Source organism: Stenotrophomonas sp. GZD-301, from assembly GCF_049310345.1.
Classification (GTDB): domain Bacteria; phylum Pseudomonadota; class Gammaproteobacteria; order Xanthomonadales; family Xanthomonadaceae; genus Stenotrophomonas.
The window spans coordinates 1-85554 of the sequence record NZ_JBMOWY010000056.1; the positions used below are offsets into that span (position 1 = coordinate 1).

Consider the following 85554-nt stretch of genomic DNA (forward strand, 5'->3'; position numbering starts at 1 on the left):
GTGTGGGCCAAGGGTCTGCACCTACACCGCAATAGAATCCCAAGGCACCCCGGCCATCTCCGGTGGGTGCCGACCGTTGGTCGGCACATCACGCAGCCCCGGCATGCGGACCAACGGTCCGCACTCACCCGACAATGCAATCCCCCAGGTAGTGCCGGCCGCTGGCCGGCAACCCCTCAGACCTTCATCGTTCCCGTATCCAGCCAGCGCTGATGCCACGACAGCGCTTCCGGCAGCAGATGCGGCGTGTGCTTGCCGTAGCTGTCACGGCTGGCGCGGTCGAAGTAATCGTTGAGCTGGTCGCGGAAGTCCGGGTGCGCGCAGTTGTCGATCACCACCCGCGCGCGCTTGCGCGGGGTCAGCCCGCGCAGATCGGCCAGGCCCTGTTCGGTCACGATCACCGACACATCGTGTTCGGTGTGGTCGACATGGCTCACCATCGGCACGATCGCCGAAATCGTGCCGTTCTTGGCCGTGGACGGGCTCAGGAACGCCGACAGGAACCCATTGCGCGCGAAGTCGCCCGAGCCGCCGATGCCGTTCATGATCCGGCTGCCCATCACGTGGGTGGAATTGACGTTGCCGTACAGGTCCACCTCGATCATCCCGTTCATGCCGATGCAGCCCAGGCGACGCACCAGCTCGGGATGGTTGGAGATCTCCTGCGTGCGCATGATGATGCGCTCGCGGTAGAAGTCGATGTTCGCCTTGAACGTCTCATTGGCCTGCGGGCTCAGCGCGAACCCGGTGCACGAGGCATAGCTCAGCACCCCGTCGCGCAGCAGGTCCAGCATGCCGTCCTGGATCACCTCGGTGAACGCGCTCAGGTCGCGGAACCCGCTCTTGCCCAGCCCGGCCAGCACGGCATTGGGAATGTTGCCCACACCCGACTGCAGCGGCAGCAGGTTGGCCGGCAGGCGGCCACGCGCCACTTCGTGCTGGAGGAACTCGATCAGGTACGCGGCGATCTGCTCGCTGCTGCTGTCGATCGGGCTGAACGGGCTGTTGCGGTCCGGGCCATTGGTGCGCACCACCGCCACGATCTTGTCCGGATCGCAGCGCAATGCGGTCTCGCCGATGCGGTCGTTGGCATGCACCAGCGGGATCGGCTTGCGGTGCGGCGGCAATGCCGTGCCGTAGTAGATGTCATGCATGCCGTCCACGCCGGCCGGCTGCCACTCGTTGACCTCGATGATCACCTTCTTGGCCAGGTCCAGCCAGGTCTTGTTGTTGCCCACCGACGTGGAGGGCACCAGCGAGCCGTCTTCACGGATCGCCGAGACCTCGATCACCGCCGTGTCGATCTCGCCGTAGAAGCCGAACCAGACGTGCTGGGCGACGTGGCTGAGATGGATGTCGATGTAGTCCAGCTTGCCGGCGTTGATGCGGTTGCGCGCATCCGGGTCGCTCTGGAACGGCATGCGCATGGCGATGCCGTCGGCCTTGGCCAGCGCACCGTCCAGCTCCGGGGCGGTGGACGCGCCGGTCATCAGGCTGATCTGGAACGGCTGGCCCTGGGCGTGGACGGCTTCGATGCGCTGCGCCAGCGCGATCGGCACCGCCTTGGGGTAGCCCGAACCGGTGAAGCCGCTCATGGCGACGGTTTCACCCGGCTGGATCAGGGCGGCGGCAGCTTCGGCGGATACAACGCGGTCACGCAGACGCGCGTTGGCAATGCGATCGACAGACATGACGACAACGTTTCTGGGGGGATTCACATTATCGGCGATCCACATCTCCCCGGGTGTGCGACCAAGGTGGGATGGCAATCCAGGCAGAGCACTCCCTGTTCAGGTTTATCAGCACTTCTGTACCCGCAAGTATTGTTTTGCAGTGCAGCGTGCAAGTTGTTCGCCGACCCTAGAAGATCGACCTGCATCCCGACGTGGGGGAGGGAGCAGAGCCCGCTGGCAGTTCGCTGCAAGCGGGCTTTTTTATGCGCGCAATTCGGGATTGCCGGTCCCGCCGCTGCGCTGCGCGCACACGCGCCCGGCATAATCCCCGCATGCCGATGCCCGCCGACGCCGTCCCCGCCGCCCTCGTTCCCCTCGTCGACCGCGCCCTTGCGCGCCTCGCGCTCTCGCTCACCGATGGCGGCCACTGGCCCCCCTCGGCCGACGTGCTCGACCAGCTGCGTCTGCTGGCCATCACCAGCGATTTCGCCATCGACACCCTGTGCCGGCAGCCGGCGCTGCTGCAGCACCTGGCCCAGCCCGGTTGCCCGCCGTTGCCGCTTCCCGCGCTCGACCCCGAGCAGCCCAGCGACTGGCCGCAGCGCCTGCGCCGTTACCGCACCGCCGCCTCCACCCGTCTGATCTGGCGCGATCTGGCCGGCCTTGATGACGTGCCCGACACCCTGGCCGGTGCCACCACCCTGGCCGAAGACTGCCTGGGCCTCGGCCTGGCCGCGCTGGAGCAGGAGTTCGCCGGTCGCCACGGCGTGGTGCGCGCCGCCGACGGCAGCGCCCAGCAACTGGTCGTGTTCGGGCTGGGCAAGCTCGGCGGGGGCGAACTCAACTTCAGTTCCGACGTCGATCTGGTCTACGCCTACCCCCAGGGCGGCGAGTCCGACGGCGCCCGGCCGCTGGCCGCCGAAGAGTATTTCGCCCGGCTCGGCCAACGCCTGGCCAAGCTGCTCGACGACACCACCGTGGACGGCTTCAGCCACCGCGTGGACCTGCGCCTGCGCCCGTTCGGCAGCGCCGGGCGGGTGGCGCTGTCGTTCGCCGGCATGGACCAGTACTTCCAGCGCGAAGGCCGCGACTGGGAGCGGTATGCGTGGCTGAAGGCGCGCGCGGTGGCCGGCGACATCGCCGCCGGCGAAGCGTGGCTGCAGACCCTGCGGCCGTTCGTCTACCGCCGCTACCTCGACTTCACCGCGCTCGACGGCCTGCGTGAGATGAAGGCGGCAATCACCGCCGAAGTGGCGCGGCGCGAGATGTTCGACGACATCAAGCGCGGCCCCGGTGGCATCCGCGAGATCGAATTCCTGGCGCAGGCGCTGCAGTTGATCCGCGGTGGCCGCGAAGCCTCGCTGCGCGAGCGCCGCCTGCTGCACGCCCTGCCGGCGCTGGTCGCCTGCGGCCAGATGGCCGCGCAGGACGGCGCCGACCTGCTGCAGGCCTACGCCTTCCTGCGCCGCCTGGAAAACCGCCTGCAGATGCTGCGCGATGCCCAGACCCACGCCCTCCCGGCCGACCCCACCGACCGCCTGCGCATCGCCGTTGGCCTGGGTCATGCGGACTGGGACGCGCTGGTGGCCGCGCTGGACGTGCAGCGCCAGCGCGTCGCCACCGAGTTCGGCGCGCTGCTGGCACCGCGCGCCGGGCAGGCCGCCCCCGATGCACTGGCCAATTACTGGCGCGGCCTGCCTGACGCCGGCAGCGCCGAGGTGCTGGCCAACGCCGGGTTCCACGATGCCGGGGGCGCCGACCAATCGCTGCGCGACTTTGCCCAGTCCCTGGGCGTGCGCTCGCTGTCCGATGGCGCGCGTGCGCGCCTGGACCGCGTGTTGCCCGCGCTGCTGCATGCCGCCACGGGGTCGCCCCATCCCGATGCCGCGCTCAAGCGCGTGCTCGGTCTGCTGCAGGCCATCCTGCGCCGCACCAGCTACCTCGCCCTGCTCGACGAACAGCCCAGCGCCCTGGCGCGGCTGGTGGACGTGCTCGCGCGCAGCGCGCTGTTGTCCGAACGGCTGGCGGCCTATCCGCTGCTGCTCGACGAACTGCTCGACGTGCGTGTGTCCGGCCCGATGCCCGATGCCGCCGCGATGCAGGCCGAGTGCGACGCCGCGCTGGCCGTGGACGATCCCGAAGCCGCCCTGCGCCTGCTCAATGAAACCCGCCTGGCGCTCAGCTTCCGCATGGCGATGGCCACCCTCGACGGCCGCCAGCGCGCGGTCGACACCACCCGCCAACTGGCCGAACTGGCCGAGGCGGTGGTGGTGACCGTGCTCGCGATGGCCGAGGCCGACCTGCGGCATGCCCACGGCGCCATTCCCGGGGGGCGCTTTGCGATCATCGGGTACGGCAGCCTCGGTGGGCTGGAGCTGGGCTTCGGCTCGGACCTGGACCTGGTCTTCCTGCATGACCATCCGGCCGGCGTGGACGCCAGCGATGGCGCGCGCCCGCTCGATCCCGGTCGCTTGTACGCGCGGCTGGCACAGAAGGTGATGGCGCTGCTCGGCGCGGTCACCGCCGGCGGGCGCCTGTACGACATCGACGTGCGCCTGCGCCCGGATGGCGGCAAGGGCACGCTGGTGTCGTCGCTGGCCAGCTACACCGAGTACCAGCGCGAGCGCGCGTGGACCTGGGAACACCAGGCCCTGGTGCGCGCGCGCGGCATCGCCGGTGACGCCAGCCTGCTGGCCGATTTCGACAGCGTGCGCGCGCAGACGCTCGGCCGCGCGCGCGACCGCGACGTGCTGTACGCCGACGTGGTGAAAATGCGCGGCCGCATGCGCACCGAACTGGACCGCAGCGATGCCGCGCGGCTGGACCTCAAGCAGGGCGCCGGCGGCATCGTCGATCTGGAGTTCCTGCTGCAGACCGGCGTGCTCGACAGCGCCGGCAGCCACCCGCAGGTACTGCAGCCGCGCGACACCCCCAGCCTCATCGACGCCCTGGCCGACATCGCCTGGCTGCCGGGCGGCACCCGCCAGGGCCTGCACGCCGCCCACGCCGCGCTGCTGGATGTCGGCCTGGCCTGCACCCTGGACCGCCGCCCACGGTTGGCCGCCCCCACCCCGGCGCTGGAAGACGCACGGGTCATCATCAGCGCCGCCTGCGACGCAGCGGGGCTCCCCTTCCAGGCAGCGGTGAGCGCCGCCGGCTGATGTCGGTGTGCGCGCGGACGGGACGGGATGGGCAGGTAACACACGCCCTCGTAGAGCCGGGTTCTACCCGGCTGCTTTTCGCGGCCAACGTCCCGTCGGGTGGATCCCGGCGCAATACAACGGCAGCCGGGTAGAACCCGGCTCTACGCGGTGCGTGGGGCCATGCGCCACAGCAACGCGCGGAACGGCGCCAGCAGGAACACGCCGATCGCCAGCTTCACCGCCAGATCGCCCGCCGCCCAGCTCACCCACGGCAGGCTGGAGCCGGCAAAGGCAATGCTCCAGAAAATCGTCGTGTCCAACGTCGCGCTGCAGGTGGTGGCCACCATCGGCGCACGCCACCAGTGGCCGCGACGCAGGCGGTCGAACACGGTGATGTCCAGCAGCTGCGCGGCGATGAACGCCAGGCACGACGCCACCGCAATGCGCGGCGTCGCGATCCAGATCGACAGCAGCACCGCCAGCGCGAAACCGGCCCAGGCCACCTTGCGCGCCGCCTGCGGGCCGAAGCGGCGGTTGATCAGATTGCTGACCAGGAACGCCACCGGATAGCTGAAGGCGCCCCACGTCAGCCAATCGTTGATCGGGTACTGCACCAGCACGTTCGAGCCGAGCACCACCGCGCCCATCGCCAGCACCGCCAGCAGCAGCGAGCGCACGGTCAACGGGGCAAAGGCAATGGCAGGACGCACAGGCATGGCGCACCGGGGGCAGTCGGGGAAGCGGCGGATTATCCCGCCTGACGCGGCGCGGAGCCACCCCGCGCCGGTGCCGTTGGTTCAGCTAGAAGCGTTCGCTCATGCTCTGGGCCGCCGCATCGGTGGTCGGCAGGAACGCCAGCGCCGTGCCGTCGGCCGCGGCTACCGTCCAGCCCGCGCCGATCGGGGTCGGCGTGAAATCCAGCACGTCGCCCACCTTCACACCGGCCGCCGGGTTGTCGGCGCGCGCCGGCCAGGCCACCACGGCCAGCTCCTCCGGCGCCTGCGGATTCTGCAGGGCCACCTCGTAGCTGCCGTCGGCCTGCTGCTGCACGCGTTCCACCGTCAGCGGCGGCAACGGGCCGGCACGCGTCGCCTCGCGCTTGGCGCGGCGGTGGCGTGCGGCGGCGTCATGCACCTCGCTCACCCCCAGCGCGCTCAGCCACACCGGTGCGGTGATCACCGCCAGGCTCACCACCGAGGTGGTCAGCACGCTGCTGGTGACGGGCGAGGCATGGCCGAACTTCTGCGCGGAGGCCGTTGGCGTGGTGGCCATCAGTCCCAGCGCCAGCAACGGCGCAACGGCGAGCGGCGCGATCCGCTGCATGCGGCTCACCAGCGCTCACTGGCCTGCGTTGCCGCGGCCTCCGGCGTCGGCAGGAAGGCGAGGGCAGCACCGTCTTCGGCGTGCACCGTCCAGCCCGCGCCGGCATCGGTTGGTGCGAAGTTGAGCACATCGCCCACCTTCAGCTGCGCGGCCGGGTTGTCCGGGCGCGCCGGCCAATCCACCAGCGCGTTCTGCTCGGGCGCCTCGGGGCGCTGCAGCGCCACGTGGTAACCGCCATCGGGCTGGCGCTCCACGGCCTGCACCGCCATCGGCGGCAGGGCGGCGGCCTTGGCCGGCTTCTCGCGGCGCGCGCTGTTGCCCACGGCCTTCGAGCCGCCGGCCACCAGCAGCACCGGCGATACCGCGATGAACGAGATCGCGTACACGCTCACCACTGCGCTCACTGCCGACTGCTGCTTGCCCGTCAGATTGCCGGCCTGCGCCGGCAGCACCGTCGCCAGGTTCATCCCGAGCACGGCGAGGGCGAGGGCGGATTTGCTCAACAGATGCATGGCAGAACTCCTTGGCACGATGAAACGAAAAGGGTTACGGCTTTGGCGCCGTGATGCCGGCGACAGGTACATGCGCCACCGACAGTTCCTGCTGCAGGCTGCTGCGCAGCTGCAGGAAATCGAAGATCGACTCCACCGTCACCACCGAATAATTGCCGGAAATGCGCTCGCTGGCCGGGTGGTCGGTGACCGCCGCATTGGGCACGAAGAAGCGCGCACCCAGGCGCTTGGCCACGCCGATGCGCAGCGTGCTGGGCGTATACATATGCCGCTGCAGCCATGCCTGCGCCTGGGTGCGGTTGACGATCAGGGTGCGTTCTTCCACCTGCGCCATCGCCGCGCCCAGTACTTCCAGCACCCACTGATTGGAGTTCTGGTACTCGGTGCGGAACGGATACGCCACCACGCTGTAGCGCGCTTCGTGCAGCGCACGCGCCTGGATCGCCGGCTGGGTCAGCATCGCCTTCAGTGCATCGCGCAGCGCCGGCGTCGGCACGCCGATGCGCAGGTCGGTATGGCTGGAGGTCTCGCCGATGAAGGTGGCCACACCCTCGCGGAACAGGTGCGATTCGGCGGTCTTGCACGGGTTGAGCAGGTGCACCGCACGCCACTGCCCATCGTCTTCGCGCAGCAGGAAGGCCACATGGCTGTGGCGCAGCCCGTACCGGCTCAGATCCTGCCCGCCGCGCGCGATCAGCACCACATCCACGCCATCGAGCGCATCGAGCTGCTCCGTGGTCGCCAGCGCCACATCGAACATCGACGCCAGCGCGGCCGGGGTGGGGTAGCGCTCCACGCACTGTGGTTCGGCCTGCGCAATGGCGGCGGCGCCCATCAGCACGGCGCAAAGCAGTGCACGGTGCAGGCGCGCGGTCATCGCGGGTCGGGCGTCATCCATGTGGCGTGTTCTCCAGCGGCACCGTGCCGCCGCGGCATCATACCGGCAGCAACCGTTCCCGCACCTGAGCGGCAATCCGCGCCGTCTCGCGCAGCGGCTCGATGCGGCCGTCGGTGTGCCAGTCCAGCCAGCGCGTCTGCAACCGCCCGCGCTCGCGCAGCGCCTGCTGGAAACGCGCCATGCGGCCCTGCGCCTGCGCGGCCAGGGCCACCGCCACCGGCATGCGCGTGGCGCACGCTTCGGACAACAGATTCACCGAATCGGGCGACACCACCACCCGGTTGGCCCAGCCCAGCAGCCCGGCATATGGATTGACGCCATCGCCACCGTCGCCCCAGATCACATGCGGAATGTCGTCAAAGGCACTGCGCAGTGCGCCCACCAGCGCGGCCGGCGTGCGTCGCGACGTGGTCGCCAGCAGGCTGCCGCCTTCGGCACGCACCTGCGCAGCCACCTGCTGGAACACCTGCACCATGTCCGGCTCGTGCCAGGGCGCATGCGGGGTAGGGCCACCCACCAGCAGCGCCGTGCGCGGGCCGGGCAGTTCACTGAAGGAGGCGAACGCGGCACGGCCACAGGCCAGCCAGTCGTCGTTGACCGGATTGAGGCTGCCCAGCAGGGTCAGCACATTGCCCCCGCGCAGAGCGTCGTGCTCGGGCACCACCACCAGGTCCCAGTGGCGCGCGCCGATACGCGGATCGAGGATCTGCACCACCTTGCTGCCGTGCCGCCGCAGTTCGCGCAGCGCCCCGGCTGCCTGCCGGCCGCAGCCGATCGCCAGTGACGGCGGTGTGGCGGCCAGTGCCGCGAAGGCCTCGCCATAGCCCTGCGCCATGCCGGGCAGCCAGCGGGGCGCCAGCCAGCGCCACGGTGCGCGCGGGCTGAGCACCAGCGGACGATGCGCCCCCAGCTTCAAGGCCGAGGCCAGGGCCACCGCCTGCCGCACATTGCCGGCACGGCCGTCAGTGATCGTCCAGGGCGGACTCCATCGTTTCACGTATGGCATTAATTCGTTTCAGTCAGGCTGGGTGTTGCAACTGTCACGACACTCTACACTGCCAGCCTTCGCCGATCCGCCCCGATTCCACTTTCTGGAGGCTTCATGTCCCACGCACTCAATGATGCTGCGCTCGACCAGTTGTTCCGTACCGCCCGCACCCAGAATGCCTTCCTCGACACGCCCGTCGAAGAGAGCCAGCTGCAGGCCCTGTACGAGCTGCTGAAGTGGGGCCCCACGGCCGCCAACTCGAGCCCGGCGCGCTTTGTGTTCGTGACGTCGCCCGAGGCCAAGGCCAAGCTCGCCCCGGCGCTGTCCGAAGGCAACCATGACAAGACCCTGGCCGCCCCGGTCACCGTCATCATCGCCTTCGACGAAGACTTCCACGAAAAGCTGCCCTACCTGTTCCCGCACGCCGACGCCAAGGCCTGGTTCGACGGCCCGCGCGAAGGCCGCACCGAGTCCGCGTTCCGCAATGGCAGCCTGCAGGGCGCCTACCTGATCCTGGCCGCCCGCGCGCTGGGTCTGGACGCCGGCCCGATGTCCGGTTTCGACCCGGCCAAGGTCGACGAAGCCTTCTTCAAGGGCACCACCATCAAGTCGAATTTCCTCGTCAATCTGGGGTACGGTGACCCGTCGGGCCTGTTCCCGCGCCTGCCGCGCCTGTCCTTCGACGAAGCCGCCCGCATCGAGTAAGCGTTTCCGCTGGATCCTGCCCGTCCGTGCGTGCGGACGGGTGGTTGCATTGCCTTCTTCCCTTCGAATCCGAGAGAGACCTGACATGACCGTGACCCGCAAACTGCTCCTGCCGCTGGCCCTGACCCTGGCCATCGCCGCCTGCTCCAAGCCGGCCGACGAAGCCGCCGCCCCGGCCGCCGACGCTGCCCCGGCCGCTGCCGAAACCACCACCCCGGCTGCCGATGCCGCTGCTGCCGCGCCGGCCGCCGAAGCGATCCAGATCGCCTCGGGCACCTACAAGCTCGACCCGACCCACACCGACGTGCTGGCGCAGTGGAGCCACTTCGGCTTCTCGCACCCGAGCGCCCACTTCGGCGCCGCCGAAGGCACCCTGGTGTATGACGCGGCCGACGTCACCAAGTCCACCGTGGAAGTGAAGCTGCCGCTGACCGGCCTCAACAGCTTCACCGCCAAGTTCGACGAGCACCTGAAGAGCGCCGACTTCTTCGACGCCGCCAAGTTCCCGGCCGCCACCTTCAAGAGCACCAAGGTGGAAGCTGCCGGCACCAACAAGCTGACCGTCACCGGCGACCTGACCATCAAGGACATCACCAAGCCGGTGACCCTGGACGTCACCATCAACGGCGGCGGCGAACACCCGATGGCCAAGGTCCCGGCGGCCGGCTTCGACGCCACCACCACCATCAAGCGCAGCGATTTTGGCGTGGGCGCATACGCCCCGAACGTCAGCGATGAAGTGACCATCCGCATCACCACCGAAGCCACCGGCGAAAAGCCGGCCGCGTGATCCATCCTCACTCGTCGTGAGATGCAGAAAGCCCGCCGCAAGGCGGGCTTTTTGTTGAAAGCGACACCGCGTCCCCGTAGAGCCGACCGTTGGTCGGCTGCTCTCCGCACCGCAACCGATAGCCTCTCATCGCGCCCCCCGGTAGAGCCGACCGTTGGTCGGCTGCTCTCCGCACCGCAACCGATAGCCACATCGCGCCCCCCGGTAGAGCCGACCGTTGGTCGGCTGCTCTCCGCACCGCAACCGATAGCCTCCCATCGCACCCCACACAGCAGCCGGGTAGAACCCGGCTCTACAATAAGCGCTGCATTTCGCAATCAAGGACGCCTACGTGCAAGACGCACAGTATTGGATGATGGAATTCTGGACCGGCCTCAGCCTGCTCGACCTGATCGGCGGCGCGGTCCTCGGCACGCTGATCGGCCTGCTGCTCGGCATCGCCACCTGGTTCGCCCTGCGCCGCCGCCGCTGGCTGGCACGCGAGCGACGTTGGCACCACTGGCTGATCGCCAGCTACGCCGTTGTACTCCCCCTGTTCTTCGCCTTCACCGGCCTGCAGCTCGGCTTCGCCGCAGGCGCCCAGCGCGCCCTCTACAAGCAGATCGACCACTTCCAGCCGCACCTGCAGACCCTGGTGGGCAGTTGGCAGCAGGAGTTCGAGCGCTCGCTCGACGACCAGTCCCTGGCCGCACTCATGCGCAGCGATGCCACCGTGCACGAGGTCGCACGCGATGCCGTCGATGCCTACCTCACCGACCACCCGCTGCCGGGCGCCGAGTACCTGCAGGGCGAAGGCTGGGTGATGCGCTGGACGCGTGACGGCCTGCAGCGCCTGCGGGGCGCATTGATGTCCGAATGGGTGGAAGACAGCCTTGCCAAGCAGGCCGGCCGCACGGGGGTGGACAAGGCCGTCTTCCGCGAAGCCCTCGGCATGCGCATGAACGAGCTGCTGCACACCCAGGGCGTGATCCGCCTGCTCAAGGCCCAGCTCACCTCCATGATGCCCGGCCTGTATCTGGGCCTGCTGCTCCCGCTGCTCATCGTCATGGCGCTGGTGCTGCTGGAAATCTGGCTAGCCCACCGCTTCAACTGGCGCCGCACCGCAACAGCCTCGACGACCGCGACGACCCCGTAGAGCCGAGCTCTGCTCGGCTGCCGTCCGTTCCGGCACCGATATCCTTCGTCGCGCTGCGCGCGACAGCCGGGCAGAGCCCGGCTCTACGGTCCCGGCACCGATACCCCAAACGCGCCCCTGGTAGAGCCGACCGTTGGTCGGCTGCCGTCCGTTCCGGCACCGATATCCTTCATCGCGCTACGCGCGACAGCCGGGCAGAGCCCGGCTCTACGGTTCCGACACCGATAGCCCCGACGCGCCCGTTGGTAGAGCCGACCGTTGGTCGGCTGCCTTCCGTTCCGACACCGATATCCATCGTCGCGCTTCGCGCGACAGCCGGGCAGAGCCCGGCTCTACGGGTCCGGCACCGATACCTTCAACGCGCCCCCTGGTAGAGCCGACCGTTGGTCGGCTGCCGTCCGTTCCGACACCGATATCCTTCATCGCGCTACGCGCGACAGCCGGGCAGAGCCCGGCTCTACGGTTCCGGCACCGATATCCCCGCCGCGCCCCTTGGTAGAGCCGACCGTTGGTCGGCTGCCGTCCGTTCCGACACCGATATCCTTCGTCGCGCTCCATCCCCCCGCCTCACACCAACGCCGCAGCCACCTTGCCCAGCCACAGCGTGGTGAAATCGGTCGGGGTGCGGCGTGCCGGCGCGGTCAGCCCGCTGTCGCGCAGGAACGCATGGGTGGCCTGGGCGAAGTTCTGCCGCGCGATCAGCGCCGCCTGCTTCACCGTTGCCTGCTGCTTGCGCAGCTGCACGATCTGCAGACTCGGCTTACCCGGCACCGCGTACTTCTGGTAGCGGCGCAGCTCATCGGCCACCAGCGCGATATCGGCGTTGGCCTTCACCAGCGCCAGCTGCGACTGCGCCAGCGGCACCAGCGCCGCACGCAGCGGCGCCACATTGCCGCCCACCGACGGTGCCAGCGCCACCAGCGCGGCATCCAGCGGGGCATCGGCGCGCTCGGCACGGTCGATCAGATCGGCCAGTGCCGAAGGAGAAACTGCTTGCATGGAAAGGCACCGGCCCAAAACGCGATTGTCGCATTCGCAGCCGGTGCCCGTCGCGGCTCAGTCGCCGTCGTGCTCGTCGGCGTGGGCCTTCCAGTAACCGGTCGAGCGGATCCACTCCTTCGGCACCCCCAGATGGCCCTCGATGTACTTGCGCATCATCCGCGCCCGGCGCGACTCGGTGGCAATCCAGTAGAACGTATCGCCGTCGGGCGTCTCGAAATCGGTCAGCACGTCTTCCAGCAGCGTACTGCTGGCCGCATCGAAACCATTGCGTTCCAGCCACGACACCCGGATACGGTCGTCCTCCGGCAGCTCCTGGCGGTCACCCGATTCGGGAATCTCGATATACACATCGGCCTGCGCCGTCTCCGGCAGCGTCTCCAGCCAGCGCCCGATCGCCGGCAGCGCGGTCTCATCGCCAATCAGCACATACGTGTCGAAATCCCGCGCCGTCATATGCGAACCACGCGGCCCGCCCACGGCAATCGCATCACCCGGCTGCGCATTGGCTGCCCAGCTCGACGCCACCCCGTGGCCGTGCATCACGAAGTCCAGCGCCAGCTCCCCGGCCTCCAGATCCCACCAGCGCGGCGTGTAGTCGCGGGCCGGCGACGGCACCTGGCCTTCCGGGTAGCGCGGGCCTTCCGGCGTCATCGTCGGCACCACGAACTGGCCTTCCGCGTTGGGGAAGAACAGCTTCACGTGGTCATCCGGCGAGGGCGAGTCGAAGCCGGCCAGCGCCTCGCCACCCACGATCACCCGGCGCATGCACGGGCTGATTTCCTCGGTGCGCAGCACCTGCAGGGGGCGGAACTTCACGGTATGACGGAGCAGTCGGTGTTCATGCAGAGCCATCGGAGCAATCCTGTTTCGGTGCCGCAGCGGCGGCGAAGGGGAGGGTGGACCTGGCGGGCGGAGGCTGGCTGGGTCGTAAAAGAAGAAAGGGGGTCAACGCGCCTGCGCACGCACCCGCGCGGCGGCCTCGCGCAGGGCCTGCGCCACCTCGGCGGCGCTGTCGTCCTGCCAGCGCCCGTGGCACAGCCCCAACGCATGCTTCAGCTCGCGCAGCGCCTCGCGCACCACCGGCGGCAGGTTGGCCTTGGTGATCGCCCGCGCGCTGTGGCGCACGCGCTGCAGCGCCGCGTCCACCTCCTCGCGCTCGGCGGCCAGATGGGTCTGGCCCAAGGCGCTCAGGCGATACCGCCGGCGCCCGCCATCCTCCACCGCGTTCACCCAGCCGGCCGTCTCGAACTGCGCCAGCACCGGGTAGATCGAGCCCGCGCTCGGCGTGTAGGCGCGCACGAACATCTCGCTGATCAGCTGGATCAGCTCATAGCCGTGGCGCGGCTGCTCGGCCAGCAGGGACAGCACCAGCAGGCGCAGGTCGCCACGGCTGAGGGGCCGGGCGGTCAGCGGGCGGGCAGGGCGGTCCAGATCGCGGGCAGAGGTCATTTCGATATATCGAATGAAGTAACGGAACGATATATCGAAAACCGCCCGCAAGCCAGCAACGGCCCACGCACGGCAGGGATGCGTTCAGCTCATTCCGCCGTGCGACGGTGCGTGTGCCTGATGGAACAGTGGGCGCGGGCGGCCCCTCACGCGCAAGGTTCCACGGCCGCCGCCAACGCCGCGCGCGCGGGGCGTACAGCCCGCCCGATCACGCCGCATGCCTGAAAAACAGCCATTCCCCGCGCCCGGCCTGTCCAGCGGTGTCCTCCCGTCGCCGCCGTGTCATCGCCTTCGCCGATGCTCACCGTGCGTGTGGAACCTGTTTGCCGCCCTCCGCGCGCTGTCGCGCACTGTCCGCCAGGACAGCCCCGCACCCTTCCATACGCAGGCGTAGCGAAGTGCGCAAAGCCTATCGTGCGCTACACTTTGCGGCTAGAAATCTAAAACAGTCGCGCGCGTGCGTGCGGTCATGGGAGCGCAAATGAACTGGTTGAACGAGGTGCTGAACAACGACCCGAATCCTGTGGAAACCCAGGAATGGATCGAGTCGCTGAAGGCCGTTATTGATGTCGAGGGCCCCGAGCGCGCGCATCAACTGTTGGAAGGCATGGTGGAACTGACCCGTCGTTCGGGCGCCTACCTGCCGTTCTCTCCCACCACCGAATACGTGAACACCATCGCGCCGACCCTCGAGGCCAAGAGCCCGGGCAACGCCGAACTGGAATGGCGCATTCGTTCCATCATCCGCTGGAACGCGATGGCCACCGTGGTGCGCGCCAACCGCAAGCCGGGCGACCTGGGCGGCCACATCGCCAGCTTCGCCTCCGGCGCCACGCTGTATGACGTGGGCTTCAACCACTTCTGGCGCGCCCCGAGCGAAAACCACCCGGGCGACCTGCTCTTCATCCAGGGCCACAGCGCCCCGGGCATCTACGCCCGCGCCTTCCTGGAAGGCCGCATCGACGAGCAGCAGCTCGACAAGTTCCGCATGGAAGTGGACGGCGGTGGCCTCTCCAGCTACCCGCACCCGTGGCTGATGCCGGACTTCTGGCAGACCCCCACCGTGTCGATGGGCCTGGGCCCGCTGGCCGCCATCTACCAGGCGCAGTTCATGCGCTACCTGGAAAACCGTGGCCTGATCGAGAAGTCCGACCGCAAGGTGTGGTGCTTCATCGGCGACGGCGAGAGCGACGAGCCGGAAACCCTCGGCGCCATCGCGCTGGCCGGCCGTGAAGGCCTGGACAACCTGATCTTCGTGGTCAACTGCAACCTGCAGCGCCTCGACGGCCCGGTGCGCGGCAACGGCAAGATCATCCAGGAACTGGAAGGCGTGTTCCGTGGCGGCGGCTGGAATGTCATCAAGCTGCTGTGGGGCGGTTACTGGGATGCCCTGCTGGCCAAGGACACCAACGGCGTCCTGCGCAAGCTGATGATGGAAACCGTCGACGGCGAATACCAGAACTGCAAGGCCTTCGGCGGCGCGTACACGCGCGAGCATTTCTTCGGCAAGTACCCGGAAACCGCTGCAATGGTGGCCGGTCTGTCCGACGACGATATCTGGCGCCTCAACCGTGGTGGCCACGACCCGCACAAGGTGTACGCCGCCTACCACCAGGCCGTGAACACCAAGGGCATGCCGACCGTGATCCTGGCCAAGACGGTCAAGGGCTACGGCATGGGCAGCGCCGGCGAGGCGCTCAACCCCACCCACCAGACCAAGAAGCTGGACGACGAAGCCGTCAAGCACTTCCGCGACCGCTTCAACATCCCGGTGACCGACGCGCAGCTGGCCGACGGCCAGGTGCCGTTCTACCACCCGGGCCCGGATTCGCCGGAAGTGCAGTATCTGCAGGAGCGTCGCGCCTCGCTGGGCGGCTACCTGCCGCAGCGTCGCCGCAAGGCCACCAAGAGCTTCAACGCACCGAAGCTGGAAACCTACGAGCGCCTGCTCAAGAGCAGCGGCGAGCGCAGCTACTCCACCACGATGGCCTTCGTGCAGAGCCTGAACATCACCCTGCGCGACAAGGAACTGGGCCCGCACATCGTGCCGATCGTGGCCGACGAAGCCCGTACCTTCGGTATGGAAGGCCTGTTCCGCCAGATCGGCATCTACGCGCCGTTCGGCCAGAAGTACAAGCCGGTCGACGCTGACCAGCTCATGTTCTACCGCGAAGACCAGAGCGGCCAGGTGCTGCAGCAGGGCATCAGCGAGCCGGGCGCCATCAGCTCCTGGATGGCTGCCGGTACCAGCTACTCGGTCTCCAACGTGCCGATGCTGCCGTTCTACATCTACTACTCGATGTTCGGCTTCCAGCGCGTGGGCGACATCGCCTGGCAGGCAGCGGACATGCGTACCCGCGGCTTCCTGCTTGGCGGCACCGCCGGCCGCACCACGCTGAACGGTGAAGGCCTGCAGCACGAAGACGGCCACAGCCACCTGTTCGCCGGCGGCATCCCCAACGTTCGCAGCTACGACCCGACCTTCGGTTACGAAGTGACGGTGATCCTCCAGCACGGCACCAAGGCCATGATGGAAGACCAGATCGATGAGTACTACTACATCACCCTGATGAACGAAAACTACACCCACCCGGAAATGCCGGAAGGTGCAGCGGACTCCATCGTGAAGGGCATGTACCTGCTCACCGACGCCGGCAAGCCGAAGAAGGGCGAGCTGCGCGTGCAGCTGCTGGGTTCGGGCACCATCCTGCGCGAAGCCATTGAAGCGGCCGCGCTGCTGGAGAAGGATTTCGGCGTCACCGCCGACATCTGGAGCTGCCCGAGCTTCAACGAGCTGCGCCGCGATGGTTTCGACGCCGAGCGTTGGAACCGCCTGCACCCGGAAGCCGACCAGCGCGTGCCGTTCGTGACGCAGCTGCTGGAAGGCCGCCAGGGCCCGGCCATTGCCGCCACCGACTACGTGCGCGCCTACGCCGACCAGATCCGCGCCTTCGTGCCGATGTCCTACACCGCCCTGGGCACCGACGGCTTCGGCCGCTCGGACACCCGCGCCAACCTGCGCCGCTTCTTCGAGGTTGACCGGTACTACATCGCGCACGCCGCGATTGCAGCGCTGGCCAAGGAAGGGAAGATGACCGGGAAGGATGTGGCCCGGGCGATCAAGCAGTACAAGATTGATCCTGAGAAGGCTAATCCTGTCGGGGTTTGACCGTTAGACGTTGCTTTCTCTCAAAGGGGCTTCTGACAAATCAGAGGCCCCTTTTGTTAAAGAGTGATCAAGGTTTCGTTGCATTCGTGCCATTACTCATGGTATTTATCCACTGCGCGGCCCGTAGGGCCGTTCATGGCAGTCGACACTTAAGGTATGCAGAGTTTCGCTCATTCTGAATGGATGGGCGCCCGTAAGGGCTCCAGAGGGAAACCTCAGTCTCCCGCCCCGAAATACAGGAGCGGAGAATGGACGGCCTAACCAGGGATTGGAACGCAGTTGCTCTGTGTGCTGTCGATCTACATGTACTCCAATCCGTTTCGGTCCTGGATGAGGACTGGGTTAGGCATGTCTCATCGCTACTTTTAACCTTTTCTGTTGGGACAGATGTTGGGAAAGGACTCCATGTCAATCCGAGGAAAGGCTGGGCCGATTCGTTCGGTCGAGAAGCTGGCGGCAGCACTGAGGCTCCCTGATTCATTGTTGCTGAACGTCGCATCTCGCGGAGATGATCTGAACTATAGGCCTGCGAAAGCGCCTGCCAGACGCGGGGGGCGCCCGCGATTGGTCTTTAGTCCCTCGAAGGACATAAGGCTAATCCAGCGTCGAATTGTGAGCACATTCTTTAAGAATCCGCGAGTCATATCCTGGCCGCCGTTTCTCTACGGAGGAATACACAAGGATTCACTTCCGCGCGGTGATCGCAGAGATCATGTGGCGTGCGCAGCGCGCCATTGTGGGTCCAAGAGTATTCTAAAGCTTGATATCGAAGATTTTTTTGGGAATGTTACTTTCGATCACGTCGAAGATATATTTACGCAGCTTCTTGGCTGGGACGGCGCGGCTGCTCATCTCGCTGCGCGTCTAACTACGAGAGATGGAGTCCTTCCGCAGGGTGGTATCACGTCTAGCTACCTCGCTCTCCTATGTCTGCATGATGTCGAGCCAATGCTAGTGAGGACGCTCGCATACAAAAAACTCACCTACACGCGTTATGTGGATGACATAACAATTTCATCATTCTCATACACGCAAAATTTTGATGGGATTCGGCGAATAGTTGAGCAGCAGCTGGCCGCGAAAGGTTTCACCATCAATGCCTCTAAGGTGGAGGACCTAACGGTTGGGCTGGAGGCGCTCAGTGTTCACGGGCTAAACGTTGCATTCGCCGCTCCAGTACTTCCGAAGAGTGAGGTTAAGAGAGTTCGCTCTGTATGCAGGCAGGCCATCTTGGACGCTCGAGAAGTGGGGCGAAGATCCATAAGCTACCGTAGGCGCTACAGTCGTGCGATGGGTCTGGTAAATAAATTGGCAAGAGTAAAGAGTTCAGCCCATCTGCCGTTGGTGAAAAGGCTGCGCGATGTATCTCCATTGCCATCCTATGCGGACTTTACATACGCTACGCAAATATCATACGAGATGCGTGAGCACTATGAAAAGAAGAGGGCAACCTTCTGGTACTGGCGGCGCTTCAATAGGTTAATGGATAGGTTGAGCCTAATAAAAGTTGAAGATCCTGCCTGGGCAGCTACGCTTCGAAAATATATGGTTTCTCATTTTTCTCCAGAGTATACGCCCAGGTGAAGCTTCCATTGTGGCCTTCCAAGTGCATTCGACGATTCGACGGATGGTTGACATCAAGTAAGGTCCTTGTTGCCATAGTCGCCATATTCATAGCTTCGATATGCTTGAGTTTGTTAATTACATTAATTAACTTGAAGCACTATTGGCTGTCCTATGATTTTTGCTTGGAAGTTCAGTGCTTTAATGAGATTCCATCTGCTTTTGGAGTCCAGGTGAGGCTGGCGAAACTGGGAGTCGCTGGGGCTTCTTTCGTGGCACTTATATTTGGGTCGTATCTCGCCCTCAAGAGCTATCTCACAGCTGCAGAGGTAGGCGCCTTCGGGAATAGAATCGCACATGTGGGACTATTTGAGCGGTTTGTGCAGGTGGAGCTGGGTAGAAAGAGACGTTTGAATGCATCAAGTGTTGATGTCTATTCGCTCTATCGGTTAATGTTTAACGGAAGTAACTCAAACTCGAGCGAGGCATCAGTCGAGTTCGTGAAGGCCATTCTGTCCGTGCATGAAGTAATGGCATCCTCTTCAAGAAGGTACTCTGAAGACCCTGCATACGGGTTCGAGACTCACAGGGGATCAATGATTTCTGCTCTTTCAGAAGTTCACATAACGATGGATAGGCTCCCTCGAATGGATTTTCTGGAAGTCGAGGATGAGGTTGTTGATTTTATCGGAGTCTTGGGACTCGTTTTTGCTCCAACCACTTCGCCATCCTCTATGCCTGTCAGGCTCTACCGCTAGAGAAATGCTCTAGGTACGCTGCTCGCGCATCACAGCGCCAAGTGGAATATCGGAAGTGGCGATTATTCATCGCGAGTGATCCTCTCCGCAGTAATTAGGTGCTAGGCAGAGCTGAGTTGAATAGCCGTTGTCTTACTCTGCTGGTTACGAGACTGCTGATTCAATGCAGACAGATGCAGAACACGATTCAGGCGTGCGAGGTGGTCGATCAATTGCGGGGAGGTGGTCGCCGCGAAGCCATCGAGTAGTGCAGTCTGGTTTGCGTCAGAACGGCGCCGTCCAGGCCTGGCCTGCCCCCACGTCGAAGGCTAGCTAGCACTACCTACCACGCACACTGAGACCTGTGCCATCCCAGAAGCTCTGCGCTCACAGCCAGATGCTCTGCTACCGGCTGCCCCAGCCTTGAGCCGTCTAGCTGTCCGTACTCCGTGTCACGAAGGGTAGGGGCCGCCAGAACAATCTTTGTCTCCGGCTCCACACTGATGAGATACAGATCGAAGAGGGTGTGAACATCGGCCCGGAGCAGAAGCCCGTTCGAGAGAGAGTTCGTTGCCGCACCCTGATAGGGATAGACGTGTGCCGCCTCGAGCACATCCACCACGCCACATCCTGTTATTGCACATCTGCCTGCGTAGGCTTCGAGGAGGGCAGTGCGGAACGATGCCTGACCTTGGCGGCGGACGATAGTCGCTAGCACCCTGCGTCTTTGGTCCTCGGCATCCAACGGAGAGAATGCAAGCGACTCCTCCGCGGACTGCCTCTCCTCTTGAAGCTGGGCGCGCGTTCTCCCCGTAGTTACAGTGGCACTATCAGTCAGTGGCGTCCCCCCAAGCAGCTTGATCAACTGGCCGGTTACTTCTGGGCCCACGTTCGCAGCTGGGCGAAGTCCCGAGAGCCACGGCTGCTTTAGCTGGTCAAGGACATGCGAGATGTTCTGCATCCGGTACTCCCAAGCCTTCGGAGTACGTCCGTGCTGTTCGGCCAGTTCGCGATAGACCTGAGCCTTGTTCACTGTAAGGCCCTGTGCAGCCCTTCGCTGCATCATCCGGTATGCCCCCACTGCAGCAACCAACTGATCCTGGGTCCAATCGCTCATGCCCGCCATCATTAGTCCTATTGGAATCGCAGATTCAATAGGCTTTAAGTATGCCGAAGATCGCGCGGTGGTGGCGCAATTAGCCCGCTAGCTACTTAGCGCGAGCCCTTGGGGCGGCCAGAACGTATCCACCCGACAAAGCTCGTAGTCTTCTCCAAACGCCAACGCGGCCTCCCTAGCCGGCAAGTCCGCATAGCACTCCAGCAGGAACTGATCCATCCCGGCATCCGCATGGTCGATGGCAAAGAAGCCCAACATGGCTTCGTCGAAGTCCTCTAGCCACTCCGAGTCAATTCTGTACATCCGCAGTCCTCCCGATAGGCGAGGGAGGATGCGCTTACCCCGTCACAAAGGCTGCGACTGAACAGAGCCGATTGCGCCAACCTGTAGATGGCGTCAACCAAACGCCTCCAGATCAACAGAAACAAGCGATTTCCCAACATCCGCATCAACCCGCATGGTGCACACCGGAGCGTAGAAACTCCTCTAGCAGGAAAATGTTGGACGTCCCACGTCGGGAGGGTGGCTAATACAACACCCCCTGTGGAAATACGCCCGCCGGTTCCTGCTAGACGGTTTCTAACCTCCCGACACCCTCGCCATCCCGGCGAGGGCACGCCATGCCGGAGGTCCAACATGCTGACGTCATTCATCGAGTCACCCTTCTTCGAGCCCCCCAAGCGAAAGCCCTACATCCGGCCCGCGCGCTTCAACCGCGTGGGTTCGTTGTTCTATCCCTTCCGCGAGGAACACGGCACCAACGAGCTCGTGCCCTACATCCGGCTGCGCGGCCGCTGGCTGGACAGCCTCGGCTTCGACATCGGTTCCCGCCTGAGCGTGGAGACCACCCCCGGCAGCATCATCCTCACGGTGGTCGAGCGGCCCGTAGTGGTGCCCCCGAAGATCCCCAGGAAGCTGCAGCGGCAAGCCCGCTGAGCGGCAGCGCCCACCTTCGCGGTGGGCATCGGCACGGCCACCAACCGGTATGCCGCGTACGCCACACGGACTTATGGCGGCACGGAGTACCACGGCCCGGCAGCGCCGCGCTGGAACAGACACAAACCAACACGTCTCTGCGCCGCAGGCGCGGTACGGGTGTGCCTTCAACTTCACTACCCAGCAGTGGGAGGAACTCATGAACGAGAGTGTCTTCATGCAGCTAGAGATGGACGCCGGCCTGCGTGCCCGCTTCCAGCAGGCAGCGGCGCGCGAACGGCGCCCTGCCGCACAGGTGCTCCAACGCTTGATGCGCGAGTATGTGGCGCGGCAAGCCGGCCACGGCACTACCGGCGAAGCCGGAAGCGCTGAGCCGGCCGAGCGCGCAGGCGGGACGGCAGCTTGCAATGACGCCGCAGCCACCGGCCTGCCTGAGCCACCGCCGAACCTGGACAGCGGCGACCGGGACTTGGAGGCGTTGGCACGCCGGCAGCACGGGTGGAGCGCGTGTCCGTTCGGCACCCGATGATGGCCGCGTGCCCTCGATCATCCTGATAAGCGGGAAGACGGGGAGCCCGTGCAACCTGCGGGCTCACCCGGTCTGTCGCAATGCGGCGCCTAGGAATCTGTGCGTCGCACTCGAACCGTGAACCCACGCAAGCCGCCTCTGTGAGCCACATCAATAGGCGCGCGCCGAGCCACTGCTAGCCTTCCAGCCTCACGGAGGAGACCTCATGCTCACGCTGGATGCACGACAGGAAGCGCTGCTGCGCCTGCCATACCCCGTAACGTTCCTGCCCAGATTGGCTGACGAAATCCGCCGCGACATGCCGGAGCGGGTGATCGGCCTGGACAACCGCGCATTGGCTGCTGAAACCGAGCGCTGCTACACCTACGCCGCCTACGAGCTGGGCATCACCCGCCTGCCGGTGCTGGTGCAGTGGACGAAGACCGACGTCGGTAGTGGAGGTGCGCTGCACCGCGACCTGACGGTGGATCTGGCCATACGCCATGCAGGCGACCCCAATCTGGCTGCCGCCGATCTGCTGGCCGCCCTGGCCGCCTCGCATCGCTGGCCCACGCCACGGAGCGGTGCGTAATGGCAGCCACGCCCGCACCCGCCGTGGGAAAGGTGCTTGAGCTGCTCGGCAAGGCGGCTGCAGCGGCGGCGGCAGCGGTGGGCATCAAGGACGCGGTGAAGGATCGGCCCGGCACCCGAGCGCGCGAGGCGGACTGCTCGGAGGTGTCCGATGACGCCGACTGCGACCAGTGCCTGCTGGTCAACGGACGGATCGGGCCGCCGCCCACCCCGCGCTACATCGCCAAGAGCAACCGCATCAACTACGACTACCAGCTCTACGTTGCGAACCTGTACGCGGGGCCGGAGCGGTTTGGCTATGTGAGGGCTGGGGACAACTCGAACAGCATCGTCAACATCGAGCTCTCGATGCTGAAGGACTTCTTTGGGACGGGTGGGAAGTACACCACATTGGAGTGGATGTTCGGTGGGGTCGCGTTTGACGGGTTCTGGCGAAAAAAGTGCACTGTCATCGAGACCAAGGCGAACTACGGTCACTTTTTGAATGAGGAGGGAGAGCCCAAGGCTCAGTTCATGCTGAAGGAGATAACTGGATGGCGCGCCGCATTCTTTGTCCAACTCAACGCAATTGCACCAACGGCCCCTCAAGGGTCGCTTGAGTGGCATTTCATGGACGAACGCGTGTATGTCGCCGCAATAACTCACGCGAGGCTTCCCGCTGCATCAGCAAGACTGACTCCATTCCCACACGGCCTAATCGTATGAACATCACACTCACGTGCAGTCTTCCCGCGATGCACCTCGATGCGAAAGAGGCATACCTTGAGGCAGCTGGATGGGTCGACCGACTGGCCTCCGTGCACTCTCATTTCGAAGAGTGGTGGGTGCTGCCGGACGGTCCAACTGATCGTCCTGTTGGCTTCCGGGACGCCAAAGCGACGCTCTTATCGATCCAAAAGGCAGACGAGTCCTTCTACCAGGAGTATCCGGGTGCGAATGCGCTTGGGAGTACTGGACTAGTTCTCACCAACGGGCGAACTGAGCAGCTCTGGAAGGAGCGGGGGAAGGTCGCGCTGGTAGTGCAGCCTGCATCCGGTGACGTAACGTTGGCGATCTACCGCATAGGAGCGGTGTATCAGTCGCCAGGTCAGATGGCGTGGTCTCTTCTAAAGGCCCTCTGTTCGGACCCGCGTGTGACCTATGCAAGAACGAACGTACAGGCCCTGGTCGCTGGCAGGCTAGTCACCTACAGCATTGATTGCTCAGTCTATCCACACCGCGACTTCCTGGGATGGATGGGCTACGTGGACAAGCCGCTATCCGCCGACCAATTACCACAAGCGACGCGCTTGGAAGCGCAGGGCCGCGGCACGCTGATTCTTGCAACGGAAGTGCTGGATCTTGCCGATCACGCAGCTATCGAGCAAACGAATAGAACTGAGATCGGCCTTGCCGAGCTTGGCCTTCTTCCTGTGATTGATCCGAGTCTCAGGTAGCCCAATGCATGTCGTACATAGAGTTCCATTGCCCTCGGTGGGCATCCTCAGAATGTCGGTTTGCCACCACCACCGCAAAAGGCGTTCTACAGTGAAAGTCACGCTTGTCTGTAAGGAGGTGTCGGCGAAACTGACGCCAGCCATGATCTACGAGGAGGCGCACCGACGGGTAAACGCGCTGGCCACGGTCCATTCACACTTCGAACAATGGTCGCTGATGCCATCCTCCGCTGATGAGGCAGATATTCCTATGTCCGACCGAGAGCAGATCATCACGCGCATCGAAGCCAGAAGTGCCTACTTTGACAAGCAGTATCCAGGCGCGAGTTCCCTCGCGAACCATAGCATTCTGCTGACGAACGCGCCGGACGAAGCGAGCTGGCGTGAGCGAGGAAGTGTTGCGCTCTCGATCAGGCCGGGGATGGGCGAGTTGAGGCTGGAGATCAATCGAATAGAGCAGATCTACGACTTCCCGTGCGACGTAACTTGGGGGCTGCTCAAGGTGCTCACGTCCAGACCGCAGGCGACCTTTGCGCAAACCCATGTCCAGCAGGCAAAGGGAGGAGAGAGGCGACACTACAGCAGCCAGCTGGCGGCGTTTCAGTATGGCGATTTCATGGGCTGGATGGGGTACGTAGACCAGCCCGTCAGTGCCCAGCAGATTCCCGATGCGGCCCGTGTGGAGCGTCATGGTCCAGGAACACTGATTCTGGCTACGGAGTCGATGGACCTTTTCGACGCGCACTCAGTTGAGCAGGTCAACCGGGTCGAGATCGCAATGGCCCAGCTAGGTCTCTTGGCGGTGAGAGGAGCTGGTCTTGGAGGGTGATGCGGTGTTCTCGTTGGTACGCCCGCATTTGAAGCGCCGATTCCGCTGACGCAGCTCTCCAGACGATCTACATCCCAATGAGGTACGCCACATGAACATCATCATCTCCTGCCAGATAGTGCCGCGCGTACTGACCGCGGCTGAGACGTACGACTACTCGGCTGGTCTGATCGCACGCCTGGCGGCAGCTCATGTTGGCTTCCAGCACTGGTGGTCAATGCTTGCCAAGCCTACTGACACGCGCATTGCGTTTGATGATCGGGCGCGGATGACAGCCTGGATACAGGCAGGCAAGGACGCGTTCCAGCTCGAGTACCCGAATGCATCTCTTTCCTTGAGCGGCGGTGTACTGCTCACGAACGTCACAAGCGAGGCAGAGTGGTTGGCGCGCGGCAGCATTTCACTTTCCATCAATCCGGGACCCGGAAACGTGCGGCTGGAGATCTGCCGTATTGAAGAGGTCTTTCCCTCGCCGACTGAACTGGTATGGGCCTCACTACGCGCACTAGCGTACGATTCGAGGGCCATCGTTGTGAACACGAATGTCCAGCAGGGCTGGGGTGGAGAGAGAAAGCTCTACAGCCTCCACTGCGGTGTCTTTCCGCACAGAGAGTTCCTGGGCTGGATGGGCTATGTGGATCAACCTGTCGATGAATCTCAGGTTCCTGACGCGGCACGCGTGGAACGGCATGGGCGGGGAACGATGATCATGGCGACAGAAGATGCAGATCTGTTCAATGCCCGCTCGGTGGAGCAGATGAACCGGGTTGAGATCCGACTTGCAGAGCTTGGCCTTCTCCCAGTGACCGATGCGCACTTGGGCGGGTAAGTAATGGCGACCACTGCACCTGCCGTCTTGACGTTGACCCAGTTGCTGGTCAAAGCCGCTGCGGTCGTGGCGGCATCGATGCGTAACAGGGTGGTCCTTAAGGATTCGCCGGTCACCGTAACCCGCGATGCGGCCTGTCTGGAGGATGCCTCGAATGGAACTGCCCCCTTTGCTCTGGGCATCAACCTGTGAAGATTGTCATGAACTGCTACCTGCCTTCGACGCGCTCTGATTCCGCGGAGGTCCATCGTCAAGCCACAGCGTTGGTTGGGCGGCTGTCCCAAGTGCACGCCGACTTCAGCAAGTGGTGGGTGGTGCCCGACGGACCAAAAGACCCTTACATCCCACTCGACGATGCCGATGCTGCCTCGGCCTCAATTCGACGATCTGATCGAAGGTTCTTCAAGGAGTTTCCCGGCGCGGAATCTGATGGAAGCATCGGTGTTCTACTCACGAATTCAGGAAGCGACAAGCAGTGGCGTGAGCGAGGAAATGTATTCCTTTCGGTAAAGCCCTCATTGGGGCGCATCTGCCTTGAGATCTCGCGAGTAAGCGAGATGTATGCCTCGCCTGGAGATGTCGTCTGGTCGCTACTGAGGGCGCTCTCGTCCGATCCGCGTGTGACCTTTGCAAACACGAATATTGTACAAATGGTTGCGGAGGAGATCATGCTCTACAGCTACGATCGGTCCGTCTATCGGCACCGGGAATTCCTAGGTTGGATGGGCTTCGTCCATGATGGTCTAACGCCAGCGCAGTTGCCAGAAGCGGTGCGGACGGAGTGGCACGGCGCGGGTACCCTCATCCTCGCCACTGAACTTCTGGACCTGTCCAGCTCCGCTGCTGTGGAGCAGGTGAACCGCGTCGAGATGAAGCTGGCCGAGCGTGGGCTTCTGCCATTGACTGATGCGCGGTTGGGCGAATAGCCGGCGAGTAGGCCGAGTGCGCTTCAATGAGAGTGCCTGCACGCTGTATGGATGCGCATTCACGCATCGGCGAACCCGCCGAGCATCTCGGAGCGGCGTGGCCTCTTGCCCCCGCTCCAGGCAGGTCTCACCAACTAGTTGCTTAGCGCAGAGAGTTCAACCTGCCGAGTCGCTTCCGGGGGAAGATCTCTGGTGCCAAATGTCTGTGTCAGAGAGAACATCTCCTGATGGGACTCCTCAAGGGCCTTGGGCCATTCGGCCATATTCTGGGGAAGGCAGCGAACGATATGATGAGAGAGGGCGGCATCCTTGAAGGCGAACTGCATGGTTTGGCGGATCATGTCAGGTGACCCCTGCGACGCAAGTACGAGATAGGTTCTCAGCGCGTGTGCCACATCCTGGTTGCGCGTTGCGATCACATTCGCCCAGTCGCAGGTTGCCTGGATGCCTTCAATGCCTGGAACGAAGCCTGTAGTCCGCCAGCCTTCATAGCTTGCATAGTCGATGTAGCGAAGGCAGGCAATGAATGCAGCCGCGACGGGAATGAAGGTGCTGCGTGCTCCCAGTGCCGCAGCTGCGGCATGCAATCGCGAAAATGCCTGAGCTTGGTCGCGCAACTTAAGACCGAAGGCGTTGGCTATGTGCTCGAAGTAGGCGCTAGCCTCGAGCTGCGCCTGGGCTCGGCGCTTGTTCCCGACCAAGAGCGGTGTCCTGTAGATGTTTGAAAGGACGTTTGGCCACTGCGCATCTGGAAGGTCTGCTGATTCAAGGGTTTCAAACGAATGTCGCAGCAACCGGTTAAAGGACATGTTGTCAGGCGCGGGAAGGTACATCTCGAGGTCGAAGAACTTTCGAAGGTAGCGCTCACCGTCAACCGTTGGTCCGTAAAGACTCCTCACGGCTTCCTGCAGGTTTTCACCATCGATGGCGATCACGAAGAGGTAGCCGCGCAGGTCAAAGAAGTGTTTGACCCGCTCGAGGAGCCGGATGGCGTAGTCGGGCCGGCATCGGTCAAGCTCGTCGATGATGACCACCACCTTCTGGCCGTGCGTAGACCGGGCGACGCCGTCGCCATCAAGCCTGAGCAACCGATCGCGAGCATTCTCAAGTTCCTTGCACAGGCTCTGATGTGCGTCGCGCTTTTCTTGATTGGCGTCGAAGAGCGCCTGACCGAGCTCTCCAATCCCCTCTGCAAAGTTCGAGGCCGCACCTGCCGTGAAGGCATCAGCCGTGGCGCCCACAATCTTGGCCAAGGGGGCAATCACTTTGCCCGCGTAGCCGAACATCCATTTGCCGGCCTCCTTGGCAGCGGAGATCTCAGCATCATCCAGGCTTTTGTCGGAGAGAAGCCGCTGCTCGACCGCAGAGATCAACGCGTACAGGGGATCTTCGTAGTAGTCGTACTTCCATGCGTCTACAAAAATGACAGGCACTCGCGGTGCACGGCCTTGGAGCTCGGCCTCCAACCGTCTGAGGAACACCGACTTGCCGCTTCCCCACTCACCCTTCAAGGAAATCACGTACGGCTGCGAGATCCCTTCGATCATGTCCGAAAGGATCTGGCCGAAGTGCTGGCGGCCCAGTACATCATCCTTCCAGGGGTCTTTCGGATCGATTGATGGGAGATCGAGCTTCTTCAACGAGGGTGAGCTCATTGCGTGTCAGTCCTTTGAGTGGGTCAGGTCGCGCCGCTGGCGGGAATGAGATGGGATCCGCCGCGCAGCCCGAGTATTGAACGCTACTTGCGGCGAATCTGCAGCATGCGGCTGCCGATAGCTGGGGGCGGAATAAGTAGGGTGGAGCTGTGAAGGGGCGTGGGTCTGCGGCAGAGTTCCCCTTCCTGTTAACATCCTCGGGTCAGCCAGCCTCCCCACCTCTTCCCAGCGTGGGGTTGGCCGCATCACGCGGTCATGCGAGCCAAGGACCTATCTTCCTGCCTCTCACAAGGACGCTCGCATGTACCCTCGTTCCCTTCTCCGTTCGGCCACCCTGGCCCTCGCCGTCAGCCTTTCGCTGGGCGCGCCGTCTGCCTTTGCCCTCGGCGAAGCCGCCACGCCGGCCAGCACCGAAGCGGCCATCCAGCGCAAGGTCGTTGCCCAGGGCCTGTACGAACTGGCCTACAGCCCCAAGGTGGATGTCGTGTACGTGGCCTCGTCCGGTGGCTTCGGCGATACCGCCAGCCCGCCGCAGCTGCTGCTGCTGGACCCCACCAACCTCGATCTTGAGGCCCAGATTCCGCTGGAGCGCAAGGCGTTCGGCATGGTGCTGGACGACGCCAACAACCGCCTGTACCTCGGCAACACCGTGGACACGTCGGTCACCGTGGTCGATACGGCCACGCACAAGGTGCTGGGCATTGTGCAGTTGATGGAGAAGAAGGTGGGCAAGGACGGCAAGGCCGCCTACACCCACGACCTGCGCGAGCTGGTGGTGGATGGCCCGGCCAACCGCCTGTACGTGACCGGCCACTCCGGCGAGGGCAGCGTGCTGTTCGTGGTGGACACGCAGTCGCTGAAGGTGATCGACACCATTCCGGGCCTGGGCAACGCCAAGGCGCCGGGCCTGGCGCTGGATGCCAAGGGCAAGCGCGTGTACACCTCCAACCTGCTGGCCGAGCTGGTGGTGGTGGGCACCGACAGCGGCAAGGTGGAGCAGCGCTTCCCGATCGGTGCCGAGCAGCCGATGAACATCGCGCTGGATCCTGCCGGCAAGCGCCTGTTCGTTACCGACCAGGGCTCGGAGATGATCCGCAAGTACCAGGCCAGCAGCTCGGGCTTTGCCTCCAAGCACCCGGGCAACCGCGTGCTGGTGCTGGACCGCGCCACCGGCAAGGAACTGGCCAGCATCCCCACCGATGCGGGCCCGCTCGGCGTCCTGCTCGATGCCAAGCGCAAGCGCCTGTACGTGACCAACCGCGAAGCCGGTACGGTGACCGCCTACAACAGCAACACCTATAAGCCGGTGGCGACGTACGCGGTGCCCACGCATCCCAACAGCCTGGCGCTGGATGCGACGAAGAACGTGCTGTACGTGACCATCAAGAACGGCGACAAGGATGCCGAGGGCAGCCGGGAGAGCGTGGCGCGTATCGCGCTCTGACGCCTTACCGATTATCGGGCGCGCAGTGAATCACTGCGCGCCCCTGCATCAATGGCAGGCGCTCACATAGCCTGCCAGCCGCCAGTCGTTGCGGCCGGTGTAGACCAGGTGGTAGCTGTCTGCGCAGCCCGCCGAGCGCACGGCCAGGTGGACATCGTGGGTTTCCGGTGCAACCGGCGTTTCCGCGGGGCGGAGATGGGCGGTAATGGCCTGCGCGTGCGTGGCCTGCAGGGTGGGCAGGGGCACCGTGTCTCCCGTGCGTGCCGGGGCACCTGCGCCCGCTGGCGCCGTACCCACTGCATGCGCTCTCAGATAGTCCTGCGCGCCTTCGCTCTCGGGGCGGCATAACAGCGCATCCACCAGCGTGCCGGCCTGTTCGCCATCGGTGAGTTGCGCGGCGGTGTGGGCCCAGGCGCGGGCGAATTCGCCGGCGCAGGCCAGCGGCACGCGCGGCTGTGCAGCCGCTGCCATCGTTGGGAGCAGAACAAGGCATGCAAGGTGCCACGGTCGAACAGACAGCATCGGATCCTTCCCTGGCGCGTGGTGATGGGCCGATTCTGGCGCACCCGGCGTGCGCGTGCACGTTCCCTCATTCGGCCACGTATTGCCCGCGGCAGGTGCGCCAGCCGGTGAATGGCGCAAGCAGGGTATGCCGCTGCTCGGCGGTGAGCACCCGGTGCAGCTGCTCCATCACACGCGGGTCGTAGTAGCGCAGCAGGCCCGTGCCGCCGCCGGGGAGGCGCAGCGTGAGCAACCGCTGCAGGTGCGCGAACACCGTCTCGAAGGGGCGCATGCTGGTCAACAGGGTGATGGCGTTGGGGCGCTGGCGCTCAACATCGGTCAGCCACTGCGCGAGCTGCGGCGCATCACCGGGTGTGAGCAGCCACGGCCCGGATGCGGAAGCCCTCGCATCGGGGGTGCCGAGGAACAGCGAGCGATAGCTGGCCGGGGGCGCAAGGCGCAGCAACGCGTCTGGCGTATCCGGGCGCGCAGCGGCGTCGAGGATGATGTAGGCGATCATGCGGCGCGCGCCAGGAAGACCGTGCCACGCTCGCCTGCCTTCTGCAGGCAGGCCTCGCAGACAGGTGCGGTGTGCTGCGGGTGCGCGGGTGCCGTGAACGCTACCGGTGCCTTTGCCACGGGAGGCGCTGCTGCAGGGCCATCGTCGACGTAGACGAGGTGCTGCTGTCCGGCGATCAGGCTGCAGCCACAGGCGAGGCGATCTCCTTCGCGGGCCACCGGCTGGCCATCGATGATGAGGGTGGGATCCCCGGACACGATCGGGAAGGCACCGCCATGCGCGGGGCAGGTAGCGTAGTCGTTGATGCGGGCGACGGGCTTGCCTTCGATGTCGGTGAAGGGCGAGCCGGTGATGACACAGCCACCGCTGATGGTGCGGTCGCCCACGACGATGAGCATTCGCATATGCATACCCTTGGTTGGACGCGGGGGGCTTTCTATCACGCTGGCCGCTGCCGGCGTGCCGTTCTGCAACGGTCCTGCACAGTGCGTCACGCACTGGGTGCAGCGGCGGGCGGAACGCGACATGTGCGGACGGTTTCGACGCCCGCGGTTGCGGCTGCATGCGTCACTTCGCGCAGGCATTGATGGGCACCAGGGCATGGTCGGCCGCGAACTGGCGCGCGGCCCGTGCGCCGCTCAGATGGGCGTAGCGGGCGAGCAGAACGGTGTCGAGGCCGGCGATGTGGTGATCCAGCGCATAGACGCGCCACAGCTCCTGGTCGAAGGCGAGCAGCCACTCGTGTTGAGGCGAAGGCATCGGAGGCTCCGGAAGGAAGGAGCGCCAGCCTGACAGTGCGGGGTGCGTGTCCGCGCGGACTGCGGTCTCATTTCCGCATGCGCGGTGTGCACCCTTGCGAAGGGTGCAGTGGCGTTTGGGGGCGGCTGGTGCAGGCAGTTGCAACCGATCCTATGGTCATCTGGTACGCCATTTCCAACAATCGCCACCGAAGATCCGGTTGGGAGTACAGGCGTGGATGCATCGATGTGGTGGGCGTCGTGGACGGGGCCGGCGCTGGGCTGTGTTGCGGCCGGTGGCATGGTGGGCCTGGCAGCGTTGGCAGCCACGCGGGTGCCGGATATCTCCGGCGTATGGACCATGACCACCCGTCAGCAGACCTCGCTCGCGAGCGAGTCGCCAGGCATGGATGTGACCTATCTGGTGATGCTGTCCCAGCGCCGTGGGCGGGTGGAGGGCATCGCCGAGCGCGTGCGCGATGTGCACGCCGATGGCAGCGTGCGCAACTACACCGGCAGCCATCGCCTGCGCGCGGAGATCAGCGGCGGGCTGTTGGGTGGGGTCTTCGCGCGCCGCCAGTTTCAGCTGCTGTTCCGCGAGCATGGCGCGCATCGCAGCCACGCCACCACGCACCGGCTGGAACGCCGCGTGGGCCGCGGTGAGTGGCGGGGGCAGTTCTGCTCCAGCGCGGCGAGCGTGGCAGGCCAGGCGCGCTGGTCGCGCGGTCTCGGGAGTTTCAGTTTCAGGCGATGACTGCGGCCGCGCTCAGCGCTTGATTGCCAACACGCCATCCAGCGCGAGTTCGGCCTTGAAGCCGGCCTTCTCCAGGCGCTTGGCCACTTCGCGTGGCACATCGCGGCCGCTGGTGAGTTTGTTGGGTGCGCCGGTGTAGTGGAACATGCGGCCGCCCTTGCGGATCACGCGGGCGAGCTGGTCGTAGAACACCTGCGAATACAGTTCGCCGGCAATGCCGAAGCGCGGCGGGTCGTGCAGGATGGCGTCGACGGAGGCGGTGTCCAGGGTTTCGATGGCCTGCGATACGTCGGCATGGGTCAGCGAAAGGCGGCCGCCGCTGCTGTCGGCGTCCGGGTCGGGCGACCACGGGTTGAGCGTGCGCAGCCACAGCACATCGGCATTCTTCTCGAACGACAGAATGCGGGTGACCCCGCCTTCCAGACAGCAGGCGGCGAAATAGCCGAGCCCGCCGCAGGTATCGAGCACGGTCTTGCCCGCCGGGGCGATCAGCGCGACTTTGTGCCGGGCATCCTCGAACGGTGACACCTGCGCGCTGGGCAGCATCTTGATGCCGTCGATCTCGAAGGTGGGGGCGTCCCAGTCGGTGGGCACCAGTTTGATCAGCGCCGAGCCGAAGCGCGAGATCGGCGCGAAGTCTTCGCCATCCCAGTAGTACAGCGTGCGGTCCTTGGTCTTGCCGGGGTAGGCGTAGAACTGGCCGTGCCAGCGCCAGCGGTCGGCACCGAGAATGGCGGTGCCGGTGCTGCGGCCGAGATCGAGCGAGCCGGTCCATTCGCCTGTGCCGGCATCGCGGGCGCGGAGCAGGGCATCGGCAAGCGGGCGGGTCAGCAGGGGGCCGGTGTAATGGGGCACGGGATCGGGGGCGCCGGTGCTGCGGGGCAGCCGGGCGACAGGGCAGCCAAGGGGTGGGCATCGTACCCGAGAACGCGCCCCGGCCGTGTGACCAGGGCGCGCCGCTGCAGGGCGGCCGGTCTACAATCGGAGCGCACCATGCGGGTGGGAAGCCCGTACATGGCACATGCGCTAACCCCCGGGCGGACCATGAACCCAGCCATCGAGCAGTGCCGATTTCCTTGGATGTTCCGGGCAGGCAGGGGCTTGGCTGCCGGCGTGATGCTGGCCGCGCTGCTGCCCCTGGCCGGCTGTGGGCAGCCGGATGATGTGGGGCCGCCGGTGCGCCTGCACGAGGTGGCGAGCATCGAGATCACCTTCGTACAAGGTCCCTTTGAGGACGTCGAAGAGGTGCATCGCCTGCAGCAGGGCGCCGGGCAGCGCGTCTTTGAACGCACCTCCGAAGCGACGTGGCGCGGTGGCCAGGCCACGGTCACCACCGGAACGGTAGCGCCGCAGCGTGTGGCCGAAGTGCTGCGTGCGGCAGCGGCACCGGCGTGGTCCCGGCAACGCGCGGTGGACATGGCCGCACGACGGCTGCGACCGGACGCTCTGATCGACGAAGCGCTGCCGCGGAACATGTCCTCTCCCGGCTGCACCGAGGCCGACCTCCGCAAACGCATGGGCGCGGCGTTGCGCGGTGATGCGCTGCGCGCGCAGTTGCTTGACTACTACAGCGATGCTTATAGCTGGACCGATGATGCACCGTCATTGCGCATGACGATCCGCTACGACGACGGAACGGAAACGGTGGTGCAGTCCACGTCGCAGAAGGTGCGCATGCTGCCGTGGCAGATGGGCGGCCCGTCGAGTACGCCGCGCTTGAACTGGTCGGTGCCACTGACCGAGGCCATCGCCCGGGTGTTGCCGCCGACGTCGGCCGCCGCCGAGCGGTTGCAGGGCACGTCCTACCGGCACATGACCTCGCACCTCCTGCTTACGGCGCAGGCGCAGTGCGCTACCGGCCATCAACCGCCATGACGGAGATAGTGCCCGCGCGAGAACAGCCACTGGCACCGTTTCTTTACCATCAGGCGCGGGCGGCCGTGTTCGATCACGACCGGGCTGCCCGCGCTGGCCTGGCCCTGGAACGTAGCATCCGGCTTGAGCAGCGCAACACCGCTGAGCCCATCGGGCGTCAGCAGGATGTCGTCGATGCCGGCCGCGTCTTCCGGACTGAACCGGGTGGCGATCTGGGCGTGGTCGGCGGTGCGCAGCGGTGCATCGACGCGGCGCCAGAGTTGGCCCGCACGGAACGACATGACATAGGCCCCGTTTTCGCGCACGACTTTCACTGATTCCTTCGCACGCGCGGTGTCGGCGTAGCAGCCGATCAGCCGGCCCTGACCGGTGCCGTGGCCATCGCGGCAGGCACCCAGCAGCAGGAGCAGGGGAATCAGCAGGAGCGGGGCGCGGCGCATGGCGTCACCGAAGCGATGTGGAGATGAAGTGTAGGCAACTTCCTGACGGGTTGGTGCGGCGCGTTCCCAGTGTGCGATGCGGAATCGCCTGATCGCACCGATGCGGTCGGATTTGCACACTGGCCGCATGTACCCGCCTATCCACCCCTGGTCGCCCGGTGCCACGTACTTCTTCAGTGCGCACCTGCGCGATGGTCACAGCCGGCTGCTGGTGGAGCACGCCACCTACCTGCGGCTGGCGTTCCGGATTGCGCGGGTGGTGCGGCCGTTCCGCATCAACGCAATCGTCGTGCTGCCCGATCACCTGCATGGGGTGTGGACGCTGCCGGAAGGGGACACCGAAGGGCACCAGCGTTGGAGCCAGATCCAGGCGGTGTTCGACCGGCACCTGCCGGGCAACCCGCCGCGTGCCGTGCTGCGCCGTGACCGGCAGGTGCGTCCACTCTGGCACAGCGGGTTCCGCGAGCATCGCATCCTGGACGGTGCGGATCTGGCGCGCCATGTGGCGTACGTGCACGAAAATCCGGTCAAGCACGGGCATGTGCGCGATGCCCGGCAATGGCCGCTCAGTTCAATCCATCGGGGCGCGCCGGCGCCGGTGGCCGGGTTGGAGGGGTGTGGGGCGCCCGGCGTGGACAGCGTTGCGAACGGGGACGCTGCCTGTGGGGGTGGTCAGCAGGAGGACAGGGAATGTTGAAGTACGGCCACGGACTGCCAGTGGGGGCCGTGCAGGTGGCGGCGATGCAAGGGCGTGACGGTGGGGGAGTTGGCGTCACGCCACACGGGCGGGCACCCGGCGAAGCCATGACGCCGGGTGGGGAGCGCCACGGTTCCGCGCAATCGGGGTGCGGAACCGCTGGCGCTGGGCCGGTACCCGCGGTGGCTCAGGAGGCTCAGGGGCAGGCCACCGGATAGATCGGGCCGGCGCCGATCAGCAGCAGGCCCATGTAGTCGCTGTCGGGTGCCTTGCCTTTGAGGGTGGCGCCGGCATTGAACTTGAACAGGCCGAAGCCACCGCGTGGGCTGACCAGGGCCTTGCCGATCTGGTTGGCGTCGTCCTTGAAGAACTGGGCGATATCGGCGCGGGTGGATTCCTGCAGGGGCGTGGGCTCGCGTTGCCACTGATCGTCGCGCTGGAAGGAGACGTAGTACCGGCCCTGCTGCTGATCGATGCGGAACTCCGCCGGCTTGCGCGGGTGGGTGGCGTAACAGCCGAGCATGGGATCGGCGGAAAACACGTTGACGCTGTTGTTGCCGTTGCGGCAGGCCGTGAGCGGCAGCGTGGCGAGAAGCATCATGCCGTAGATGGACGGGCGGAGAGAGTGGCGCATGGCGGTCCCTGTAGGCCTTGCTGCATTCTAGGCCGAGCGTGCAAAGACGCCGTGCAGGCCGTGCAGGCCGTGCACGCGGTGGCGCCGCGCGGGCGGCAGGAGTGGCCGCGGCACCGAAGGGCAATGGTGTAGCGTGGGGGCTCGCCCTGGGAGAACTCGAGTGAGCACGGAACCCTCGTTGACTACTGCGCCGCGCCCGGCGCGAACCGCACGGGCGCCGTGGTTGGGTTTGGCCAGTTTCCTTGGATTGCCGCTTGGCGGTGCAGCCGGTTATGCGGCGGCACACCTGGGCAGTGCCGCCGCCACGGGCGGAGGCACCACGGGGGCGGCCATCGGCGTGCTGGCTGCGGCGGTGATCGGCCTGATGGCCACGGTGGGGGCGCGCGTGCGCCAGGAACGGTGGCCGTGGCTGGGTATCGTGGGCGCGGTGGTGAGTGCCGCGCCGCTGGCGGTGTTCATCGTCGGCATGATGGTGATGCGCTGAGCCATGCGCGTGCTGTAGACCGCGCTGCAACAAGGGGCGTGCCGGAAGTCAGTGCCGGTGCCGCCGCCAGGCATTCCAGACATGGGTACTAGCCAGCAGCAGGCTGCCGGCGACGGTCAGGGGTGTTTCGCTGTCGTGCGTCGGCCAGCCGAGTGCGCCGGCCAAGAGCAGCAGCAGGCCGGCGGCTGCGCTGATCATCGCTGGCGCAGGCAGCGGCCGCTGACGATGTGCGCGCCACAGGGCCAGGCCGGTCAGCGGGGCGGCGATGGCCACGAACAGGGCGTGCACCCACTCGGCCTCGGCCCAGACCCCCATCAGCGGAAGAGTGGCGGCCAGCAATGGCAAGGCCAGGCAGTGCAGCAGGCACAGGCCGGAGAGGGCGAGGGCACCGGCATCGAGCAGGGCGGAGGATCGTTTCATGGGGGGCGGGCCTTGGTTCTGTAATGTTATATAGTAACATTTCAATCCTCCTTCCTGCCTGCCCTGCCATGACTGCCTCCCGCCCCTCCCCCGATTCACGCCTGCCGGTGACGGTGCTGTCCGGCTTCCTTGGCGCCGGCAAGACCACGCTGCTCAACCAGATCCTGCGCAACCGCGAAGGACGGCGCGTGGCGGTGATCGTCAACGACATGAGCGAGATCAACATCGATGCGCAGCTGGTGCGCGACGGTGGCGCGGCGCTGAGCCGCACCGAAGAGACGCTGGTGGAGTTCAGCAATGGCTGCATCTGCTGCACGCTGCGCGATGACCTGCTGCAGGAGGTGAAGCGGCTGGCCGCTGCGGGGTGCTACGACTACCTGCTGATCGAATCGACCGGCATCGCCGAGCCGATGCCGGTGGCCGCCACCTTCCAGGTGCGCGACGCGGACGGGTTCTGCCTCAACGACATTGCCCGGCTGGACACGCTGGTGACAGTGGTGGACGGGCAGCAGTTCCTGCACGACTTCGGCTCGACCGACCGCCTGGCCGACCGCGGCCAGCAGGCCGGGGAAGACGATGCGCGCGGGGTGGTCACCCTGCTGGCCGAGCAGGTGGAGTTCGCCAATGTAATCGTGGTGAGCAAATGCGACCTGGCCGACGATGACACGCTGCAGTCGACGCTGGCGGTGCTGCGCGCGATGAACCGCGATGCGCGGTTGCTGCTCGCGTCGCGCGGGGAGGTGCCGCTGCATGAACTGCTGGATACGCGACGCTTCGACTTTGTGCGTGCGCAGCTGGCACCGGGCTGGATGCAGGCCCTGCGCGGCGGGCATACGCCGGAGACCGAGGAGTACGACATCACCAGCTTCGTGTATCGCGCGCGCCGGCCGTTCCACCCGCAGCGCTTCGCACGGGTGCTGGAGCAGGGGCTTGGCAGCGTGATCCGCAGCAAGGGATTCTTCTGGCTGGCCAACCGGATGGACTGGGTGGGCGAGCTGTCCGGCGTGGGCCCGGCCATGCAGACCCAGGCCGCCGGCTTCTGGTACGCCGCGCGGGAGCGGGTGGCGGCCGGGCTGGAAGGCACGGCGCCAGTACTGCCGCCAACGCCGGTGCCCTACACCGACGTGGGCTGGGCGCGCCAGCAGATGGCGTGCTGGACAGCGCCGATGCCCGCGGTGGACGAGGTAGGCGACCCGGGCGAGTACCAGGCGATGCGCAGGCTGTGGCACCCGTGGTGGGGCGACCGCCGCCAGGAGCTGGCGGTGATCGGGGTGGCGATGGATGCGGTGGCCGTGCGCACCGAACTGGATGCGTGCCTGCTCAACGATGAGGAGATGCGTGCCGGGCCGCTGCTGTGGCAGGTGCTGCCCGATGCGTTTCCCACCTGGGCGCGTCAGTAGCCGCGGTGGCGATCAGCAGGCGTGCAGGGCCCATCCGTGGTCGCTGGCGTCGAGCCGATGGGTCAGGTGCAGCGCGTCGAGCAGATCCGAATCATGCGAGACCACGATCAGCGTGCCGGGGTACTGGTTGAGCATGTGCTCCAGCGCGGCCAGCGAGGGCAGGTCGAGATGGTTGCCGGGCTCGTCCAACAGCAGCAGCTGCGGCGGATGTTCGGCATACAGCAGGGCGGCCAGCGCCGCCTTCAGGCGCTCGCCGCCGCTGAGCGTGTGCAGCGGGCGCAGGCTGCGTTCGGCGTCCAGGCCGAGCAGCGCCAGGCGCGTGCGCAAGGTGCCCTGATCGGCACCCGGATGCGCGCGTTGCAGCCATGACAGGGCGCTGTCCTGCGCCGGCAATGCGGACAGCGCCTGGTCGAGCAGGGCGGTGCGCGCCATTACGTTCACGCTGCCGCCGCAGGGTGCCACGGTGCCGGCCAGCAGGCGCAGCAGGGTGGATTTGCCACTGCCGTTGCGGCCGCTGACGCCGATGCGCTGGCCGCGCTGCACGGTCAGGTCGAGGGTCTGCCACGGTGGCGCAACCCACGGCAGCCCGGCGGCGACCAGGCTGGCCACGCGCTGTGGACCGGGATCATCGAGCACGGGGGCCACCATTGCGATGGCTGCCTCCCGTTCGACGTCGACGGCAGCTGCGTCCACGCGCGCGTCCAGTGCGGCGCGGCGTTCCGCCTGCTGCACCTGCAGGCGGCCGGCACTGTGTTCGCTGCGGTTCTTCATGCCGCCGAGCAGAATGGGGGCCTGGTTGGCGGTACGTGCGTCGCGCTGCGCGCGTGATTGCCGGTGCGCCTGCCGCTCGCGCTGCTCGCGCAGGACATCGTGCTGCTGGCGGCGCTCGCGCTTGCGCAGCTCGAGCAGCGCCTCGGCGGCGTTGCGTTCGTCGTGCTTCTGCGCGGTGTAGTGGGCGTAATCGCCGCCGTAGCTGCGCAGCCCGGTGGGCGAGAGTTCGACGATGCGCTGCATGCGTTGCAGCACGGTGCGGTCGTGGCTGATGACGATCAGTCCGCCGCGCCAGTCCGCCACGGCGTCCAGCAGCCGGTCGCGATGCCAGGCGTCGAGGTGGTTGCTGGGCTCGTCGAGCACCAGCGCGTCGGCGTTGGAGAGGAAGGCACCGGACAGCGCCACCTGCATGACCTGGCCGCCGCTCAGCGTGGCGGCCGGGCGCAGCGGATCGAGTGCGGGCAGTCCGAGACGGTGCCACTGCGCCTGCAACTGGTCGCGCAGGTCCCAGCGTTCGCCGACGCAGGTGAAATCATCGGGATCGACACTGCCCGCTTCGATGCGGGCCAGTGCGTCGAACACCGCGCCGACGCCCGCGAGGTCGACGATGCGGCCACGCGGAACGCCGCTGAGCTGCGCCAGCCGCTGCACGTGCCCGTGGCGCTGGATGCGCCCGGCGGTAGGCGCCCACTCGCCGCTGAGCAGGCGCGCGAGCACGCTTTTGCCGACACCATTGCGACCCACCAGGCCGGTCGGGGTGGTGTCGAAGGAGAGGGAAAGATCGGAAAACAGCGCGCGGCCGTCGGGCAGGGTGACTGCCACGCGGTCCAGCGTAAGGGCGAATGCGGTCATGCGACCTCCATAGATGCCGTGAACTCCTCCCTGCCGGGCAGGGTGGTCAGGAGACAGGCCGTCAGACGACGGCGGCATCAATGGCGCATGCGGGCATACCTCGGCAACTCAGGCGACTGGCTGTCGCGTGCCCAGTATACGGAGGCCCCGGTGGGCAGCGATGAACGCGCGCTGCTCAGCAGCTCACGCCGGTGAGGCGGGCGCTGACGAAATCGATGAAGACGCGCAGTTTGGGCAGTACGTGCCGGCCGGATGGCCAGAGCAGGTAGAAGGTGCCGCAGGCATGGATCTGGTCGGCCAGCACCCGCTGCAGACGGCCGTCAGCGAGGGCTTCGCGCGCGGAGTGTTCGGGGATGTAGGCGATGCCGCGTCCTGCCAGGGCAAAGGCCAGGCGCGCTTCGATGGTGTTGCTGACCATCGACACCGGCAGGTCCAGCGGCGGCTGGCCGGGGGCGGCCGGCAAGGGCCACGGCTCCAGTTTGCCGGTGCTCGGGAAGCGGTAGTGCAGGCAGTCGTGCTGGCGCAGATCGGCCGCGGTGCGCGGGGTGCCACGGCACGCCAGGTACTGCGGTGCGGCCACCAGGTAGCGCGGGAACACGCCCAGGCGGCGCGCGCTGAGGCGCGAGTCGCCGGGGTCGCCCACGCGCAGCACGGCGTCGAACCCTTCTTCCACGACATCCACCAGGCGGTCGTCGAAATCCAGCTCCAGCCGGATGCCGGGATAGGCCGCCATGAATTCGGTGAGGATCGGCAGCGACAGGTCGCCCACCAGCGGCAGGCCCAGCCGCAGCACGCCGACCGGCGCGGCGGTCTGCTCGGCCAGCTCGGTGCGGGCGGCGTCGCGCTCGTCAAGGATGCGACGGCAACGCACCAGAAAGCGCTCGCCTTCGGCGGTCAGGGTGATGCTGCGCGTGCTGCGGTGGAACAGACGCACCCCCAGCGCCTGCTCCAGGCGGGTGACGCTCTTGCCGGCGGCCGAGGCGGTGATGCCCTGCAGGCGACCGGTCTCGACGAAGCTGCGGGTGTCTGCAACCTGCACGAAGGTCTGCAGGTTGCCCAGGTTGTCCAAGGCTGACATGGGCGGAATACGGGCGGAAAGGCGCACTGTAGCGAGCGCGGCGGCGGCTGGGGCGGCCCGCTGCGGCGGCGCGCCCGCCCGAGGGCGGGAAACCCTTGCGGGGATTGGGTCTTGGGCAATTGCGGAACGAACTGTCCGGAATGTGCGGACCGTTACCCGGCTTTTTGACGCGCCGGGCAGCGCCTACGGTGGCGCTCCGTTTCCGTTGGCGCTTTCCCCCATGACCGTGTCGTCCGCCCCCTTCCTGTCCCCTGCGCCCCGGCCACCCGCCGCGGATGCCCTGCTGCGCCGTCAGCGCCCTGGCCCGTGGCCGCGCAACGCCGGCCCTGCTCCCCGCGCCGTGGCGGTGGCGGCATGAGCGCGCCGGCCGAGGCCTGCCAGGGCGTGGCGCTGCCTGCGGCCACGCGGCTGCCGCTGGGCGGGCTGCTGGCGCTGGCCTGCGCCGGCTTTGTGACCATCCTGACCGAGGCGCTGCCGGCGGGGCTGCTGTCGCCGATGAGCGCGGACCTCGGGGTGAGCCGCGCGCTGGTCGGCCAGCTGGTCACGGTGTATGCGCTGGGCTCGCTGCTGGCGGCCCTGCCGATGACCGCGCTGACCCGACGGTTGCCGCGCCGCCCGCTGTTGCTGGCCGCCATTGCCGGCTTCGCGCTGGTCAACACGCTTACCGCGTTGACCCATGACTACACGGTGATGCTGGTGGCGCGCTTCGTGGCCGGCATCAGTGCCGGTCTGCTGTGGTCGCTGGTGGCCGGCTATGCCAGCCGCATGGTGGTGCCGGCGCTGCAGGGCCGCGCGATCGCGGTGGCGATGGTGGGCACGCCGCTGGCACTGTCCCTCGGCATTCCCGCCGGGACGCTGCTGGGGCAGACCGTCGGCTGGCGATGGGCGTTCGGGGTGATGTCGCTGATGAGCGTGGCGCTGCTGGTGTGGGCGCGATTGACGCTGCCTGCGCTGTCGGCGCCCGGTGCCGCCGCCCGCCAGCCGCTGCTGAAGGTGCTGACGCTGCCGGGGCTGCGCACGGCGCTGCTGGCGATGTTCCTGTTCGTGCTGGCGCACAACGTGCTGTACACCTACATCGAGCCGTTCGCGGCGTTGGCCGGCGCGGTCGGTTGGCTGGACCGGCTGCTGCTGGTGTTTGGCGTGGCGTCGCTGGTGGGGATCTGGATCACTGGCGTGTGGGTGGATCGCGGCCTGGGCCGGCTGGTGGTGGCGAGCACGCTGGGCTTCATCGTGGCCGCCCTGGCGCTGGCCTGCTGGCCGGGTTCGCCGACGGTGCTGGTGGCCGCCACGGTGGTGTGGGGGCTGGCCTTCGGCGGCGTGGCCACGCAGTTCCAGACGGCGGTGGCGCGGCGTGCTGGTGAGGCGGCCGACATCGCGCAGTCGTTCGTGGTGACCGGATGGAACCTGGCGATCGCGCTGGGTGGGGTGGCCGGTGGCGTGATGCTGGAGACGGTGGGCGAACGCTGGCTGCCGGTGGTGCTGCTGGCGGTGCTGGTGGCGGCGTTGGCGGTGGTGCTGCGGCAGCCGCGCGCCTGGCAGCCGGCGCTGCCGTGATGCATGCGGAGTGAGTGATCGCGCACCGGTATGCTGATCGACGTCGATCGGGAGGAGATGCAGGTGCAGCGAGGTTCACGTATTGGATGGGGGCTGGCCCTGCTGTGCATGGCCAGCCTGGTGCAGGCCGCCACGCCGGACCGCCGCATCGCGATGACGATCGACGACCTGCCGTGGCAGCGGCTGGACACGCGTGCCGAGCCGGAGCTGGCCGAGCGGCACGCGCAGCTGCTGGCCGCGCTGAACGCCACGGGCATCCCGGTGGTGGGCTTCGTCAACGCGGGCAAGCTGGTCGAGCAGGGCGAGGTGGTGCCGGCGCGCGTGCAGATGCTGCGCGACTGGCTCGACGCCGGTGCCGAGCTGGGCAACCACACCTGGGGTCACGTCGATCTGCATGCGGTGGGCCTGCCGGCCTATACGCAGGACATCCTGCGCGGCGAAGACACCCTGCGGCCGCTGTTGGCCGAACGCGGGCAGGTGCCGCGCTGGTTCCGCCACCCGTACCTGCGCGCCGGCCGCTCGCCGGCACAGCGCGATGCGCTGGGGGTGTTCCTGCAGCAGCACGGGTACCGCATCGCCCCGGTCACGGTGGACAACAGCGAATGGGTCTGGGCGTTCGCCTACGACACGGTGCGGGTCAGCGAGCTGCCGCCGGCCGAGCGCGAGGCCCGGCTGGCGCAGCTGCGTCGCGGCTACATCCCCTACATGTTGAACAAGCTGGACTATTACGAAGCGCAATCGCAGCAGCTGCTGGGCCGCCTGCCGGCGCAGGTGTGGTTGATGCATGCCAATGCGCTGAACGCCGCAACGTTCGAGGACCTGGTGGCGGCCACGCAACGCCGGGGCTACCGCTTCATTTCGCTGGAGGAGGCCCTGCAGGACCCGGCCTACCAGCACGCCGATGGCTACAACGGCGACGGTGGCATCAGCTGGATCCATCGCTGGGCGATGGCCGAAGGCGTGCCGCGCACCTTCTATGCCGGTGAACCGGTGGTGCCGCGCTGGGTGCAGCTGTTGGCCGGGGTGGACGCCGACTGAGCCCGGCTGCGGCCTACTCGGTGATGCTGCGGTTCGGGTTCTGCATGTTCTCGCGGGCCTTGCCGTACTGTTCCTTGCGCTGCCAGTGGAAGGCGGCGAAGGCATCCGGTGGCAGCGGTTTGGAGAACAGCCAGCCCTGGCCGAACTCGACCTGGCGCGATTGCAGGTAGGCGAGCTGGGCGGGTGTTTCCACTCCCTCGGCCACGGTGAACAGGCCCAGCGTTTTGGCCATGTCGATGATGTGCGACGTGACCGGGCTGGTGGCGCTGTCGGTGCCGATGGCATCAATGAAGGATTTGTCGATCTTCAAGGCATCCAGTGGCAACTGCTGCAGGTACTGCAGGCTGGAATAGCCGACCCCGAAGTCGTCGATGGCCACACAATGCCCGGCGCGGCGCGCTGCGGCGAGGCTGTTGCGCGCGCGCTGGATGTCGATGAGGCCGCGCTCGGTGGCTTCCAGCCAGATCTGCTGGGGATGGATGCCGGTGCCCTGCAGTTTCCCGGTCAGCACCTTGAGGGCGCGGCCGCTGCTGACGTCCTCGGCGGCCAGGTTGATCGCGATATGGGCGCTGCGGTCCTGCACCAGCAGGTCGCGCATGTCGGCAATGACGTTGTCCATCACCTGATCGGTGAGCGCCTCGATCAGGCCGCTGTCCTCGGCCAGCGGGATGAACAGGTCCGGACGCACCAGACTGCCATCGGGGCGCTGCCAGCGCACCAGCGACTCGGCGCCGATGCAGATGCCCGTGTCCAGCTCGATGATGGGCTGGTAGTGCATGAAGAACTCGCGCCGCCGCACGGCGGTGGACAGCTCGGCGCGCAGTGACAGCCGCCGCCGCGACAGCCACAGCGCGAGGGCAATCGCGGCGGCGGCACCGAGCACGCCGGCCGGTGCGAACTGCCACAGCAGGGGGCGGACGCTGGCCAGCAGCGGTGCACGCGGCGCGGTGGCGATGGCCAGCCACTGCTGGTCCTGGGCGGTGGCAAACAGGGTGCGGGCATCCATGCCGCTGCGTGGGCTGCGCAACAGATCGAGCATCAGCTGCGGATCGGCGATCGGCTGGTGGGCGATCAGGCGGCCGTCCGGGCTGGCCACGGCCAGGCGGACGTCCGGGTCGGTGATGACATCGACCAGCCGTTCGGGGTTCATCAGGATGTCGTAACGGCCGTAGTGCAGGGCCAGCAGCGGCACGCCATTGCCGGCCAGGGGGCGCACGTCGAGCTTGATGCCGACGCCCTCGGCGGTGAGATGGTCCGGCGCCGGGCGGCGGATCGGCGCTTCCATCGCCCCCCAGGAGGTGCAGATCAGCCGGTCGTCCTGGAAGTAGCCCATCTGCTCGGCCGAGACCGTGCTGATCACCAGGCCGCGCATGAGCTGCAGATGCGCCGTGGAGCAGGGCTCCAGGGTGCTGGCGTTGGCCTGGCGCAGGGCGGCCAGCCCGGCCTCGTAGGCGCGGTGGGCGCGCAGCAGGGTCCGTTCGGCGGTGAACTGCAGGCGGTCCCGGGCGGCGTCGTTGGCGCGATGGACGTTGAAATAGAGCAGCGTGGCCATCGGCACGAGCGCGCCGAGCAGGGCAAACAGCACGGTGACGGCAATGTTCCGGATGCGGTTCAAGCAGACCTCGTGCCAGCCGGCGTTTGGCCTGGGAGCCCTATCTCACCACCTGCCTGTGCGGAAAGAAACAGGAAAACCCCGCGTTCTCGTTCGGACAAGGCCCAGTCTGGTCTCCGCCCCGGCAGCAGCGGGTGAAACCCGACAGCCCTGCGCACCGCAGCCCCCCTGGCGCCAACCGCCGGATCCGGACTGGCGCCGGCGCGGACAGTCTTCTATGGTCCGAAACACCACCGCCACGGCCCCGCCCATGTCCGAACCCGCCCAACCGCCGGAACACCTCCGGCGCAGCCTGTCCAACCGCCACCTGCAGCTGATCGCCATCGGCGGTGCCATCGGCACCGGCCTGTTCATGGGCTCGGGCAAGACCATCAGCCTGGCCGGCCCGTCCATCGTGCTGGTGTACCTGATCATCGGGGCGATGCTGTTCTTCGTGATGCGCGCGATGGGCGAGCTGCTGCTGTCCAACCTGGAGTACAAGTCCTTCATCGACTTCTCCACCGATCTGCTCGGGCCGTGGGCCGGCTTCTTCTGCGGATGGACCTACTGGTTCTGCTGGATCATCACCGCCATCGCCGATGTGATCGCGATCGCCGCGTACGCGCAGTTCTGGTTCCCCGGCCTGGCACCGTGGATACCGGCGCTGCTGTGCGTGCTGTTGCTGCTGGCATTGAACCTGGTGACGGTGAAGCTGTTCGGCGAAATGGAGTTCTGGTTCGCGCTGATCAAGATCATCGCCATCTGCGCGTTGATCATCACCGGCTTCGGGCTGGTGGCGTGGGGTTTCACCGCGCCGTCCGGGCACGTGGCGTCGTTGGCGAACCTGTGGAATGACGGCGGGGTGTTCCCGATGGGGATGGCCGGCTTCTTCGCCGGCTTCCAGATCGCGGTGTTCGCCTTCGTCGGTATCGAGCTGGTGGGCACCACCGCCGCGGAAACCGCCGACCCGGAGCGCAACCTGCCGAAGGCGATCAATTCGATCCCGATCCGCATCATCGTGTTCTACGTGCTGGCGCTGATCGCGATCATGGCGGTCACGCCGTGGCGCGAGGTGGTGCCGGGCAAGAGCCCGTTCGTGGAGCTGTTCGTGCTGGCCGGCATTCCCGCCGCTGCCAGCCTGATCAACTTCGTGGTGCTGACCTCGGCAACGTCGTCGGCCAACAGCGGCATTTTCTCCACCAGCCGCATGATGTACGGGCTGGCCGAGGAAGGGCACGCACCGGGCATGTTCGCGAAGCTGTCACGTGCGGCGGTGCCGGCGCGCGGCCTGCTGTTCTCGTGCCTGTGCCTGCTGCTGGGGGCGATGCTGATTTACCTGATCCCCAATCTGGTCACCGCCTTCACGCTGGTCACCACGCTGGCGGCCGTGCTGTTCATGTTCGTGTGGTCGCTGATCCTGTGCTCCTACATCGTGTACCGGCGCCGCCGGCCGCAGCTGCACGCGGCATCGCGCTTCAAGATGCCGGGCGGGGTGCTGATGTGCGGGGTCTGCCTGGCGTTCTTCGCGTTCGTACTGGTGCTGCTGACCCTGCAGCCGGACACCCTGTACGCCCTGTTGATCAGCCCGTTGTGGTTCCTGCTGCTGGGCCTGGGCTACGCCGGCAAGCGGCTGGTGGCCCGCCTGGCGTAACCCGGTGCCGGGCCCGTCCGCGCGGCGGGCCCGGTATTCACCTTCGGTTCGCGGCCGTGGCCGGATGATCGCGCCGCACGACCGACGTGCCCCCTGTTCGAGCCCATGAACCCGACCCTGCCTGCTGCGTTGGCCCTGCTGTCGTTGCTGCTGCCTGCCCTGGCCTCGGCACGCACGGTCTATCGCTGCGTGCAGGGCAACACCGTGAGCCTGGCCACGGCGCCCGAGCCGGGGTCGAAATGCACCCCGCAGCAGATCGACGACAACGCGGTGCAGACCCCCAACCTGTGGGGCAACATGGGCATCTTCAGCGGCACGCTGTACGAGCGTGAGCAGGACGGCGCGCTGGTCTACTCCACCCGCAACCTGCCCGGCTCGCGGGTGTTTCTGAAGTTCACCGTCGCCACGCCGCCGGGTGAGCCGGCGCACGAAGGGCTGGGCAAGGTCGGAGCGCCGCAGTTGAACCGGCATGCCAAGCAGTTCAAGGCGGCCGCGAAAGCCACCGGCGTGGACGATGCGTGGCTGCGTGCGATCGCGCACGCCGAGAGTGGGTTCGATGCCGGCGCGGTATCGCCCAAGGGCGCGCAGGGCGTGATGCAGCTGATGCCCGATACGGCCACCGAGTTCGGCGTGGCCGATCCGCTGTCGGCCGAGCAGTCGATCAACGGCGGCGCACGTTACATGAAGGCGCTGCTGCGCCGCTACAAAGGCGACCGCGTGCTGGCCGCTGCGGCCTACAACGCGGGTATCGGTGCGGTGACGCGGTACAAGGGCGTGCCGCCGTACGCCGAGACGCTGGCCTATGTGGAGAAGGTCAGCGCGCTGTATGTGCGGTATCGCGAAGCGATGGGGTTCCGCGCGGAAACGCCGGCGAAGTAGGCCGGCGGGCCGCACGGCACCGCTCAGCGGGTCGGGTCGGAACCAAACAGGTCAATGCGTTCGATGCGGCCAACCGCCTGCACCGCGGCACGCACGTCGGCACGCTGCTTGAGCTGGCGCCAGCGCTGATCGCGCACGGCATCGCCGGGCAGCGACGGCACGGTGCGGTAGTCCTGCAGCAACACCAGCGCATCGCCACGCTCCTCCGGGGAGCGCAGCTGGGCGATCAGGCGGGCAGCCGCGTCGTCCATGCGGTTGTCCTCGAGCAGGACGTCAACCAGAACCAGCTCGGCCTCGTCGGGATGGCCCAGCAGCCAGTCGCGTGCGGCATCGCCCTGGGTGCGGTCGTTCAACTGGCGGAACACGGTCAGCCGCAGCCATTGGCGTCCAAACTCCCAGTAGCCCAGCTCCGCTGGCAGCACCGCCAGGGTATCCAGGGCCTGCTGCGGTCGCTGCAGGGACATCTGCCAGCCGGCCAGGACCAGGTACTGAACAGTGTTGGGCGCGTCTGAATCGTGGAACCGCAGGGCCTGCGCCTGGGTGGCCAACGCTGCGTCCATGTCGCCCAGGCGCCGCTGCGCACGGGCACGGCTGTACAGCAGCCACGCCAGGTCGTCGGCGCCGTCGTAGGTGCGCGGCGCGGTCGTGTCCTGCGCCTGCACCGACGCGGCGATGCTGTCGGTCATGGCGATCACCGCAGCGTCGTCGCCGGTCATCAGCAGGGTGTCGGCCATGCGCACGGGCAGCATGCCTTCCTCGGGCCGCAGCAGCGCGGCCACGCGCAGGGCATCGGTATAGCGGCGCGCCGAGAGGACTGGATCGAACCGCGCGTTGCCGCGGTCAACGACCCGGTCAAAGCGCTTGTCGCTGCGCAGCGCGATCAGCTGGCTCGGGTCGTCGATGCGCGCGACGGTGGCGGCCAGCCGGTCCTGCTCGCCCGCGTCGGCCTGCAGCGTGGCCAGCGAGCGCCATAGACGCGCCGGTTCCATGCCGTTGTCCTGCCACTGGCGGTCGAACAACGCCTGCAGCAGGGTGCGGCGGGTGGTCGGATCGTCCTTCAGCTGATGCAGCAGGTAGCCGATCAGATCGCTCTTGATCTCGCTGTTGAACCGGTCGGTAAGCTGCAGCGAACGGGCGAGGTTGAGGGCGGCATCGCGCGGCTGTTGCTGCTGCACCTGCAGGCGGGCAAGCAGGTAAATGGCGCGGGGGTCGTCGGCGCGCGCGGCCAGCGCGGTGCGCAGGTAGCGCTCGGCGTCGGCGTTCTGCCCGCTCTTCAGGGCGGTCATGCCGGCTGCCACCCACGCGTCCTGGCGCGCATCGGCCGGCACCTGCGACAGCGCGGGATCGGCGAGCACGCGTTCGAACACGATCATCGCGCCGAGCGCGTCACCGCGATCGGACTGCACGATCGCTTCGGCGACCGAATCGACCAGGCGCTGTGCATCCGCACTGAGGGGCGCGGCGGGCGCGACCTGGATGGCGGCCGATGCCGTGGTGCTGGTCGCCAACGCGAACAGCAGTGCAAGAGCATGACGACGCAGGGGCATGGGTGGTTCCTTCCGTGGCAACAACAGGGATTGAACCCGGGATGGCGGATCGGCACAAGTCGCGCGTGTGCGGCAATGACGGTGCGGCGGGTTTGCATGCGCGCGCGGAGCGACTATCGTCGTGGCCCCGACATCAGACAGGAAGTGGCATGGCGCGTGCGTACTGGGCAGGAGGCATCGGCGTGGTCACGGCCGCGCTGCTGGCGTGGACGTTCCTGTACACGCCCGCGCCGCCTGCGCCCCCGCCGGGCCCGCCGCCGACCGTGCTGGGCTGGACGGCGCAGATCGAGGCGCTGGCGGGCGACGGTGTCGCCGGTGCGCGCGAGGGTGCGGGCATGCAGGCGCGTTTCGCCGATCCGTACGGAATGGCGGTGGATGCGCAGGGCGTGGTGTACGTTGCCGATGCCGGCGACAACAACCGCATCCGCCGCATCCATCCCGATGGTCGCGTGGAGACGCTGGCCGGGTCCGGCGAAGGCTGGCGCGACGGGCCGGCGTTGCAGGCGCAGTTCAACACGCCGTCGGCGATCGCAGTGGATGCGGCCGGCACGCTGTATGTGGCCGACACCGGCAACCATGCGATCCGCCGCATCGACCGCGATGGCACGGTGAGCACGTTGGCCGGCGACGGCCAGCGCGGCTTCCTCGACGGCCCGGCGCGGCAGGCGCGCTTCGATGCACCGATGGGCATTGCAGTGGACGCCAATGGGCGCGTGTTCGTGGCCGACACGTACAACGACCGCATCCGCGTGATCGAGACCGACGGCCAGGTGCGCACGCTGGCCGGGGGTGAGGTGCCCGGCAACATCGACGGCGCCGGCATCGGCGCGCGGCTGGATACGCCGGTGGCACTGGCGCTGGACGGCCACGGCAACCTGCTGATCGCCGATCTGTTCAACAACGCGATCCGCCAGCTCGCCCCGGATGGCACGCTGACCACGCGTGTCACCGGTGGCGGCCTGCTCAGTGGCCCGTTGTCGTTGGCGGTGACCCATGACGGGGTGATCTACGCCAGCGACATCAACGGCAAGGTGGTGCAGATCTCGGCCCAGGGCCATCAGCTCGCGCTGGCCGGTGTTCCGCCGCAGCCGCGCTTTGCGCGACCGACCGCGCTGGCACTGGACGCGGAGGGCGGGCTGTATCTGGCCGACGCGGGGTCCTACCGGGTGCACCGGCTGCGCGCGCTGGACGCAGGGCAGACCGCGCCGCCGGCCCTGGTTGGCCCTGCGCCCGATGCGCCGTTGCCGGCCACCGGCGGGCGCTGGCCGCTGGCGCCGCAGGATGGCTGGCACGAGGTGGTGGGCACGCTGGGCGAAGTGCGCGGCAACTTCAGTGGCGAGAGCCGCCACCATCTGCACGGCGGCTTCGATATCCGTGGCGATGTGGGCCAGCCGGTGCTGGCCATCGCCGACGCCAAGGTCAGCAGCCCGGCGGCGAGCTGGGCGCTGGGCGGTCAGGGCGAAGGACTGGCGCTGGACACGCTCAAGTACATCCACATGAAGGTCGGGCGCGATCCGCGCGACCGCCCGCTGGATGGGCGCTGGCAGCAGCTGCTGGATGCCGACGGCAAACTGGAACGCATCCGCGTGCGGCGCGGCACGCGCTTCCAGGCGGGCGAACCGCTGGGCAGCATCAACCGCATGGCGCATGTGCACCTGAGCGTGGGCGCCAGCGGGTTCGAACGCAATGCAGTGGCGCTGGGCTTTGCGCACTACGCCGATACGGTGGCCCCGCGCATCACGGCGGTGAGCCTGCTGGATGATCTGGAGCAGCCGCTGGTCGCCGGTGCCGACGGTCGCGTGGCGGTCTCACGGCAGGGGCCGGGTGTGCAGATCGTGGTGGAGGCCTGGGACCAGGTGGACCGCAATCTGCCACGGCGCCGGTTGGGCCTGTACCAGGTGGGTTACCAGATTCTCGATGCGCAGGGACAGCCACTGGCGGGGTATGAGCAGCCCCGCTTCAACATCGTGTTCAACCGCATGCCCGCGGAGGACAGCGCCACCGTGGTGGCCTATGCCCCGGACAGCGGCATCACCGTGCATGGCAGTGCGGTGACCCGCTTCCGTTACCTGGTCACCAATACCGTCCGCGATGGGCTGGTGGAGACCGGGCGCTGGCAGGCGGACGCGCTGCCGGCGGGCGACTACGTGATCCGTGGCAGTGCGCGCGACTACAGCGGCAACGAGGCGACCGGCCCGCGCGATCTGAAGATCACGCTGCTGCCCTGACCCGGCGCGTCAGGCGCCGACGCGCTCGCGTTCGGCGTCCATGTCCGCCAGCGGCCGCACCTCGATGCTGCCGAAACGCGACCACGGGAACTGCTGGGCGATGCGCATTGCCGCGTCGCGGTCGGGGGCATTGATCAGGTTGAAGCCGGCCAGCAGTTCGCGGGTTTCAGCGAAGGGGCCGTCGGTGATCCGCGATTGGCCCTGGCGCACGCGCACTGTCTGCGCGCTGGCGACCGGCTCGAGCTTCTGTGCCAGCACCAGCGTGCCCTCGGCCTGCAGGGCATCGGCATGCTGCAGGCAGTCGTGCATCAGGCGATCGTAGTCCTCGCCGGGCAGGGCCTGCAGCAGGCTTTCGTCGATATAGATCAGCAGCAGGAACTGCATGGCCGGGTCCGTGTCGGCAGGGAGTGTCCATGATGCCCCACCCGCCGCAACGGCCGTGTTGCAGCGCCGCAGCGGGTGCCGCGGCCGGTCGGTCGGGCGCTGGGCCGCGATGCCCTTGTCGGCGAATGTCCCCCGGCGCCGGCCTGCGGCCGCCCCCTCCTCCTTTACTTCGCCCACAAGGGCATCGCGGCCCACGTGGCCAGATTCCTGGCGCCTCCTCCCCGCTGTCGGCAACAGCCTGAACAGGCAGAGGGAAAGGGAAGAAGCATTTCTTTTCGCCGACGTGTCGATTTCCGCCCCGCTGCAACGTTGTATCCATGAAGGGCCCGCCAACTGGGCCTGCCCCGAAGGAGACACCGATGAAAGTCATGGTACTGGTCAAGGCGACCGCGGCCACCGAGGCCGGTCAGCTGCCGACCGAGCAGGAGATCCGCGCGATGGGTGCCTACAACGAGCAACTTGTGCAGGCCGGGATCATGCTGGCCGGCGAAGGCCTGCACCCCACCTCGCGCGCCCGCCGGGTGGCGTTCGGCGCCGACGCGCCACGGGTCATCGATGGCCCGTTCGCCGAGACGCGTGAACTGGTCTGCGGATTCTGGCTGTGGCAGGTGCGCTCGCTGGACGAGGCCACCGAGTGGCTCACCCGCGCCCCGTTCGCCGCCGGCGACGTGGTCGAGCTGCGCCCGATTCTCAGCGCCGAGGATTTCGGCGCGGCCTTCACTCCCGAATTACAGGCGCAGGAACAGCGTCTTCGCGATCAGATCGACAACGCCGGCTGACCATTCCCCCGCACCCCCTGGAGCATTCCCATGAAACTGATTCCGTTCCTGAGCTTCAACGGCCAGACCCACGACGCGATGGCCTTCTACGCCAAGGTCCTCAACGGCACGGTCACCTCGGAGATGAAGTACCGCGACATGCCGCCGATGGAGAACACTGACGGCTGCGGCGAGATGCCGCCGGAGACCCTGGACCACGTGGCGCACAGCCAGCTGGAGGTGGGGCAGGCGATCCTGATGGCTGCCGACAGTCCGTCCGGCCCCGGCGAGGGCAGCACCACCATCAACATCGATGTCGAGTCGGTGGACGAAGCCGAGCGCGTGTTCGCGGCCCTGGCCGAGGGTGGCGAGATCAAGATGCCGATCGGCGAGACCTTCTGGGCGCATCGCTGGGGCTTCCTGATCGACCGCTACGGCAAGCCGTGGATGGTCAACTGCATGAAGCAACCCTGATTCCCCAACAAGGATACCGACCATGACCGATTCGCCGCAGATGATCTTCGTCAACCTGCCGGTGCGCGACCTGGAGGCCTCCAAGGCCTTCTTCGCGGCGCTGGGCTATTCCTTCAACCCGACGTTCACCGACAACAATGCCGCCTGCATGGTGGTCAGCGACAGCATCTTCGTGATGCTGCTGGTGGAGTCGTTCTTCACCCAGTTCACCAACAAACCGATCAGCGACGCGCGCACGCAGACCGAGGTGATCATCGCGTTGTCCGCGCCCAGCCGCGCGGCGGTGGACGCCGCCCTGGACAAGGCGCTCAAGGCCGGCGCCAGCGAACCGCAGCCGGCACGCGATTATGGCTTCATGTACCAGCGCGGCTTCCAGGACCTCGACGGCCATCTGTGGGAATTCGCACACATGGAGGGCGAGCCGGGATGAGCCAGCCGTCGGCTTGTGCGGCGTTCGCGGCGATGCTCTGATTCCCGGCATGGATACCGCCCTGACGCACCGGCTGGACACCCTCTGGCGCATGGAAGCGCCAGCCCTGATCGCGCGCCTGACCCGGATGCTGGGCGGCGATGTGGGGCGTGCCGAAGAACTGGCCCAGGACACCTGGCTGGCCGCGCTGGAGCGTTGGCCGCAGCAGGGCGTTCCGGACAACCCCGGAGCGTGGCTGATGACCACCGCGCGCAACCGCGCCATCGACGTCCTGCGCCAGCACCAGCGGGTGGCCGGCCAGCACGCGCAGTGGGGCAGCGAGCTGGAACCGCAGCCGCTGCCCGCGCCCGATGACACCGCGGCGCTGGAAGACGACATCGGCGATGACCTGCTGCGGCTGATGTTTGTGGCGTGCCACCCGGTCCTGGCCGCCGATGCGCGGGTGGCGCTGACCCTGCGCCTGCTCGGCGGCCTGACCACCGATGAGATCGCCCGCGCCTTCCTGACCCCCGAGCCGACCATCGCCCAGCGCATCGTGCGGGCCAAGCGCACCCTGGCGCAGAAACAGGTGCCGTTCGAAGTGCCCCGGCAGGCGGCATTGCCCGAGCGGCTGGCCTCGGTGCTGGAAGCGCTCTACCTGATCTTCAACGAGGGGTACACGGCCAGCGCCGGCGACGACTGGATGCGGCCGGCGCTGTGCGAGGAAGCGCTGCGGATGGGGCGGGTGCTGGCGCATCGCCTGCCCACCTGGCCGCAGGTGCACGGCCTGCTGGCCCTGATGGAACTGCAGGCCTCGCGTACCGCCGCACGTACCACCGCCGACGGTCGCCCGGTCCTGCTGCCCGACCAGGACCGCACGCGCTGGGACTGGCTGCAGATCGCGCGTGGGCAGGCCGCGTTGCGGCAGGCGCAGGCACTGGGCGGCAGCACCGATGTGTACGTGCTGCAGGCGGCGATCGCCGAGTGCCATGCCGGCGCGCGGCGCGCGGAGGACACCGACTGGCCGCGGCTGGCCGCGCTGTACGCCGAGCTGGCCCATCATCATCCGTCACCGGTGGTGGAGCTCAACCGGGTGGTCGCCGTGGCGCGCGCGCACGGTGCCGAGGCGGCCTGGGTGCTGCTGCAACCACTGCAGGATGATCCGCGTCTGCGCGGCTACGTGCCGCTGGCGGCGGTGCGCGGCGATGTGCTGCAGCAGCTGGGGCGCCCTGCCGAAGCGCGTGCGGCGTTCCAGGAAGCGGCCGCGTTGACCGCCAATGCGCGCGAGAAAGACCTGCTGCTCGCACGCGCGGCCGCCCTGTAGACCGGCACTGCCGCAAACCGCGCCGGCTGTCCTACACTCGGGCGATTGTCGTCCCGTACTGAGGTGCAGCGTGAAGCGAGTGGTAATCAGCCTGTTGGCGTTGTCGGTGTCGTCGGCCCTGATGGCGGCCACCCCCAAATTCGATGGCGCGCGGATCTCCGCCGACGTCAAGGAACTGGCATCGGACGCCTATGAAGGCCGCTCGCCGGCCACGGCCGGGGAAGAGAAAACCGTTGCGTTCCTGAGCAGGCAGTTCGCGGCGGCCGGCCTGCAGCCGGGCGGCGACCTCAAGGACGGCAAGCGCCTGTGGACCCAGGCCGTGCCGCTGCTCAAGGGCGACATCGTGGGCGCCCCGAGCCTGTCGCTGAGCAGCAAGGGCACGCCGCAGGCCCTCAGCCAGGGCCAGGAAATCGCCGTGCGCGCCGCCATGAACGGTGCCAGCGAGGTGGATATCCGCAATGCGCCGCTGGTCTTCCTCGGCTATGGCGTCAAGGCCGACGAGCGCAACTGGGACGACTTCAAGGGCGTGGACCTGAAGGGCAAGATCGCCGTGGTGCTGATCAACGACCCGGACTTCGAAACCGGCCAGGGCGATTTCGACGGCAAGGGCATGACCTACTACGGCCGCTGGACCTACAAGTACGAGGAAGGCGCACGCCAGGGCGCGCTCGGCGTGCTGATCGTGCACGAGACCGCGCCGGCCTCGTACGGTTGGGCAACCGTGGCCGGCTCCAACACCAACACCATGTTCGACGTGGTGCGCGACAGGCCGGCCGAGGCGCATCCGCTGCTGGAAGGCTGGATCCAGCGTGATCTGGCGGTGGCGCTGTTCAAGCGTGCCGGGCTGGATTTCGAGGCGCTCAAGAAGCAGGCGCAGACCCGCGACTTCAAGCCGGTGGAGCTGAAGGGCGAAACCTTCTCGGCCAAGTACGCGGTCAAGACCGAGGTGATCACCTCGCACAACGTGGCCGCCCGCCTGGAAGGCAGCACGCGCCCGGACGAGACCGTGGTGTACAGCGCGCACTGGGATCACATCGGCGTGGGCAAGCCCGATGCCAACGGTGACACCATCTTCAACGGCGCGCTGGACAACGCCAGCGGTACCGCCTCGCTGATCGAGCTGGCGCGTGGCTTCGCCAAGGGCAAGCGCCCGGAGCGCTCGGTGCTGTTCCTGGCGGTGACCGCTGAAGAGAAGGGCCTGCTGGGCTCGGAGTACTACGCCAGCCATCCGCTGTACCCGCTGTCCAAGACCGTGGCGGTGATCAACATGGACGGGATGGCACCGTTCAGTCCGTCGCGCGATTTCGGCATCTACGGCTCGGCCAAGCTGGAACTGCTGGACCAGCTCAAGGACGTGGCCAAGGGCTGGGACATCCGCTACACGCCCGATCCCAAGCCGGAAGCCGGCCTGTTCTTCCGCTCCGATCACTTCCCGTTCGCCAAGCGCGGCGTGCCGGCGGTGTCGTACTCGGCGGGCCAGGACTGGGTGGACGGTGGCGTGGTGGCCGGCAAGAAGGCCTCCGACGACTACACCGCCAAGCGCTACCACCAGCAGGGCGACGAGTGGCAGCCGGACTGGACCTTCGCCGGCGCCGCGCGCGACCTGGAAGTGCTGTACACGCTGGGCAACCAGCTGGCCAACTCGCGCGCCTGGCCGAACTGGAGCGCCGATTCGCAGTTCCGCGCCCCGCGCGATGCCAGCGCCACCGAGCGCAAGTAACGCTGCACGCCCCGCCGGTACCGCCGGCGGGGCACCCCGGCAGGCCGACCGCAGGTCGGCTGTCGCGGCAACCGCTCCGACGGCCAGACCCGGCTGATCCCGCTTCATCCCCCCGATTCCCGCCTTCGTCGCATGCGGCTTGTCCTTGCCGGCGGCAGGACTATGCTCGCCTCATCCCTTTCCCGGAACCGCCGCCGTGCTCGCCAGCCTCGCTCTGATCGTCCGCATCCTGTTGGCCTGGGCCGCCGCGATCATCGTCGCCGGCTTCGTCTGGAGTGGCATCTTCAGCGGCATGCGCGCCGGCCCCGGCTGGGTCTTCGGGCTGCTGGCGATGTTCGTGGTGGTGACGGCCATCGGCAGCTGCATCACCCATATCCGCCGCGTGTGGCTGGTGGCCGGGCACCTGGACGGCACCACCCTGTCCAGCCGCCAGCGCCGGCAGATCGAACTGCCGATGGACGCCGGCCCGGCTTTCGCCCTGGTCGAGGCGGCGCTGGCCGAGCTGCCGCGCGTGGAGGACATGGAAAGTGCAGCCGGCAGCCTGCAGGTGCGCGCCTACGTCCGCCGTGTCGATCCCTACAACGGCCGCCCGCCGTCGCGCTGGAACCTGCCTGCGCGGCTGGCGATCAAACGCAACAGCGTGCTTGCCACCGTCACGCCGGGGCAGGGCACCAGCAGCGTGACCCTGCTGTTCGAGCCCGACGCCGGGGTGTGGGCCGACCTGCTAGCCGTCGATGAAGGCAGCAACTACGAGAACGCCGAAGCGGTCGGGCGTGCGATCACCCGCCGCGTTGCCGAGCAGCGCCGCGACGAGCAGGCCGCCGCCGCGCAGACCGCCACCGAGAAGGAACTGAGCGTGGCGCGGTTGAACCTGCTGCACGCGCAGGTGGAACCGCACTTCCTGTACAACACGCTGGCCAACGCCCAGGTGCTCACCCGCACCGACCCGCCGCGCGCGGACCAGATGCTGGGTCACCTGATCCAGTACCTGCGCAGCTCGCTGCCCCGCGTGGACGAATCGATGTCCACCCTGGGCGTGGAACTGGAGCGTACCCAGGCCTACCTGGAAATCCTGAAGATCCGCATGGGCGCGCGCCTGCTGCTGCAGGTGGACGTGCCGCCGGCGCTGCACGTGCTGCCGCTGCCGTCGATGGCCCTGCAGACCCTGGTGGAGAACGCCATCAAACACGGGCTGGAACCCAAGCCTGGCGGCGGCACGGTGTGGATCATCGCGCGCGCGTTCGACGACCATGTCACCCTGACCGTGGCCGATGACGGGCTGGGCTTCGGCCACAGCACCAGCGGCACCGGGATCGGCCTGAAGAACCTGCGCGAGCGCCTGCGCCTGACCTGTGGCGAACACGCCGGCGTGGCGATCGTGGCCAATTTCCCCAGCGGCGTGGCGGCGACGATCACCCTGCCGTACGACGCACGCGAGGCGATCCATGCAGCTTGATGCTCTCATTGCCGAAGACGAAGACCTGCTGCGCCAGTCGCTGGTGGGCCAGCTGCAGCGGCTGTGGCCGGAGCTGCGGCTGGTGGCCGAGTGCGAGGATGGTGCCAGCGCGCTGGAGCGGCTGGCGGAGCTGAAACCGGATCTGGCGCTGCTGGACATCCGCATGCCCGGCATCAGCGGCATCGAGGTGGCGCGCGCGCTGCCCGAAATCAGCCCGCGCACCCAGGTGGTGTTCGTGACCGCCTATGACCAGTACGCCATCGATGCGTTCGAGCAGGGTGCGGTGGACTACCTGCTCAAGCCGGTCAGCGACGAGAGGTTGCTGGCCACGCGCGAACGCATCCTCACGCGGATGCAGGCCGGGCGCCCGGACAATGCGATGCTCGAGCAGCTGCTGCAGCGGCTCGGCCAGCAGCCGGCGGCGCGGTCCACGGCGCCGCCGCTGGCCTGGATCACCGCCAGCAACGGCCGCGATACGCACCTGATCATGCTGGAGGACGTGGTGTACTTCCGCGCCGACAGCAAGTACACCACGGTGGTCACCGCGCAGGGCGAAAGCCTGCTGCGCACGCCGCTGCGCGAACTGCTGGAAGTGCTGGACCCGCAGCGCTTCCGCCAGGTGCACCGCTCCACCATCGTCAACATGCAGGCGGTGGCGGCGGTGAGCCGCGATGACACCGGGCGGGGCCAGCTGCGGCTGAAGTGCCGGCCGGAGATCCTCAACGTCAGCCAACCGTTCATGAGCCTGTTCCGCGGCATGTAAGCCGCCACCGCACGGAGTTGCCCCGTATGCGTACGCCCGCTCTTGCCGCTGCCAGCCTGCTGTTCCTCGCGGCCTGCCAGCAGTCCAGCAACACCTCCGTCACCCGCGTCAGCGCCAACGGGGTGGATACGCTGTACAGCCGCACCACGGTGGTGGATGGCGTGGCGCGCTTCGAGTGCATCGCCAGCCGCAGCGGGCAATGCCACTACCTGGTGCTGGACCCGCGCTGCTCGGTGGACGCCGCCTGCGCGCAGCCGCCGCTGCAGCAGTTTGCAGTGGCGGTGGGGCAGACCCGGGCGATGCCCGGCCTGCCGGCCGGCTTCAAGCAGTGCGCCAGCGATATCCACAAAGAACGATGCCACCGTGACTGATCACGGTGGCATCGTGGCTCCCCCCACTTGACGTGCCGGTCAGAAGGCCGGCTGCAGGTGCAGGTTGTTGCCGGGTTCCTGCTCGCCGACATGATTGAGGCGGCCAACCAGTTCTGAATGCTGATGCATCCGGCCGATCTCGCGCATGATGCGGATGTCTTCATGGCGCAGCTCGCGCCGTGCACTGACGACCTGCTTGTAGTTGAGCACTTCCGGATAGTGCTGGGCCATCTCCAGCGCATCGGCCACGCACTCGACGCTGTCGGCATCGGAGGTGATCCGCTCGCGGCTGTTGAACGCCTTCATCCAGCGCTCGAAGCCGGCCTTGTGGTCGAACATGTTGGCCATGAACCAGATCACGAACAGGATCGAGATCCAGGAACCGAACACGATCACCACGCGGGTGAAGGTGATATGGAAGTCGTCCTTCCACAGGTAGTTGCTGATCAGCCCGAGGATGAGCAGCGAGGCCGCCTGCCAGCCGACGATCGAGGCCATCAGCCATTGGCCCTTGGCCTTGGCGAGCACGGCCACTTCCTCGCGGATCTGCTGCTCGCTCTTGTTACGCCAATGCGCGACCTGTTTTTCGAACGGGCTGTTGTACAGCTCGTTGTCCTGCAACAGCAAACCCAAACCCTTGAACAAAGCGATCATGACGTGCTCCTTCTGGAACGTGCGGCAGCGCATTTGGACGAACTTGAGGCGGATTCAGTTCTAGCACTTCCAGCGGCCGGCGCAATGGGGAGAACGCGAAGGACAGTGCGTCGATTTTCTGAATGCGGGAGGGGTGGTGCGGTGCACCATCGCGCGCGCAGCCTGCGACAAGATGTCGCAGGTTGATTCATGTTGCGGGCGCACATGAAACACACGATGACCGTCGTGGCTCGCCGCGTCGGCCGGGATCGGCCAGAATCGAGGCCGACCGCGCAGCCAGCGGTCGTTTCTTCCGCCGATCGGACCTGCGATGCCGCCGCTGCTCAACCGTCTTTCCCGCCCCATCACCGCGCCGATCCGGCGCTGGGTACTCGACACGTTCCCGCGCGGGCAGAGCAACATCGATTACGACCACCCCGAGGGCGATCCGGGCTGGTTTGGCCCGGACAGCGCCACCTGGCGGGTGCATGCGGAGCTGCCGGGAATGCTTGCCGGCGGCCTGTGCGCGCTGATGCTGCAGACCCTGCATCCATTGGCGCTGGCGGGGGTGTACGACCACTCCAACTTCCGCGGCGATCTGGTCGGCCGGCTGCGCCGCACCACTGCCTTCGTGGCCGGCACCAGCTACGCGCCCGCCGGCGAGGTGGAGACGATGGTTGCCCGGGTCAGGCGCATTCATGCGCAGGTGCGGGGGCAGACGCCGGACGGGCAGGCGTACTCGGCCGATGCGCCGGATCTGCTGACCTGGGTCCACGTCACCGAGGCCTACGGGTTCCTGCAGGGCTGCCGCCGCTATTGCCGCGATGTGCCGGCCGCGGTTGCCGACCGCTACTACGACGAGTACCGCCGCGTGGCCGAAGCCTTGGGCGCGACCGATGTGCCGGCCTCGGAAGCGGAGGTGGCGGCGTACTTCGCACGGGAGCTGCCCCGGTTGCGCTTCGATGCGCGCTCGCGCGAGGTGCTGGCGGTGCTCTCGGGCATCCGCCTGCCGGTGCCGATGGCAGGGCTGTCGCGTGACCTGTTTCTCGGCGCCGGTGCCGCGTTGCTGCCGCCGTGGGCGGTGACCCTGCTGGAACGCACTGCGGTGCAACGTGCGCAGGCGCAGACGTCGGCCCGCCTGTTGCGCGGCATGGCGCCGCTGTTCCGCCGCGCGCTGCCGGATGGCGTGGCCACCCGCGCCTGCGCGCGTGTCGGTGTGCCGGCCAGCATCCTCGCGCGGTGGTGACGGGGCGGGCTGCATAAAAAAACGGGCGCCGAAGCGCCCGTTTTCCGGTCATCGCACCGCGATGATCACCACACCTTGACCCGCTTGTCCGGGGCCAGGTACAGCTTCTGGCCTTCCTTGACCTCGAACGCGGGGTACCACGCGTCCAGATTGCGCACGGTGAGCGCGCGGAACTGGCCCGGCGCATGCACGTTGGTCAGCAGCGAGTTGCGCAGCGCCTGCTCGCGGGCCTTGCTGCGCCATGCCTGTGCGAAGCCGAGGAAGAAGCGCTGGTCCGGCGTGAAGCCTTCGAGGGTCTGTGCCGGCTTGCCCTGCAGCGAGAGCTGGTAGGCATCGTAGGCGGTGGCCAGGCCGGCCACGTCGGCGATGTTCTCGCCCAGCGTCAGGCGGCCGTTCACCGACACGCCCGGGAACGGCTGGTAGCTGCTGAACTGCGCGGCCAGCGCGTCGCCGGCGGCGTTGAACTGCTTGAGGTCATCGGCGGTCCACCAGTTGTGCAGCTTGCCGGTTTCGTCGAACAGCGCACCGGCGTTGTCGAACCCGTGGCTGATCTCGTGGCCGATCACCGCGCCGATCGCACCGTAGTTCACCGCATCGTCGGCGGCACCGTCGAAGAACGGCGGCTGCAGGATCGCGGCCGGGAACACCAGGCGGTTTTCCAGCGGCACGTTCATCGCATTGATGGTCTGCGGCAGCATCGCCCACTCGGTGTGGTCCACCGGCTTGCCGAGCTTGGCGATGTTGCGCTGGTACTCGAACAGCTCCGCACGCGCGGCATTGCCCAGCGCATCGTCGCGCTTGACCTCCAGGCCGGTGTAGTCGCGCCACTTGTCCGGATAGCCCATGCCGACGGTGAGCCCGGCGACCTTGGCCTTGGCACGCGCCTTGGTCTGCGGCGACATCCACGCCAGCGCATCGATGCGCTTGGCGAAGGCGGCGATGATGTTCCTGGCCATCTCGTCGGCGCGTGCCTTGGTGGCCGGATCGAAGTGGCGTTCCACGTACAGCTTGCCGATCGCTTCGCCGACGGCGTGGTTGCTGTCGTCCACCGCCCGCTTCCAGCGCTCGCTCTGCTGCGGGGTGCCGTTCAGCGCGGTGCCGTGGAAGGCGAAGCGTGCGTCGGCAAAGGCCTTCGGCAGGTACGGCGCGGCGCGATCCAGGGCATGGAAGGCGAGATAGTCCTTCCACACCTCCAGCGGCTCGGTCGCCACCAGGCGCGAGATACCGGCCACGGCCTTGGGCTGCCACACGATGAAGTCCTGCTGCTCGCCCAGGCTGGCGCCGGCCAGGAACGCGCTCCAGTCCATGCCAGGTGCCTTGGCGCTCAGGTCGGCCTGCGTCCAGGCGTTGGCGCCCTTGGCCACATCGTTGGTTTCTTCCTGGGTGGCGTGCGCCTGGGCGATCCGGGTTTCCAGCGCGAGGATGCGCTGCGCCTTGCCGGCCGGATCGGCGACGCCGGCCAGCTGCAGCACCTGGGCGATGTAGGCCTGGTATTGCTTGCGCAGCTCGGCCATGCGGCCGCCCTGCAGGTAGAAGTCGCGGTCCGGCAGGCCCAGACCGCCCTGCACCAGGTACGGCGCGGTGCGGTCCGGCTGCAGCAGGTCCACCGACACCCACACGCCGAACAGGCGGTCGGTGTAGAAGTTGGTCGCATTCAGCAGGTCGACGTCGGCGCGCAGGGTGCCGCCGAGGGTGGTGGCCAGCGCGGATTTGTCGGCGACGGCGGCGATGGCGTCCAGGGTCGGCTTGACCGGGGCCAGGCCGCGCGATTCGATGCCCGCTTCGTCCATGTAGGCGGCGTAGTAGTCACCGATCAGCTTGGCTTCGCCGTCGGCCTTGGCATCGGCGGCGGCGCCTTCGAGGATCGCGCGGGTGTCGGCCAGGGTCTTTTCGGCGATGACGTTGAAACTGCCGTAGCTGGAGCGGTCGGCCGGGATCTCGGTGTTCTTGACCCAGGTGCCGTTGGCGAAGCCGAAGAAGTCATCGCCCGCGGCGAGGCTGCGGTCCATGCCGGCGCTGTCGAAGCCGAAGCTGCCCAGCTGCGGCTTGGCCGGGGCCGGCGACGCGGCGGTATCGGCGGCGGGCGTGGCCGGCGGTGCGGCCGGTTCACGGTCGCAGGCGGCCAGGCTCAGCGACAGGCTGGCGGCAATGGCGAGCATCAGGGTGGGGCGGCGCAGCTTGGACATGGACCTTCTCAGGCAACGGAAAGGACCTAGTTTAGTCCTCTGGCGCAGGCGGGACCGGGCCGCATGCCCGATCGTCCACTGGCCAGATTCAGCTCTTCCCGCACGCCTGCCGCTGGTGCATGCTGGGGCCGGCAGGACCGTTCCGCGCCGGGGTGCCAGGGGAGGCATCGCGTGGACACGATTGCAGGCGTCAAGAAACGGGGGCTTCGGCCGCTCAGGTTTGGGGGAAACCAGGAAGCGTTTGCGCATGAAGTCAGCCCGCTATGAAGGGAGCCGTTTGCGATGCCCGCGTTGAACCGTGCAATGGCACGGCCACTGCGGACTATCGTCTGGTTGGGCAGTGCGCTGGCCGTGCTGCTCGCCGTCGCGCTGGGCGCCATGCTGGCCAACGACTACCAGCGGCGCCAGGAAGCCGCGCAACGCCAGAGCTCTGCGCTGGCGGCCGGCTCGCAGCGCCTGCTGCGGTTGGAACTGCGCAACCTGGAACGGGCCATGCTGGGCATCGCCGACGATGGCGCCAAGCTGTTCCAGCGCGTGCCGGAGCAGGCGCCGGAGCTGCTCGACGACGCCATTGCCGGGGTGCTGCAGCGGCATGCCGAGCTGGACAGCATCGTGGTGGTGGACCAGCACGGGCGCGCGCTGACCAGCGGCAGCGGTGATCTGCACCTGCCGTTGTGGGCGATGGAGTCCAACCGCGGTACCGACAGCGCGCTGTACATCGGCCCGCCGCAGGCGCTGGACGGCCATCGCTGGGTGCTGCCGCTGGCGCTGCGCATGGGCCAGGACCGCTGGCTGCTCAGTCGCCTGCACACCGACGAACTGACCTCGATCATCAGTGGCCTGGACACCGGCGAGTACGGGGTGATCTCGATCACCGACGCGCAGGGGTATGTGCTGGCACGCAGCCCCGATCCGCTCGGGGCCACCGGCCAGCGCTATGGCCTGGGCCGGCGCGAGATGCTGCGCACCGATGCCGTGACGCCGCTGGGCATCGAGACCAGCGCGGTGGACCAGATCGAACGCATCTCCACGCTGACCACGCTGGGCCAGTACCCGCTGGCGGTCTACGCCGGCCTGGGCCGCCGCGATGTGCTGGCGCCGTGGTGGCCCTATGTGTACGCCTCGCTGGGCGTGTACCTGGCGTACTGGGTGGTGTTTCTCGGGGTGTACTTCAGCCTGCGCCGCGCCAGCGTGCACCAGGACGCGCTGACCGAGGAACTGCGTACCGGCCACGCCGAGCTGCGCCTGGCCCATCAGGTCGGCAAGGTCTGCACCTGGTACGTGGACGAGGATGCGTGCGTGCTGCGCTGGTCACCGCTGGCACGCGAGATCTTCGGCGTGGAGATCGACAGCCTGCCGGTTGCCGACTTCTTCGCCCGCGTGCATCGCGAGGACGCGCCGCGCATGCAGGCCGCCTTCGACGCGGCCTTCGCCGGCACGGCGGTGCTGGATGAAATGTTCCGCGTGGTGCTGCCCGGCGGTGCCGTGCGCTGGGTGTCGGCGCGCGGGCAGCGGGTGGCGGTGGTGGACCGGCAGCGGCGCATGATCGGCGCGCTCACCGATGTCAGCGAGCGCGTGCAGGCGCTGGCACGGGTGCAGCAGGCCGAGCGCCAGTTCCGCCTGCTGTTCGACCGCAATCCGGCCCCGTTCTGGGTGTTCGACCCAGACACGCTGCGCTTCCTGGAAGTGAACGAGGCGGCGGTACGCCAGTACGGGTTCAGCCGCGACGAGTTCCTGTCCATGAGCATTCTCGACATCCGCCCGCGCGAAGGCTGGGAGGAGATCCGTGGCGCCATCGCACAGGCGCGCATCGGCGATGTGCAGGACGCCACGGTACGCATGCACCGGCGCAAGGACGGCACCGTGTTCGAGGTCCGCGCCCATCTGGCGCGGCTGGACTTCGATGGGCGCCAGGCGTGCCTGGTCCTGGCCGAGGATGTCAGCGAGCGCCTGGCCTACGAGCGCGATCTGGCCTACCACGCCACCCACAACCCGGCCACCGGCCTGCTCAATACGCGTGCACTGGCCGAGCAGCTGGATGCCGCAGGCGGTGGCTACACCATCGCCTATGTGCAGTTCCGCGGGTTGCAGCTGGTGGCCGATACGCTGGGCCGCGAAGTGGGCGAGGTGGTGCTGCAGGCGATGGCCAAGCGCCTGGGCGGGCTCGGTGCGCGGTATGGCGCGCTGGCATTCCAGCCGGCCGAGGACTTCATCTTCGCCATCGGCGATGGCCACGATCGTCAGTCGGCGCTGGATACGCTGGTGCAGACCGTGTCCGAACCGGTGCGCGGGCAGGATTGGCTGCACCAGTTCGAGCCGCGCATCGGCGTGGCGGTGAAGTTCGACGGTGATGTGCTGCCGGCCGAGCAGGTGATCGGCATGGCCGCGCAGGCCGCGCACGCCGCGCGCGACGAAGGCAGCGTGATCGCGTGGTACGACAACACGGTGAGCTCGCGGCTGGCCGAGCGGTTGCGCCTGGCCGGGCGTATCCACAGCGCGATCGACGCCGAGTTCGAGCTGTACTTCCAGCCCATCTGCCACGCCAGCGACGGCACCCCGGCCGCGCTGGAAGCCCTGCTGCGCTGGCCGCAGCCGGATGGCAGCTTCATTCCCCCGGGTGAGTTCATCCAGCTGTGCGAAGACACCGGGCTGATTCTGGCGCTGGGCCGCTGGGTGATCCGCGCGGCGGCGCAGGCGCAGCGGCAGCTGGTCGATGCCGGCTGGGGCATGTTGCCGATCGCGGTGAACGTGTCGGCAGTGCAGTTCTTCAACAGCGACCTGGTGGCCGAGTTCACCCGCGCCAGCCAGGAGTTCGGCCTGGAACGCGGCGCGCTGCAGGTGGAACTGACCGAGAGCAGCCTGATGCGCAAACCGGCGCAGGCCAAGCAGACCATGCAGCGCCTGCACGAGCAGGGCATCTGCATTTCGCTGGACGATTTCGGCACCGGCTATTCCAACATGTCCTACCTGCAGCACCTGCCGCTGGACATCCTGAAGATCGACCGCAGCTTCGTGGCCGATGTGGAAACCAACCCGCGCAATGCCTCGATCTGCCGTGCGCTGTTGTCGCTGGGGCACAGCATGGGGCTGACCATCATCGCCGAAGGCGTGGAAACGCCCGGGCAGCACCAGTGGCTGGCCGCGCATGGCTGCGACCAGGTGCAGGGCTACCTGCTGGGCCGGCCGGCGCCGCTGCGCGAGGTGATCGCGCGGCTGGAGACCGCCGACGCGGTGTAGCGCCGGGCGGTGCGGCCGGCGCGGTCAGGCCAGCGCGTCGACCAGGTAGTCGATGAAGCTGCGCACTTTCGGCGCCAGGTGGTTGCGGCTGGTGTAGACGGCATGGATGCCGACCGGCGCAACGTCCCAGTCGGGCAGGATGCGCTGCAGGCGTCCATCGGCCAGCGCATCGTCGACCAGGAAATCCGGCTGCAGGATGATGCCCAGGCCGGCGATCGCCGCTTCGCGCAGCACGTCGCCGTTGTTGGCGCGGATGCCGCCGCGGATGGCCACGCTGACTTCGCCACGCGGGCCGCGCAGCTGCCAGGCATCACCGCCGCCCCAGTAGCTGTAGTTCAGGCACTGGTGATCGGCCAGGTCCTCCGGCTGCTGCGGGTGACCGTACGCGGCCAGGTAGGCCGGTGACGCGCACAGGGTGATGCGGGCGTCGGCGAGTTTGCGCGCGATCAGCGCCGGACCCGGTTGCCGGGTGATGCGGATGGCCACGTCGAAGCCTTCTTCGACCATGTCCACCAGGCGGTCGGACAACGACAGATCCAACTGCACCTGCGGATGGCGCGCCCGGTAGCCGGCCAGCAGCGGGCCGAGCCGGGCGATGCCGTAGCTGACCGGTGCGTTGATCCGCAGCAGGCCCGAGGGCTCCAGCGCCTGCGCGCCGATGCTGGCCTCCAGTGCATCGAACTGCGCCAGCAGCTGCACGCATTGGGCGTAGTAGGCCGCGCCGGTGCTGGTCGGGCTCACCCGGCGGGTGGTGCGGTTGAGCAGGCGCGTGGACAACCGCTGCTCCAGCGCGGCGATCTGGCGGGTGACGCCGGCCGTGGACATGTCCAGCGCCTGCGCCGCGGCGCTGAAGCCGTTGCGCTCCACCACCGCCACGAACACGCGCATTGCGTCCAGAGTGTCCATTGTTTCGATTCCTGTAACAAATAGCGTCGGCTGATCGTATTTATTGTCCCTGGTGCGCGCAATAACCTGTCCACATCGCATCCCGCCGAGGTTTCCCATGCACACCCCCGCCAACCGTACCCCCACCCTGGCCCCGTATGGCGCGACTGCGCTGCGCTGGGCGCTGGGGGCGCTGTTCCTGGTCCACGGGCTGACCAAGCTGCTGGTGTTTACCCCGGCCGGCACCGCCGCCTATTTCCAGTCGCTGGGCCTGCCCGGCGCGCTGGGCTACGTCACCATCGCCCTGGAGCTGACGCTCGCCGCCGCGCTCCTGCTGGGCATTTTCGCGCGCTGGGTGGGCCTGATCGGCGTCCCGCTGCTGCTGGGCACCATCGTGACGGTGCACGGCGCCAACGGCTTCAGCTTCGCCAATGCCGGCGGCGGCTGGGAATACCCGGCGTTCTGGGCGCTGGCCCTGCTGGTGCTGTTCTGCATCGGCGACGGCAAGTGGACGCTGGCGTCCCGCTGAGCTTGCCGTTGCCCACGTCCCCCTGCTGGAGCCTGCCATGACCCGCCTGCCTTCGCTGTACATCTCGCACGGTTCGCCGATGACCGCGCTCACCCCCGGCCTGGTCGGCGAGCGCCTGGCCGACCTGGCCGCCACGCTGCCGCGCCCGCGCGCGATCGTCATGGCCTCGGCCCACTGGCTGACCCGCCAGCCGGCGGTGGGCGGGCATCCGCGGCCGCCGACCATCCACGATTTCGGTGGCTTCCCGCAGGCGCTGTTCGACCTGCAGTACCCGGCGCCGGGCGATCCGGCGCTGGCCCGCGAGGTTGCCGAGCGGCTCGGGGCAGCCGGCCTGCCGACCGTGATCGATGCCGCCCGTGGCCTCGACCACGGCGCATGGGTGCCGCTGCGCTTCCTGTACCCGCAGGCCGACATTCCGGTGGTCCCGCTGGCGATCCAGCCGCTGCTCGGGCCGGCGCATCAGCTGGCACTGGGCCGTGCGCTGGCGCCGTTGCGCGAGCAGGGCGTACTGCTGATCGGATCGGGCAGCATCACCCACAACCTGCACGACTGGGGCGATTACCAGGCCGGCAAGGAAGCGCCCTACGTGCGGCCCTTCATCGAGTGGGTGGAGCAGCGGCTGGCAGCCGATGACAGCGCCGCGCTGCTCGACTACCGCCGCCAGGCACCGTATGCCGAGCGCGCGCACCCCACCGATGAGCACCTGCAGCCCCTGCACTTCGCGATGGGCGCGGCCGGTGCGGACACGCTGGGCGCGCAGCGTATCGATGCCGGTATCGATGCCGGTTTCCTGGCGATGGACATCTACCGCTTCGACGGCGGCGATGCCGCACGGCCCGCGCCATGAGCAGCGGCCTGTACACGGTGGTGCGCGCCGCCACCGGCCCGGCACAGGGGCTGGTGGTGCTGATGCACGGCGTGGGCAGCCACGAACGTTCGCTGCTGCCGCTGGCGCAGGCGTTGGACCCCCGTCTGCAGGTGGTGCTGCCGCGCGGGCCGCTGTCGTTCGGGCCCGATGCATTCGGCTGGTTCACCGTGCAGTTCGGGCCGCAGGGGCCGGTGATCGACCCCGCCCAGGCCGAGGCCAGCCGCCTTCGCCTGATCGACTTCGTGCGGCAGCAGCAGGCGCAGCTGGGCCTGCCGGCCACGCGCACGCTGGTGGCCGGCTTCAGCCAGGGCGGGATCATGAGCGCCAGCATCGCGCTGACCGCACCCGAGGTGGCCGCACGCTTCGCGGTGCTGTCCGGCCGCATCCTGCCCGAGATCGCCGCGCATGTTCCGGCCGACATCGCCACGCGTGATCTGGAGGGCCTGATCCTGCACGGCCGCCACGACAGCAAGCTGCCGTTCGCGCTCGCCACCGCCGCGTCCGCGCGGCTGCGCGCGCTCGGTGTGCGGCATACGCTGAAGGACTACCCGGCCGACCACGCGCTGACCGCGCCGATGCAGGCCGATTTCAACGCGTGGACCGTGCAGCGTCTGCTGTCGCTCCACTGAGCCGGCGCGCACGCGCGCGTTCGCGCGACGGCAGGGGTGTGGTACGTTTTTTCCGTTTCCGGCGCCGGCTGTCCGCAGCCTCCCCCGCGCTGTCCACTGGAAAATGCATGCATACCATTGAAGTCGTCCTGGCGATGCTGGTGGCCGTGGTGGCCAGCGGCTACCTGGTCCGGGTCCTGCCGCTGTCGCTGCCGTTGCCACTGGTGCAGATCGGCCTCGGCGCGGTGATCGCCGGCGTGTTCAACCGCGGCCACGCGCTGGAACCGGAGATGTTCTTTCTGCTGTTCCTGCCGCCGCTGCTGTTCCTGGATGGCTGGCGCATCCCCAAACAGGGCCTGTTCCGCGACAAGGGCGTGATCCTGGAACTGGCCTTCGGGCTGGTGGTGTTCACCGTGATCGGCGCCGGGTTCCTGATTCACTGGATGATTCCGGTGATGCCGCTGGCGGTGGCGTTCGCCCTGGCCGCGATCATCTCGCCCACCGATCCGGTGGCGGTGGGGTCGATCGCCGCGCGCGCGCCGATTCCCAAACGGCTGATGCACATCCTGGAAGGCGAGTCGCTGCTCAACGATGCCTCGGGCCTGGTCTGCTTCCGCTTCGCAGTGGCGGCGGTGATGACCGGAACGTTTTCGCTGGCGACCGCGTCGCTGACCTTCCTGTGGGTGGCCGTGGCCGGCCTGGCGATCGGTGTGGCAGTCACGCTGGGCGTGTCCACCTTCCAGCGCTGGCTGTGGCGGCGCTTCGGCGAGGAGCCGGGTGCGGCACTGCTGGTCAACCTGCTGATTCCCTTCGCCGCCTACCTGCTGGCCGAAGAGGCCAATGCCTCGGGCATCCTGTCGGCCGTCGCGGCGGGCATCACCATGAGCTATGTCGAGCTGACCGGCCGCGTCTCCGGCAGCATGCGCGTGCAGCGCGCCGCCGTGTGGGGGATGCTGCAGTTCAGCTTCAACGGCATCATGTTCGTGCTGCTCGGCGAGCAGCTGCCGGGCATCGTCGAGCGCGCGATCACCACCGTCAGCGAGAGTGGCCATCACAGTGCGTGGTGGCTGCTGGTGTACGTGGTGGTGATCAACCTGGCGCTGGTGGTGCTGCGCCTGGCCTGGGTATGGCTGTCGCTGCGCTGGAGCCTGCTGCGTGCGCGCCACCGTGGCGAAGTCCAGCAGGGCACGCCGTGGCGGGTGGTGGTGGCCACCTCGGTCGCCGGCGTACGCGGGGCGATCACCCTGGCCGGCGTGTTGACCCTGCCGCTGTTCCTGCCCGATGGCAGCGCCTTCCCGGCGCGCGATCTGGTGATCTTCCTGGCGGCCGCGGTGATCCTGGTGTCGCTGGTCGGCGCGAGCGTGGCGCTGCCGCGGCTGTTGAAGGGACTGGAGCTGCCCGCCGATTCGGGCGACCGCAAGGCCGAGGACCTCGCCCGCAAACTGGCCTCCAAAGCCGCGCTGGCCGGCGTGGAGCGCATGCGCCAGCAGCTGGTGCAGAACCAGACCACCGAGAACGTGCAGCTGTACAACGATGCCGCCTCACGGGTCAGCCTGCTGTACCAGCGCAACCTGGAGAAGGAAAACGGACCGGACGCCGATCCGGAGAAGGTCAAGCGGATGGAGCAGGGCTATCGCCAGCTGCGCACCGCCGGTCTCACCGCCGAACGTGAAGAGCTGTTCCGCCTGACCCGGCGCGGCAAGATCTCCGATGAGATCTCGCGCAGGCTGATCCGCAACCTGGACCTGCTGGAAACGCGGCAACGGGACTGAGATCGTCGCCCGACCAACGGTCGGGCGCTACCGCGTAACCGGGCAGCAACCGACCGTTGGTCGGTTGACCGGTTATTCCGGCTTCTGGTCCAGGAAGTAGGCCACCACGGTGCCCTTGACCTTGATCGTCATCGGGTTGCCGCGGCGGTCACGGGCCTTGCCGGCCTGCACGCGGATCCAGCCTTCGCTGACCGAATACTCCTCGACGTTGTCGCGCTCGACGTCGTTGAAGCGGATGCCAACCCCGCGCTCCAGCGCGGCGGCGTCATGGAAGGGGCTGGCCGGGTTGATCGCCAGGTGATCGGGAGGGGTATCGCTCATGGTCATCGGGTACTGACGGCCACCACGGCCATCTTCTGCCGCACAGGATAAACCGCAGCGGCGCCCAGGCCGAATTTCGCTTCCTGCCAACGCCATCCCACGGCAGAATGCGCCCCTGCCTCCAGGAATACCGGTCATGCCCGACAACAGCGATTATTTCGACTTCGAAGAAGAAGAACGCGATTTCGACGAAGACGACTTCGAGGCGCGCATCTGGAACCTGTTCGTGCTGATCAACCCGGGCGACGAGGAACTGGCACTGCAGCAGTTCAACCGCTGGCGCGAAGCGCTGCTGGAAAGCGGCGAGGAGATCGATGAAGAGGCCGAGTGGCTGCCGCCGCTGCTGACGGCCATCGCCTGGCAGTCCGGCTTCGAGGTCGAGCGCGGCGATGCCGATGCCCTGATGTCGGCGGTCAACGAGCTGTCCGCGCGCTGGAACCTGCAGCTGGACTGGGGCGGCGACCTGGACGACGAGGACTTCGCCGCCGAGGTGGACGCCCCGCAGCTGATGGCGACCGCGTATGACCGCCTGCGCGAGCACAACTACTCGTTGTGGAGCGTGGATGCCGGTACCGACGGCCTGTCCGGCTGGATGGCGCTCAGCCGCGATGACGACGCCATGCTGGCGCTGTGCTCACTGCTGGGTGTGGAAGTGCGGCCGGGCAGCGATCCGTTCTAAGCCACGCATCCAACCCGTAATGCCGGCCGCTGGCCGGCAACAGCCAACCGGTAGTGCCGGCCGCTGGCCGGCAACCACGCGACGCGTGCTCACGGCGCGTACTGCGCCCGGGCGTTGGCAATGACCGCTTTGACCAGGGCACGGTCGGTGTGGCGCGAAATGGCGCGTGCGCCCAGCGCGATGGCCCGCAGGCGCATCGGGGCGGGCACATCGTAGTGCGCGCCGCTGCGGCGGTTCTGGAACGCCCGCCGCGGAATCCCGAGCTGCGCCGCCAGGGCGTGCAGCTCGGGCAGGGTGTCGGCCATCAGATGCGCCCAGCGCTCGCCGCGCCAGGGGTGTACCGCATCGTCGACATAGACCGTCACCGGGGGCCGCGATCAGCCCTTGGGCTGCGCGTCGGCGTCGGCCGGGGTGGCGTCGGCAGCCGGTGCATCGGTCGCGTCAGCGTCAGCGGCATCGGCAGCCACCTCGGTGCCGGCATCGGCGTCGCCGTCGGCGGCCTCGTCTTCACCTTCCACGCCTTCGAACTCGGACACCAGCTGGGCCAGGTACTCGTCGGCGGTCTTGCCTTCTTCGGCGGCCAGGTCGTCGATCATCTGCTGCATCTGGGTCGAGTATTCCAGGGTGACCTTGCGGCCTTCCTTCTCCTGGACGTTGGACAGGTGCTTGAGCATGGCCAGCATCGGGATCGGGTTGTCCGCGTTGCCCATCGTCTGCCCACCAATGGCCAGCAGCCATTCGGTGCCCTGCAGGCCGATCGCGGCGACCACCTGGCCTTCCTCGTTCTGCAGGACGGCGTGGTTCTGCACCGGCTGCTGGGCGTTCAGGCGGTTGATCGGACGCTTGGGCTGCTGCTTCTTGCGCTTGTCGCGCTTGGCCTTGGACTGCTTGGACATGGGAACGGTCTATCTGTACGGGAAAGACCGTCATTGTAGTGCCGGCCGCTGGCCGGCTCCACGGATTCCGTACCAGCGCCGGTCGTCCGCCCGCTGGCCGGGCCCGTCTCAGGGCGAGGCGGGCGCGGGTGCCGCCTGTGCTGCCGGCAGTGCGGGCGCGCCCTGGGTGGCCTGGATGTCGGCGTCCTGGGCGGTCGGCGACAACGCCACTTCCTGGCCTGCACCGGCCAGCGCCGCCGCCTCGGCGGCCTTGGTCATGACCACGATGCTGATCCGGCGGTTGATCGGGTTGTCCGGCTGGGTCTTGTCGAACAGCACCGACGACGACAGCCCGACCACGCGGGTGACCTTCTCCTCGGTCATCCCGCCATCCAGCAGCGCCCGCCGGGCCGCATTGGCGCGGTCGGCGCTGAGCTCCCAGTTGCTGTAGCCGTGCACCGCGGTGTACGCGGTGGTGTCGGTATGGCCGGTGATGCTGATCCGGTTCGGTACATGGTTGATGAACTGCGACAGCTCACGCAGGATCTCGCGCGTGTAGGGCTTGAGCGCGGCACTGCCCATGTCGAACATCGGCCGGTTCTGCTTGTCCACGATCTGGATGCGCAGCCCTTCGGGGGTGAGATCGAGCAGCAGCTGGTCCTTGAACGGCTCCAGCGCCTGGCTCTTGCTGATCGCCTCTTCCAGCTCCTTCTTCAGCGCTTCCAGCTGCTGCTGCTCGCGCTCGCGCTCGGTCTGCGCAACCGGCTTGGCAGCCTGCTGGTTCTGGAAGGGATCGTTGCTGTTGCCGCGCGAGATGTCGGTGGCGCCGCCCAGCTTGATCATCGAGGTGCTGGCACCGCCAGGACCGGCCATGCCCGGTGCGGGCGTGGCGCTCTGGCCGGCCAGCGGGCTGGGGTTGCGGAAGTACTCGGAAATCGCGGCGCGCTCGGGCTTGGTGGTGGCCGCCATCAGCCACAGCACGAGGAAGAACGCCATCATCGCGGTCACGAAGTCGGCATAGGCCACCTTCCAGGCGCCGCCGTGGTGGGCGGCGTGGCCGGCCTTCTTGACCCGGCGGACGATGACGGTGGGTTTGTTCTCGGCCATGAGGGTGCCTTACTTGACCGTCTTGAGGTGCTGTTCGAACTCGCTGAAGCCCGGGCGCACGTTGGACGGCAGGGTCTTGCGGGCGAACTCCAGGGCGATCTTCGGGTTGTAGCCACGCAGGCAGGCCAGCAGCGCGGTCTTGACCGACTCATAGATGCGGCTGTCCTGCTCGGCACGCGCTTCCACAGCCGCCGCCAGCGGGCCGACAAAGCCGTAGGCCAGCAGGATGCCCAGGAACGTGCCGACCAGTGCGCCGGCCACGTGCGCGCCCACCTCGGTGATCTCACCGCCGATGGAGCCCATCGTGATCACGATGCCCAGCACGGCGGCCACGATGCCGAAGCCGGGCAGGCCGTCGGAGACCTTGTTGAGCACCGCCGAGGGCTGCATCGCTTCGGCATGGTGCTTCTCCAGCTCCAGCTCCAGCAGCGGTTCCAGCTCATGCGGCTCGATGTTGCTGCCGATCATCAGGCGCAGGCAGTCGGTGATGAAGTCGACCAGGTGGTGGTCGGCCTGCACCTTGGGGTAGTTGGCGAAAATCGCGCTTTCGGCCGGCCGCTCGACGTGGTCTTCCAGCGCCATGAAGCCTTCGCGACGGGCCTTGTTGAGCAGCTCGTAGAGCAGGCTCAGCACATCGATGTAGTCCTGCTGCTTGTAGCGCGGGCCCTTGAACACGTCCACGGTGGCGCGCAGGGTCTGCTTGACGGTCTTGATCGGCGTACCGATCAGGAACGCGCCCAGTGCCGCGCCGCCGATGATGACCAGTTCATAGGGCTGCCACAGGGCAGCCAGTTTGCCGTGCGCGCCGATGTAGCCGCCAAGCACGCTGAGGATGACGACGAGGAGTCCAACGATGATGAGCATGGGGCGGACGCGGGGAGGGGATACCTCCATGTCGGCCCGGCCCCCGCTTTTCTGAAGGGGGGCGTTGGTTGGATGTCACAGTTTTGCGGGGAGAGTGTGCCGACCAAAGGCCGGCACCCACCTCCCCGGGGCCGTCAGCCGGCGGGGCCGGCCTCGGCGCCGCCACGCTGCAGCGGGTCCGGATAGGGCGCACCGTTGGGCGTGAACGACAGCGAGACCGAATTCAGGCAGTGCCGCTCATGGGTCGGCGGCGGGCCGTCCGGGAATACATGGCCGAGATGGCTGTCACACCGCGCGCAAACGATTTCGGTCCGGATCATGCCGTGACTGATGTCACGGATTTCGCGGACATGGGCCGGGTCGAACGGCGCGAAGAAGCTCGGCCAACCCGTCCCCGAGTCGAACTTCGTGCTCGAGCGGAACAGCGGCAGACCGCACAGCCGGCAGCCGTAGACGCCGTCCTGCTTGTTGTCCAGGAAGACGCCGCAGAACGGGGCCTCCGTGCCGTGGTGCAGCAGCACGCGCTGCTCGTCGGCGCTGAGCCCGGCAATCAGTGCCTGGCGTTGGTCGGCGCTGGGCGGGGCAAGGTCGAAAGCGGTCATCGGCGGTTCCTCGGGGGCATGCCAGCAAGATTGGGCCGGCGGGGAGGGCGTTCAAGCCGCCGCGTTCATCGTGCTGATACCCACGCGGGCGCAAGGTGAAGCCTGTCCCCCCGCCAGGAGCCCGCCATGAACCGCCCACGCCGCCTCGGCGCCGTGCTGCTGCTCCTGCTGCCGCTCCCGGCACTGGCGCAGATCGGCCCCCCGCCGTCGCCCACCGCCACCCGCCCGGTCGTTGCGCCGCAACCGGCCCCGGTCCCGCTGCCCATCCCCGTGCGCCCGGCACCGGCCGACAGCCTCGCCGGCGAACTGGCCCCGGTGAAGTCCAACAGCCAGATGCAGCAGCAGCTGCGCACCCATCCCATCCAGAGCAAAGGCCCGGCCGGCACCGCCCCGATCCAGGGCCCCACCCTGCAGCCCAAGGTCTACGACCGCCACGGCCGGATCATCCCCGGCGCCAAACAGGTCGGCCCCAACCGCGTCCTGGATACGCGTACCGGCAAGTACTACGACTCGCTCCCCAGCGCGGGCGGACAACAGATCCGGCCATAGGGCGTTGCAGACTGCGCGGAACGAAGAAGAGCCCGCTTTCGCGTCCGCACACCGTCATCCCGATGGTCGCGGGGGGGGGGGGGGGCGCGAGGGGCGATACCATAGGGAGAGGGTGGGCGGGGATAGCCTCCCGCAGGACCGTCCACGACAGGGATGTCGTGGACGAGCCCCCACGGACGGGTTCACGGCGTGTCCTGCGGGAGGCCTGCCGTGCGCGGCCCGCCGCAGCAATCGAGACGCTGCTTCTGCTTCTGAGTAAGTGAGCCCACCGCATGAACACTTCACAACCGCCACCCGCAGTCATCTGCATCAACGCGCAACCTCACCGCTTTTTCGCCTGCGATTAACCGTTTTTCCCGGACCCTGTACGTGCGCCGCAACACACAGCGCATCCCCCAAGGCATTTCGAGAAGAGTGCAATCATGGCTAACCAGCAGAACCGCAATCCCGGCAAGGCACCGCAGGAACAGCAGGGTCAGCAGCAGAACCAGAAGGCCGGCCAGCAGAACCAGCAGCAGTGGGATCAGCAGAACCAGAAGGGCGGCAAGCAGCCCGACCAGCAGCGCCATCCCGACTCGAAACAGCAGCGCTGACGCGTTTCACGCAATCATCAAGGCGGTGCGCACCTGCGCGCCGCCTTCTGCGTTCCTCAGTCGGGAATCGGCAGCGTCAGCGTTTCCTTCACCTCTTCCATCACGATGTAGCTCTTGGACTCGCGCACGTGTGGCAGCGTCAGCAGCGTACTGCCCAGCAGCTTGCGGTACGACGCCATCTCGCTGATCCGCGCCTTCAGCAGATAGTCGAAATCGCCCGACACCAGATGACACTCGAGCACGTTGGGCAGCTTCAGCGCCGCCCGCCGGAACTCCTCGAAAATATCGCCGGACTTGTAAGCCAGGCTGATCTCCACGAACACCAGCAGGCTCGCCTTGAGGTAGTGCGGATCCAGCTTGGCGTAGTAGCCGGTGATCGCCCCGTCGCGCTCCAGCCGGCGTACCCGCTCGGTGCACGGCGTCGTCGACAGGCCCACCCGCTCGCCCAGTTCGGTGAAGGAAATCCGGCCCTCTGCCTGCAGGATCCGCAGGATCTTCCGGTCGATCTTGTCCAGCTCGCGCGCGCGTACGGCCATCGTGTCAGCCTGTCGAGGATGTTTGCAGGACAATACCCTGCCTCAGCTCCTAAAAACAGGCGAATTGATTGGTTTGGGCTGACTATACTTCCTCAATTGTGGTCCCGGCACGCTTCTGTGCAGGGAATGATCGGGTTGGAGAGGTGTCATGCGCGTTCTAGTCCTTGGCAGTGGGGTAATCGGCACGACCAGTGCCTGGTACCTGCGGCAGGCCGGGTTTGAAGTCACGGTCGTCGACCGCCAGCCCGGTCCGGCGCTGGAAACCAGTTTCGCCAATGCCGGCCAGCTGTCCTTCGGCTACACCTCGCCGTGGGCCGCCCCCGGCGTGCCGCTCAAGGCGGTCAAATGGCTGTTCTCCGAGCATGCCCCGCTGGCCATCCGGCCCGGCCTGGACTGGCACCAGTACCGCTGGCTCGCCCAGATGCTGCGCAACTGCACCCATGAGCGCTACGCCATCAACAAGGCGCGCATGGTGCGCATGTCCGAATACAGCCGCGACTGCCTCAACGAACTGCGCGCCGAGACCGGCATCCAGTTCGAAGGCCGCGACCTCGGCACCACCCAGCTGTTCCGCACCCAGCAGCAGCTGGATGCCTCGGCCCAGGACATCGAGATCCTCGCCCGCTACGACGTGCCCTACGAAGTGCTGGACCGCGCCGGCATCATCGCCCACGAACCGGCCCTGGCCGCCGTCGCCGACACTCTGGTCGGCGCGCTGCGCCTGCCCCGTGACCAGACCGGCGACTGCCAGCTGTTCACCCGCCGCCTGGCGCAGATGTGCGTCGATGCCGGTGTCGAATTCCGCTTCGACCAGGACATTGCCGGCCTGCAGACCCAGGGCGACCGCATCACCGGTGTGCACATCAATGGCGCGCTGGAAACCGCCGACCGCTACGTGGTCGCACTGGGCAGCTATTCGCCGGCCCTGGTGGACCCGCTCGGCCTGCGCCTGCCCGTGTACCCGCTCAAGGGCTACTCGCTGACCCTGCCGATCACCAACCCGGCGATGGCCCCCACCTCGACCATCCTGGACGAAAGCTACAAGGTGGCCGTGACCCGCTTCGACGACCGCATCCGCGTGGGTGGCATGGCCGAGGTCGGCGGATTCGACCTGTCCCTGTCGCCGCGCCGCCGCGCCACCCTGGAGAAGGTTGTGCGTGACCTGTACCCGGAGGGCGGCGATCTGAGCCGCGCCGAGTTCTGGACCGGCCTGCGCCCGGCCACGCCCGACGGCACCCCGGTGATCGGCGCCACGCCGTACCGCAACCTGTTCCTCAACACCGGCCACGGCACCCTCGGGTGGACGATGGCCTGCGGCTCCGGCCGCTACCTCGCCGACCTGATGAGCGCGCGCCAGCCGCAGATCAGCACCGAAGGCCTGGATATCTTCCGTTACGGCCACGCGGCCGCATCCGTACGTCATAGTGAGCCTGAAGCATGCGCCCAGCCCGCGCGTTGATCGACCTGGAGGCGCTGCGCTCCAACTACCGCCTGGCCCGTGAACTCGGTGGCGGCCGCAAGACCCTGGCCGCGATCAAGGCCGATGCCTATGGCCACGGCGCCGTGGCCTGCGCGCGCGCGCTGCAGGACGAGGCCGCCGATGCGTTCGGCGTGGCCTGCATCGAAGAGGCGCTGGAACTGCGCGAGGCCGGCATCACCACCCCGATCGTGCTGCTGGAAGGCTTCTTCGACGCCGACGAACTGCCCCTGATCGTCCAGCACGACCTGTGGTTCGCCGTGGCCGCCCCCTGGCAGGTGGACGCCGTGGCCGCATTCCAGACCACGGCCACGCTCAGCATATGGCTGAAGCTGGACAGCGGCATGCACCGGCTGGGCCTGTCGCCGGCCGACTTCCGCGCCGCGCACACCCGCCTGGGCGCGCTGCCTCAGGTCGGGCCGATGGTCCTGATGAGCCACATGGCCCGCGCCGACGAACTGGACAGCCCGCGCACCCGCGAGCAGGCCGCCACCTTCGCCGCCGCCATCGACGGCCTCGCCGGTGAAACCAGCCTGTGCAATTCGCCGGCGCTGCTGGGCTGGCCGGATGTGCGCAGCGACTGGGTCCGCCCGGGCCTGATGCTGTACGGGGCCAACCCGTTGCCGGTGGCATCGATGGCCACCGAGCGCCTGCGCCCGGTGATGACGATGGAATCGAAGATCTTCGCCGAACGCTGGATCGAGGCCGGCGAACCGGTCGGCTACGGCGCGCGCTTCGTCGCTGAAGAGCGCACCCGGGTCGGCGTGGTCGCCCTGGGCTACGCCGATGGGTACCCGCAGTTCGCCCCCAACGGCACCCCGGTGCAGATCGACGGCCAGCCCGGACGGGTGATCGGGCGGGTGTCGATGGACATGCTGACCGTGGACCTCACCGACCTGCCGCAGGCCGGCATCGGCAGCACCGTGACCCTGTGGGGCGCGTCGCCGCGGCTGGATGTGCTGGCACCGCTGTGCGGCGTGAGCGCCTACCAGCTGCCGTGTGGCGTCAAGCGCGTGCCGCGCCGTTTTCTGCACGCCTGAGACGCAGCGCCGGCCCCAACAAGAAAGGCGGCACCCGCAGGGGCGCCGCCTTTTTCCGTTGTGCCACGCCGGTTCAGCGGCTGGCAGTGGCCGGAGCGCGTACGTCGCGCTGGATCCAGTCGTCCAGCAGCTTCTTCTCGTAGCGCAGCGGGTCGGTATCGCTCTGCAGGCCGATGTTGTGCAGGTAGCCGGTGTCCACCAGCTTGCGCTCGCCCTGGGACACCACCGTGCCCTGTGCATCCTTCAGGGTAAACGTCAGCGAAATGCGCGGCGGATAGATGTCGCGCATGATCCGCACGTCGCTGGCGCGCGGCCCGTGCCACGGCTCGTAGTCGCCGGCGCGCTTGATGTCGGTCAGGGTCACATCCAGGGTCTGGCCCGGCTGCAGCTGCTTGCCGGCGGCCGTCTGCACGTACTGTCCCAGCTGCTGCACCCAGTTGCCGCGTTCTGCATCAAACCGATTGGTGCTCTTGCGGATCTCGGTGAACTGCGCCGGATCGGTCCACTGCACGCGCACCGGGCCATCACCGCTCAGCGCCCGTGGGGCCTGCGGGTCGGTCACGGTCCTCGGACCAGCGGCCTGCGCCGCCCCCATCGCCAGCACGCACGCCAGCGCGGTGCTGATGATCATCGAACGCTTCATGGCACTTCCTCCTGCGTCATTGAGACAGGGAATACGAAAGGCAGTGTGATCCTGATCCGGGTGAGGGACAATCCTTCCACCGCGCCCGCTCCACCGGCGTTGCCGCCAATTCATCGGCGTCAACCCCACCCTTGGCGCTTGACGCTGCGAATACGCGCTCTGGAACATCCTGTGTCCCTCCGTTACGCCAGTTGCCCTCTTGACGCCTTTGTCCAGCCTGCCCCCTACCACCCTGGAACGTCCTCCGGTCATGGTCCCGGTGTCTGATCCCGTCCTTCACCGCGGCGTACTGGAGCGGATGAATGCCGGGTTCTGCATCATCCAGGTGCTGTTTGATGGCGATCATGCGGTGGACTACCGCTTCCTGGAGGTCAACGACGCCTTCGTGCGCAACACCGGTATCGAAGACGCGGTCGGCAAGCGCATGGCCGTGCTGCAGCCGCAGCACGAACCGGAGTGGTATCGCCTTTACGGGCAGGTGGCACGCACCGGTACGCCGCTGCAGTTCGAACTGGAGGCCCGCGCGTTGTCGCGCTGGTATTCGGTGGAGGCGGTGCGCGTGGGCGACCCGGACGATCACCACGTGGCGGTCCTGTTCTTCGATGTGACCGCACGCAAGCAGATTGAAGTGGAGCTGGCCGAAAGCGAGGCGCGCTTCAGCGCGTTGGCCGATGGCCTGCCGATGCCGGTGTGGGTGCTGGACGAACGCGGCCACGCCCGTTTCGTCAACAGTGCGTTCACCGAGTTCTTCGGGGGCGACGAGCAACGCGTGCCCGAAGACGTCTGGCGCGGCCTGGTGCATCCCGACGATGCTTCCGTGTTCGAGTACGAACTGCAGGAAGCACTCAAGGCGCAGCGGTCGATGCACGCGCTGGTGCGCGGGCGGCGCGCCGATGGCCAGTGGCGCTGGCTGGAAATGAACGCACGCCCGCGCTTCTCGCGCATGGGCCGCTTCATCGGCCTGGCCGGCAGCAGCCCGGACGTGACCGAACGGCGCGAAATCGAAATGGCGCGCGAGGAACTGCTGCAGTCCGAGCGCGCCGCGCGCAGTGCCGCCGAGAACATGGCGCGGGTCAAGGATGAATTCCTGGCCACGCTCTCGCATGAGCTGCGTACCCCGCTGACCACCATCCTGGGCTGGAGCGAACTGCTGCTGCAGCGCATCGATGAGACCAGCCCGATGTACAAGGGGTTGGGTGTGATCGCCAACAGCGCGATGGCGCAGAAGCGGCTGATCTCGGACATGCTGGACCTGAGCAGCATGCTGCTGGGCAAGGTGCAGCTGGAAGTGGAAGTGCTGGACCTGCGCGCACAGCTGATCGAAGCGATGCGCGCCCAGGAGCTGGTGGCCGAGGGCAAGGCGCTGACCACCAGCCTTGTCCTGCCCGAGGACCCCTGCTTGGTGCTGGGCGATGCCACGCGCCTGCAGCAGGTGCTGTGGAACCTGCTGTCCAACGCGATCAAGTTCACCCCGGCCGAGGGCACCGTCGCGGTGACCCTGGCCGTGGATGCCGGGCACTGGACGATCACCGTCGCCGACTCCGGCGATGGCATCGCCCCTGAATTCCTGCGCCACCTGTTCGGTCGCTTCCGCCAGGCCGACGGCACTACCACCCGCCGTCATGGCGGCCTGGGCCTGGGCCTGGCGATCGTGCAGCAGCTGGTGGAACTGCATGGCGGTGCGGTGGCGGCCAGCAGCGATGGCCAGGGCCACGGCGCAACGTTCACCGTGCGCCTGCCGCGCTACCAGCCGCAGGCCGATGGGCGCCCGCTGCGCGAGGTGTTCAACGGCCCGATCAACGAGCAGATCATCGAGCCGTTCCCGCTCAAGGGCCTGCACCTGCTGGCGGTGGAGGACCAGCCGGAAGTGCTGGAGTACCTGCGCCGGCTACTCGAAGAGCAGGGGGCCCAGGTCACGGCCGCCGCATCGGCCGGCGAGGCGCTGGCGCTGCTGGATGCCGGTGGGCACGCCGCCATCGACGTGCTGCTGACCGATATCGGCATGCCCGGCATGGATGGCTACGGCCTGGTGCGGACCCTGCGCGAGGACATCGGCGTGGACGCCCAGGTGCTGCCCGCCGTGGCGGTAACGGCGCTGGCCCGTGCCGACGACCGCAAGCGGGCCTTGGCGTCCGGCTTCCAGGAGCATGTGGCCAAGCCCTATTCGGTGGCACAGCTGGTGTCGGCGGTACGGACGGTGCTCGCCGCGCGCTAGACGCGTTGCCGGGCCGTATACGCCCGGCTTGGCACACTGGGCTGCCGTATCCCGGAGAACGCCATGTCCCGCCTTGCCCCCACCGTGCATACCGACCCCGCCGACATCGCCGCGCTGGAGGCGCTGCTGCCGCAGCTGCGTGGCCAGACCCAGGTGGAGCTGACCCTGGTCGATGGCCGTCGCCTGCTCGGCACGGTGGCGGTGCAGCCCACCGTCCAGCAGTACCGCGACGCCGCGGAGAACGAAGGCAGCAATGGCCAGTTGCGCCTGGACGACCTGGATACACCGGTGCAGCAGCACCTGGTCTGGCTGGACAGCATCGCCGCCGTGCGCCAGCTGCCGCCGCACGCCTGAACCGCCCACGCGGTGGGGGTGGCCCGGCACCGCAGCGCCGGGCCCATCACCGTCAGTGCGTGAAGACCTCGGCTTCTGCCTCGAAACGGCGCGCATAGGCGCGTTCGTCGGCGATCCTGCCCACTTCGTCATCGGCCATGTCCGGCGCGCCGTACACCGCGTACGCCACGGTGCCATCGGCGGTCTTGCCCACCTGGTGCAGCCGGTAGCGCGAATGGCCGCCGCCGGTGTCCTCGGGGTAGTGCACCGGCGGGTGATTGCCCTCCAGGTCCATTTCGCTGTTGTCCACCACGCCGCCGACAAACAGTGCACGCATGAGTCATCTCCATCTCGAGGGGAGCCTCCACCCTGACCGCTGGGGTGTTGCCGTGGCATCAACGGGACGTTGAATAAACGCAAAACCGGGCCGTACGGACGAACCGGTAGAATGGCCCCCTCTTTTGACGATGTGCCCCCCTGCATGGCTGCCCAGCACGACGCCCCCCTGGAAACCCTGTTCCTGCCGTTCGCCAATGGCGCGCTGTCCTGGCCCGCCGGCCCGGTGCTGTTCCTGCGCGCCCGCGACGGCTGGCCGCTGCGCGAACATGCCCAGCCGGCGCAGCTGGTCTGCGAGCAGAGCTTCCGCCCCTTCGCCGATGCGCTGGAGGCCAGTGGCTGGCAGGTGCGCGATGAGCAGCAGCTGGTTGACGACAGCACCCGCTATGCGGTGGTGCTGGTGCTGCCGCCGCGCCAGCGCGAAGAGGCACGCGCCCTGTTCGCACGCGCGCTGGCGCTGGCTGCACCGGGCGGCGTGGTGGTGGCCTGCCAGCACAACAACGAAGGCGCACGCTCCGGCGAGAGCGATCTGCAGGCGCTGGCCGGGCTGGGCGGCAAGCTCACCAAGAACCACTGCCGCGCGTACTGGACCGCACCGCTGAACGGCGAGCACGACGTGGCGCTGGCGCAGCGCTGGGCCAGCCTGGACGCGCCGCGTGCCATCCTCGGCGGGCGCTTCCAGAGCCGCCCGGGCATTTTCGCGTGGGATCGCATCGATCCGGCGTCGGCGCTGCTGGTCGAGCAGCTGCCGGCCGACCTGGCCGGCCACGGCGCCGATCTGGGCAGCGGTTTCGGCTACCTGTCGGCCGAAGTGCTGACCCGCTGCCCGGGCGTGAGCGCGCTGGACCTGTACGAGGCCGAAGGCCGCGCGCTGGCCCTGGCGCGCGAGAACCTGGCCGCGCTGGGCAAGCCGGCCGTGGTGAACTACCACTGGCACGATGTCACCGCCGGCATCGAAGGCCGCTACGACTTCATCGTCACCAATCCGCCGTTCCACACCCCGTCACGTGCCGACCGCCCCGACATCGGCCAGCGGTTCATCGCCGTGGCCGCGCAGGCGCTGCGCCCGGGCGGGCGCATGTGGCTGGTGGCCAACCGCCACCTGCCGTACGAGCAGATCCTCAACGAAAGCTTCGGCCAGGTGCGCGTGGCGGCCGAGCGCGACGGCTTCAAGCTGATCGAGGCCACCAAGGCCAGCGCGAGCCCCACGCCGGTCCGGGCGCCCCGCAGCACCGAGCCGAAGTGGGGCCGCGGAGGTCGCGCATGAAGCTGGTCAAGCTGTTGGCGAACCTGGGCTACGGCAGCCGCAAGCAGGTGCAGGGGATGTTCCGTGCCGGCCTGATCACGGACGCCGACGGCGAGGTGCTGTACGCCGACGACGCGGTCGCGCATGAGGCGATCCGGGTGGAAGGCGAGCCGCTGGACCCGCCGCAGGGGCTGACGGTGCTGCTGCACAAGCCGCGCGGCTACACCTGCTCCACCAAGGACACCGGCCGGTTGATCTACGACCTGCTGCCGCCGCGCTTCCGTGAGCGCGCGCCGGTGCTGTCCTCGGTGGGCCGGCTGGACCGCGATACCAGCGGGATGCTGCTGATGACCGATGATGGCGCGCTGCTGCATCGGATCGTCTCGCCCAAGTCGCGCCTGGACAAGGCCTATGAGGTCACCCTTGCCGAGGACCTGCGGGGCGATGAAGTGAGCCGGTTCGCCAGCGGCACGCTGCTGCTGGAATCGGACGACAAGCCCTTGCTGCCCGCTGAACTGACCGTGCAGTCACCGCGCCAGGCACAGCTGGTGCTGCATGAAGGCCGTTACCATCAGGTGCGACGCATGTTCGCCGCGGTCGGCAACCATGTCGAGGCGCTGCACCGCAGCCGCATCGGCGGCTTGTCGCTGGGCGACCTGGCCGAAGGCCAATGGCGCATGCTCGATGCCACCGACCTGGACACCCTGTTCGACGTCCCATGACCGCCATTGCCGCGCTTCCGTTCCTGCCCGACGCCGTCATCTTCGATATGGACGGTCTGATGATCGACAGCGAGCGCGTGTCGATCGCCTGCTGGTCGGCGGCGGCGCGGGAGCTGCAGCTGCCGTTCGCCGATGACTTCTGGCTGCGCATGGTCGGCCTGGGTGACCGCGACTGCGAGCGCCTGCTGCTGGAGCACATCACTGCCGGGCAGGTCGCCGCGTTGTTCGCGCGCTGCCACGATCTGTACGAGGCGCGTACCCAGGCCGGCCTGCCGCTGCGGCCGGGCATCCTGGACATCCTGCAGCTGCTGCAGGCGCACGACATTCCGCGTGCGGTCGCCACCTCCACGCGGCAGCCGCGCGCCTCGCGCAAGCTGCACGCGGCGGGGCTGCTGCCGTTCTTCGAGGTGGTGGTGACCAGCAGCGACGTGGCCCATCCCAAACCGGCACCGGACATCTACCTGCTGGCCGCGCAGAAGCTGGGCAAGGCGCCCGCGCGCTGCCTGGCTCTGGAAGATTCGCCGGCCGGCATCCGCGCCGCCGTAGGCGCCGGCATGACCGCCATCCAGGTGCCGGACCTGGTGCACCCCGACGACGACCTGCGCGCGCTCGGCCACCGCATCGTCGATTCGCTGCTCGACGCCCGCACCCTCCTGCTGCCCCTGCTCCCCGCCAGGTAGCGCCGACCGTTGGTCGGCGGCGTGCCGCACGGCCACCGATCGCGCATGGCGCAGGTAGAGCCGACCGTTGGTCGGCTGCTCTCCGTTCCGCCACCAACCAACCC

88 protein-coding genes are annotated in these 85554 nt (G+C 67.5%); 51 read left to right on the forward strand and 37 right to left on the reverse strand.

The features are described from left to right. Positions 1-176 precede the first annotated feature (176 nt). Positions 177-1691: an acetyl-CoA hydrolase/transferase family protein gene (locus ACO6VK_RS15345; RefSeq protein ID WP_422508584.1), complete on the reverse strand. Its 1515-nt coding sequence runs from the start codon at positions 1689-1691 to the stop codon at positions 177-179. Between the two features lie 314 nt (positions 1692-2005). Here ACO6VK_RS15345 and glnE point away from each other — a divergent pair, with 314 nt between their 5' ends. Beyond that, on the forward strand, positions 2006-4834 hold the full coding sequence (glnE, locus tag ACO6VK_RS15350; RefSeq protein ID WP_422508586.1) for a bifunctional [glutamate--ammonia ligase]-adenylyl-L-tyrosine phosphorylase/[glutamate--ammonia-ligase] adenylyltransferase: 2829 nt from the start codon (positions 2006-2008) through the stop codon (positions 4832-4834). A 143-nt stretch (positions 4835-4977) separates the two neighbouring features. On the opposite strand, the gene ACO6VK_RS15355 is transcribed toward glnE, so the two are convergent. The 5 genes from ACO6VK_RS15355 to ACO6VK_RS15375 all read right to left on the reverse strand — a co-directional run bounded on the left by ACO6VK_RS15355 (position 4978) and on the right by ACO6VK_RS15375 (position 8555). Next, entirely contained in the window at positions 4978-5532 is a 555-nt protein-coding gene (locus ACO6VK_RS15355; protein WP_422508588.1) for a queuosine precursor transporter, read from the reverse strand. 85 nt (positions 5533-5617) lie between these two features. Next, a complete protein-coding gene (locus ACO6VK_RS15360) occupies positions 5618-6139 on the reverse strand; it encodes a hypothetical protein (RefSeq protein WP_422508590.1) in 522 nt (173 codons plus the stop codon). A 5-nt stretch (positions 6140-6144) separates the two neighbouring features. Continuing rightward, positions 6145-6651 (reverse strand): hypothetical protein, encoded by a 507-nt coding sequence (locus ACO6VK_RS15365; RefSeq protein ID WP_422508592.1) that lies wholly within the window; start codon positions 6649-6651, stop codon positions 6145-6147. A gap of 34 nt (positions 6652-6685) precedes the next feature. After that, positions 6686-7549, reverse strand: coding sequence for a DUF2145 domain-containing protein (locus ACO6VK_RS15370; RefSeq protein WP_422508594.1), 864 nt, complete (start codon positions 7547-7549; stop codon positions 6686-6688). Positions 7550-7586: 37 nt separating this feature from the next. Then, positions 7587-8555: a mitochondrial fission ELM1 family protein gene (locus ACO6VK_RS15375; protein WP_422508596.1), complete on the reverse strand. Its 969-nt coding sequence runs from the start codon at positions 8553-8555 to the stop codon at positions 7587-7589. A gap of 96 nt (positions 8556-8651) precedes the next feature. On the opposite strand from ACO6VK_RS15375, the gene ACO6VK_RS15380 reads away from it, so the two are divergent. The 3 genes from ACO6VK_RS15380 (at position 8652) to ACO6VK_RS15390 (ending at position 11167) form a co-directional block, all read left to right on the forward strand. After that, entirely contained in the window at positions 8652-9242 is a 591-nt protein-coding gene (locus ACO6VK_RS15380) for a malonic semialdehyde reductase (RefSeq protein ID WP_422508598.1), read from the forward strand. Between the two features lie 85 nt (positions 9243-9327). After that, entirely contained in the window at positions 9328-10032 is a 705-nt protein-coding gene (locus ACO6VK_RS15385) for a YceI family protein (RefSeq protein ID WP_422508600.1), read from the forward strand. 355 nt (positions 10033-10387) lie between these two features. Then, on the forward strand, positions 10388-11167 hold the full coding sequence (locus ACO6VK_RS15390; RefSeq protein ID WP_422508602.1) for a hypothetical protein: 780 nt from the start codon (positions 10388-10390) through the stop codon (positions 11165-11167). A 567-nt stretch (positions 11168-11734) separates the two neighbouring features. On the opposite strand, the gene ACO6VK_RS15395 is transcribed toward ACO6VK_RS15390, so the two are convergent. The 3 genes from ACO6VK_RS15395 to ACO6VK_RS15405 form a co-directional block, all read right to left on the reverse strand. Continuing rightward, on the reverse strand, positions 11735-12166 hold the full coding sequence (locus tag ACO6VK_RS15395) for a hypothetical protein (protein WP_422508604.1): 432 nt from the start codon (positions 12164-12166) through the stop codon (positions 11735-11737). A 57-nt stretch (positions 12167-12223) separates the two neighbouring features. Further along, the gene (locus ACO6VK_RS15400) at positions 12224-13021 is read right to left on the reverse strand and encodes a siderophore-interacting protein (RefSeq protein WP_422508606.1); all 798 of its coding nucleotides are present in this window, start codon (positions 13019-13021) and stop codon (positions 12224-12226) included. Positions 13022-13114: 93 nt separating this feature from the next. Then, a complete protein-coding gene (locus ACO6VK_RS15405) occupies positions 13115-13618 on the reverse strand; it encodes a helix-turn-helix transcriptional regulator (RefSeq protein WP_422508608.1) in 504 nt (167 codons plus the stop codon). 481 nt (positions 13619-14099) lie between these two features. On the opposite strand from ACO6VK_RS15405, the gene aceE reads away from it, so the two are divergent. From aceE to ACO6VK_RS15420, 3 genes are all read left to right on the forward strand, one after another. After that, a complete protein-coding gene (aceE, locus tag ACO6VK_RS15410; RefSeq protein ID WP_411849688.1) occupies positions 14100-16787 on the forward strand; it encodes a pyruvate dehydrogenase (acetyl-transferring), homodimeric type in 2688 nt (895 codons plus the stop codon). Positions 16788-17192: 405 nt separating this feature from the next. Next, positions 17193-18371: a reverse transcriptase family protein gene (locus ACO6VK_RS15415; protein ID WP_422508610.1), complete on the forward strand. Its 1179-nt coding sequence runs from the start codon at positions 17193-17195 to the stop codon at positions 18369-18371. Beyond that, positions 18368-19108 carry a retron Ec48 family effector membrane protein gene (locus tag ACO6VK_RS15420; protein ID WP_422508612.1) on the forward strand — a complete coding sequence of 247 codons (741 nt, stop codon included), beginning with the start codon at positions 18368-18370 and terminating at the stop codon, positions 19106-19108. Before ACO6VK_RS15415 ends, ACO6VK_RS15420 begins: the two co-directional genes overlap by 4 nt. 322 nt (positions 19109-19430) lie before the next feature. Here ACO6VK_RS15420 and ACO6VK_RS15425 read toward each other — a convergent pair whose 3' ends face one another. Both ACO6VK_RS15425 and ACO6VK_RS15430 read right to left on the reverse strand, forming a co-directional pair. Beyond that, positions 19431-20204 (reverse strand): HNH endonuclease, encoded by a 774-nt coding sequence (locus ACO6VK_RS15425; protein ID WP_422508614.1) that lies wholly within the window; start codon positions 20202-20204, stop codon positions 19431-19433. Between the two features lie 87 nt (positions 20205-20291). After that, positions 20292-20507, reverse strand: a complete 216-nt coding sequence (locus ACO6VK_RS15430) for a hypothetical protein (RefSeq protein WP_422508616.1) — start codon at positions 20505-20507, stop codon at positions 20292-20294. 333 nt (positions 20508-20840) lie between these two features. Here ACO6VK_RS15430 and ACO6VK_RS15435 point away from each other — a divergent pair, with 333 nt between their 5' ends. The 9 genes from ACO6VK_RS15435 to ACO6VK_RS15475 all read left to right on the forward strand — a co-directional run bounded on the left by ACO6VK_RS15435 (position 20841) and on the right by ACO6VK_RS15475 (position 26259). After that, on the forward strand, positions 20841-21140 hold the full coding sequence (locus ACO6VK_RS15435) for a SymE family type I addiction module toxin (protein ID WP_422508618.1): 300 nt from the start codon (positions 20841-20843) through the stop codon (positions 21138-21140). A 199-nt stretch (positions 21141-21339) separates the two neighbouring features. Further along, positions 21340-21669, forward strand: a complete 330-nt coding sequence (locus ACO6VK_RS15440) for a hypothetical protein (protein WP_422508620.1) — start codon at positions 21340-21342, stop codon at positions 21667-21669. Positions 21670-21874: 205 nt separating this feature from the next. Then, on the forward strand, positions 21875-22240 hold the full coding sequence (locus ACO6VK_RS15445; protein ID WP_422508622.1) for a hypothetical protein: 366 nt from the start codon (positions 21875-21877) through the stop codon (positions 22238-22240). Next, positions 22240-22944 (forward strand): Tox-REase-5 domain-containing protein, encoded by a 705-nt coding sequence (locus ACO6VK_RS15450; RefSeq protein ID WP_422508624.1) that lies wholly within the window; start codon positions 22240-22242, stop codon positions 22942-22944. The genes ACO6VK_RS15445 and ACO6VK_RS15450 overlap by 1 nt, the downstream gene beginning before the upstream one ends. Then, on the forward strand, positions 22941-23675 hold the full coding sequence (locus tag ACO6VK_RS15455; protein ID WP_422508626.1) for a hypothetical protein: 735 nt from the start codon (positions 22941-22943) through the stop codon (positions 23673-23675). Before ACO6VK_RS15450 ends, ACO6VK_RS15455 begins: the two co-directional genes overlap by 4 nt. Before the next feature lie 91 nt (positions 23676-23766). After that, positions 23767-24504, forward strand: coding sequence for a hypothetical protein (locus tag ACO6VK_RS15460; RefSeq protein ID WP_422508628.1), 738 nt, complete (start codon positions 23767-23769; stop codon positions 24502-24504). Between the two features lie 91 nt (positions 24505-24595). Further along, positions 24596-25333 (forward strand): hypothetical protein, encoded by a 738-nt coding sequence (locus ACO6VK_RS15465; RefSeq protein WP_422508630.1) that lies wholly within the window; start codon positions 24596-24598, stop codon positions 25331-25333. Between the two features lie 27 nt (positions 25334-25360). Then, positions 25361-25525, forward strand: coding sequence for a hypothetical protein (locus ACO6VK_RS15470; RefSeq protein ID WP_422508632.1), 165 nt, complete (start codon positions 25361-25363; stop codon positions 25523-25525). Between the two features lie 8 nt (positions 25526-25533). Beyond that, positions 25534-26259 carry a hypothetical protein gene (locus ACO6VK_RS15475; RefSeq protein WP_422508634.1) on the forward strand — a complete coding sequence of 242 codons (726 nt, stop codon included), beginning with the start codon at positions 25534-25536 and terminating at the stop codon, positions 26257-26259. Positions 26260-26393: 134 nt separating this feature from the next. On the opposite strand, the gene ACO6VK_RS15480 is transcribed toward ACO6VK_RS15475, so the two are convergent. Then, on the reverse strand, positions 26394-27899 hold the full coding sequence (locus ACO6VK_RS15480) for a KAP family P-loop NTPase fold protein (RefSeq protein ID WP_422508636.1): 1506 nt from the start codon (positions 27897-27899) through the stop codon (positions 26394-26396). A gap of 316 nt (positions 27900-28215) precedes the next feature. Here ACO6VK_RS15480 and ACO6VK_RS15485 point away from each other — a divergent pair, with 316 nt between their 5' ends. Further along, entirely contained in the window at positions 28216-29358 is a 1143-nt protein-coding gene (locus ACO6VK_RS15485) for a YncE family protein (protein ID WP_422508638.1), read from the forward strand. A gap of 48 nt (positions 29359-29406) precedes the next feature. Here ACO6VK_RS15485 and ACO6VK_RS15490 read toward each other — a convergent pair whose 3' ends face one another. The 4 genes from ACO6VK_RS15490 to ACO6VK_RS15505 form a co-directional block, all read right to left on the reverse strand. Then, positions 29407-29829 (reverse strand): hypothetical protein, encoded by a 423-nt coding sequence (locus ACO6VK_RS15490; protein ID WP_422508640.1) that lies wholly within the window; start codon positions 29827-29829, stop codon positions 29407-29409. Between the two features lie 118 nt (positions 29830-29947). Then, entirely contained in the window at positions 29948-30379 is a 432-nt protein-coding gene (locus tag ACO6VK_RS15495; RefSeq protein WP_422508642.1) for a DUF4123 domain-containing protein, read from the reverse strand. Next, the gene (locus ACO6VK_RS15500; RefSeq protein ID WP_422508644.1) at positions 30376-30777 is read right to left on the reverse strand and encodes a PAAR domain-containing protein; all 402 of its coding nucleotides are present in this window, start codon (positions 30775-30777) and stop codon (positions 30376-30378) included. The genes ACO6VK_RS15495 and ACO6VK_RS15500 overlap by 4 nt, the downstream gene beginning before the upstream one ends. Before the next feature lie 169 nt (positions 30778-30946). After that, complete coding sequence (locus tag ACO6VK_RS15505; RefSeq protein ID WP_422508646.1) at positions 30947-31138, reverse strand: hypothetical protein; 192 nt, start codon at positions 31136-31138, stop codon at positions 30947-30949. A gap of 213 nt (positions 31139-31351) precedes the next feature. Between ACO6VK_RS15505 and ACO6VK_RS15510 the strand changes: the two genes are divergently transcribed. After that, a complete protein-coding gene (locus ACO6VK_RS15510; protein WP_422508648.1) occupies positions 31352-31870 on the forward strand; it encodes a hypothetical protein in 519 nt (172 codons plus the stop codon). Between the two features lie 12 nt (positions 31871-31882). On the opposite strand, the gene ACO6VK_RS15515 is transcribed toward ACO6VK_RS15510, so the two are convergent. Then, the gene (locus ACO6VK_RS15515; protein ID WP_422508650.1) at positions 31883-32725 is read right to left on the reverse strand and encodes a class I SAM-dependent methyltransferase; all 843 of its coding nucleotides are present in this window, start codon (positions 32723-32725) and stop codon (positions 31883-31885) included. Between the two features lie 138 nt (positions 32726-32863). Here ACO6VK_RS15515 and ACO6VK_RS15520 point away from each other — a divergent pair, with 138 nt between their 5' ends. Continuing rightward, positions 32864-33745, forward strand: a complete 882-nt coding sequence (locus tag ACO6VK_RS15520) for a hypothetical protein (protein ID WP_422508652.1) — start codon at positions 32864-32866, stop codon at positions 33743-33745. Here ACO6VK_RS15520 and ACO6VK_RS15525 read toward each other — a convergent pair. Beyond that, positions 33733-34185 carry a hypothetical protein gene (locus ACO6VK_RS15525; RefSeq protein ID WP_422508654.1) on the reverse strand — a complete coding sequence of 151 codons (453 nt, stop codon included), beginning with the start codon at positions 34183-34185 and terminating at the stop codon, positions 33733-33735. The two genes, ACO6VK_RS15520 and ACO6VK_RS15525, sit on opposite strands and share 13 nt — an antisense overlap. Positions 34186-34312: 127 nt before the next feature. On the opposite strand from ACO6VK_RS15525, the gene ACO6VK_RS15530 reads away from it, so the two are divergent. Then, positions 34313-34882 (forward strand): REP-associated tyrosine transposase, encoded by a 570-nt coding sequence (locus ACO6VK_RS15530; RefSeq protein WP_422508656.1) that lies wholly within the window; start codon positions 34313-34315, stop codon positions 34880-34882. A 196-nt stretch (positions 34883-35078) separates the two neighbouring features. Here ACO6VK_RS15530 and ACO6VK_RS15535 read toward each other — a convergent pair whose 3' ends face one another. Then, positions 35079-35516 carry a hypothetical protein gene (locus tag ACO6VK_RS15535; protein WP_422508658.1) on the reverse strand — a complete coding sequence of 146 codons (438 nt, stop codon included), beginning with the start codon at positions 35514-35516 and terminating at the stop codon, positions 35079-35081. Positions 35517-35694: 178 nt separating this feature from the next. On the opposite strand from ACO6VK_RS15535, the gene ACO6VK_RS15540 reads away from it, so the two are divergent. After that, the gene (locus ACO6VK_RS15540; protein WP_422508660.1) at positions 35695-36000 is read left to right on the forward strand and encodes a hypothetical protein; all 306 of its coding nucleotides are present in this window, start codon (positions 35695-35697) and stop codon (positions 35998-36000) included. 48 nt (positions 36001-36048) lie between these two features. Here ACO6VK_RS15540 and ACO6VK_RS15545 read toward each other — a convergent pair whose 3' ends face one another. Further along, positions 36049-36420 carry a MerC domain-containing protein gene (locus ACO6VK_RS15545; protein WP_422508662.1) on the reverse strand — a complete coding sequence of 124 codons (372 nt, stop codon included), beginning with the start codon at positions 36418-36420 and terminating at the stop codon, positions 36049-36051. 68 nt (positions 36421-36488) lie between these two features. On the opposite strand from ACO6VK_RS15545, the gene ACO6VK_RS15550 reads away from it, so the two are divergent. Further along, on the forward strand, positions 36489-37820 hold the full coding sequence (locus ACO6VK_RS15550) for a GTP-binding protein (protein ID WP_422508664.1): 1332 nt from the start codon (positions 36489-36491) through the stop codon (positions 37818-37820). Positions 37821-37832: 12 nt separating this feature from the next. Here the strand turns inward: ACO6VK_RS15550 and ACO6VK_RS15555 are convergent, their stop codons facing one another. Both ACO6VK_RS15555 and ACO6VK_RS15560 read right to left on the reverse strand, forming a co-directional pair. After that, the gene (locus ACO6VK_RS15555) at positions 37833-39443 is read right to left on the reverse strand and encodes an ATP-binding cassette domain-containing protein (protein ID WP_422508666.1); all 1611 of its coding nucleotides are present in this window, start codon (positions 39441-39443) and stop codon (positions 37833-37835) included. Between the two features lie 175 nt (positions 39444-39618). After that, a complete protein-coding gene (locus ACO6VK_RS15560; protein ID WP_411849720.1) occupies positions 39619-40521 on the reverse strand; it encodes a LysR family transcriptional regulator in 903 nt (300 codons plus the stop codon). A 354-nt stretch (positions 40522-40875) separates the two neighbouring features. On the opposite strand from ACO6VK_RS15560, the gene ACO6VK_RS15565 reads away from it, so the two are divergent. Then, positions 40876-42075, forward strand: coding sequence for an MFS transporter (locus ACO6VK_RS15565; protein ID WP_422508669.1), 1200 nt, complete (start codon positions 40876-40878; stop codon positions 42073-42075). Positions 42076-42183: 108 nt separating this feature from the next. Then, the gene (locus ACO6VK_RS15570; RefSeq protein WP_422508746.1) at positions 42184-43113 is read left to right on the forward strand and encodes a polysaccharide deacetylase family protein; all 930 of its coding nucleotides are present in this window, start codon (positions 42184-42186) and stop codon (positions 43111-43113) included. Between the two features lie 13 nt (positions 43114-43126). On the opposite strand, the gene ACO6VK_RS15575 is transcribed toward ACO6VK_RS15570, so the two are convergent. Continuing rightward, positions 43127-44728 carry an EAL domain-containing protein gene (locus ACO6VK_RS15575; RefSeq protein ID WP_422508671.1) on the reverse strand — a complete coding sequence of 534 codons (1602 nt, stop codon included), beginning with the start codon at positions 44726-44728 and terminating at the stop codon, positions 43127-43129. Positions 44729-44942: 214 nt separating this feature from the next. Between ACO6VK_RS15575 and cycA the strand changes: the two genes are divergently transcribed. Both cycA and ACO6VK_RS15585 read left to right on the forward strand, forming a co-directional pair. Next, positions 44943-46355 (forward strand): D-serine/D-alanine/glycine transporter, encoded by a 1413-nt coding sequence (gene cycA, locus ACO6VK_RS15580; protein WP_422508673.1) that lies wholly within the window; start codon positions 44943-44945, stop codon positions 46353-46355. A 105-nt stretch (positions 46356-46460) separates the two neighbouring features. Next, positions 46461-47234, forward strand: a complete 774-nt coding sequence (locus ACO6VK_RS15585) for a lytic transglycosylase domain-containing protein (protein ID WP_422508675.1) — start codon at positions 46461-46463, stop codon at positions 47232-47234. Positions 47235-47257: 23 nt separating this feature from the next. Here the strand turns inward: ACO6VK_RS15585 and ACO6VK_RS15590 are convergent, their stop codons facing one another. After that, positions 47258-48781: a tetratricopeptide repeat protein gene (locus tag ACO6VK_RS15590; RefSeq protein ID WP_422508677.1), complete on the reverse strand. Its 1524-nt coding sequence runs from the start codon at positions 48779-48781 to the stop codon at positions 47258-47260. 149 nt (positions 48782-48930) lie between these two features. Between ACO6VK_RS15590 and ACO6VK_RS15595 the strand changes: the two genes are divergently transcribed. Then, on the forward strand, positions 48931-51009 hold the full coding sequence (locus tag ACO6VK_RS15595) for a gluconolaconase (protein ID WP_422508679.1): 2079 nt from the start codon (positions 48931-48933) through the stop codon (positions 51007-51009). Between the two features lie 9 nt (positions 51010-51018). Here ACO6VK_RS15595 and ACO6VK_RS15600 read toward each other — a convergent pair whose 3' ends face one another. Beyond that, a complete protein-coding gene (locus tag ACO6VK_RS15600) occupies positions 51019-51393 on the reverse strand; it encodes a YciI family protein (protein ID WP_422508681.1) in 375 nt (124 codons plus the stop codon). Between the two features lie 359 nt (positions 51394-51752). Between ACO6VK_RS15600 and ACO6VK_RS15605 the strand changes: the two genes are divergently transcribed. From ACO6VK_RS15605 to ACO6VK_RS15640, 8 genes are all read left to right on the forward strand, one after another. Continuing rightward, the gene (locus ACO6VK_RS15605; protein ID WP_422508683.1) at positions 51753-52172 is read left to right on the forward strand and encodes a YciI family protein; all 420 of its coding nucleotides are present in this window, start codon (positions 51753-51755) and stop codon (positions 52170-52172) included. A 30-nt stretch (positions 52173-52202) separates the two neighbouring features. Beyond that, positions 52203-52625: a VOC family protein gene (locus ACO6VK_RS15610; RefSeq protein WP_422508685.1), complete on the forward strand. Its 423-nt coding sequence runs from the start codon at positions 52203-52205 to the stop codon at positions 52623-52625. Positions 52626-52647: 22 nt separating this feature from the next. Beyond that, positions 52648-53055 (forward strand): VOC family protein, encoded by a 408-nt coding sequence (locus ACO6VK_RS15615; protein ID WP_422508687.1) that lies wholly within the window; start codon positions 52648-52650, stop codon positions 53053-53055. Between the two features lie 49 nt (positions 53056-53104). Further along, positions 53105-54358 carry an RNA polymerase sigma factor gene (locus ACO6VK_RS15620; protein WP_422508689.1) on the forward strand — a complete coding sequence of 418 codons (1254 nt, stop codon included), beginning with the start codon at positions 53105-53107 and terminating at the stop codon, positions 54356-54358. Between the two features lie 70 nt (positions 54359-54428). After that, entirely contained in the window at positions 54429-56078 is a 1650-nt protein-coding gene (locus ACO6VK_RS15625) for a M28 family metallopeptidase (protein ID WP_422508691.1), read from the forward strand. Positions 56079-56274: 196 nt separating this feature from the next. Further along, the gene (locus ACO6VK_RS15630) at positions 56275-57534 is read left to right on the forward strand and encodes a sensor histidine kinase (RefSeq protein WP_422508693.1); all 1260 of its coding nucleotides are present in this window, start codon (positions 56275-56277) and stop codon (positions 57532-57534) included. Further along, the gene (locus ACO6VK_RS15635; protein WP_411849734.1) at positions 57524-58297 is read left to right on the forward strand and encodes a LytR/AlgR family response regulator transcription factor; all 774 of its coding nucleotides are present in this window, start codon (positions 57524-57526) and stop codon (positions 58295-58297) included. The genes ACO6VK_RS15630 and ACO6VK_RS15635 overlap by 11 nt, the downstream gene beginning before the upstream one ends. 26 nt (positions 58298-58323) lie before the next feature. After that, a complete protein-coding gene (locus tag ACO6VK_RS15640; RefSeq protein WP_422508695.1) occupies positions 58324-58668 on the forward strand; it encodes a hypothetical protein in 345 nt (114 codons plus the stop codon). 39 nt (positions 58669-58707) lie between these two features. Here the strand turns inward: ACO6VK_RS15640 and ACO6VK_RS15645 are convergent, their stop codons facing one another. Beyond that, positions 58708-59322, reverse strand: a complete 615-nt coding sequence (locus tag ACO6VK_RS15645) for a hypothetical protein (protein ID WP_411849736.1) — start codon at positions 59320-59322, stop codon at positions 58708-58710. Between the two features lie 310 nt (positions 59323-59632). Between ACO6VK_RS15645 and ACO6VK_RS15650 the strand changes: the two genes are divergently transcribed. Then, positions 59633-60547, forward strand: coding sequence for an oxygenase MpaB family protein (locus ACO6VK_RS15650; RefSeq protein WP_422508698.1), 915 nt, complete (start codon positions 59633-59635; stop codon positions 60545-60547). 65 nt (positions 60548-60612) lie between these two features. On the opposite strand, the gene ACO6VK_RS15655 is transcribed toward ACO6VK_RS15650, so the two are convergent. Then, on the reverse strand, positions 60613-62733 hold the full coding sequence (locus tag ACO6VK_RS15655) for a M13 family metallopeptidase (RefSeq protein ID WP_422508700.1): 2121 nt from the start codon (positions 62731-62733) through the stop codon (positions 60613-60615). A gap of 303 nt (positions 62734-63036) precedes the next feature. Here ACO6VK_RS15655 and ACO6VK_RS15660 point away from each other — a divergent pair, with 303 nt between their 5' ends. Then, on the forward strand, positions 63037-65970 hold the full coding sequence (locus tag ACO6VK_RS15660) for a bifunctional diguanylate cyclase/phosphodiesterase (RefSeq protein ID WP_422508702.1): 2934 nt from the start codon (positions 63037-63039) through the stop codon (positions 65968-65970). 24 nt (positions 65971-65994) lie between these two features. Here the strand turns inward: ACO6VK_RS15660 and ACO6VK_RS15665 are convergent, their stop codons facing one another. After that, positions 65995-66876 carry a LysR family transcriptional regulator gene (locus ACO6VK_RS15665; protein ID WP_422508704.1) on the reverse strand — a complete coding sequence of 294 codons (882 nt, stop codon included), beginning with the start codon at positions 66874-66876 and terminating at the stop codon, positions 65995-65997. A gap of 97 nt (positions 66877-66973) precedes the next feature. On the opposite strand from ACO6VK_RS15665, the gene ACO6VK_RS15670 reads away from it, so the two are divergent. From ACO6VK_RS15670 to ACO6VK_RS15685, 4 genes are all read left to right on the forward strand, one after another. Next, positions 66974-67384: a DoxX family protein gene (locus ACO6VK_RS15670; RefSeq protein WP_422508706.1), complete on the forward strand. Its 411-nt coding sequence runs from the start codon at positions 66974-66976 to the stop codon at positions 67382-67384. 37 nt (positions 67385-67421) lie between these two features. Further along, positions 67422-68231: a dioxygenase gene (locus tag ACO6VK_RS15675; RefSeq protein ID WP_422508708.1), complete on the forward strand. Its 810-nt coding sequence runs from the start codon at positions 67422-67424 to the stop codon at positions 68229-68231. Next, positions 68228-68881: an alpha/beta hydrolase gene (locus ACO6VK_RS15680; RefSeq protein WP_422508710.1), complete on the forward strand. Its 654-nt coding sequence runs from the start codon at positions 68228-68230 to the stop codon at positions 68879-68881. The genes ACO6VK_RS15675 and ACO6VK_RS15680 overlap by 4 nt, the downstream gene beginning before the upstream one ends. Before the next feature lie 107 nt (positions 68882-68988). Then, entirely contained in the window at positions 68989-70632 is a 1644-nt protein-coding gene (locus tag ACO6VK_RS15685) for a Na+/H+ antiporter (protein WP_422508712.1), read from the forward strand. Between the two features lie 72 nt (positions 70633-70704). On the opposite strand, the gene ACO6VK_RS15690 is transcribed toward ACO6VK_RS15685, so the two are convergent. Next, positions 70705-70953, reverse strand: a complete 249-nt coding sequence (locus ACO6VK_RS15690; protein ID WP_422508714.1) for a DUF3297 family protein — start codon at positions 70951-70953, stop codon at positions 70705-70707. 136 nt (positions 70954-71089) lie between these two features. Between ACO6VK_RS15690 and ACO6VK_RS15695 the strand changes: the two genes are divergently transcribed. Next, positions 71090-71632, forward strand: coding sequence for a DUF6630 family protein (locus ACO6VK_RS15695; protein ID WP_422508716.1), 543 nt, complete (start codon positions 71090-71092; stop codon positions 71630-71632). Between the two features lie 89 nt (positions 71633-71721). Here the strand turns inward: ACO6VK_RS15695 and ACO6VK_RS15700 are convergent, their stop codons facing one another. The 5 genes from ACO6VK_RS15700 to msrB all read right to left on the reverse strand — a co-directional run bounded on the left by ACO6VK_RS15700 (position 71722) and on the right by msrB (position 75080). Beyond that, entirely contained in the window at positions 71722-71997 is a 276-nt protein-coding gene (locus tag ACO6VK_RS15700) for a DUF4031 domain-containing protein (protein ID WP_422508718.1), read from the reverse strand. A gap of 12 nt (positions 71998-72009) precedes the next feature. After that, on the reverse strand, positions 72010-72528 hold the full coding sequence (locus tag ACO6VK_RS15705) for a hypothetical protein (RefSeq protein WP_422508720.1): 519 nt from the start codon (positions 72526-72528) through the stop codon (positions 72010-72012). Positions 72529-72636: 108 nt separating this feature from the next. Beyond that, positions 72637-73614, reverse strand: coding sequence for a flagellar motor protein MotB (gene motB, locus ACO6VK_RS15710; RefSeq protein WP_422508722.1), 978 nt, complete (start codon positions 73612-73614; stop codon positions 72637-72639). Positions 73615-73623: 9 nt separating this feature from the next. Then, on the reverse strand, positions 73624-74478 hold the full coding sequence (gene motA, locus ACO6VK_RS15715; RefSeq protein WP_422508724.1) for a flagellar motor stator protein MotA: 855 nt from the start codon (positions 74476-74478) through the stop codon (positions 73624-73626). Positions 74479-74612: 134 nt separating this feature from the next. Then, positions 74613-75080: a peptide-methionine (R)-S-oxide reductase MsrB gene (msrB, locus tag ACO6VK_RS15720; RefSeq protein WP_422508726.1), complete on the reverse strand. Its 468-nt coding sequence runs from the start codon at positions 75078-75080 to the stop codon at positions 74613-74615. Positions 75081-75206: 126 nt separating this feature from the next. Here msrB and ACO6VK_RS15725 point away from each other — a divergent pair, with 126 nt between their 5' ends. Further along, the gene (locus ACO6VK_RS15725) at positions 75207-75629 is read left to right on the forward strand and encodes a classical arabinogalactan protein 4 (protein ID WP_422508728.1); all 423 of its coding nucleotides are present in this window, start codon (positions 75207-75209) and stop codon (positions 75627-75629) included. A gap of 422 nt (positions 75630-76051) precedes the next feature. Continuing rightward, positions 76052-76222: a hypothetical protein gene (locus ACO6VK_RS15730; protein ID WP_422508730.1), complete on the forward strand. Its 171-nt coding sequence runs from the start codon at positions 76052-76054 to the stop codon at positions 76220-76222. A gap of 56 nt (positions 76223-76278) precedes the next feature. Here ACO6VK_RS15730 and ACO6VK_RS15735 read toward each other — a convergent pair whose 3' ends face one another. Next, positions 76279-76758, reverse strand: a complete 480-nt coding sequence (locus ACO6VK_RS15735; RefSeq protein WP_017356503.1) for an Lrp/AsnC ligand binding domain-containing protein — start codon at positions 76756-76758, stop codon at positions 76279-76281. 148 nt (positions 76759-76906) lie between these two features. On the opposite strand from ACO6VK_RS15735, the gene ACO6VK_RS15740 reads away from it, so the two are divergent. Further along, complete coding sequence (locus tag ACO6VK_RS15740; RefSeq protein ID WP_422508733.1) at positions 76907-78217, forward strand: D-amino acid dehydrogenase; 1311 nt, start codon at positions 76907-76909, stop codon at positions 78215-78217. Next, the gene (gene alr / locus ACO6VK_RS15745; RefSeq protein ID WP_422508735.1) at positions 78196-79275 is read left to right on the forward strand and encodes an alanine racemase; all 1080 of its coding nucleotides are present in this window, start codon (positions 78196-78198) and stop codon (positions 79273-79275) included. The genes ACO6VK_RS15740 and alr overlap by 22 nt, the downstream gene beginning before the upstream one ends. Positions 79276-79348: 73 nt before the next feature. Here alr and ACO6VK_RS15750 read toward each other — a convergent pair whose 3' ends face one another. After that, entirely contained in the window at positions 79349-79918 is a 570-nt protein-coding gene (locus ACO6VK_RS15750; protein ID WP_136003528.1) for a DUF3016 domain-containing protein, read from the reverse strand. A gap of 250 nt (positions 79919-80168) precedes the next feature. On the opposite strand from ACO6VK_RS15750, the gene ACO6VK_RS15755 reads away from it, so the two are divergent. Both ACO6VK_RS15755 and ACO6VK_RS15760 read left to right on the forward strand, forming a co-directional pair. After that, positions 80169-82133, forward strand: coding sequence for a PAS domain-containing hybrid sensor histidine kinase/response regulator (locus ACO6VK_RS15755; protein ID WP_422508737.1), 1965 nt, complete (start codon positions 80169-80171; stop codon positions 82131-82133). Between the two features lie 63 nt (positions 82134-82196). Continuing rightward, positions 82197-82487: a DUF3247 family protein gene (locus ACO6VK_RS15760; RefSeq protein WP_411849758.1), complete on the forward strand. Its 291-nt coding sequence runs from the start codon at positions 82197-82199 to the stop codon at positions 82485-82487. Between the two features lie 52 nt (positions 82488-82539). On the opposite strand, the gene ACO6VK_RS15765 is transcribed toward ACO6VK_RS15760, so the two are convergent. Further along, positions 82540-82803 (reverse strand): hypothetical protein, encoded by a 264-nt coding sequence (locus ACO6VK_RS15765; RefSeq protein ID WP_017356497.1) that lies wholly within the window; start codon positions 82801-82803, stop codon positions 82540-82542. A 144-nt stretch (positions 82804-82947) separates the two neighbouring features. Here ACO6VK_RS15765 and ACO6VK_RS15770 point away from each other — a divergent pair, with 144 nt between their 5' ends. Genes ACO6VK_RS15770 through ACO6VK_RS15780 form a run of 3 tightly spaced genes read left to right on the forward strand, consistent with a single transcriptional unit; the run spans position 82948 to position 85450 of the window. After that, positions 82948-84069: a class I SAM-dependent methyltransferase gene (locus tag ACO6VK_RS15770; protein WP_422508740.1), complete on the forward strand. Its 1122-nt coding sequence runs from the start codon at positions 82948-82950 to the stop codon at positions 84067-84069. Beyond that, positions 84066-84770, forward strand: coding sequence for a pseudouridine synthase (locus ACO6VK_RS15775; protein WP_422508742.1), 705 nt, complete (start codon positions 84066-84068; stop codon positions 84768-84770). The genes ACO6VK_RS15770 and ACO6VK_RS15775 overlap by 4 nt, the downstream gene beginning before the upstream one ends. Beyond that, positions 84767-85450 (forward strand): HAD family hydrolase, encoded by a 684-nt coding sequence (locus tag ACO6VK_RS15780; protein ID WP_422508744.1) that lies wholly within the window; start codon positions 84767-84769, stop codon positions 85448-85450. Before ACO6VK_RS15775 ends, ACO6VK_RS15780 begins: the two co-directional genes overlap by 4 nt. Positions 85451-85554 lie beyond the last annotated feature (104 nt).

Bases quoted from the DNA above. Each gene is read 5' to 3' on its own strand.
- ACO6VK_RS15345 (WP_422508584.1), bottom strand. From the start codon at position 1,691: ATGTCTGTCGATCGCATTGCCAACGCGCGTCTGCGTGACCGCGTTGTA.
- glnE (WP_422508586.1), top strand. From the start codon at position 2,006: ATGCCGATGCCCGCCGACGCCGTCCCCGCCGCCCTCGTTCCCCTCGTC.
- ACO6VK_RS15355 (WP_422508588.1), bottom strand. From the start codon at position 5,532: ATGCCTGTGCGTCCTGCCATTGCCTTTGCCCCGTTGACCGTGCGCTCG.
- ACO6VK_RS15360 (WP_422508590.1), bottom strand. From the start codon at position 6,139: ATGCAGCGGATCGCGCCGCTCGCCGTTGCGCCGTTGCTGGCGCTGGGA.
- ACO6VK_RS15365 (WP_422508592.1), bottom strand. From the start codon at position 6,651: ATGCATCTGTTGAGCAAATCCGCCCTCGCCCTCGCCGTGCTCGGGATG.
- ACO6VK_RS15370 (WP_422508594.1), bottom strand. From the start codon at position 7,549: ATGGATGACGCCCGACCCGCGATGACCGCGCGCCTGCACCGTGCACTG.
- ACO6VK_RS15375 (WP_422508596.1), bottom strand. From the start codon at position 8,555: ATGCCATACGTGAAACGATGGAGTCCGCCCTGGACGATCACTGACGGC.
- ACO6VK_RS15380 (WP_422508598.1), top strand. From the start codon at position 8,652: ATGTCCCACGCACTCAATGATGCTGCGCTCGACCAGTTGTTCCGTACC.
- ACO6VK_RS15385 (WP_422508600.1), top strand. From the start codon at position 9,328: ATGACCGTGACCCGCAAACTGCTCCTGCCGCTGGCCCTGACCCTGGCC.
- ACO6VK_RS15390 (WP_422508602.1), top strand. From the start codon at position 10,388: ATGGAATTCTGGACCGGCCTCAGCCTGCTCGACCTGATCGGCGGCGCG.
- ACO6VK_RS15395 (WP_422508604.1), bottom strand. From the start codon at position 12,166: ATGCAAGCAGTTTCTCCTTCGGCACTGGCCGATCTGATCGACCGTGCC.
- ACO6VK_RS15400 (WP_422508606.1), bottom strand. From the start codon at position 13,021: ATGGCTCTGCATGAACACCGACTGCTCCGTCATACCGTGAAGTTCCGC.
- ACO6VK_RS15405 (WP_422508608.1), bottom strand. From the start codon at position 13,618: ATGACCTCTGCCCGCGATCTGGACCGCCCTGCCCGCCCGCTGACCGCC.
- aceE (WP_411849688.1), top strand. From the start codon at position 14,100: ATGAACTGGTTGAACGAGGTGCTGAACAACGACCCGAATCCTGTGGAA.
- ACO6VK_RS15415 (WP_422508610.1), top strand. From the start codon at position 17,193: ATGTCAATCCGAGGAAAGGCTGGGCCGATTCGTTCGGTCGAGAAGCTG.
- ACO6VK_RS15425 (WP_422508614.1), bottom strand. From the start codon at position 20,204: ATGAGCGATTGGACCCAGGATCAGTTGGTTGCTGCAGTGGGGGCATAC.
- ACO6VK_RS15430 (WP_422508616.1), bottom strand. From the start codon at position 20,507: ATGTACAGAATTGACTCGGAGTGGCTAGAGGACTTCGACGAAGCCATG.
- ACO6VK_RS15435 (WP_422508618.1), top strand. From the start codon at position 20,841: ATGCTGACGTCATTCATCGAGTCACCCTTCTTCGAGCCCCCCAAGCGA.
- ACO6VK_RS15440 (WP_422508620.1), top strand. From the start codon at position 21,340: ATGAACGAGAGTGTCTTCATGCAGCTAGAGATGGACGCCGGCCTGCGT.
- ACO6VK_RS15445 (WP_422508622.1), top strand. From the start codon at position 21,875: ATGCTCACGCTGGATGCACGACAGGAAGCGCTGCTGCGCCTGCCATAC.
- ACO6VK_RS15450 (WP_422508624.1), top strand. From the start codon at position 22,240: ATGGCAGCCACGCCCGCACCCGCCGTGGGAAAGGTGCTTGAGCTGCTC.
- ACO6VK_RS15455 (WP_422508626.1), top strand. From the start codon at position 22,941: ATGAACATCACACTCACGTGCAGTCTTCCCGCGATGCACCTCGATGCG.
- ACO6VK_RS15465 (WP_422508630.1), top strand. From the start codon at position 24,596: ATGAACATCATCATCTCCTGCCAGATAGTGCCGCGCGTACTGACCGCG.
- ACO6VK_RS15475 (WP_422508634.1), top strand. From the start codon at position 25,534: ATGAACTGCTACCTGCCTTCGACGCGCTCTGATTCCGCGGAGGTCCAT.
- ACO6VK_RS15485 (WP_422508638.1), top strand. From the start codon at position 28,216: ATGTACCCTCGTTCCCTTCTCCGTTCGGCCACCCTGGCCCTCGCCGTC.
- ACO6VK_RS15490 (WP_422508640.1), bottom strand. From the start codon at position 29,829: ATGGCAGCGGCTGCACAGCCGCGCGTGCCGCTGGCCTGCGCCGGCGAA.
- ACO6VK_RS15495 (WP_422508642.1), bottom strand. From the start codon at position 30,379: ATGATCGCCTACATCATCCTCGACGCCGCTGCGCGCCCGGATACGCCA.
- ACO6VK_RS15500 (WP_422508644.1), bottom strand. From the start codon at position 30,777: ATGCTCATCGTCGTGGGCGACCGCACCATCAGCGGTGGCTGTGTCATC.
- ACO6VK_RS15505 (WP_422508646.1), bottom strand. From the start codon at position 31,138: ATGCCTTCGCCTCAACACGAGTGGCTGCTCGCCTTCGACCAGGAGCTG.
- ACO6VK_RS15520 (WP_422508652.1), top strand. From the start codon at position 32,864: ATGCGGGTGGGAAGCCCGTACATGGCACATGCGCTAACCCCCGGGCGG.
- ACO6VK_RS15525 (WP_422508654.1), bottom strand. From the start codon at position 34,185: ATGCGCCGCGCCCCGCTCCTGCTGATTCCCCTGCTCCTGCTGCTGGGT.
- ACO6VK_RS15530 (WP_422508656.1), top strand. From the start codon at position 34,313: ATGTACCCGCCTATCCACCCCTGGTCGCCCGGTGCCACGTACTTCTTC.
- ACO6VK_RS15535 (WP_422508658.1), bottom strand. From the start codon at position 35,516: ATGCGCCACTCTCTCCGCCCGTCCATCTACGGCATGATGCTTCTCGCC.
- ACO6VK_RS15545 (WP_422508662.1), bottom strand. From the start codon at position 36,420: ATGAAACGATCCTCCGCCCTGCTCGATGCCGGTGCCCTCGCCCTCTCC.
- ACO6VK_RS15550 (WP_422508664.1), top strand. From the start codon at position 36,489: ATGACTGCCTCCCGCCCCTCCCCCGATTCACGCCTGCCGGTGACGGTG.
- ACO6VK_RS15555 (WP_422508666.1), bottom strand. From the start codon at position 39,443: ATGACCGCATTCGCCCTTACGCTGGACCGCGTGGCAGTCACCCTGCCC.
- ACO6VK_RS15560 (WP_411849720.1), bottom strand. From the start codon at position 40,521: ATGTCAGCCTTGGACAACCTGGGCAACCTGCAGACCTTCGTGCAGGTT.
- ACO6VK_RS15565 (WP_422508669.1), top strand. From the start codon at position 40,876: ATGAGCGCGCCGGCCGAGGCCTGCCAGGGCGTGGCGCTGCCTGCGGCC.
- ACO6VK_RS15570 (WP_422508746.1), top strand. From the start codon at position 42,184: ATGGCCAGCCTGGTGCAGGCCGCCACGCCGGACCGCCGCATCGCGATG.
- cycA (WP_422508673.1), top strand. From the start codon at position 44,943: ATGGTCCGAAACACCACCGCCACGGCCCCGCCCATGTCCGAACCCGCC.
- ACO6VK_RS15585 (WP_422508675.1), top strand. From the start codon at position 46,461: ATGAACCCGACCCTGCCTGCTGCGTTGGCCCTGCTGTCGTTGCTGCTG.
- ACO6VK_RS15590 (WP_422508677.1), bottom strand. From the start codon at position 48,781: ATGCCCCTGCGTCGTCATGCTCTTGCACTGCTGTTCGCGTTGGCGACC.
- ACO6VK_RS15595 (WP_422508679.1), top strand. From the start codon at position 48,931: ATGGCGCGTGCGTACTGGGCAGGAGGCATCGGCGTGGTCACGGCCGCG.
- ACO6VK_RS15600 (WP_422508681.1), bottom strand. From the start codon at position 51,393: ATGCAGTTCCTGCTGCTGATCTATATCGACGAAAGCCTGCTGCAGGCC.
- ACO6VK_RS15605 (WP_422508683.1), top strand. From the start codon at position 51,753: ATGAAAGTCATGGTACTGGTCAAGGCGACCGCGGCCACCGAGGCCGGT.
- ACO6VK_RS15610 (WP_422508685.1), top strand. From the start codon at position 52,203: ATGAAACTGATTCCGTTCCTGAGCTTCAACGGCCAGACCCACGACGCG.
- ACO6VK_RS15615 (WP_422508687.1), top strand. From the start codon at position 52,648: ATGACCGATTCGCCGCAGATGATCTTCGTCAACCTGCCGGTGCGCGAC.
- ACO6VK_RS15620 (WP_422508689.1), top strand. From the start codon at position 53,105: ATGGATACCGCCCTGACGCACCGGCTGGACACCCTCTGGCGCATGGAA.
- ACO6VK_RS15635 (WP_411849734.1), top strand. From the start codon at position 57,524: ATGCAGCTTGATGCTCTCATTGCCGAAGACGAAGACCTGCTGCGCCAG.
- ACO6VK_RS15640 (WP_422508695.1), top strand. From the start codon at position 58,324: ATGCGTACGCCCGCTCTTGCCGCTGCCAGCCTGCTGTTCCTCGCGGCC.
- ACO6VK_RS15645 (WP_411849736.1), bottom strand. From the start codon at position 59,322: ATGATCGCTTTGTTCAAGGGTTTGGGTTTGCTGTTGCAGGACAACGAG.
- ACO6VK_RS15650 (WP_422508698.1), top strand. From the start codon at position 59,633: ATGCCGCCGCTGCTCAACCGTCTTTCCCGCCCCATCACCGCGCCGATC.
- ACO6VK_RS15655 (WP_422508700.1), bottom strand. From the start codon at position 62,733: ATGTCCAAGCTGCGCCGCCCCACCCTGATGCTCGCCATTGCCGCCAGC.
- ACO6VK_RS15660 (WP_422508702.1), top strand. From the start codon at position 63,037: ATGGCACGGCCACTGCGGACTATCGTCTGGTTGGGCAGTGCGCTGGCC.
- ACO6VK_RS15665 (WP_422508704.1), bottom strand. From the start codon at position 66,876: ATGGACACTCTGGACGCAATGCGCGTGTTCGTGGCGGTGGTGGAGCGC.
- ACO6VK_RS15670 (WP_422508706.1), top strand. From the start codon at position 66,974: ATGCACACCCCCGCCAACCGTACCCCCACCCTGGCCCCGTATGGCGCG.
- ACO6VK_RS15675 (WP_422508708.1), top strand. From the start codon at position 67,422: ATGACCCGCCTGCCTTCGCTGTACATCTCGCACGGTTCGCCGATGACC.
- ACO6VK_RS15680 (WP_422508710.1), top strand. From the start codon at position 68,228: ATGAGCAGCGGCCTGTACACGGTGGTGCGCGCCGCCACCGGCCCGGCA.
- ACO6VK_RS15685 (WP_422508712.1), top strand. From the start codon at position 68,989: ATGCATACCATTGAAGTCGTCCTGGCGATGCTGGTGGCCGTGGTGGCC.
- ACO6VK_RS15690 (WP_422508714.1), bottom strand. From the start codon at position 70,953: ATGAGCGATACCCCTCCCGATCACCTGGCGATCAACCCGGCCAGCCCC.
- ACO6VK_RS15695 (WP_422508716.1), top strand. From the start codon at position 71,090: ATGCCCGACAACAGCGATTATTTCGACTTCGAAGAAGAAGAACGCGAT.
- ACO6VK_RS15705 (WP_422508720.1), bottom strand. From the start codon at position 72,528: ATGTCCAAGCAGTCCAAGGCCAAGCGCGACAAGCGCAAGAAGCAGCAG.
- motB (WP_422508722.1), bottom strand. From the start codon at position 73,614: ATGGCCGAGAACAAACCCACCGTCATCGTCCGCCGGGTCAAGAAGGCC.
- motA (WP_422508724.1), bottom strand. From the start codon at position 74,478: ATGCTCATCATCGTTGGACTCCTCGTCGTCATCCTCAGCGTGCTTGGC.
- msrB (WP_422508726.1), bottom strand. From the start codon at position 75,080: ATGACCGCTTTCGACCTTGCCCCGCCCAGCGCCGACCAACGCCAGGCA.
- ACO6VK_RS15725 (WP_422508728.1), top strand. From the start codon at position 75,207: ATGAACCGCCCACGCCGCCTCGGCGCCGTGCTGCTGCTCCTGCTGCCG.
- ACO6VK_RS15730 (WP_422508730.1), top strand. From the start codon at position 76,052: ATGGCTAACCAGCAGAACCGCAATCCCGGCAAGGCACCGCAGGAACAG.
- ACO6VK_RS15735 (WP_017356503.1), bottom strand. From the start codon at position 76,758: ATGGCCGTACGCGCGCGCGAGCTGGACAAGATCGACCGGAAGATCCTG.
- ACO6VK_RS15740 (WP_422508733.1), top strand. From the start codon at position 76,907: ATGCGCGTTCTAGTCCTTGGCAGTGGGGTAATCGGCACGACCAGTGCC.
- alr (WP_422508735.1), top strand. From the start codon at position 78,196: ATGCGCCCAGCCCGCGCGTTGATCGACCTGGAGGCGCTGCGCTCCAAC.
- ACO6VK_RS15750 (WP_136003528.1), bottom strand. From the start codon at position 79,918: ATGAAGCGTTCGATGATCATCAGCACCGCGCTGGCGTGCGTGCTGGCG.
- ACO6VK_RS15755 (WP_422508737.1), top strand. From the start codon at position 80,169: ATGGTCCCGGTGTCTGATCCCGTCCTTCACCGCGGCGTACTGGAGCGG.
- ACO6VK_RS15760 (WP_411849758.1), top strand. From the start codon at position 82,197: ATGTCCCGCCTTGCCCCCACCGTGCATACCGACCCCGCCGACATCGCC.
- ACO6VK_RS15765 (WP_017356497.1), bottom strand. From the start codon at position 82,803: ATGCGTGCACTGTTTGTCGGCGGCGTGGTGGACAACAGCGAAATGGAC.
- ACO6VK_RS15770 (WP_422508740.1), top strand. From the start codon at position 82,948: ATGGCTGCCCAGCACGACGCCCCCCTGGAAACCCTGTTCCTGCCGTTC.
- ACO6VK_RS15775 (WP_422508742.1), top strand. From the start codon at position 84,066: ATGAAGCTGGTCAAGCTGTTGGCGAACCTGGGCTACGGCAGCCGCAAG.
- ACO6VK_RS15780 (WP_422508744.1), top strand. From the start codon at position 84,767: ATGACCGCCATTGCCGCGCTTCCGTTCCTGCCCGACGCCGTCATCTTC.